Source organism: Acinetobacter sp. NigerLNRRAM0016 (genome assembly GCF_054112845.1).
Genome location: NZ_JBSYVT010000002.1, coordinates 1 through 115,343, shown reverse-complemented (window position 1 = coordinate 115,343; position 115,343 = coordinate 1). Strand labels below are relative to the sequence as shown.

Here is a 115,343-nt window from a genome sequence, read left to right as displayed (position 1 = left end):
AAGGACTGGAAAATTAACACAAATGGGCTACCGCCTTCTGCCACCATATTCCACGGATAAAGACACAGTAGAATACCAATCGCACCGATATAGAAAATCAGGATACGATACACGATTTGATTGACTGCTTTTGGAATGGTGGTTTCTGGTTGTTTGGTTTCAGCCGCAGTAATCCCGATCAGTTCCAGACCACCAAAGGCAAACATAATCACGGCCAATGCCATGACAAAACCATGCAGACCATGCGGGAAAAAGCCACCGTGCTGCCATAAGTTAGCAATGCCTGCTTGCGGACCTGCTGAACCTGAGAACAGCAAATAGGCACCAAAACCAATCATGCTCAGAATGGCAATGATTTTAATACAGGAAAATATAAACTCTGATTCACCAAAAAAGCGAACATTCACTAAATTAATGCCGTTCATTAAAATGAAGAAGAACAGCGCCGTCATCCATGTCGGAATTTCGGGCCACCAAAACTGAATAAAGGTGCCAATCGCACTTAATTCCGCCATACTGACCAGTACATACAGCACCCAATAATTCCAGCCCGACATAAAGCCTGCCATTTTGCCCCAATACTTATTGGCAAAATGGCTAAATGAACCACTGACAGGCTCTTCCACTACCATCTCGCCCAACTGGCGCATAATTAGAAACGCGATGATGCCTGCAATGGCATAGCCCAACAAGATTGAGGGGCCTGCGAGTTTAATGGTTTGTGAAAGACCTAGAAATAATCCTGTTCCAATTGCGCCACCCAAGGCGATCAACTGAATATGCCGATTGGACAAGCCCTGCTTCAAAGCATGTTGATTGTGTTCATCCATACATTTTCTCCGTTATTGGTGTCACTTCCTGTACACCTTTATTCAGCAACAGCACTGAAGGTCGCCATCGACCTTCAGACTCAATTTGCTTTAATTCATTCCTTTTATCTTTTAAGCAGATAAATCCTGTTACTGCTTAAAATGAACTTGCATTCTTACATTCAATAGCTTGGGAACGCTGAGTTAAAATTTCATAGCCACGATCACCATAGTCAAAACGCGCAATCACATTGGCAAATTTCTTCAAACTCATCGGGGCATCCATGGCTGGGAGTTTTAATTCCACAAAAGTCAGCCCATCTTGTTGCTGCACATTATCCAAGACTTGTTTCAACTGCCCAATCGTTTCAACCACATGGGATTGATAAGCCTTGCTTCCATTGAACACTGCTGGAATTTGTGCATAGTTCCAGTTTTGAATATCGTTATACGCCGCATTTTCCCCCATAATTAAACGTTCAATGGTATAACCACCATTATTCAACAAGAAGATAATGGGCTTTAACTCATGACGGATAATGGTCGAGAGTTCCTGTACCGTTAACTGGAATGAGCCATCCCCAATAAACAGGATTTGTCGACGCTCAGGTGCAGCCAGCAGGCTTCCGAGTAAGGCAGGCAAGGTATAGCCGATCGAACCCCAAAGTGGTTGAGCAATATATTTTGCAGTCGCAGGCAGCTTCAAACCCGATAATGCCGAATTTGAGGTTCCTACTTCCCCAATAATCACATCATCCTCTTTTAAAAATCCTGCAATCGCATTCCAAAGCAGTTCCTGACTCAGTTTCTGTTGTTCAGGCACTTCGATACGTTGCACAGGCTGATGATTTAAAACGGGTTGCGGCGCTTTGCGTGGAGCAACCTTTTTATTTAATTCAGCCAATAACTGCCCGATTGCAATACCCGGGATATCTTGCCCAAAAATATTTAAACCATAAGGTTTAATTTCAATATAATTTTCTGTGGCAATTTGCTGGGTAAAAACGGCAGAGCCTACATCGGTAAAGCGCACCCCAACACCAATTAAACAGTCCGACTGTTCAATCACATTTTTGACATGTGGCTGACTCGCGCCCCCTACATAAGTTCCGATATAACGTGGCGAGCCCTCATCAATAATATTTTTTGCAGTATTCATACTGGCAAAAGGCATTGAGCATTTGAGAGAGAGATCATGCAGTAAAGAAGTCACACCAAACACTGCAGCTTCGTTATCAACCAATAATGCTGGGCTTTTGGCTTTGGCAAGAATGCCACACAGTTGTTCGACCACACTATGCAGCAATTCAGGCTCAATCGCTGGATAGCTAAGCTCAAGAGGACGCGTATCCACCTCAATTTTCACATGGGTAATATCTGATGCCAGTTGAATATGTACAGGGCGACGCTCGATAAAACACTGACGTAACACACGATCAATTTCAGAAGCTGCATTGGCTGGCGTTAGGCGAGTCTGTGCAACAGTAAACTCCTTCATGCAGTTCATAATGTTGTCGTAGTTACCATCCACCAGCGTGTGATGCACCAGAATACCTTTTTGCACCACATGCAAAGGCGGAATGCCTGAAATATGCACCATCGGTACATTTTCCGCATAGGCTCCTGCAATGCCGTTAATCGCACTTAAATCACCAACACCATAGGTGGTTGCCAGTGCCGCAAAACCGTTAATACGTGCATAACCATCGGCAGCATAAGCCGCATTTAACTCATTACAATTCCCAATGAATTCAAGCTGAGCATCTGCTTCGACTTGCTCAAGATAAGAGAGGTTAAAATCACCTGGGACACCAAACAGATGCTGTATACCCATTTGTTTTAAACGAAGATTTAAAAATTCACCAATTTCCATGAACATTGCTCGAAATCCTTTGAGACCAATTTTTATTCCATAGAAAAAATAATATTTCATTTAACGGGTGAATTTCGTGCATAATGAAAACGGATTTGAATAAAAATACAAGATTTGTGTATCACAAAAGGATTTTATGCATGGATAAGTTTGACTGGCAAATCATACAGGCACTACAAAAAAATGGACGGCTGACCAATCAGGAGATTGGAGATTTAATTGGTTTATCGGCTTCACAATGTTCCAGACGACGCCAACTATTGGAACAAAAAGGCATCATCTTAGGTTATACCGCACGCATTCAACAGCAAGCCTTAGGTATGGAAGTCACCGCGATGATTCACATTAACCTAAGAACGCATGAAGCAACCTCGCAAACAGCATTCCAAGAGCTCATTGAAGCAGAGGACAATATTCAGGATGCTTTTTCCATCAGCGGCGATGCAGATTTTATTTTGAAGGTTGTGGCTGAAAACTTAGAACAGCTTTCGCATTTTGTGACGGAACGTCTACTGACCTACCCATTTATTGGACATATTAAATCTTACATCGTTTTGAAAAAAGTGAAGGAACAGAATCATTTTTTGCTAAAGCCCAAAGGTTTTAACTATCATCACGTACATTCCGCTTAATTATTTCCCCCATTAACATTCAACCATAAAAAAAGCCTGGAAAATTCCAGGCTTTTTTGAACAACATGACGATTAGTCAATTGCTGGCGTATAAGTACCCGCTTGAATTGGACCTTTAATACGGTCTGCTTCAGCAAGAACAAGCGACAACAAGTTCTTTACGTTTTCTAATGTAGCCACAGGGCTCAGTGTCGTCATTTTCAATGATTGCACTTGACCAACCTTGGTTACACCAATATTCGCTTCACCACGTGCAAACAATTCATCTGCAACGTTTTGGTTCAATGTATCCAACAACTCTACTGGGTAGCCTGCTGGTACAACACGGAACAAGACAGAAGCAAATTGTGGCTCAACCAAAAGCTCAAGACCATCCGTTGCTTTAATATAATCCGCAACATCACGTGTTAATTTAACACCGTGATCGATCATTGAACCATAAAGCTCTTCACCCAATGCTTCTACAGTCATCCACAATTTCAACGCATCAAAACGACGCGTAGTTTGTAAAGACTTCGATACAAGGTTTGGAACACCATGTTCTTCATCATAAGCTGAGTTTAAGTATTCAGCTTCATAGTGCATGAAACGATAATTCGCTTCATCTTTCAGCAAGAACGCACCACATGAAATGGTTTGGAAATAGTGCTTATGGAAGTCCAGCGTGATCGAGTCAGACAACTCAATGCCATCGAGCATCGAACGGTAATCGTTCGATAAAATCAGTGCACCCCCCCATGCCGCATCGATATGCATCCACGCGCCAAACTTGTTGGTGATTTCACGAATTTTCTTCAATGGATCAATCGCACCTGCATCGGTTGTACCCGCAGTTGCAACCACACATGCCACGATTTTGCCTTCTGACTGTAAATGCGCCATAGTTTTTTCTAAGGCATCCACATCCATTTGAGCATTTTCGTTCACAGGTACAGTAACGACTGACTGGAAGCCCATACCCATCATCGCCATGTTCTTTTGCACAGAGAAATGCGCATTTTCAGAACAAATGACTTTAACGTTTTTCATGGCTTCCGCAGGAATACCATCACGCTGAACAGACCACGGATTACCGTTTTCGTCTTTCCAGTTTTTCGAGATGCAAGCATCACGTGCAAGGAGTACACCCATCAAATTAGATTGCGTACCACCTGAAGTGAATACACCAGCTTGACCTGCGCCATAACCGACTTTTTGACGAAGCCAATCAATTAATTGGACTTCCATCAAAGAACCCGCTGGGCTTTGATCCCATGAGTCCATAGATTGGTTGGTTGCATTAATCAAAACTTCAGCAATTTGGCTTGCAACCATGGTTGGGCAATGCAAATGGGCTAAAGAGTGAGGGTGATGTACTTTCAAGCTTTTATTTAAGAAAAGCTCAACCATACGATCTAATGACTTTTGTACACCTAAACCGTCTTTGGTCGGGTTAAAAGCAATCGCATCACGTAATTCTTTGATGCTGCCGCCTGTGTACATTTTGTCATTTTGCAACCATGCCGCTACCGCTTTAGTAGCTTGCTCCATTGCTGACTCGTAGTCAGCAATAGACTGGGCATCATTGCAGAGTAACGCTTTACGGTGTTCTGCAAATTCAACCATTATTGAGCGCCTCGCACAGCAACAAGGGCTTCTGCAATTGCTTTCTTAAAGCGAGCAACCACTTCCACACATTCTTCTTGTGTAATGATTAATGGGCAAAGTAAACGAATTACTGTACCGTTACGACCACCTTTTTCTAACAATAACTTGTTATCAAAACATGCCGCTTGAATCGCTGCAGCCAATTGACCATCAGCAGGTAAAGAACCCATGTGATCTGCTGGTTTACGCTCATCAACGATTTCAACGCCGATCATTAAGCCACGACCACGAACGTTACCGATACATGGGAATTCTTGCGCTAATTTTTTAAATTCAGCTTGTAAGAAATCACCACGCTCTTGCGCATTTTGTGCCAAGTTCTGTTCAGTAATGGTTTTTAATACCACTAGACCAGTACCCATTGCCAATTGGTTACCACGGAAAGTACCCGTGTGACCCGCTGGTTGCCATGCGTCAAACTTACGTTTAATACCCAATACAGCAAGTGGTAAGCCACCACCAACTGCTTTAGACATTACAACAACATCAGGCTCGATACCCGCATGTTCAAAGGCAAACATTTTACCTGAACGTGCAAAGCCCGCTTGAACTTCGTCAAGAATTAATACGATGTTGTGCTTTTCAGTCACTTCACGGATTTTCTTCAACCATTTGGTTGGAGCAGTCACGACACCGCCTTCACCTTGAATTGCTTCAAGAATCACCGCAGCAGGTTTCGTTACACCGCTTTCAACATCTTCAATGAAGTTTTCAAAGAAGTAAGTTAATGCATCAACACCCGCTTCACCACCTAGACCAAGTGGGCAACGGTATTCATGCGGATACGGCATGAACTGTACGCCTGGCATTAAACTATTCACCGCGTTTTTAGCAGACAAGTTACCTGTCATTGCTAAAGAACCGTGAGTCATACCATGATAACCACCAGAGAAGCTGATCACTGAGCTACGACCTGTATATGTCTTCGCCAGTTTAATCGCTGCTTCAGTTGCATCTGCACCAGATGGACCACAGAACTGTAAGCAGTATTCTTCTTTTCCGCCTGGAAGATACGAAAGCAACGCTTCCGTAAAAGCATCTTTCAACGGTGTAGTTAAATCTAAAGTATGTAATGGAATACCACTAGTAAGTGTATCTTGAATACTTTGAACGACCGCAGGATGATTATGGCCCAATGCCAATGTTCCTGCCCCAGCTAAACAATCAAGGTACTCTGTACCTTCAACATCAGTAACCCAGCAACCTAATGCTTTGGCTATCGCTAACGGTAATTTACGTGGATAGCTACGAACATTGGATTCCATCTGACTTTGGCGAGTCAAATAGTATTCGTTAGTAGAATTAGTGGCAGGGTTTACAGAAGAAACGCTCATATCGAATTACCATCTCTGATATGGGTTGAAAGAAATAAGTCTGGTGACTTGCGGTCCTTTGACTCGGTGCTTTATAGAATCTAGTTAGACAGTATGTATCTATTTAAGAACTAGGAGCGGCATGATACCGAATTTTTCAGGAAAATAAACAACTTTTAGCAAATTTCCGCCCTAATTTTATCGAAAAAAAATCTACTGTTAACTTGTTCATCAATTATCATCTTACATTGTGACAAGCGAAAGAAAATATGATTTTTTTAACTTTTTTTAGATTTCCTGTATCCCCTCACTTCCCAGTCAATCACTTTAAAATTAACTTACTGATTTAATGAATTTTAATTTAATTATGTCTGGTGCAGTTTCTCGCTTAAAAATTACAAACTCACCACAATTCCTGCAAAAGTTTCACATGAAGCCCCTTTACCATAAGCAGAATTAAATTAATTTGAAAATTCAAATAAAGGTTACTTCTTATGCGCCATTTTGTCCTTTCTTCCCTGCTTTTAGGTGGCTTATTCAGCAGCAATGTTTTTGCACAGCAAACCGAAGCTTTAAACTACAATTTAGTGAACGTTCAAGCGGAAGCAACACGTCAGGTTTCCAATGATGAAATGCATGCCGTACTTTATATTGAAAAGAGCAATAAACAGCCATCTGAACTGGCGAGCCAAATGACTCAACTGATGAATCAGGCAATTGCCACTTCTCGTAAATACCCAAATGTCAAAGTAGAAACAGGTTCACAAACCACTTACCCCATTTATGACAATGACAGCCGTAAATTAAAAGAATGGCGTGGACGTGCAGAAATTCAAATTGAAAGTACTGACTTTAAAGCGGCAAGTCAGCTCATCAGTGAATTGCAACAGAATTTCCAAACTCAATCCATCAACTTCACCGTATCTGATGCGCAACGTAAAAAAGTTGAAAATGAGCTTATGATTGAAGCTTCTAAAAACTTCCAACAACGCGCACAGTTGCTCAGCCAGTCTTGGAATAAATCTGGATATAACCTCGTCAACCTTAACCTCAACACCAGTAACTTTTATCCTCAACCTGTGATGATGCGTGGCGCTATGGCGAAATTTGCCGATGTTGAGGCTGCACCAGTTCCTGATGTAGCTGCTGGAGAATCTAAAATTACCGTGAATGCGAACGGAACTGTACAGTTTAAATAATTTGTAGTAGCAAACATGAAAACCGTGTTCTAAGCACGGTTTTTTAATTTCTATTTTGATTTAGGTCATATTTAAGATCGAAATATTACAATAATATTAAAAAATCATGGTAATTAATGATAACCATTATTATTCAACAATATGGATTGACCCGATAAGATACCGCGAAATTCGCAAATCTTATTATCCATGTCAAAACACTTGATTCAATCTAGCATTTACAAGCCCACTAAAATCTCACCTTTAACTATAGCCGTTCAGCTTGCATTAACTTGACTTGCTACGCAAACTGCATTCGCAGCAGAGTCAGATAGCAACACAGTCAGTACCCTACAAACCATTACCTTACAAGCTGAAGGTAACTGGTTGGAAAATGCCAATGCAGAAAAAGTACAAAAACATGCTGGCGCACGAACCATTGTGGACCGTAACCGCCTTGATGAAGTTGCAGCCACCTCCATCAAAGATGCGCTTAAGCAAGTTCCTGGGGTACAAGTCCAAGAAAACAATGGTACTGGCGGCAGTGATGTATCACTGAATATTGGCGTGCGTGGTTTAACTTCACGCCTTTCTCCACGCTCAACCGTATTACTGGATGGCGTACCGTTATCAGTTGCACCTTATGGTCAGCCACAACTTTCACTTGCCCCAGTTTCATTGGGTAATATCGAATCTGTTGACGTGGTCCGTGGTGCGGGTTCTGTACGCTTTGGTCCACAAAACGTGGGCGGGATTATCAACTTTGCTACCCGTGCAATTCCGAAAAATTTTGCAGGCAATGTCAGCTTAACCACGGAATATGCTTCAGGCACAGATCAAACTAAACTCAGCCCAAGTTTGTTTGTCTGTGGCACCTTAGATAATGGTTTAGGTCTTGCCCTGCTGTATTCAGGAACCAAAGGCAATGGCTATCGCGAAGCCAATAACCAGACTGACATTGACGATGTCATGTTAAAAACGGCTTATCAATTGACAGATGCCGATGCTATTGCCCTAAACCTACATCACTACGAAGGTCGTGGCGAAATGCCTGAGGGTTTAACTGCTGCACAATATGCAGAAAACCCTTATCAATCCAACCAATCACGCAATTATTTTGCAGGTCGTCGCTCGGATGTGTCTTTGCGCTATACCCGTCAAGATGAGCAAAATAATTTTGAGTTACTGACCTATTATATTGACTCTTTCCGTACCAGTAATTTAGAAACTGACCTGAGTAGCACCACCAAGCGCATGGACATTTCACCACGTGAATACCAAGTTTTTGCCATTGAGCCTCGCTTCTCTCGTGCTTACCAACTCGGTAATAGCAACAGTGAATTTACCATTGGTTATCGTTATTTAAATGAAGATAGCTCGGAATATGCAGGTCGATCTTCTAACTATGCTTCAACTGCAGCCGTTTCTGAAATTAAAGCACGCACATCAAGTGAAGGCGGAACTGAAGCCCATGCTCTCTATGTCGATAACCGTTTTGATTTAGGTAACTGGGTCATCACCCCTGGCTTACGCTTTGAATCCATCGAAACGCACAACAACTTTACTGCCTACAACCAAGGCGTATACGTGAATACCGTTTCACCTAAAATTGATTCTGATGAGTTTTTACCAAGCTTATCTGTAATGTACAAAGCCACAGACAACTGGAATATTTTTGCCAATGCAGGCGTATCCTTTGGTCCACAGCAGTACAATCAATTGGCTCGCTTAGAAGCGGGTGTGGCTCAAAGCACGACAGATGGATTACATCCTGAAAAGTCAAACAACTATGAAATCGGCACCAAATATCTAGGCAATGGCTTAAATGCTGAGTTGACCGCTTTCTATTTAGACTTTGAGAAAGAATTGATTCTAGAGCGTGATGCGCAGAACAATGGCATCTGGACAGACCTTGGTGCAACGAGCCATAAAGGTGTCGAGCTGGGTCTTGCTTATGACTTTGCTTACCTCATGGATACCCTAGAAGGACTCAAAATCTATAGCAACTATACCTTTACCAAAGCGGTTGCAGAAGCTGGTGACTTTAAGGATAAAGATCTTCCATTCTATTCCCGCCATACTGCCAATGTTGGTTTAGGTTATAAGGTCGATCAATGGTCGGTAAATGCCGACATGTTTGCCCAATCTAAGCAACGTTCACCAGGCTCCACCAATGTCTATCAAACTGTTGAATCGGCAGATGGGAAATACGGCAATATTCCGGGCTATTCAACGTTTGCCGTGCGCACAGCCTATGACTTTGGTGAGCAGTTTCAGGGTTTAAAAATTGGTGGGGGCATCAAGAATGTGTTTGATAAACAATATTTCACCCGTTCATCTGATGCAACAGGAGGGAAATATGTGGGGCAACCGCGTACTTTTTACTTACAAACCTCATTTGATTTCTAAAATGAAAAACATGTAATCACACAATATTTTTTTGACTTAAAAAAAGACTACAAATCAGTGGTCTTTTTTTATTTCAAGAAAATGACAGAATTATTACACTCTATGCACTTTGCATACATAAACCACCTTCATGTCTCTTTCTGAATTCAATCTCACCCTTTTTTCTTTGATCAATGCTTCTTCTGATGCCAGTAACAGCACCATTCACTTTGCGATTTTTATTGCCAATGATTTGCTGTATTGCATGATTGCAGTTTTTGCATGGTTCTGGCTGCGTGGTAACTATGAAATTAAAAAACAAATCTTAAAGGCATTCATCTTTACCAGCATTGCCCTTTTGATTAGTCAGTGTATTTCCTATATTTTTTATCACCCACGTCCATTTGTCATGGAGATTGGTCGAACACTGATTGAGCATGCACCCAATGGCTCATTCCCCAGCGACCACATGCTGATCTTTAGCAGCATCGCCTTTTCATACTTTTTCTCAACACAACGCAAACTTGGTATTTTAATGCTCATGATGGCTTGGCTGGTGGCATGGTCACGCATTTATGTTGGGGTACACTTCCCCTTAGATATGCTTGGCGCATTTATGATTGCCTGTGCGCTCAATTTATTCGGGCTAACCCTTTGGAACCATTACAAAGAGAAACTTATGCAATGGGTGCTGACCATTCACTTCTATCTATTTAAGCCTTTAATACGAAGAGGCTATATTAAGTAGTTCATTCCAAAATAAAAAATCCCGCTTTAAAGCGGGGTTTTTTATGCAGCAATTTAATATATCGCCATGTTGTTGCGATGAATCATTTCTAGCGAGCGTGCTTCACCTAAAACTTGGTAAACCTTATCTGAAGATAAGCCTTTCACCAATTCGGCTGAACGTGAACTGAAATTCACACGCCCGACTGCAACACGATAACCTGTTGGGTCAACGCATTCCACCACATCACCACGATCAAAATGACCTTCAACCGCTTTGACACCCACAGGCAACAAACTACGGTGATTGTCTTTAATGGCTTTGACTGCACCATCGTCCAGAACCAAACGACCTGCGGTTTGCAAATGTGCCGCCAACCATTGCTGATGTGCAGTAATGCGATCATTGTCGGTAATGAACAACGTACCCAACATCTCACCCGCCATCAAGCGCGCAAGCACATGATCACTTTCACCACTGGCAATTAAGGTTGGACAGCCCGACTTCGCTGCTAAACGCGCAGCACGGACTTTGGTCAACATGCCACCACGACCAAACTTGCCACCGCCACCCGCCATATCAAATAGGCTTTCATCTAAAGCGCGCACGGTATGGAACAGTTTTGCATCAGGATTCGAACGTGGATCAGAATCAAACATACCTTGCTGATCCGTTAAGATAATCAACAAATCTGCCTGCACCTGACCTGCAACCATTGCAGCCAGCGTGTCATTGTCACCAAAACGAATTTCATCGGTAGAAACCGTATCATTCTCATTAATCACAGGAATGACATGCCAATCGATTAAATTTTGCAGCGCATCACACGAGTTTAAATAACGACGACGATCTGCAAGATCGTCATGCGTTAATAAAACCTGTGCGGTTTGAATGCTGTGTTGCTCTAAGACACTTGACCATGTATGGATGAGACCCATTTGACCAATGGCAGCACATGCCTGAAGACTGGGTAGATCGGTGGGTCGGTGCTCTAGCTTCATACGAACCATACCTTCAGCCACAGCACCAGACGAAACAAGGATAATTTCATGCCCTGCTTTGTGTAGATCCGCGATTTGTTTCGCCCAATGCGAAATTGCCTCTAAATCTAAACCTTGCCCATTTGCTGTGAGTAAAGATGATCCGATTTTAACAACGATACGTTTTAAAGCCTTGAGCTGACGTTGCCCATCTACCACTTCTATCATCTTGTCCTCAGTTACATGTTGTTCGCTCAGAAATTAGCGAACGTAATACACTTCCATTTCGCCGTCGTCGCCATCATCATCGTCTTCATCATCATCTGCCAATAGACCAGCGAGACGCTGTTGACGACGCATTTCACGATAAGCTTCTTTCGCGGCAATGGTTTGTTCACGTGTTTCAGCTTCTAACTGCTCACGGAATGCTTTCACTTCTGCAGCGTAATCAGGATCTTCAACTTCGCGTTCGCGTTGTTGTTCAATTTGATCCATGAGGTAGTACACAACAGGTTTGGTTCCTTCTGCCAACAAACCAGAAGTTTTGAATACCGGACCTTTCCAATCTAATTCTTCAAGAATGTGGTTACACCATTCTTCACTTGTTTCAGGTGAAAGTTGGTCTAATTTGTTCAGTACCAAGACCACTGGAAGTTTTGCCAAAGTTGGAGAGAATTTCTTCAACTCATTCATAATAGCTTTGGCATTATAAGCAGGGTCAGAACCATCAATTGGCTGTACATCTACAATGTGTAACAAAATACGAGTACGTGCCAAGTGCTTTAAGAAACGAATCCCTAGACCCGCACCTTCTGCAGCACCTTCGATCAAACCAGGAATATCCGCCATAACGAATGAACGGTGACGGTCAGCATCGACTACGCCTAAGTTCGGTACCATAGTGGTAAATGGATAGTCTGCAACTTTTGGTTTCGCTGCTGAAACGGCACGAATGAAGGTTGATTTGCCAGCATTTGGCATACCCAACAGACCCACGTCTGCCAATACTTTCAGTTCTAAACGAATTTCACGGAATTCGCCTTTAAAACCATGGGTACACTTACGCGGGGTACGGTTAGTCGATGACTTAAAGTGAGTATTACCTAAACCACCATCGCCCCCTTTAGCCACAAGAACTTGCTGACCATCTTCAACCAAGTCCGCAATAATATCGCCAGAGTCGGTATCGACAATGGTGGTGCCCACAGGAACTTTTAAAATAACGGATTCACCGCCACGACCAGCACAGTTTGCGCCTGCACCATTTTTACCACGTTCTGCACGGAATTTACGGGTATAACGATAATCTACCAGTGTGCTAGTGTCGTCATCGGCCTGAATATAAATGCTGCCACCACGACCACCATCACCACCATCTGGCCCACCAAAGGGTACAAATTTTTCACGGCGAAAACTGGCTACGCCATTGCCACCGTCGCCAGCCTCTACGGTAATGACTGCTTCATCAACAAAGCGCATACTGCCAATCCTCTAAAATCTTTAAAACCGCTTATTCTGCCACATTTTAAAGCATTTCTCGAATAGAATTATTCAACTAAATATGAAAATTGCTCATTATTGTTCTGTATCACCCTATTTTTATTGTTGTTTTGGCTTTTTTATAGCTTCATATTATTTGAGAGGATAAATCAAATTTAATCCTTCAGCATGTTGAGTCACATTCCAAGTACACAGCCACTGGTTGGGAATTCAATATAAGAACACTACCGATCTAATGATTTAAAGATTGATCTTCGGCTTATTCGCCAAAATTTCAGGAATGTTTCTTTCAATCCAAGAAATAAGCTCATTTACCTTGGTTGCCGCCTGTGAACCTAAAATCGTCAGTTGATATTCCACTTTCGGTGGCACAATTGGATAAACTGTACGCAGCACCAAACCATCTTGCTCTAAAGTTTTCAGAGTTTGTGACAACATTTTTTCACTAATCCCTTCAATTTTCACTTTCAACTCACTAAAGCGGTGTACGCCTTCACTTAAGCAATGCAGCACCAATAGTGACCACTTGCTGGACAGATGTTCAAGGATTTCGCGAGAAGGACAAGCTGTTGATAAAACTTGCCCCAATAAATGACTTGTTGCATATGTACTCATAAACTCCCCCTGCTCAGATGCGGCTTACTTTTCTTATCTGTACTTTCATTCGGTAAGCTATCAGATTAATCTTTAACCATCAAGAAACTGATTCATTCTTTCCTAAGCTGCCAAGTACTCAATTTCAATACGTTCAATTTAGGATTAGACAAACAATGTTTTACTTAGGGATGAATATTGCTTACCGGTAAATGCATGTTCATCTGTAAATTTGCAGATGTTTGCCTTACCGCATTCATCATCGTGGCATCAAAACTGGCAATGCGATCCATTTTCATCGGATCATTCAAATTTAACTGGGGCGCAAAACGATGCACCACATGCAAGCCAACATGTTCATCAAATTCGAAGTGGACAGGTCCATTGAATAAAATTTTCACCGGAATGGTGTATGCCCGTTTAATTTGAAACGGCACATCCAACTGAACAGGAATCTCGAGCTTTAAAGGAAACTTGGGCAACAATTGATTCTGATAAATCAAATCAGTCGAGGTTTCGACAGGCATCAATTGATCAATCCGGATCATGGTTTGATAGTCGATATTTACTGTAATGGGCGTTTCAACTTCAAACTGCAAATCTGCAAGATATTTTCCTTGTAAAGGCAGATTCAACTGACGATCAATATCGATTTGCGTGTTCAGCTTGCCTCTTGAATGAATATCTAAATAGTTACCCACATGAATTTTGGTTGCTAAAGCATCTGGCAACAGAATTTCAGAATGCTGTGCTGAAATTTGCATAGACGTAATTACATTGAGATAGAGCCAGAATGAAATCGCAATCGCGAGAACCAATCCCACAAAACTGACCAATAAAAATCGATAGGAAGAAAACATCTGCTCACCCTCCTATTCTGCTCGAACCAATTGCGGTTGTTCAAACTGTGGCGTTGAAAGCTTTAAGGTATTCAAAGGTACTTTTAATTCTCCACTCTGAATTTTGACTGGCAAAGTATTTTTCACATCGACTGTGGCATTTAAAGCCGTCTTGATCGGAACATTTAATTGACCTTGCACAGGGATCTCGGTCTTTAATGTTGCATACAAAGGAATATGCAAATTTTCTTTAAGGACTGTTTTAACGGGAGCATCAAATTTTAGGTGTACATTCTGCTCTAAGGGCACATTAATATGAATCGGTACAGCAAGATTGATCGGTATCGAGCCTTTGAGCGGCAAACTGATATTTTTGCCCATCACCACAACATTCACGTGTGTATCAATAGGCAAGTTTTGCTGTACTTTCAAGGTTTCCTGTACAGGAATGGTGGTCTTAATCGGGACTTGGTTATCAAAATACACACGTGGTGTCAGCGTTTGAGCAAGAGGAATCTCTAACTGTTCTTGAATGGGAATTGCAGCTTGAATTCGACCTGAAACACCAACATCCAAGGCATCGTGTATTTTTACCTTTGCCTGCAACGGCGCTTGCAAATCAATATTCACCGCCTGATTATGCAGTGGAATATAAATATTTAAATGCTGAAAAACCCAAATGGCGAGTAAGACCCCACTTAATGTGGCTAAGCCTAAAAATGCTAAACCCGCAAACACTTTTTTAAATTGCAATGACTTAATCCTTTAAGTTCGTTTTTGATTTACTCAATTCATTTGAGTCATTGTTTTATCTTTAATCTGCATTAACGAGACAGAAATTGCTAAGCCCGTTATAGGCTAACATCGCTAGATCATTGCTCCAGCATAGCGTAATACATTTAATACTACTAATTTTGTCAGAATTATGACATTGACCCAATTTGAATGTCTGTAGTTATTTAGGTCAACTAAAAAATGAATGTAGCAAGCTTAAGAATTTTAAAGACAAAAAAAAGAGCTTCATTTCTGAAGCTCTTTTTTCTTAGCTGAGCAAATTATGCATTTGTTTCAGCAGGAACTTTTGGATAGCTTAAGCCGCCCATTTGTTCAGCAATACGCAATACTTGGCAGCTATAACCCACTTCGTTGTCATACCATACGTATGCAGTTAAGCGGTTACCAGAAGTGATTGTTGCTTGCGCATCAAACACACCCGCAGTACGTGAACCAATAAAGTCAGAAGATACAACTTCAGTTGAATTGGTATAACCAATTTGACCTTGGAGGTTAGAACTGATTGAGATTTGACGGATGTATTCGTTCACTTCTTCACGATCAACTTCTTTATCAAGCGTCAAGTTAAGAATAGCAAGTGAAACGTTTGGTGTAGGAACACGTACAGAGTTACCTGTTAATTTACCTTGAAGTGCTGGAAGCGCTTTCGCAACTGCTTTAGCCGCACCAGTTTCAGTAATAACCATGTTCAATGTTGCAGCACGACCACGACGATCTGCTTTATGGTAGTTGTCGATTAAGTTCTGGTCGTTTGTGAACGAGTGAACTGTTTCAACGTGACCATTTAACACTGTGTATTTGTCATGTAATACTTTCAATGTTGGTGTAATCGCATTGGTTGTACAGCTTGCAGCAGAAATGATTTGATCTTCATCAAGAATGTCTGCTTGGTTAACACCGAACACCACGTTTTTCATGTCACCTTTACCAGGTGCAGTCAAAATTACGCGTGCAGCGCCTGGGCATTTAAGGTGTTGAGCAAGACCTTCTGCATCACGCCATTTACCAGTATTGTCAATCACAAGCGCATCTTGAATACCATAAGCAGTGTAGTCTACTTCTGATGGGCTAGACGCATAAATTACTTTGATGAATTGACCGTTTGCAATGATTGCTTCGTTTTCTTCATCAATAGAAATTGTGCCTGAGAATGTACCGTGAATAGAATCACGACGTAATAAAGAAGCACGTTTAGCCAAATCACCATCAGATGATTTACGCACAACGATTGCTTTAAGGTTTAAACCACGCCCTAAACCAGACTGACCAATCATTAAGCGTGCAAGGATTCGACCAATACGACCGAAACCGTAAAGAACAACGTCTTTACCTTCTACAGAAGTTTGACGACCTTCCAATGATTTCACTGCATTCGCAACAAAAGCGTCAACATCGCCGCCTTGCGCTTTGTATTCAACAGCAAGTTTACCTAGATCAATTTCAGCAGTACCGATATTCTGGATTTTCGCCAATGCTTGAAGGATTGGGAAAGTATGAACAACTGAAAGTTCTACATCCATCATACGCGTACGACGGTGAGCTTTCAAAATCTGAATAACAGAACGGTTAACTAAAGAACGACCGTAAACTGAAGTCACGATGTTTTGCTCACGGTAAAGTTTACCGATCAAAGCAATCATTTGTTCCGCGATTTCTTCACGGTTTTTCCAGCGACCTTGGTGCTCTGCGTGTAGGGCGATAATAGTCTCTTTGCTCACAGATACGTCCTCTAATTAAATTGTATATCTAGGCATAAATTTCAAAACCCGACAATTGTAAAGGAATTGTCGGCAAGATTGAATCAAAAGCTGGTTCAGTCGCTGCTATTTTCCTACATATTCATTATAAATTTACAAAATAGTTGTAATTTTTGTGGTGATTGTACTTTTTCTACCAAATTTTAAAAAAAAGGATTTACCTTCAATCCCCCCAAATCAACACGTGAATCAACTCATGCTGTTGATTCTTCGCGCTGCCTAAACATTTATATTAGGAAGGCTAATCTTGATCGTTTAAGCGGGCTTCTGCTTTTTCAATATTGCGTGCCAAGTTTTGTTTTAGGCGCTGCTGTTTATATAAATGTAAGCAGCCTTCCACCACCAAAACCAATACGGCAAACCAAATTGGAATATAGGTCAGCCATTCATCAGGCTTCACCTGTTCACCCAAGGCGATAGATGCCGCCGCCAATAACACGGGTTCGAGGTAACTGAGCAGACCAAACAATACAAAGGGTAAAAAACGACTCGCGAGAATATAACTTCCCAAGCCCAGCGCACTTAAAAAACCCAAACCGACAATTGCCCAAATTAAATGTGGGTATTGAGCAATCAGGCTTAAAGACTCTGATGTCGATAATAGATAGAAAGCGACAGGCAAAATCAGGAACAAATCCCACCAAAAACCGCCCAAATGATCGGACTTGAATAATCGTCTGAGATAAAAATAGAGGGGATAAGCCAAGGCGACATAAACCGTTTCCCATGCCACACCGCCAATTCGCCAAATCTCATGCCCTACACCGAGCGCAGCTAGAATCACAGCAACCTGCTGCCAGCGGGACAATTTTTCTTTATGCAGTACGCAGCCGATCAGCACCATGACCAAAGGCAACAGGAAATATCCCAAGGACACTTCCAAACCTCGACCATTAATCGGCCCCCATAGAAACAGCCACAATTGGGAGGTACACAATACCGAGCTAATCAACAGCCATAGCAAATAGATGGGTTTTTGAATGACTTTATTAAACAGTTCAGTAATCAGCTTTAGCTCACCCGACCACCACATAAACAAAGTCAAAAAAGGCAACGTAGACAACATTCGCCATGCGAAAGTCTGTTCACTGTCTAAGGGTTTTAAAAATTCTGTATAGCCGTAAAGCACGCCAAAGGTAACGGATGCCAATACCGACAGTGCTACGCCTTTATACATGTTTTCACCCTAACTTTTTGTCGGGCTTAGTATACCGATTAGTTAAATAAAATACTTCAGGATTAAAATAACTTTCACGCAAATTTAAGTTTTCGACAACACACAGCTTCTATCGGTTAATCTAGTTTTTAGCTGAGTTACTTTTAAGATTTTGCTTTACTGTGTTGTGTTCGAATGAGATCACCAAGGTCATAGCCGAGCGATTTGGCATACTCCAAGTATTCATTCACCACTTCTGGCTTGGCTTCTTGTGTACGCGAGAGCACCCACATGTATTTACGGCGTGGCTCACCGACCAATACCGTTTGATAATCATCATCCAGTTTTAAAATCCAGTAATCCCCTCGTGCTACTGGCAGCCAGCGCACAGCTTCGGGTAAAAAGCTGACTTGTAGCTTCGAATTAAAGGGCGGATTTTGCACAAAGGCTTCACCGATGGCTTTCTGCAATATCCCTTCTTGAGAATAACAACGGTTATCCACACTCACATTGCCATTTTCATTTAAGGTATACGTCGCGGAGACATCACGCGCACATTTATTTTGAAAGTACATGGGTTTCCGAGCAATCTCATACCACACTCCCAAATAACGGTCTAATTCGACTTTTTCGACCACAGGCATGGGTTTGGTTTGTGCATACGCCAAAGTCGCAGCACCCAAGCCCACTAAAATTGCCCCACCAATGACTATTTTTGTTATACGCCAACTTGCTTTAGGAAGATTACTTTCACTCATAACAACATCCTTTAAAAGATTGATCTGGACCAAGCCCGAATGTAATTTCTTAAAAAAATAACGGGCTTTGACCCCACACACTGTAGCGTTATGTAATGATTTTGCAGTAAAAAGTTTGCGACTTCATTGCAACAGTTGCGCCTTCAAACGCACAATTTCATCTCTTAAACGCGCGGCTTGCTCAAACTGCAATTCTTTCGAGGCTTTCAACATCTCTTTTTCCAGTTTCGCGATGTGTTTGCTAAACAGTTTTGGATTCGACAAGAGATGTTGCTCATCTGCAGACAAGGCTTGTGCCTGATCAGCAAGTTTGGCATCAATTTGATCATCATTCAGGACTTCGCCCGTATCAATTTCCTTGACAACTTGTCGAACAGCACTCCGTGGCGTGATGCCATGCTCCAGATTGAACTCAATTTGCTTAGCACGACGGCGCTCAGTTTCATCAATCGCCTTTTGCATGGAATCGGTGATTCGATCGGCATACAAAATCGCTTTGCCTTTTAAGTTACGTGCAGCACGGCCAATGGTTTGAATCAGTGAACGCTCAGAACGTAAGAAGCCTTCTTTGTCCGCATCCAGAATGGCCACCAACGACACTTCTGGCATATCCAAACCTTCACGTAGCAAATTAATACCGACCAGTACATCATGAATGCCAGAACGCAATTCATGGATGATTTTCACCCGTTCTACCGTATCAATATCAGAATGCAGATAAGCGACTTTCACCCCATATTCTTTTAAGTAAGACGTCAGATCTTCTGCCATACGTTTGGTTAAAGTGGTAACCAATACGCGCTCATTCAACTCTTTACGAATATTAATTTCTGACAGTACATCATCCACTTGCGTCAGCACTGGGCGGATTTCAATTTCCGGATCAACCAATCCTGTTGGACGTACCACCTGTTCCACCACTTGTTCCGATTTTTCCAATTCATAGCGTGCAGGTGTCGCACTGACATAAATGGTACTTGGAACAATACGCTCCCATTCCTCAAATTTCATTGGGCGGTTATCTAGCGCACTGGGTAAACGGAAACCATAATTCACCAAGTTTTCTTTACGCGAACGGTCACCTTTATACATAGCCCCAATCTGCGGTACAGTCACATGTGATTCATCAATAATCAGCAAGGCATCATCAGGCACATAGTCAAACAAGGTTGGTGGTGCTTCGCCTGCTGGACGACCCGACAAATGACGGGAATAGTTTTCAATGCCGTTGGTATAACCCAACTGCTGCATCATTTCCAAATCGTAGCGGGTACGCTGTTCAATCCGCTGCGCTTCCAGCAATTTGTCATTTTCACGGAAAAAGACCAAACGCTCTTTCAGCTCTTCTCGAATCGTACCAATCGCACGCTCCAAGTTATCTTTAGGAGTCACATAATGGCTTTTCGGATAAATCGTGACACGTGGAACTTTGCGAATCATTTTCCCAGTGAGCGGATCAAACCAGCGAATCGAATCGACTTCATCATCAAACAGTTCAATACGAATGGCGTGCTGATCCGATTCAGCAGGGAAAATATCTATGATTTCGCCACGAATACGATAGGTCGCACGTAAAAACTCCAATTCATTACGGCTATATTGCATTTCAACCAGACGACGAATAATTTCATCGCGGTTAATACGATCCCCCTGCACAATATGCAACAGCATACTCATATAAGCATTCGGATCACCCAAACCATAAATGGCTGAAACCGAAGCCACAATAATGGCATCTCGGCGCTCGAGCAAAGCTCGCGTTGCAGACAGGCGCATCTGGTCAATATGGTCATTAATGGCCGCATCTTTCTCAATAAAAGTATCTGAAGATGGCACATAGGCTTCGGGTTGATAGTAGTCGTAATAACTGACGAAATACTCAACCGCATTGTTCGGAAAAAATGCCTTAAATTCACCATAAAGCTGTGCTGCAAGCGTCTTGTTGTGCGCCATGATAATGGTTGGTCGTTGCGTTTGCGCAATCACATTCGCCATGGTGTAGGTCTTACCAGAGCCCGTCACCCCCAATAACAATTGATTGCGGTAACCGTGCTCAACCCCATGTACTAATTTTTCAATCGCTTGCGGTTGATCTCCCGCAGGTTGAAATTGAGTCACCAACTCAAAAGGTTGTTGACTGTCTTGCACAGGTTTTTGATGCTCTTGCATGGTTTCCATCTTCGACACATTCTGACTTACATAGTATGGGGGCAATTCGACAACATACAATAAGCTTTCATGTACATTTCACATTAAACAGATTGAATAATCTTTTGATCAACAAATTTTTCTGTACAACGCATCCGACTAAAAAAGCACAGCCTGCTACTTGACCCATGCCCTATTCAGTTGCAACATGAATCAATAATGATGATTAGATAAATGACTTATGCGCTACCATTACCACGACGAAACCATTGTTAAAAGTTTACCTGAAGATACCGTGTTTGTTTTTGGCAGTAATATGGCGGGTACGCATGCGGGAGGCGCTGCCAAAATTGCTTTATTACATTTTGGCGCCATGAAAGGTGCTGGTCGTGGTTGGGCAGGTCAAAGCTATGCCATTCCCACCATGAATGAACATTTACAACAAATGCCGTTGTCACAAATCCAGCATTATATTGATGATTTTAAAATTTATACCAAGCATCATCCTAAAACCAAATACTTTATTACCTCCATTGGTTGTGGCGTGGCAGGCTATAAAGTTGAAGAAATCGCTCCAATGTTTAAAGGCATTTCGCACAACGTCATTTTCCCTGTGTCATTCCGTCCTTTTGTCGAACAACCTTTACCAAAACTCCGCCAAGCTTTTTTAAAAGCCGTGTTGCAAGATCAGGTCATTTTCCCGAACGAGCCGCTGGATCAAGTAATTGAACAACTCGATTTGGCGGACAATGAAAAAAGTCTGGCTAAAATCATCCTGAATACACCGATGTATCCAACCGATAGCAATGGTCGTGACCGTATTTTTGAAATCGAAGATATTGTGCATCGTTTAGATGAAAAAGGTTTTCGCGTTGACTCACCGTTAGAGAGCCGTATGGTGATTGGTGGCGTCGTGCTTGCCCTGTTGGAACTTTACAACATCAACGAACAAGATTTCATGGAAGTTTGGAATCATCAACGTGAAATCTCGGCTCCTAAAGCGGAAAATAAAGCCCGTAAATCGACCCGCTAAATCAAGCTTATCATACGAAGTGTTGTCTATCTTCATGGGTAGACAACCTTAAATTTAATGACAGAATGATCACAAAATCCAATTTAATGTATTTATTGATCACATGATTTAAAAACAAAAAAATTGTGCCTATACTAGACGCGACTTAAAAATAAATACGAGCAACACATGGAATTATTAGATTCCTCAATTTTTGATTTATCCCCTATTGCCATGTGGCTTGAAGATTTCAGTGAGGTCAAAAAACAGTTTGATCTGTGGCGAGCACAAGGCATTCAAGACTTAGAACAATTTTTACTTGAAGATGAAGCACGTGTTTTGGCATGTGCGCGTAAAATTAAAATCCTGAAAGTGAATACCAAAACCCTAACGCTATTTCAGGCACGCGACCTCGAACACTTGCAACAAAATCTGGATTTGATCTTCAAACAAGATATGGCAAAAACCCATATTCAAGAGCTATTAAGTTTATGGGATGGTCAAACTGAGTTTCTGAGTAGCACCGTGAACTACACCATTTCTGGGCAACGCTTGGACATCCAGTTGCGTGGCACCGTGATGCCAGAACATGAACATGATTTGTCCTTATTACTGATTACCACAGAAGATATCACTCCGTATAAAACAGCATGTCGCCTTGAAGAAAAAAACCGCTTACTCGCAGAATCCCGTTTTAAATATTCTCCCACTTCATTATGGGTGGAAGATTTCAGTCGGATCAAATACCGTCTAGATCAACTGAAACACATGGGTATTCAGGACTTTCAGACCTTTTTAGATGTGCATAATGATTTTATTCTGCAATGTATTCAGGATATTGTGATTATTGATGTCAACCAAGCGACGCTGGATTTATTTGGGGCGGCAGACAAGGAAACCCTGCTTAAAAACACCCATAAGATATTTTCCAAAGAAATGCTGCAAACCTTCCGCGAACAGTTGATTGAATTATGGAATGGCAATATCCACCATCAACGCGAAGCCGTGAATTACGCGCTGGATGGCAGTATTCGACATGTCTTACTACAGTTTACAGTTTTCCCTGATTATAAAGATGACTGGAGCATGGTTCAGGTTGCCTTAACCGATATCACTGCCCGCAAGAAAGCCGAAAATTATCTGGAATATCTTGGCAAACACGATGTGCTCACTAAACTCTATAATCGTTCTTTCTATACCGAAGAAATGAACCGTTTAGAGCGTAGTCCTTTACGACCTGCTTCTTGTATTTTTCTCGATATGAATGGACTCAAAGAAGTCAACGACAACTTCGGGCATGATGTGGGTGATGGCTTATTGCGTCGCATGGGCGGAATTTTAAATCAACTCATTCAAAATACCCTATATTCGGCTTCCCGAATTGGGGGCGATGAGTTGGTGGTCCTTCTTCCGGGTGCCGATGAAGCAGCATTACAAAACTGCTTGCACAGCCTACAAGAGCTGTTGCATGTCGACAATCAATTTTATGCCAGCCAACCGATTAGTCTGGCAATAGGCTATGCCACCGTTAAAGAAAATGAACGTATAGAAGAGATGCTGAAACGTGCCGATCACATGATGTATCAGCAGAAACAGCAGTACTATGCACAATATGATCGCCGTGCACGTTAAATTTTTCAGATAAAAAAAGAAGTGCATTTGCACTTCTTTTTTTAACGTTTACCCATGGAGCGACGTGTACCACGCGGTGGCATCCACGTACGATCTGCGTATTGCTCTGGCTTAGGACGAACCTGATTATGGGCAACATCGTCTTGCACTTGTTCCTGAGACGGCATTGGAAATGGGAGTTTTACCAATGGCTTTTTGGAAGTAGGCTGTTGCTTACTCATAACGATGACTCAAATTTAATTGCAGCTATTTTAAAGTTTTTTATGCCACATAGCGAGCACTTCATTAAACTAACCTTTTCCCAGCAAATAGCTCTCTCCAAATAATACGTTCAATTTTTTATTAATTTGGACGCATTTTAAACAAACTAGCCCTAGATTTTAAGCTAAGATAGTGTGCTTTTAATTTTTTATCCCCATAAGAAGGAATTCCGCCGTGGACGTACGTCTATCTGATCGTGTAAATGCCATCAAACCGTCCCCTACATTAGCTGTGACAAACAAAGCTGCTGAACTTAAAGCTGCTGGTAAAAATGTCATTGGTTTGGGAGCTGGTGAACCAGATTTCGACACCCCGCAACACATCAAAGATGCTGCTATCGCAGCAATTAACAACGGTTTTACAAAATATACCGCTGTAGATGGTACGCCTGGCCTTAAAAAAGCAATTATTGCAAAACTTAAACGCGACAATAACCTTGACTACCAAGCGAACCAAATTTTGGTTTCTTGTGGTGGTAAACAATCGTTCTTTAACTTAGCGTTAGCTTTGTTAAACAAAGGTGATGAAGTGATTATTCCTGCACCGTTCTGGGTAAGCTATCCAGATATGGTGATCATCGCTGAAGGTACACCTGTTATTGTGAAATGTGGTGAAGAACAACGTTTCAAAATCACACCAGAACAATTAGAAGCGGCAATCACTGAAAATACACGTTTAGTGGTATTGAACAGCCCTTCAAACCCTACAGGCATGATCTATACCAAAGCTGAACTTGAAGCTTTAGCTGAAGTATTACGTCGTCACCCACAAGTTTTTGTTGCATCTGATGACATGTACGAACCAATCCGTTGGGATGATGAGTTCTACAACATCGCAACTGTTGCACCAGACTTATATGACCGCACAATCGTATTAAACGGCGTATCTAAAGCCTATGCAATGACTGGCTGGCGTATCGGCTATGCAGCGGGTCCTGCAAAAATCATCGGCGCAATGAAAAAAATCCAATCTCAATCAACTTCGAACCCAACTTCAATTTCGCAAGTTGCTGCTGAAGCTGCATTGAATGGTCCTCAAGACGTTCTTGAACCAATGATTGAAGCATTCAAACGTCGTCATGACTTAGTGGTAAATGGCTTGAATGAAATCAAAGGGATTTCTTGTTTACCAGCTGATGGTGCATTCTACGCGTATGCAAACATCCGCCCATTGATTCGCGCTAAAGGTTTGAAATCTTGCACAGAATTCTCTGAATGGTTATTAGAAGAAACTGGCGTTGCCGTTGTTCCTGGTGATGCGTTTGGTCTTGGTGGTTTCATGCGCATCTCTTACGCAACTGCTGACGAAGTCCTTGTAGATGCGCTTGCACGTATCAAGAAAGCGGCTGACTCAATTGAAGGCGTTGACGCTGCAATTGCATCAATTGAAGCTGAAAAAGCGGCTCAATAATTTAGCTGTTAATTAAAAAAAGAGCTCAACTTGGTTTGAGCTCTTTTTTTTATGTGCTGTCAAAAACTATGACTGTTGATTAAATATCTCAATCACTTCTACCCATGTTAATTTATTCGTCAGCCGACTCAATGCATTAAAATCAGGGTTTATGATCCATATAACTTCCCATCTCCAAGACTAACGCTTCAGGTAATTTGTCTAATCCAAACATATTCATTTGACCAAAATGATGATCCTACTAACGCCTGAACAATGCTGTTCCGTATTGCTCTAAAGCCGCATATCCCCATTCAGAAGTTTGTAATATCCCTAAGTGTTCTCGTGACTAAAAAAACAGTCTCACTGCCTATCAATCATCATCGGCACATTATTATTCTAACGTCAGCAAAGTGAACCATGACAAACATGAACTTGGTCATTCATCAGATCAACATATTTTTCTCTAGCAAATTGTTTGTATATTTGCTGTATCCCAATGAAACCATATCGAGAAATAGATCACCTTCTACACTGTATAAATAAATGTAATTCTTATTTATTTTTATGAATCATACATTTCGCAACATTTTCGGCATGGCAACCCAAGCTTCGATCTTCTAAGATACGCTCACACACAGCTGAATGCCTATGAGTCCATCATGCGCTATAAGATTATCGATGTATACCGACAACAGAATATTAAACGTTACATTGCTAAATGCTTAAAAGCCCGCTCTCCTCAATTTATCGTAATCGAAAGTGCCCTTACCCTTTGTCGTGACATCGACATCGTCGATGTTGACCTTAACTCCGATCAGGCGACATGGGCTACAGGTGAACGTATTTGCTTAAATATTTTAACGGGCGCAGACAGCCTAGATAAAATTTACGAGCTTGACGCCTAACCCACCAGTTCTCATCTTTATTTGACTTCATTTCGTTATCCATATTAACTTAATTATTAAGTTCCTTTTTAGAACTCATTAATTAAAGGATAAACAATGAACGCAAAAGAAATGACAGGATTACAATTACTCGAAGCTATGTGTACTGGGAAAATTCCTGCACCGAGTATTAGTGCGACCATTCCTATGCAACCCTATCAGGTCACCCTCGGAAGTATTCACTTTAAAGCCAAGGCAGATCAGCGACATTTAAACCCACTGGGTGGAGTCCATGGAGGCTTTGCAGCAACCGTACTGGACTCAGTTACAGGTTGTGCTATTCACAGCATGTTAGAAGCAGGTGTAGGCTATGGCACCATTGATCTCAATATTAAAATGTGCCGTCCAATTCCTCAAGATAAAGAGCTGATTGCAATTGGCACCGTAATTAATATGAGTAAAAATTTAGGGATTTCGGAAGGAAAAATTGTGGACGAAGACGGCAAACTTTATGCCCATGCCACTGCGACTTGCATGATCATTCGACCTTAAAAGGATGTGCACAACACATTCAAATGTTGTGCATATACAAAGGAATTAGGCATGGTGATAGTTCTTTTGAGCAGCATCCAATTTAAACTGTGGCGCAGTTAAAGCTTTGTAATAACAATAGTATTTTAAAGTCCGCTCGAGCTGGATGGTACACGCAGCATTGCGGGATTGAGACCACGCTTGGGCTTGTAATGGCTTAGACCAAAGCTGACCGTCTAAGGCATAGACATAAACACGTTCTTGAACTTCAGTTTCACTAGAAAAATAAGATGCAATCCAACTTTGACGTTCAGATTCAACTAACCATTTTTCCGAAAACCAGAGTTGTAGTAAATCACCCAGATAGAGCTGTACAGCTGCAAAAGGACGCACAGAGACAAAAGCACCTTCAACCGCAGAGTAATATAACTCTGGCTGTTGAATAAGCGACAGGTAGTTGTCTTGATAGTATGAGAATTGAGAAAAAATTTCAGGGATGCTGAGCGTATTCATTCGCTTACTCCGTTTAGCCATTTTAGTGCTGGCAAGTTGGTTTAAATCCACACTGTTGAAGTTTTCCACCTCAACAACTTTCTGTCGTTAATCTAACAATGCTTTTTTCAAAGCACAAGCTCATTTTCCTATTTTTCCTAAATTTTGAATTGTTTGCCTAAATATGCGACACATACACTCAAAATCCACTTTTTTCTGTTCTTAAGGCTTGACCCATTTTAAAATCTGCTTATAATCGCACTCAGATTCTCCAATAGCTCAGTCGGTAGAGCGACGGACTGTTAATCCGCAGGTCCCTGGTTCGAGCCCAGGTTGGAGAGCCAAATACAAAAAAGCCCGCAGCATTAAAGCGGGCTTTTTTATGCCTAGTATTTTTTCTTTTTTATGCTACATGAAACTCTAGGCACTACCGTATACACTTTAACGTTAAATCATTTCGTACGAAAAATTAGGTTTATAAAAATTAAAAAAGGCGCCTAATTTCTTAAGCACCTTCTTCCGTTTACGCTGCTTTCACAGGTATTCCACTATGAAAACGGAATGTATCATCTGGAGATAAAATCAGATTTTTTTCCACTTCACGAATATGTTCAATACGCTGCTGAATATCTTCTTCAGGATTTTTCAATTTTCCTGTCTTCGCAACATCCAAAGCCAAAGACAGATAGTCTTCAAAATGGCGTGATTCGGATTTAAGCAAGTAGCGGTAATAACGCCCCAACTCTTCATCTACGAGCGGTGCAAGCGCATAGAAACGCTCACAGGAACGTGCTTCAACAAATGCACCTATAATCAAAATATCAATTAAAGCTTCTGGCTCATAAGTACGCACTTCTTTACGCAATCCACCCGCATAGCGACCTGCACTCAAATTTGACCACGCTTGACCACGTTTGTTCATCAACTCAAGAACTTGCTCGTAGTGCAGCATTTCTTCACGTACTAACTGCGCCAATTTGACTTGTAAATCCGTAAAAAAACTGTAGCGAAACATCAGGTTCATTGCTGTCCCTGCGGCTTTCTTTTCACAGTTGGCATGATCTTGCATCAAAATATCAAGATGATCTAATGCTTCATCCAACCAAGTTTGTGGTGTAGTACAACCCAAGAAACCCAATACAGGCTTCATCAAGTCATCATAATCAATTGTTGACATAATTTAAGCTAAACTCAGTATTAACGCGCAGCTTTAATGACAGCTTTCATTTGCTGCACAGCTTGCGCCAAGCCCACAAACACAGCATCTGCAATTAAAGAATGCCCAATATTTAATTCATGAATCTCAGGGATTTGAGCAATCGGCGTGACATTTTCAAGGTTCAAACCATGCCCCGCATTGACTACCAAACCTTTTTCCGCAGCGTAACGTGCGGCTTTTACAATTCGGTCCAACTCATGCTGCTGTGCTTCAGCCGTTTCAGCATCTGCATAAGCGCCTGTATGAATTTCAATGGTTGGTGCACCACAAGCCACAGCTGCATCAATTTGAGCAAAATCAGCATCAATAAACAACGAGACATTACAACCGATAACCGTCAATTCTTGGGTTGCAGCTTTAACATCCTCAAAATGACCCACCACATCCAATCCACCTTCAGTCGTCACTTCCTGACGCTTTTCAGGTACAAAGCACACATGCTGTGGTTGAATTTCTTTGGCAAAGGCAATCATTTCTGCGGTGACTGCAAGTTCCAAATTCATTCGTGTTTTCAGAGCTGGACGCATACGACGTACATCATCATCCTGAATATGACGACGATCTTCACGTAAATGTAAAGTGATCCCTTCTGCACCAGCCTGCTCACAAATTAAAGCAGCATTAACCGGGTCTGGATAACTTGTCCCACGCGCTTGACGCAATGTTGCAACATGATCAATATTTACACCAAGTAAAGCAGCCATTATTTTTTCCTAATCATGTTCGAGATTGAGTATTTTGAATCCACAGTTGGCGACTTTTAAGCGGTCGATCTCCCAACAAGGATGTGATCATTTGCCGATACAGCTTCGACAATAATTGTAGCTGTTCTGGATTAAATTCCCTACCCTTTTCATAGTGCTGCATCGATAGAATCTGTGCACCCAACAATGTTGAAGATGAAGCACGAATAGTGGGAATAAATCCATCACTTAATTGAAAGGTATAATTTTGATGATCCTGTATTTCTGCTTGATTCGCATCTGTTGTGAAATCAAGTGGATAACCCAACTCTTCCAGCAAAGCATATTCGAATTGACGCAGTATTTGTCTCAGAAACAGCGCAGGATGAGCTTGTTCATTCAGGGTCTGTAATGACTGAATTGTCGAAGCATACTGAGCGAAGGTCTCAGGCATTTCAACTTCTAATGGACACAGGCGCAATAGAATTTCATTGAGGTAGAAGCCTGAAAAAAATGCATCGCCGAAGAAAAAAATCGGATGATGCATAATTTCTAACTTACTAAAGTTTTTTAATTCAGATTTGCCCGATGCCTGTAAACGCAGCGGCTGATATTGTGGAGGGGGTGTTTGACGCAAGATACCATCTACACGACCATATTCTTGAGTGAATAAATGGACAATGTGACTCCTCTCACGATACTTACGGTGGTGAATCAAATAGCCATGTAAAACTTCATTTCGCATGAATCAACATTAATCCTGCTGATCTTGATGAGTTTCATCAGCCTTATTATCCCCATCAGGAATCACAGCACCTACAACTGCAACCGTGCCTTTCACCACACCTTTTGTGGTTTTGTAAGCCACTTTCACAGGAACTGTAACAACTTTATAAATACAGCCTTGTAAACAAAATACACTCGCCACAATTAACCAAGCCTTTAGCATTACAATTCCTGTTGGCAGTTAACTCTTAGATATCGCTATATCCAAGACTTTTCAGTGCACGTTCATCATCAGACCAACCACCTTTCACTTTCACCCAAAGTGTCAGCATGATTTTTTGTTCAAACATCTTTTCCATATCGGTACGTGCATCCATACCAATTTTTTTCAACTTGGTACCTTTTTCACCAATCACAATGGCTTTTTGCCCTGGACGATCAACAAAAATCGTCGCATCAATGTAGGTACAAGCGGGTTTGAGTCTGCCTGTTTTTTCATGAATCACTGAATCTTCGGTACGGAATGATTCAATTTGCACCGTTAAATCGTAAGGTAATTCTTCACCCAATTGACGCATGATTTTTTCACGGATAATTTCAGATGCCAAGAAACGCTCAGAACGGTCTGTAATCTGATCAAGTGAATACAACGGTGGTTGAAATGGCAAATATTGCTCGATGGTATTACGCAAATGCTCAAGGTTCGCACCACGCAGTGCAGAAACTGGAACAATCTCTGCAAAATTCATCAGTTTTGCACGCTCTTGAATCAGTGGTAATGCCTGATTTTTATTTTCTAGGGTATCTAACTTATTGATCACGAGAATGACTGGCATTTCAGCATTTTTCAGCTTTTCCAAAACGAGCTCATCGTTTTGCGTCCACTTTTGTGCATCCACCACAAAAAGAACCAAGTTGACATCGCGTAAAGCCGAATGTGCCGCACGGTTCATCATTTTATTGATGGCACGCACTTCTTTTTTATGCATCCCTGGGGTATCCACAAATACCGCCTGAGATTTTTCACGTGAATCAATTCCGACAATTTTATGACGTGTCGTTTGTGGTTTACGTGAAGTAATGGAAAGCTTTTGACCCAGTAAGTGATTCATTAAGGTCGATTTACCCACATTAGGACGACCGACAATCGCAACAAAACCACTTCTAAAATCTGCAGGAATGGTTGTGCCTTGTTCACTGAAAAACTGGCTAATTAAATCATTATTGTCGCTTGGCGACTCGTGATCAGCATCAATGTGATCGGAATTCATGGTCATGCAGTTTACTGCTCCAATAGTTTTAACATATCCGCCGCTGCAGCTTGTTCTGCAAAACGACGACTTGAACCTTCGCCCTTAAATAAAGGTAATCCATCAACCATGCAATGCACTTTGAAATGTTGATTCGGTGCATCGCCTTGAATATCAACTACCTCGTAAAGCGGCAACGGCTTTTTACGGGCTTGCAAATATTCTTGCAATCTCGATTTCGGATCCTTGAGCTGATCGGTCGGCTCTATATGATCCAAATACGGTTCATACCATTTTAGCACGATTGCTTGTAGGACAGTTAAATCAGCACAATCTACATAAATTGCACCGATAATTGCTTCTACGGTATCTGCCAAAATGGATTCACGATGATGACCACCTGACTTTAACTCACCCGTACTCAAAATCAAACTGGTACTGAGCTTCAAGTCATTGGCAATTTTACCTAATGCCTCTTGCCTCACCAAAGTGGCACGCATTCGGGTTAGACGCCCTTCATTTTCCTGCGGATAAGCGTGATATAAATAATTGGCGATGATCATTCCTAACAACGAATCACCTAAAAACTCAAGGCGTTCGTAATTATACTTGTGGCTCACCGAACGGTGTGTCAACGCAAGCTGTAACAATTCAGCTTGCTTAAACTGGTAACCGATACGACTCGCTAAGCGAATATCACTTAGTTTGGACTGACCTTTGATCAAAACTTTTCTCAAACTTTAACACTAAATCAATATTCAGTAAGAACGGCTTTCTTACCTCATAACTCTTTTGCACTTGTAAACCATCGGTATTGGTTACTTGTGCAATATCCTCAAATTTTATATCTCGGACATTGTTCATATCTAAACGCTGTCCCATTTGACTAGAAAATTTCGACGGACTGATATTCGTTGGACTACTTTGCATTAACTCCGTAATTTGACTATCAATCACACGATCATCCCAATAGGGAGCCCACACTGCAATGGCCACTTTTGCTAGAAAAGCAAAACCAATAATTGCAATTAAAAATCCAATATAAGACGCACCTTTTTGATTTCGACGCATTTTTTATTTTCCATTTTGGTCAATTAATCAATTTTACCGTTACGGCTAAATGACGGTAGTTTGAATCCAGGCTCTTTATGCATCCACACATAAAATGCTCGCCCAGTTAAGTTTTCCTCAGGCACAAATCCCCAAAAACGACTGTCCGCACTTTGATCGCGGTTATCCCCCATCGCAAAATAGTGCCCTGCTGGAACTTTCACTTCCCAATATAAACCATTTTCAGTTGAGTATTTACCATTTTCAACATAATTAATGAATGGTGCTTGGCGAGCAACATTCACCCCTTCTAGTTCACGCATCGTAAATGTATGCTGACCTAAAGTCTCTTTATGATAGATCGAAGTTGGTGTATCTAATGCATCCTTCTCACGACTAAATTCAACAGGTACTTTCGCAACCTTTTGACCATTAATCGTCAATTGCCCATGATCATAAATAATATGATCCCCTGGTAGACCAACAACACGCTTGATATAACTAATGGTTGGCTGAGGTGGATAACGGAATACAATCACATCACCACGCTCAGGCTCTCCAACATCAATAATTTTTTTATTGACGATCGGTAAACGTACACCATAGTTAAACTTATTCACCAAAATAAAGTCGCCCGTTTCCAAGGTTGGCACCATAGAATCCGATGGAATGTTAAATGGCTCGTACAGGAATGAACGCAATACCAGAACTACGGCCAGAACTGGCCAGAAATCATATGCCCATGTGATAATGAAATTTTCATTTCCCCTGCCTTTGGTTTGTCTTTGTTTAAATACAAACTTATCCAGCAACCACACCAAGAAAAAAATCAGCGTGGCAGGCACGAGTATTAAATTAAAATCAAAATCCATGAGCTAAACGACCTCTAATTCTTATCTTTCTACTTTCAACACAGCCAAGAACGCTTCTTGCGGGATTTCAACGCTTCCCACTTGCTTCATGCGTTTCTTACCTTCTTTCTGTTTAGCAAGGAGTTTCTTCTTACGTGAAACGTCACCGCCATAACATTTCGCCAAGACGTTTTTACGCATTGCCTTAACTGTTGAACGCGCGATAATTTGTGCACCAATGGCTGCCTGAATTGCCACATCGAACATTTGACGCGGAATCAAATCTTTCATCTTCTCAACCAGTGCAATACCACGATGGCGAGCATCTTGACGGTGACAAATCATCGCCAATGCATCCACTTTTTCACTATTAATTAAGACATCAACTTTAACCAAAGATGAGCTTTCAAAACGTACAAAGTTGTAGTCCAGAGAGGCAAAACCACGTGAACACGACTTCAATCGGTCGAAGAAGTCCATCACCACTTCAGCCATTGGAATTTCAAAAGTCACAGATACTTGGTTACCCAAGAATTTCATGTCCTTTTGTACACCGCGACGCTCGATACATAAGGTCATCACGTTACCCAAGTATTCTTGCGGTACGAGAATATGACATTCTGCAATTGGTTCACGTAAGTCTTCTACCGTCGAACCATCAGGCATTTTCGATGGGCTGTCGATATAAATCGTTTCCCCTTTTTTAGTCAAAGCTTCATATACAACCGTAGGTGCAGAGCTAATCAAATCAAGGTCATATTCACGCTCAAGACGCTCTTGAACGATCTCCATGTGTAGCATTCCCAAGAAGCCACAACGGAAACCAAAACCAAGCGCATCCGAACTTTCAGGTTCGAAGAACAAAGCAGAATCGTTAATTTGTAATTTCTGCAATGCCTCACGGAACGGCTCAAAATCACTCGAATCGATTGGGAACAGACCAGCATAAACCTGTGGTTTCACTTTTTTGAAACCAGGTAAAGTGGTCACTTCTGGCGTAGCTGCAAGCGTGATAGTATCACCCACTGGCGCACCAAAAATGTCTTTAATCCCTGCGATCACGAAACCTACTTCACCCGCTTCGAGCATGTCAGTTTCTGTATGTTTTGGATTAAACACACCAACAGAAGTGACTGGATGGGTTTGTCCAGTTGATTTCACCAACATTTTGTCGCCCTTACGGATACGACCTTGCTTGATACGGACCAAAGACACAACGCCAAGGTAATTATCGAACCACGAGTCAATAATTAAGGCTTGTAAAGGTGCTTCACGATCACCTACTGGTGCAGGAATGACATCCACTAAACGCTCAAGCACACCTTCAACGCCCAGACCTGTTTTTGCAGAACATGTTGGCGCATCTGTCGCTTCAATACCGATAATTTCTTCAATTTCGTGAATCACACGCTCAGGCTCAGCTTGCGGCAAGTCAATTTTGTTCAAAATTGGTAGAACTTCAAGACCTTGCTCAATCGCGGTATAGCAGTTTGCAACTGATTGTGCTTCTACACCTTGTGCAGCATCCACAACCAATAATGCCCCTTCACACGCTGCCAATGAACGCGAAACTTCATAGGAAAAGTCTACGTGTCCCGGTGTATCAATGAAGTTCAATTGATACTCTTGACCATTTGGATGAGTGTAATACAACGTTACAGACGCTGCCTTAATGGTAATCCCACGTTCGCGTTCTAACTCCATCGAGTCCAAAACTTGGGCTTGCATTTCACGATCTTGTAAACCGCCACACATTTGAATAAAACGGTCAGCCAAAGTCGACTTACCATGGTCAATGTGAGCAATAATCGAAAAATTTCGGATGTTATTGATATCAACGGATTTTTTAGCTTGCGCCATGAGTTACCTTAAGAAAAAAATAGTGCCAAGTACAAAGCAGAGGTACTAAGCGTAAGCGGTTAAACAAATTGCTGCCGATTATAACAGATTGCAAAAATGAAAAAGTGATAAATTCGTTTAAACGCTCAGGTTTTTAAGACTGTACATTTTTCAAACATTACGCCATGAAGCCTTTAAGCAAGATAAGAAACACTAAAATCCAGCGGATTAATCTGCTCGTTTAACGGTTGATAGGCTTGCGAGAAGGTGGGTGAAATACGTTTTGGCCGACCCGTGGCAATTTCTACGCAAGCCCACTTGGTTTGCCCCATAAATAACACGGCCTGATCGACTGGACGATAAAACGCATACTGACGAAATAAATACATGCTATTGATATCGCTTAACCATGTACGCAGAACAATTTGATCTTCCAATAATGCAGCTTTTCGATATTGCACATGATGTTCCACAGCAACCATGGCATGTTTCAACTCTAAATATTGCTGGATCCCCAGTCCTAACTGGTCAATATGTGCTGTTGCGACATCTTGCATCCACTGCACATACACCACATTATTGACATGCCCCAAAGCATCGATATGCTCGGGTTGAACCGTTAAATCTAAATCAAAAATCGCACTCATTAATTCGCTCATCCTTTCCACGGTTTCATTCGAGTTCTAAAAACCATGTTTTTATTTCCATCAGGTTGTCTGCTGAATTGTATATCAGCCAAATAAAATGCCAGTCTAAACTGAATAGACTGGCATTTTCTAGTTGAATGCACTCTTGAAAATCAGATCTTTAAATACGCATACCTACAATGGCACGCTGTCCTTCACGAATCAATGACACACGCACCACGGTCTCTTTCTTCAACCCTGAAACTGCTTTTACAAAATCATTCGCATTCTTAATGGTCGTACTATTCAATTGTGTAATGACATCTCCCGGCAAAATTCGCGCCTGTGATGCTACGCCACCACGCATCACATCCTGAATGAGTACACCACCCTGAATATTCAGCTGTGACAATTCTGTTGGTGTTAAATCACGAATGGCAACGCCAATTTTGGGCCCCGTACTTTCAGACACTTGTTGAGCTTTAGCAGGTGTATCATCTGGAGCTGTGGTTAAAGTTGCTGAAATATTTCGTGTTTTATCATCTCGCAACACTTCAAGCTGAATGGTTTGATTTGGAACTGAACGGTTTAAATAATTGAGTAATTCAGACGTACGTGAAATGGATGCGCCATTATATTTCAGTACAATATCACCTGACTTTAAGCCAGCTTTGGATGCTGGGGAATTCGCTGTCACATCCGTGATTAAAGCACCTTCAGGTTTTGGCAAGTTGTAGGATTCTGCCAAATTACGGTCGATATCCTGCATCATGACACCTAAGTAAGAACGAGTCACTTTACCATTCTTTTTCAACTGATCCGCAATATCCATGGCGACATCAATTGGAATGGAAAACGACAAGCCCATATAACCGCCTGTTCCACTGAAAATACGTGAGTTGACACCCACCACTTCCCCGCGCTGGTTAAATAATGGCCCACCTGAGTTACCCGGGTTTAAAGCCACATCAGTTTGAATAAATGGTACGGATGTTTCACCCATCATGTTACGCATTTTGGCACTGACAATACCCGCCGAAGCTGAATAGTCAAAGCCGAAAGGTGAACCAATCGCCAACACAGGCTCGCCCACTTTCAATTGATCTACATTCCCCGTTTTGAGTGACGGAAATTGATCACCTTTGACCTTCAGCAACGCCACATCGGTACGTTCATCACTCCCCACAACGGTAGCATCCAGTTCTCGACGGTCGTTCAGCATAATGGTGACCTTCGAGGCATTCTCTACCACATGATGATTGGTCAGCAGATAACCATCTTTGCTGATGAAAAAAGCACTCCCATAAGCGGTCTTTTCTTGCGGAACCTGTTGCTGTGGAATGATGACCTGATTACCAAAAAAACGCTTCAGGATTTCAGGGACTTGTTGTTGCATAATTTCTTCTTGGGTCATTTTTTTGACCACATTCACACTCACAACCGCAGGACTGACTTGCTCAACTAAATTTGAAAAATCTACGGCAGGTGCGGCTTGTGTTTGTACTGCCGCCATCGTAAATACCGCAGCATACATTCCTTTTTGTAGATAGCCACTATTCATAAAACTCATTCACTCAATTATTGTTACGTCTTTGACAAAAAAATTTTTATCATAAAACTTGTTATTCTTGCGTAATAATATGTTCAATTATGTTTTAGCAAAACAAGTACTTATTTTTAGATGATGTTTGTGCGCCTTGATTGCTTTTTCTGATTAAGACTCGACTATTTTACACTTGCCTTTTATCGCAAAAAGCGTTGTCATTACCAAACTTTTTTTAAAATTAGCTGATGGAAATGTCTAATTTAAGCTCAACGCATCAATTTGATGTGATTATTGTGGGCAGTGGTGGCGCAGGTTTAAGTTTAGCACTGTCATTACCTCATCATTTCAACATTGCAGTTTTAGCAAAATCGACCCTGACGGATGCCAGTACCTACTATGCACAAGGTGGGGTTGCCGCTGTTTTGGATGAAACGGATTCCATTCAACAGCACATTGATGACACCATGATTGCAGGTGCACAATTATGTGAACTTGATGCAGTCAAACAAACCGTCGAAGGCGGCAAACCTTCTGTCGATTTCTTACTCAATAACGGCGTACAGTTCACTTTAGATGAACAATCGCAGTTACATTTAACCCGTGAAGGTGGTCATTCGCAGCGTCGTATTATTCACGCAGCAGACGCGACGGGTCGTGCCATTTCGACCACACTGGTACAGCGTGCACAAGAAAAAGACAATATTACGATTTTTGAAAATTTCATTGCGATTGATCTTATTACCTCGCAAAAACTTGGTCTGGAAGAAAGCCATAATCGAGCGCTCGGGCTTTATGCGCTGGATGAAAAAACCGAACAAGTACATACCTTTTTAGCTCCGTTTACTGCACTGGCTTGCGGTGGCGCGATGAAGGCTTATCTTTATACCTCAAATCCTGATATTGCTACGGGTGATGGTATTGCCATGGCATATCGTGCAGGTTGTCGCGTGGCGAATATGGAATTTAACCAATTCCATCCAACCTGTTTATACCACCCACAAGCTCGCTCTTTCCTGATTACCGAAGCCATGCGTGGTGAAGGTGCATATTTAAGACTGCCTGATGGCGAACGCTTTATGCTACGTTTTGATGAACGTGCTGAATTAGCGCCTCGTGATATTGTCGCACGTGCAATTGATTATGAAATCAAACGCTTAGGAATACGCCATGTCTGGTTAGACATTACGCATAAACCAGAAGCTTTTGTGAAAGAACACTTCCCGACTTTATATGCGCGATTGCTCGAATTAGGCATCGACATTACCAAGGAAATGATTCCTGTAGTCCCTGCCGCACATTACACCTGTGGTGGTGTCGTGGTAGATGAGCATAGCCAGACTGATATTCAGGGCTTATATGCTGTGGGTGAAACCTCCTATACAGGACTGCATGGTGCAAACCGTATGGCGAGTAACTCCCTACTTGAATGTTTCGTGTACGGCATGAGTGCCGCGGAGCATATCAAATCGCAATATGTCGCCGACTACCATTTACCAGCAGTACCAGAATGGGATGATTCTCAGGTCATGAACCCAGATGAAGATGTCGTTATTCTGCAAAACTGGGATGAATTACGTCAAACCATGTGGAACTATGTCGGCATTGTGCGCACGACCAAGCGTTTACAACGTGCGCTACACCGTATTGAAATGCTCAAGCGTGAAATCACCGAGTACTATGAAGATTATCAAGTCAGCAAAAACCTGATTGAACTGCGCAACTTGGTCTTGGTCTCGGAAATGATTGTGCGCTGCGCGATGGAACGCAAAGAATCGCGTGGTTTGCATTTCACCTTGGATTATCCAGAATTAGCACCTGAATTACGCAAAACCGTACTCACGCCGCCTAATTTCCAAGTTGAAACACCACTGGTCAATGTTTAAGTAAAGCTAAACAGGTACAGTCTCTCATCGACTGTACCTGTATTTTAAGTAATTCCATTGAAGATTAAAACAATCAACCCAATGGGTTATTATATGACCGGGCGCTGCGGTGGCACTGAATAAGTTCCTGTGACATGCGCCACGGGTTCATCTTCATTGACTGAGTAAATCCAAACCTCACCTACGATTAAGGCTTTACCCACTTTCATCAGTTTGCAGACGCCGCGCAAATCTTGTGAAGCTGCGGGCTTACGCAAAAAATTGATATTCAAATTGGTGGTAACGGTTAGCCCGACAATACCGATCTCGCCCAGTATTGCAATATACAAGGCATAATCTGCAACCGTCATCATGGTCGGTCCTGACACCGTCCCGCCTGGGCGTAAATCACGTTCATCTATGTGATAAACAACCGTTGCTCCGCGATCCGTCACAGATTCAATGTCACATTTTTCTAAACTTTGTGGAAAATGTTGCATCAAAAACTGAATAATTTCAGCTTGTTTACTTTGCATATTCATTGCGTATTGTTATCCGTCTTCCCTATTCGATCATCACTATAAAAGATTATGGAATGATCGACACTAGGAAATTCGATCAACCCTTAGGCCAAAAACGACAAAGCTTGAGCAAAGACTTGTTCTGGCGTTTGAGTCGCATCTAAACGCTTCATGCGCTCTGGTTGTTGTTCCCATAAGGTTTGATAACCCGCACGAACTTTTTCAAAGAAACTGACTTTTTCTTGCTCAAAGCGATCTAAAGCGCCACGTTCACGGGCACGCGCCATACCTGTTTCTATCGGAGCATCCAGCCAAAACGTAATATTGGGCATATGCGAAACAAAATGATCGTTTAATAAGTTTAATTTAGTCTGATCTAAGCCACGACCCGAACATTGATAAGCAAAACTGGCATCAGTAAAACGGTCACATAACACTGTTTTCCCCGCCTCTAAAGCTGGCACGATCACTTGTTGTAAATGCTGTGCACGAGCTGCATAGATCAACAATAGCTCAGTGTCATTCGACATCAATTCATCATGATTCACGGCTAGCAGTAGACTACGGATTTGCTCAGCCATTGGCGTTCCACCTGGCTCACGAGTCAGCACGACATCTTTGCCTTGCTGTTGAAAATGCTCATGAATTTTACGAATCAGAGTGGTTTTCCCGACACCTTCCGTGCCTTCAAAACTAATAAACATGTCTCACTCCTGCTTCGACTTTAAAACGTTTAAATACTCTTTGACTGCGCGATTGTGTTGTTCCAGTGTCGCGCTAAATTTATGTCCACCATTCCCCGTTGCGACAAAATAAATATTGTCAGCATTGTCGGGGTGCATCGCGGCTTCAATGGCCTTTTTACTTGGTAATGCGATTGGTGTTGGCGGCAAGCCACTCATGGTGTAGGTGTTATATGCGGTCGGCGTTCTTAAATCCTGACGGGTAATATTGCCCTGATAACGATCTCCCATCCCGTAAATCACGGTCGGATCAGTTTGTAAACGCATTCCTTTTTGCAAACGTCGTACAAACACCCCAGATACCTGTTCTAACTCATTGTCCAGACTGGTTTCTTTTTCTACAATCGACGCCATAATCAGCGCTTCATATTTATCTTTATACGGTAAATTTGGTGCACGCTTTTCCCATGCCTGATCTAGATTCTTCATTTGGCGACGGTACAAATCGGTTAAAATCTTCTTGTCCGACTCGCCTTTGTTAAAGAAATAGGTATCAGGCGCAAATAGCCCTTCAGGATGCGAATATGGAATATTCAGTGCCTGCAACATTTCCGCTTGCGGTAAATTCGAGACTTCCTTGGTCACCATCGGATTTTGTTTTAACTGTTCAATCAGTTGCTTAAAGGTCGTGCCCTCAATCACCAAAACTCGATTCATCTGTGCATTTTCAGCGTTAGAAACCAATTCCAACACCTGACGTACACTCATACCTTGATGAATTTCATACACGCCCGCTTTTAAGCTGTCATGAATCATCACTTTTTGATAGAGCTTTAAAATGATTGGAAAATGAATCTTACTTTCTTTCGACCAACGATCAATCAGACCTGAATAGCTATCGCCCTGCCCAATCGCCAACAGCTGCTTTTTCCCTTCCACAGGATAAGCCTTAAACAAGCTCGACCAAAGTACAGTGACGATAACTACAAGGAATAGCCCAATAAAAATTCCCCATTTTTTAGCGGAGAATTTTGAAGTTGGCGTGCTTTTCTTTGCAGGCTTTTTTTTCGGTTTTGGTTTACTGCTCATAATAAGATTAGGCTATCTGATTCAATTTTAAGGTATTAAAAAGTTCAATACAGGGTTCAACCATTAACGTTTGCTGATCCAACTCTGTGGTAATTCTCATGGGTTGCAAGGCATTACAGAAAAACAGACTCTGGATATTTGGAATCTCTACCGAATCGACCAAACGCTGCTCACATTGAATCCCCTGCTGCTGCATACGACCAAGAATCTCAGCGCGCATCACACCATGCACGCCATTATAACGAAGTTCAGGCGTAATCCATGTGTCATTTATGCGAAAGAAACAATTACTGCTTACACCTTCTACAACTGAGCCCTGAACATCCAGCACCAAGGCTTCTAACCAGCCACGTTGATCGGCTTCCTGTTTTAGCAAGACCTGCTCTATGCGGTTTAAACTTTTAATGCCAACCAAATTTGGCATACTCAAGCCCATTACCGACTGTAAGACACCCGATTGAATTTTTTCATAATGGAAATGCTCAACCGTTTTAGGGTAATAAAACACCCATAAATCGGCTGGATGATTCGGCAAGCTATAACCGCGTTGCCCTTCACCACGACTGATGACCACCTTCAATGTGCCATTTAGATCAGAGCATTGCTGCTGCATTAATGCCAATGTAGTTGCAATAACATCCCAATCAACATACAGCGACAATCGTTCACAAGCCAGCTTCAAACGCGCGTAATGCAAGGCTTCGAGCTCAATTTTACTCTCGACAATGCGTGCCGTAGTAAAACAACCATCACCATAGTGAAAAGCTCGATCAAGCAAAGCAATGTCTTTGACTTCTTGCGTATTTTTAAAACAGAGCATGATTGAACGGTCCTTTTGATCCTGCCGTAGTGTAGGCAGTCTAGTTTAAATTTTATTGCTTTTTTATTCATATAAAATTCGTTTTTTATTATTTTTTTTGCAAAAAACTCAGCGCTATTCTTGCCTCATAGCACAAACACACAGAATTATTGAGGCAACACATGCGCTTTTCTAGCTTAAAACTTGGGGTGATCGCTGCACTGATTTCCATCACTTCCGTGAATGCATCGGCACGAGATTTCTTAAACGTTTCTTATGATCCGACACGTGAATTGTACGATGATGTCAACACACAGTTTGGCAAATACTGGCAGAGCCGTACTGGTCAACAGGTCAATTTCAAACAATCTCACGGTGGTTCAGGCAAACAAGCCCGTGCCGTGATTGATGGACTTGAAGCCGATGTCGTAACTTTAGCACTGGCTGCCGATATTGACGTAATTGCAGAGAAAGCCAAACTACTGCCAACCGACTGGCAGAAAAAACTGCCTCAAAACTCCACCCCTTATACCTCGACCATCGTATTTTTAGTTCGTAAAGGCAATCCTAAAGGCATTAAAGATTGGGGTGACTTGGTCAAACCCAATGTGGGCATTATTACCCCAAACCCGAAAACCTCGGGAGGCGCACGCTGGAATTATCTAGCCGCTTGGGCTTGGGCAAAACACCAACCCAATGGCAATGATGCCAAAGCACAAGAGTTTGTCCGCCAAATATATAAAAATACCAAAGTGCTGGATTCAGGCGCTCGCGGTGCGACCACAACCTTTGCTGAGCGCGGTATAGGCGACGTGTTGCTGGCTTGGGAAAATGAAGCCTATCTTGCGGTACGTGAGCAACCAGGCAAGTTTGAAATTGTGACGCCATCTTTATCGATTCTGGCAGAACCACCAGTGGCGATAGTTGAAAAAAATGTGAACAAGCATGGCACGCAATATCTGGCGCAGGGCTATTTAAACTTCTTGTATTCACCACTTGGACAACAACTGGCAGCCAAACATTTTTATCGTCCACGAAATGCCACAATTTTGGCGCAGTACAAAAATGTATTTAAGCCCTTAAAACTGGTCACGATTGATCAGGAGTTCGGTGGCTGGGCAAAAGTTCAAAAGCAACACTTCGAAAATGGTGGTGTATTCGATCAGATCGTGAAAGCCAACAGCGCTAAATAATCGATCATATATTCACGAAGGAGCAACGTCATGATTCATACCGTTATCGTACCGGGTGTAGGTGGTAGTGAAGCACAGCACTGGCAGTCTTGGTTACAACGTAATCTCATGTCTTGCTCCAGTGTGCATCAGACCGACTGGAACCAGCCAGTCTTACAAGACTGGGTTGCACAATTTGTGAAGACACTAAAACCGATTCAAGGTGACCTTCAGATTGTGGCGCATAGCTTTGGGTGTTTAACCACTGTAGCAGCATTGGCACTGCATCCTGAACTTACGAAACATGTGAAAAACTTGGTTCTGGTGGCACCTGCCAATCCTGCCCGTTTTGGTGAAGCTGGTTTTGCACGAGACAGCCAACAGAATTATCAAGCATTTTTTCAGCAACTGCAGATTCAAGTTCCGACCACAATGCTGATCAGTGAAAACGACCCGTGGTTAAGTTTTGCAGATGCTCAGCAACTGGCACAGCACTGGAAATTGAAGCCGATTAATCTAGGTCAAGTCGGTCATATCAATGTGGCATCAGGCTTCGGTCCATTTCCTGAAATCTATGACTACCTGATTCCAGAACAGTCTATGTCTCGAATGCGACTGTCTAATGACTCACCCCATTTTCTAAACTATGCACTCTAAGGTCTGCATAAGTTAATTCACAAATTATTTGACTGATTTTATTGGATCAGTCTGCTCAAGTTTTGAGGAATTGTCATGTCGCAGCGATCCCGAGTGCTGCCAGGGTTTGGACTTTCGCTAGGTTTTACCCTCGCTTATTTATCTTTAATCGTGCTGATTCCACTTTCAGCCGTTTTTATTAAATCTTTAGACATTGGCTGGGCAGGTTTATGGGAAATTTTAAGTTCGGAACGAATTTTAAAATCCCTGCAACTCAGTTTTAGCACGGCGTTATTGGCTGCAGTCATTAATGTGATCTTCGGCTTATTACTGGCATGGTGCTTAGTACGTTACCGTTTTCCAGGGAAACGTATTGTCGATGCCTTGGTCGATTTACCGTTTGCCTTACCGACTGCGGTGGCAGGTATCGCCTTAACCTCGCTCTATGCACCAACAGGTTGGGTGGGACAATATCTTGATCCTTTAGGGATTCAAGTGGCTTATACCCCGATCGGGATTACCCTTGCCCTGATTTTTATTGGCATTCCCTTTGTAGTTCGGACTGTGCAACCCGTTTTAAGCGATTTGGAAACTGAACTTGAAGAAGCCGCTTCAGCCTTAGGCGCGAATCGTCTGCAAATTGTGACCAAGATTATTTTACCGATTTTGTTCCCTGCCTTACTGACAGGTTTTGCATTGGCCTTTGCCCGCGGTGTGGGAGAATATGGTTCTGTAATTTTTATTGCTGGCAATCAGCCATTCAAAACTGAGATTGCACCACTCATGATCATCTCACGCTTAGAAGAATATGATTATGCAGGTGCAACGACGATTGCCGTGGTGATGCTGCTCATTTCATTCGCACTACTGTTTTTAATTAATTTATTACAAGCATGGGCAAGCCGTCGTACAGGGAGAACAGCAATATGAGCTTAGTGACCAATGGCAATGCATTTGCTGAACGCTTACAGTCTCGTGATGCCACTCGCGAACCCGTTTGGGTACGCTACACCTTACTCAGCATTGCCTTAATCTTCTTTTTAAGCTGCTTAATGCTGCCTTTAATTCTGGTTTTTGTTGAAGCATTTAAGCAAAGTGTTGCTGTGTATGTTCAGGCTTTAATCGATCCTGACACCTTATCTGCCGTCAAATTAACCTTACTCACGGCTGCTATTGCCGTTCCATTGAATGTGGTGTTTGGTGTCGCCGCAGCATGGTCGGTCGCCAAGTTTAATTTCCGTGGCAAATCGATTTTAACCACCTTAATTGATCTGCCATTTTCAGTTTCCCCTGTGATTGCAGGTTTAATGCTGGTGCTGATTTTTGGTACTCAGGGCTGGATGGGGAGCTGGTTACTGGATCATGACATTAAAGTTCTGTATGCCGTACCTGCCATTGTCTTGGCTACCGTGTTTATTACGGTTCCCTTTGTGGCACGTGAGCTAATTCCACTCATGGAAGCTCAAGGGACAGAAGAAGAAGAAGCTGCGATGGTACTTGGCGCTTCAGGTTGGCAAACCTTCTGGAAAGTGACTTTACCCAACATTAAATGGGGTCTGATTTACGGCGTGATCCTATGTAATGCGCGAGCAATGGGCGAGTTTGGTGCGGTATCCGTGGTTTCTGGACATATTCGCGGCGAAACCAACACCCTACCGCTGCATGTTGAAATTCTTTATAACGAGTACACCTTTAGCGCGGCTTTTGCAGTGTCCTCCTTACTGGCTTTACTGGCAATTGTGACCTTAATTTTAAAAACCTGGGTCGAGTATCGTCAGGAAAAACAGAACCATAGTTCAAGTATTTAAATAGGAATGAAGCCATGAGTATTCAAGTAAAAAATATTGAAAAACACTTCGGTGCATTCCATGCACTAAAAAATATTTCTTTAGATTTCCCTGAGGGGCAATTGGTTGCTCTTTTAGGACCCTCTGGCTGCGGCAAGACCACCCTACTCCGCATTATTGCAGGTTTAGAATCGGCAGATGGCGGGCAAGTAATTTTAGAAGGTCAAGATGCCACCGATGTGCATGTACGTGAACGTCAAGTGGGTTTTGTATTCCAGCACTATGCGCTGTTCCGTCACATGACAGTGTTTGACAATATTGCTTTTGGTTTGCGTGTACGTCCACGTGCGACGCGTCCTTCAGAAGCTGAAATCAAAAAACGTGTGACACGTTTACTGGATTTGGTGCAACTGGGTTTCTTGGCAGATCGCTATCCTGCGCAACTTTCAGGTGGACAACGCCAACGTATTGCCTTGGCACGTGCCTTAGCCGTTGAACCACGGGTACTATTATTAGATGAGCCTTTTGGTGCACTGGATGCCAAAGTACGTAAAGAACTGCGTCGTTGGTTACGCACTCTGCACGATGAATTGCACATTACCTCTATTTTTGTCACCCACGATCAGGAAGAAGCACTGGAAGTTGCTGACCAGATTATTGTGATGAACAAAGGTAATGTGGAACAAATTGGTTCTCCACGAGAGGTCTATGAAAAACCAGCAACGCCATTTGTATTCGACTTTTTGGGTCAGGCCAATCGCTTTGAAGGGCAAAATCATCAAGGTATTATTCAACTTGGTGAAGATCGTATTCATTTGGATGCAGCGCAACATGCACCGCATGGTAATGTGATTGCCTTTGCCCGACCGAATGACTTACGCATTCATACCCAGCCCCAAGACAATGCCATTCAAGCCACTTTTTTACGTGAAATTTGGATTGCGGGTAAAGTTTTGGCAGAGTTACAAGACCGTCAGGGCAACCTGATTGAAATCACACTCAGCCCAGAAGAGTCAAAATTACATCAATTTAGACCAAATCAAACTGTTTGGTTAAGTGCAACTGCATTACACTTATTCGAAAATCAAGTCGCATAGAGACATTTAGGTGAGGCATCTCCACCTCACCGCTTTAAGGTATAGAGAAATGAATTTCCAACAACTCAGAATTATTCGAGAAACAGTGCGACAGAACTTCAATTTGACCGAAGCATCTGCGGCCTTATACACCTCTCAATCTGGGGTCAGTAAACATATTAAAGATCTGGAAGATGAATTAGGGGTACAGCTATTTATCCGTAAAGGTAAACGTCTTCTCGGTTTAACCGAACCAGGACAAGCCTTGCTGGGCATTGTCGAACGCATGCTGGTGGATGCAGACAATATTAAACGTCTGGCTGATGATTTTAATAAAGTGGATGAAGGCACCTTAACCATCGCGACCACGCATACTCAAGCACGTTATGTGCTACCGCCAATCGTCAACTTGTTTAAAAAAGAGTTCCCGAAGGTTCACTTGATTTTGCAACAAGCCAGCCCTGTTGAAATTACCGAAATGTTGTTACAAGGTGAAGCCGATATTGGAATTGCGACTGAATCTCTAACCACTGAAGATAATCTTGCAAGCGTACCATTTTATAACTGGCAGCACTGCATTATTACCCCGCAGCAACATGAGTTAGCGCAAAAAGAAAAAATTGAATTGGCAGATTTGGCGCAGTATCCATTGATTACCTATCACGGCGGTTTCACAGGTCGTTCTAAAATTGACAAAGCTTTTGAAGCAGCGCATGTCGATGTGGATATTGTCATGTCTGCCCTTGATGCCGATGTCATCAAGACCTATGTCGAGTTGGGTATGGGCGTCGGTATTGTCAACAATGTCGCTTATGATGCTGAACGTGACTATCGTTTAAAGCAAATTCAAACTGATATTTTTGGCATCAACACCACATGGTTGGCTGTCCGCAAAGGACATCTCCTTCGTGGTTATGGCTATGAGTTTATTTCTCTATGCTCACCTGAAACCGATATCAAAGCCTTGAAAAAAGTCGCTTATCCTGAAGAATAAAACAACAATGGAGGCAATTTTTTATTGCCTCCATTTTCTTTACACCTGCTATAAGCTAAAACAACCCCATCATCAAAAATGCAAAACTCTTGCTTCATTCTGCAGAATTCACCACAATAAAACCGCTCGCACACAAAACAACACTTCATTTAATAATAATTCAAGGTATTTCAATATGTGGGTGCTTCGAACCTTTGCCTCTATGGTTATCTTTATTCCCCCCACATTGCAGGCGGGTGGCATGGAACTTTCAGGTCAGTCCATCTGGTCATTTTATGAAAAAGGCAACTATGCCGAACTCACCGTCGCCCATTTAAATGCAGATATCTCAGGTCAGGTCCAACACCAAGCTGAATTAGCTGAAATTGGAGTCACTGACTTTTCTACAGGAAATTTTGTCGAAGATCGGAATTTTGTACAGGCGGCTTTAAAATTTCAGCCTCATCCAAAAGTTTCCGTGGGACTGATCTTTGACCAACCCTTTGGTGTCGATATTCAATACCATTACCGCCCCAATACCGTAATTGGACCAATTGAAATTGAAGCCACTGAAATTGATTTTGACAGCCACAACATCACCAGTCTTGTCGGTTATCAGCTCAACCCCTCATGGCAAGTGTATGCAGGGCTGGGTCTGCAAAGCTTCGAGGGAAATCTAGAAGTTTTTGGACAAAGCTTTTCTTTCCTGAACGGGTATCGTGCCGAATTCGAGAAAGATTATGCCCTCGGCTGGTTGGCAGGTGCTAGTTATCAAATACCCGAATATGCATTACGCACAAGTCTGACCTATCGCTCGGCAATAAAGCATCAAGTTCATGTAAATGAATCAATTCAAAACCAGCCCATTACCTTTACCACAGCAGATAAAACCACAATAGAAACACCTGCCTCAGTCAATCTAGATTTCCAAACGGGACTTTCACAAAGCAATCTGCTGTATGCTTCACTGCGTTGGGTGAATTGGAGCGACTACGTTATTCAGCCGACCCAGTTTGCCGCCATCATTGCAAGTGCGGCACAATATGCGCCTGAAATCGGCTCCTTCAAAATGATTCAATATCAAGAAGATCAATGGTCTGGGAAAATTGGGATTGCCCATCAAATCAGCCCGCGCTGGGTTTCCACCATCGATGTTGGTTGGGATTCGGGCAGTGGCAATATCGCTTCGACCTTAAGTCCAGTCGATGGTTATTACGGCCTCGGTTTGGGTGCGCTTTATTACTGGCAACCACAGTCCTTCTTTGCCTTGGGAACAAACTATTTACGCTTTAACAAAGCCAAAACTGCTCAGGATGTCGAAGCTGAAAGTAAAATTGCCACTTTATACTCGGTCAATCAAAATGATGCTTGGGTGTTTGGTGGGAAAATCGGACATCATTTTTAAAATAAGTAGTTAAACAGCATTAAAAAACGGGCATAGAGCCCGTTTTTCTATCAAAATTATCGTTTAGAAATGATAGCTGACACCGAGTTTCGCCACTGGCATCCACGCATATTTATCGTCATTGCGGATTTTATTTTCTTCAGCACGTAAATCTTGCTCTGCATTACCGCCTGCTGCATTCACAAAAGTACCTTGCTTATCTAACTCTACAGTTGGATTACCTGTGTAATAAGCACCAACTTCACCAAAAACACCAATACGATCAGTTACTTTAGGAGAGAAACCTACACCAACATATGGAGCAATAGTATTTTTATAGGACATCTGACCATTTACTGAACCATCATAAGAATAATTGGTTCCATTAATTTTGATCGTACCATCTTGTGAACGTTTAGTTAAATCATAGTCATTATCAATGTATGCAGCACCTGCTGCAACATAGACAGATTTAGCAAACTTACTTTCACTTGCTCCCCAAGGACGAATCTCAGCATTCAAATAAGTCGTATTATTTTTCATATCTAAGTCATACTTCGTACCATCAACTGAAATATCATCAGTTGTAGAAACATCACCACCATTATAACCGAGAGTTACACCCACATACGGGTTAGCGGTCCACGTGACTGCGCCACCGTATCCCGTCGTTCCAGCCTCAGCACGCACAGACGTTGGCATGAGCTGATTCGAAACACGACCATCGTTGATCACAGGTTCTTCTGCCATTGCTGTCCCTGCAAAAGCGGTCATTGTTGTTGCAATCGCAATTAAACTTAATTTTTTCATTGCTGGTCTCCTCAGATGATTAAACTTTTTAATCGTGAAGTTGTTTTGATGAACTCATCCTAGACCAGAACATCAGTACTTTTTATGAACGATTTGCTAGGTTTGTGTTAACTTTTGATACATATTTCAGTAAATTTAGTTTGCAAATAATAATCTGTTTAACAACTTATACAAGTTCACATCGTTTTTTACAGAACTACCTTAATTATAAATTCCGATCTTAAGACGATTTTTCATCTATTTTGGGGCAAATATAGTGTAAAATCTTCAAAATTTTTTTGGAAGGAAGATCATGTCTCAGCTTTCGACAATTATCGAACAAGCCTTTGAAGACCGCGCTAATTTCACAGCAGCGGATTGCTCTGCTGAAATTCGTGATGCAGTTGAACAGGCGATTGCTGGTTTAGACAACGGTACATTACGCGTTGCTGAAAAAATCGACGGTGAATGGGTTGTTCACCAATGGCTTAAAAAAGCAGTGTTGTTATCGTTCAAATTGAACGACAACAAGCCAATTGAGTCTTGTGATCTTCGTTTCTACGACAAAGTTGACACTAAATTCTCTGGTTGGACTGAAGAACAGTTCAAAGCTGCAGGCGTACGTGTAGTACCTCCAGCAGTTGCACGTAAAGGCAGCTTCCAAGCGAAAAACGTGGTGTTAATGCCATCTTATGTCAACATTGGTGCTTATGTAGATGAAGGCACAATGGTTGATACATGGGCAACTGTAGGTTCATGTGCACAAATCGGTAAAAACGTTCACTTGTCTGGTGGCGTAGGTATTGGTGGTGTACTCGAGCCTTTACAAGCAAACCCGACCATTATTGAAGACAACTGCTTCATCGGTGCACGTTCTGAAATCGTTGAAGGCGTAATTGTTGAAGAAGGTTCTGTTATTTCAATGGGCGTATTCATTGGTCAATCAACCAAAATTTATGACCGTGAAACTGGCGAAATCCACTACGGTCGCGTACCAGCAGGTTCTGTTGTTGTTTCTGGTAGCCTTCCTTCTAAATGCGGTACTTACAGCTTATATGCTGCAATTATCGTGAAAAAAGTTGACGCGAAAACTCGTGCGAAAACGAGCTTGAACGAATTATTACGCGAAGACTAATTTTTCAAAATGCTTTTCGGTCTCTACGATCAGTCATGATCGTAGAGATTTTTATTTTTCTATCTTGTGGTTATCTTGTGCTATGAATACTCTCCGATCTTCGGCTATTCCTGTTTCTGATCCGGCTGCGGGCTTACGCATCACGGAGATTTTCTATTCATTACAAGGTGAAGCCAATACAGCAGGACTTCCAACGGTATTTATCCGTTTAACGGGCTGTCCGTTACGTTGTACTTATTGTGATACCACCTACTCGTTTGAAGGTGGCGAGCGCCAATCGCTCGAACAGATTATTCAAACCACGCTGGACTTTAAAACACCGTATGTGTGTGTCACAGGTGGCGAGCCACTGGCTCAACCGAATGCATTACCCTTAATGACCCGTCTTGCAGATTTAGGCTGTGAGGTATCATTAGAAACCAGCGGTGCTTTAGATGTGTCTAAAGTCGACCCGCGTGTTTCCAAAGTTTTAGACCTGAAAACTCCAACTTCTGGTGAAGAACAGCGTAATTTAATGTCTAACCTTGATCACTTAACTCAGCATGATCAGATTAAATTCGTGATTTGTAACCGTGAAGACTATGAATGGTCAAAACAACAGCTTGCCCAGTATCAACTACAGGATAAAGTCAGTACCGTTTGGTTCTCCCCTGCTTTTGCTGTAGAAAAAGGTGCTGCACGCTTACCGCAACTTGCGCGTGACTTAGCGCAATGGATTTTAGAAGACCATCTCCCTGTTCGTTTCCAGCTCCAGCTACATAAACTGTTGTGGAACGATGAAACTGGTCGTTAATTGCTTTTAGATATTTAGGAGATTCACATATGCGCACTCGTGCCATAGTCTTGTTATCTGGCGGTTTAGACTCAACTACTTGTTTAGCTTGGGCGCAAGCACGTTATGAATGCATGGCGATTAGCTTCATGTATGGTCAACGCTCTACCACAGAACTTGATGCTGCAAAAGCCTTAGCGCAACGTGCTGGTGTTGAACATCGTATTATTAATATTGATTTAAGTAACTTAGGTGGTTCAGCCTTAACTGACCACAGTATTGATGTACCAGAACAGCTGCAAGAAGGTATTCCTGTAACTTATGTTCCAGCACGTAACACGATTTTCTTGTCATATGCCCTAGCTGCTGCTGAAGTATTTGGTGCTGAAGCGATTGTAATTGGCGTGAATGCCGTTGATTATTCAGGCTATCCTGACTGCCGCCCAGAATATATTGAAGCTTTTGCTAACATGGCACGCTTGGCAACCAAAGTGGGTGTGGAAGGAAAACCTCTTAAATTTGAAACACCTCTGTTACATTTATCCAAAGCAAATATCATTCGCTTAGGTATTGAACATGGCGTAGACTATAGTCAAACGGTGTCTTGCTACCAAGCAGATGACCAAGGACGTGCTTGTGGTAAATGCGACAGCTGCCGCTTACGCAAACAAGGCTTTGAAGATGCAGGCGTAGCAGACCCAACACGTTATATACCGTAATAACAGGGTACAGTTTATGAAAAATTTAAAATCAAACATTATTCTTTCTACATTGGTTTCAGCAGCTGCGTTGTTCGCAACTGCATCACATGCTGCTGAATCAAACAAACTACAAGAAGCGTATAAAAGCACCAATGTAAAATCTGCGTTAATTAATGTTTGTAAAGAAGAAACAGCCAAAGGTAATAAATTATCAAGCGCTGAAGTAAGCAAATACTGTACTTGTGCAGTGGAAGCAGACGGCAAATTAACCAATGCGCAAAAATGGGAAATTCAAAGCACCATTAACCAAAAGAAAAGTCCGAGCACACTTGCTTTCGTTCAAAAGCAAAACAAAGACTTACAAGCCTGCTTTGGTCCTCAGTTAACCACTAAATTAAAGTCTTTAACTGAAGAAGCAATGAAAAACGCGCAAGCGAAAAAATAATTCGCGAACCATGAATCAAGCCTGCTTTATGCAGGCTTTTTCTATGCCACAAAATTGAAAGAGCCGAACTATGCTTGTTGAATGGAATACCAATGCCCAAGGTCAAAAATTTGTCGCCTCTTATAGTGGTGGTAAAGACAGCAGCCTTGCTCTCTACCAAGCCATGCAGATGGGCGAAGCTGTTGCGCTAATTGTGATGCTGGAAGAACAAGGTTTAAAGTCACGCTCACATGGCATGTCACTTGACATCATTCATGCGCAGGCTAAGGCGATCGGACTCCCCATCTTCACGGCTTCAGCGACTTGGCAAGAGTATGAAAGTCATTTCATTCAACTCCTGCAAAAAGCCCAAGCCCTTGGTGCAGAAACTTTGGTGACAGGTGATATTGATTTGCTGGCACATGCTGAATGGAATCAATCGGTGTGTGATAAAAGCCAGCTCAGTTTATGCATGCCGCTTTGGCAGCGCCCGCGCCTCGAGATTGTGCAGGAATTTATCTCACTCGGATTTCAAAGCATCATTGTCACGGTTAATCTGAACTTAGGCATGAAAGTTGAAGATTTGGGACAAGTCCTGACACTGGACTATATTCAACAACTCGTAGACCGAGGGATTGACCCTTGCGGAGAAGCGGGTGAATTCCATACCACCGTGATTGATGGTCCTATTTTCCAACACGCCCTGAATATTGTGAAAGGTGGTATTCTCTATCATGAAAACTACGCCTTTTTACCGCTTGAACTAGAACAACACCAGATTGAAGGATAAACCATGACGGATAGCATCCAACTTCCAAATCAAATCTTCCCGACCACCACAGGTGAAGTTAACTTAACTGAAGTCCCAACTGAATGGCTGATTGTGTATTTCTATCCGAAAGATTCAACGCCTGGCTGTACCACGCAGGCAGTTGGCTTTTCGTGTTTAAAAGACCAGTTTGATGCGCTCAACACCACCATCTTTGGCGTTTCTCGTGACTCGGTCAAAGCGCACCAAAACTTTACAGCCAAACAATCGCTAAGCATTGACCTGATCAGTGATAAAGAAGAAGTCCTGTGCAAGCACTTTGATGTCATTAAAGAAAAGAATATGTATGGCAAACAAGTGATGGGCATTGAACGCTCAACTTTTATTTTCCATAACGGTAAACTTGTCAAAGAATATCGCAAAGTCAAAGCAGCGGGACATGCCGAACAAGTCCTTACAGACTTAAAAGCTCTACAAGCTTAATCAATACTGCCGCTATCGTTTTCATTCAACGTAGCGGCTTTTATTCTTATGCATCCACAATTAATGACAGTGCAATACTCCACATAATCAGGGTAATCAATCCATCCAAAACTTTCCATGCCTTCGGATTTTCAAAAATTGGGGTTAATAGTCGTGCCCCGTAGCCCAAACTAAAAAAGAACAACCATGAAGCCGTGATGGTACCTAAAGCAAAATAGAGTTTGCTGTGTTCAAATTGCGTTGAAATGGAACCGATCAACACCACGGTATCTAAATACACATGCGGATTCAACCAAGTTAAAGCCAAACACACCAACAAGATTTGACCCAAATTGGTCTCATTCTGCTGTGCTGCATGTAAACCCTGATTCGATTTGAATGCAGCAATCATATGTTGAAAGCCATACCAAAATAAAAATAACGCCCCTGCCCACTTTGCCATTCCCAAAACTTCAGGGTAATGCTGAAGCACCACAGAAAAGCCCGTAATCCCTAGAAGAATTAAAATAGAATCGGACAATGCACAAACGAAGCAGACCCAAAATACAGACTGTTGCTTTAAACCCTGTTTTAAAACAAACGCATTTTGCGCCCCAATCGCCACGATCAGACTCATACCGATCGCGATCCCTTGTACATACGTTTGTAGCATGACTTTTCCACTCAGATTTTTTGCTTCATCGCATTATCAAGGATTTTTTATTCAACTAAATAAAACTAAAAAAATATCAATTTAACTCAATTTATCTTAGATTATCAGCATGACTAATGATTAGACCTGAGCTTCTCCATGCTGAATAGTAAACAATGTGACGCCTTCTTAGCTGTCGCTGAAACAGGCAGTTTTGACTTAGCAGCTGAACGCTTATGCATCACAGCATCGGCCGTTACCATGCGTGTACAAAGTCTGGAGAAATCTTTAGGTCATTTACTGATTGTGCGGGAACGCCCTTGCCGTGCTACTCAGGCGGGCTTATCGTTATTGCACTATTTGCAGCACACCCGACGCTTAGAACAAAACCTGTTACAGGACTTAACGGGGCAAACCCCTGAATCGCAATTCTACCAACTCAATATTGCCAGCAATGATGACTCCCTTGCCACGTGGTTACTGCGAGCGATACGTGAAACGCTATTACGTGAAAAAATTGTGGTGCATCTTAAAGTCGATGATCAAACGCAAACCCATCATTTACTTGCGGCAGGTTTGGTGAGTGCCTGCATTTCTACGGAGCAACATCCCATGAAAGGCTGTGTTGCAACACGCTTGGGCAGCATGAATTATCGAATGGTGGCGACCCCTGAATTCACTCGACGCTGGTTTACGCAAGGTTTAAATCGTCAAAGTTTAAGAATGGCGCCAGCCGTGATTTATAATGATAAAGACCATCTGCATACCGATATGATTTTGGAAAAATTTGGCTTAACGGTAGAAAGCTATCCACACCACTTTATACCATCCTCCACCGCTTTTATTGAAGCAATTGAATATGGTTTGGGATTTGGCATGGTGCCTGATTATCAAATTGGGCAACGCCTACAAACAGGAGAATGGGTGGAGCTTTTACCCGATGTACATATCAATATTCAGTTGTACTGGCATCACTGGAAACAGCAATCCCCATCATTGGCACAACTGACACGCGATATTATTGACAAAGCACCAAGCTATATGAACCAGCAAATGAACACTTCTTTTTAATTGGAACACCTGTAACACAGAGAGTACAAAATGCTTAGTCGTTAGTTTTCCACTGCCCGATCACCTGAATATTTACTTTTTCCCCAATACCGCCCATGGCTTTTTTCATCCCAAAATCGCTACGGCGAATGATGGTATGCGCTTCAACATTGAGCAGCTCAGGATGCTCGGAATGTGGCGTTAATTTGGCATCAAACGTAATGGGACGGGTCACCCCACGTAGGGTTAAATTGCCTAAAATTTGGTAGCGATCATTGCCGAGCGTTTTAAATTGGGTACTTTTAAAAGTGGCTGTTTTATATTTGTCTGCATAGAACAAATCTGGGCCTAAAACCATGGCTTTCAAGGAAGGCTTACTCATGCTGATACTGTTGATATCCAGTACCACCTGAGCATTGGCACGTTCAGGTTGCTCTAGATCAAATTGCATGGTCGACTGAACTTGTTCAAATTGACCTTTGGCAAAAGTTACTCCAAAAGAATCAATATGAAAGCCAACTTCGGAGTCGGAGGTGAGATGCCATACACCCGCTTGAGTAACCTGCATACCCATGACAAAGACACAGGAATACACCCAAAAAGCATTCAATCGATGTGGGATTTGATCATTAACAACACTGGCATTCATGTCCATTCCTCAGCCGAGGAGATGAACCCCTATTTTACTCAAGATTGCTTTTATCTTGGGTCTGGTATTTGTGTTGTAATTGTTGATAAATCGCGCTTTGCTTGAACTTTTGTAAAAACTCAATCGTTCCTTGCGGAAATCGATCTTCCCAAATTTCACCACGGTAAAAAGCTTCTCGCATTGGCGTCGCCGACATTGCATCTTCTAGACTATCAATTTCCACCATTTCCCATTCTGGAAACAGTTCTAAATAGTAAGAAGATTCATCTTTAAAATGACCAATCAAGCCCACCTTATGTTCAGGTCGAACCACACCAGCCACCAAGGTTTTCACCAGATTGACCCATTTTTTATCGTTATACACATCAATCACGTGCACAAAACGAATGCGCGCTGCATCTTCCTCAGAAAAATTCGATAAAATCATCTGTTCGCGTTCTTGGGCGGTAAATGGATTTTTAATATTGCGTTCCATTTGTGCAGAACCCAAAGCCAAAATCACAGCGTCACTCAGTTCCAGTGCGATTTGAATAGTCCGCATATGTGCCAAGTGGAACGGCTGAAAACGACCAATAAAAACCAGATAATCAAATGTATGTTTCATAGGACATGAACTTTTTTATGAACTCATCAGTAGCACTCTTCTTCATCAAGATACGACATAATGGCACATAAAATTTAACTAAATTTTAAAGCAAGGATAGTACGATGACACTCAGTTGTATTCAACAACCACATGAACATTTAAATGCAAATTTAGACAACGGTATTCTGACTTTAGCCATTAACCGCCCAAAAGCAAAAAATGCACTGTATGGTGAATTGTATCTATGGATTGCAAAGGCCCTTGATGAAGCGGATCAATCTAAAGAAGTACGCGTGGTGATTTTACGTGGTGAAGATGCTGATTTCACTGCAGGAAATGACATGCAGGACTTTATGAAATCTGCTGCGCAAAAAGGCCAAGCACCTACATCTGAAGGTCCTCCATTTATTCTCCTTAAATCTGCTGCCAAGTTTTCAAAACCCTTAATTGCTGCTGTTCGTGGTGTGGCAATTGGCATTGGGGTGACGATACTTTTACATTGCGATTTAGTGTATAGTGACAATACGGCACTCTTTCAAATTCCATTTGTGAGCCTAGGTTTATCACCTGAAGGGGCTTCAAGTAAATTATTGGTTCAGCAAGCGGGCTACCTGAAAGCTTCAGAATTGCTGCTCACTGCGCAAAAATTTGATAGTGCAACTGCTGTTTCTGCAAACCTTGTGAACAGTATTGAAGATGATGTTTATGCAACAGCAGCCAAGAAAGCAGCACAATTGTCTGCGTTACCGCTCGCTTCTTTAGTTCAATCTAAAAGTCTGATGAAGCACAATGTCAATGAAATTGTGGCTTGGATTGATCACGAAGCTGAAATCTTCATGGACCGCGTTGGCTCACCAGAGATGATGGAAGCCGTGGCTGCCTTTATGCAAAAACGTAAACCTGATTTTTCTCAATTTAATTAATTGAGTATCTAAAGGGGCAGTTTGCCCCTTTTGTTTTGGCTCACCCAAATACAACAACAGCTAAAGCTACCGCGTTATATGCTGAGAACAACATAACTTCACTTTATAAATTCCAATTATGACTAATCCAGATCAACCCCAATTCATTCCTGATGCATCAGGCAAACCACGCTATTACGAACCTGCTCCGCAAGATATTGATGTTGCCAATTTTCGCAAGGTCATCGAAAGTCGTCGTTCCGTCAGAAAATTTACTGAGCGTGCCATTCCCAGTGAGGTATTAGATGCCTGTTTAGATTTGGCACTGCTCGCACCGAACTCCTCCAATTTGCAACCGTGGACATTTTATCTGGTGCAAAGTCCAACCAAGAAAAAGCAATTGGTCAAAGCCTGTTTAAACCAGTTGGCGGCTAAAACAGCGGCTGAACTGATTGTCTGCATCGCACGCACTGACCGTTTGGACGACATGGCGAAGCGCAATATCAGTGAATTTCCTTTCCCCGAAACGCCACCCGCGGTGCAAAAATATTATCGCGTGATTCCCTACAATTATAAAACGGGTTACTTCAACACCTTGGGCAATGTCAAAAAAGTTGCATTTAAATTGGTGCGTACCTTTGACAAACAACTGCCTGTGACGGCGTTTAATCCTGCCGATGCAAAATTATGGGCAACCAAAACCACAGCCCTCGCCTGTGAAAATCTGGTTTTAGCCTTACGTGCCTATGGCTTTGACAGCTGTATGATGGAAGGTTTTGATGAACCGATGGTTCGAAAAATCTTGAAACTGAATGATCAGCAATATCCCGTCATGGTGATTGGTGCAGGTGAACGGGCAAAAGACGGTGTATTTTTTCCACAGTACCGTTTTGATCGTGAATTATTTATTCAGAAGCTTTAAAGCATTTTCTCGCTAGAATCTTTTCAAGAAAATTTTAATTGTGAAACTAACCTTCGGTTCGACCTACTTTTCTTTCGGGAAAAGTAGGCAAAACCTGAGGTGCGACTATAGCAGCGCAAGATCTGAAAAACTCGGCTATACCCATCTATATCTCAGTACTTCGCAGAAACATTTTTTTCATAATTTATCCTGCCTCGAACAATTGCAGATGACATTTTCGTGTATCTAATTTTCAGTTTGGAAATCTATTTGAGCTAAATAATATCCAGAATTTGAATAAATTCAAAAGCAGGTTCTTCATAAGGATGACTCGCTTTAAGCGCTTGCGCCACCAACTTCGCCCGTGTTTCTGGAACAATGGTTTCCACACGCCACTCAGGCACTTGCTCTAAACTATCTAGCTGTCCAATAAATGGATTTGCCCCCTGTACAGGCTTGAATTGCCCTGTGCCTAAAACTTGCCATGCACAGTGTTCATAATTGCCGATGCCCCCAGCACCAACTGCAAAAATGGCCTGTTTGGTCGCATCTAAATGGCTTTCAGGTACATAATAAATTAATTTCAGCACGTCTCATTCCTATTATGAATCGCATGTATTTAATCCCATTTTGAAGGAGTTCATGCCTGATTCACAAGTGATGATGTCATTTCCATTCAACGTATTTTTAAATCATTGCCTAACTGTTTAACTGCTCACCTTTCTCTCAAAAATAAATAACTTGTCAGCTAATTTTAGATTGCTGGTTTTAATTATGAATAATAATTGTTATCATTTGCATTAACATTAAATTACATAACTAACTTTAGCCCCTACCATGAATAACTCCAATCCTGCAAATTCACTTACAGCGTCACTGGCTGTGGGAAAACCGAAAAAACTCCAGCATTCAGACCTTAGCTTACTCAAATATCGCTTTATGGTGTTCTATCGTTTCTTGCTTGCGATTGTTGGTGGTTATGCCTTGGCATCCCTCACAGCAATGGTTGTCGCACAAGCATTCAGTGAATATCGTGCAGCCGCTGCCATGAGTGCAACTTTGCTGGCGTTTAGCATTCATTGTGCTGCTTTCATTTGGGTGTTCATGGTACACAAAACCTTAAAAGCCACGCTCGGCATTGTCTTGCCCTGCTTGCTGTTATGGGCAATGACCCTGTACTTAGGGGCTTGATATGCGTGTAGATCATAAAATAGAAGGCCCTCGCCAATCGATGTCATGGTTGCATACATGGGCAAGTCTGATTTTAGGCTGGTTGCTGTATGCGATTTTTGTGACAGGCACGCTGAGTTTTTTTCAGAATGAAATTACGGTTTGGATGAAACCTGAGTTACATCAGTCGGTAGCCAATAATACCCAGATCCAACAGACTCAAATTGCCTTAAATTATCTGCAAAAAAACTATCCTGATGCGGCAAGCTGGATGATGCTATTACCGAATTCATGCCAAACCACCACCGAACTGATTGTACGCAAACAAGGCGAAGACCCGCATGCACGGCGCGGCGGTGAACGGATCAGCCTAGACAGCCAAACAGGTGAAGTCTTAACTGCTCGCGACACGCGTGGCGGGAATTTTTTATATCGCTTCCATTTTGAATTGTATGGATTACCCCGACTCTGGACACGCTGGTTGGTCGGTTTTGCCACCATGTTGATGTTGGTTGCCATTGTCAGTGGTGTAATTACTCATAAAAAAATCTTTAAAGACTTTTTCACCTTCCGTTCCGGTAAGGGACAACGCTCATGGCTTGATGCTCACAATGCCACAGCCGTCTTTGCCCTGCCTTTTCATATCATGATCACCTTTAGCGGCTTGCTCCTGTTAATGTTCATGCTGATGCCTTGGGGAATCAATCAGGTCTATTCAGATCGGCAGGAATTTATAAAAGATTTACGCACACAGACCAATGCTCAGTCCGCTAAACCTCAATTTGAAGTACGCGCTGCAGAGCCGTCCGCACAAAATACTGGAATGCATCAGCATCCTCGTACAGCAACCAATCCAGCTGAACAACAAAATATGCAAGTCCGTTCAGGTGAACCCTCATCTGGCCGTGAGAGACAAGGTCATGGCGCACATGAACCTCGTGAGCTCCATGAAAAACCAAGTCAAGCCGCAGTACTGGCAGACCTCACCCCTATGTTGAATTATGCCGCAGCACAATGGCAAAGCAATCCGATCGGTTCAATCCAAATTATTGCACCTAACACCACAGATGCCACAGTAGAAATTAAAGCGCTGTATGCTGAAAGCGTCATTGCCCGAAATGTCATGCCGAGTTTTCAATTTAATGGAGTTACTGGAGAAAATACCACAGACCCGCAAACAGCTTACCGCACCTCAGTTCCCATGGGGATTTACAATGTGGTGACCGTATTACACGAAGCACGTGGCTTAGACCTAAGCTTACGCTGGTTACTGTTCGGCTCAGGGGTTTTAGGCACCTTAATGGTCGCAACAGGACTGATATTGTGGTGTGTAAAACGTGCCCCACAACAACAAAAGCAAGGTTATAAATCATTTGGCTATCGCTTAGTTGAAGTCACCAATATTGCCGCCATCATTGGCTTACCTCTTGCGTGCGCTGCATATTTCTATGCCAACCGCCTATTACCTTTGCAGTTAGAAGCCCGTGCCGAATGGGAAATCCGCAGTTTCTTGATGGCATGGCTATTCAGCCTCCTCTATGCGATGTTTCGTAACCATCGCCAAGCATGGCTCGAACTGCTGTTCTTCAGCAGCCTCGTATATGCAGGTTTGCCTGTTCTGAATGTTGTTACAGGTGGACAACCACTGTGGCACAGCATTGCCAATGGTCAATGGATGATTGCCAGTTTCGATTTAATGACTTGGGTATTGGCAGGAATTTTTTATCTAGCATATCGCAAAGTTAAGCAGCACAAAGGCGTGGTGGCAAAACCCAAGAAAGTCCCGCAAAAACCACAGGAGATCAGTCCATGAGTTTTTTTCTCTTGATTTGGTTAATCTCCAGTTTAGCATTCATCGCTTTAGCAAGTGCCATGACGAAGCACCAGAAACAGATTTTTAATCGCGAGCTTAACCCTGTTCAGAGCAGTATTGCTACCACCTTAGGTTGGCTACTCTTATTGACTAGCCTCGTGATTTGTCTGCTCTCAGGAAAAATCAGCAGCATGCTCAGCTATTGGGTTGGCGTCTTAACTTTCGCTGCCTTACTGATTGGGCTCATGCTAAGTTATTACCCTGATAAAATAAAAAATCTCGCTTATCTACTGATCGGACTCACAGTAATCACCGCAGGATTTCTTCTGTTTTAAAGCTACACAATCATCTCGAATTTTCAGTTATAATCTCCCAGCCAATCTTCTGATTGGCTTTTTTATTGCTTGTGAATGGAATTGTTATGTCTCGTCTTCCCTCTATTTCTGCGGAACTGATTAATCGAGCAAGTGCAGGTAATGCCGAAGCTCAGTTTGAATTAGCCAATCTCTACATGGAAAGTGAAGATGAGCAGGATATTGAACGTGCCGAAGAATGGGCACTCAAAGCTGCGGGCAATGGTCATGTGGAAGCCATGTACTGGCTAGGTGAAGGCTATGTGGTCTATGCCAAAGAACTGCTTGAAGAAGATCCGACCGAAGCCAACACTTATTTTGAACATGCCTATCACTGGCTCAAACAAGCCAGTGCCTTGAATCATCCTGCAGCGATTTTAGAATTAGCGGGTTTTTATCGCCGCGGTAATATCGTAGAAAAAGATGTTGCCAAGTCCGTTGCCTTAGTACAACAAGCTGCAGAGTTAGGCGAAGTACAAGCCATGCGTGATTTAGCCTGTATCTATGAGCATGGTTTGGGCGTAGAAATTGATGAAGCCAAAGCAGACGAATGGTCACTCAAGGCACAACAATTCAGCTAAGCCCAATCAATTTCAAGCCCATGTTCAGCATGGGCTTTTTATTCAAATCGAAATTTTGTATTCACAAAAATAATATTCAAGTCCTGTTTCGGCTTGAAATTCTTTTTCGACATTTGAAAGCGGGTTGGACTGATTTTTTGTACTTTGCCATCCCAACAAAAAGACACCAATTCCCCTGCCTCACGTTCAACCGTGAGCTTAAAATCTGCAATCGGTTTAGCCCAGTTCGCACCCGTGGTCAGAATATAACTCAGTGCGCTATAGGGTGCATGTTGTGCCTTTGCCTTGCGTAAACCCGCTTTAAAGGAAGAATCCATACAATAGGTTTTTTCGTCTTCATCGGGATACAGGGCAACTGAACCGCCAACTAGAGGTCGATACTGATGTTGAATACGCGTGATGGCATTGGCTTTAAAGGTCTGCTGCCAGCTATACACCACTTGCGCTTCCCAATAAACCTCATCACCGTGATCATACGATTTCAACAAGGCTTGTACTTTCGGGTTATTACACTGCATCATCTTGGCACTGATTTTTTCAATCTCCTGATTCTGCGTCCACGGCAGCATAAGTTCCTGATCAGACAAACCACAGGCTTTCAATGCTGTCGTGACATCAATAACAGGATCTTCCGCGGATGCATCTGGCATGGCATTTGGATCAGGTAAGAAAGCACGCACATGTGTAGTAGGTTTGAGTAACTGACCATTTTGTCGAACCTGAAAGCTTTGGATTAAACCTTCGGTATCTGCAAAATCACTGTCTCTGGAACTACTGACACGGGGTAAAGGAAACAAAATCGTTTCGGTAATGTCACGCGTGGTGAGATTCTTAAAATGATAATCCACCCGAATCTGTTTTTTACTGATGAATAAGTCTTCGCTTTGCATTGAAATATTAGGGTTATGTACATACTCGACCCCGCCTGTACCCACAAAACCTGTACTGTCATTGGCATGTGCACTAGCCACAATCGCCATGCTTAGCCAAAAACCGAGCCATTGTTGTTGATTCATTTCTCATCCTTTCAAGGTATTCTGATTTTTTTGATGGTTCTTTTTATACTATATTGAATTTATTTAAGATTAGACAATTTTAGGGGACTTTCATGCCATTCAGACAAATGCTTCTCACCCTCTCGACCCTACTGCCCTCAAGCATACTGTTCGCTCAACCAACTTTTCAGGATTATCCTGCCCCAGTTTATACAGGAAAAAACTATACGGTTGTGCTGAATAAAGAAACCAAACTGTATAAAACCTTAATGACTGAACTTTCGCAACAGCCTGTCAATTTTGCAGGGCATTATGGTATTGAAACTTTTGGCTGCGGTGGTGGCTGCGTCGCAGGTTTACTCTATGATGCAAAAACAGGTACTACCGCCTATTTACCCGATTCTTTCAAAGACTGCTATACCGAACAATTTGGTTTTTCGCCAAGGCAGATAAAATTCCAACGTGATAGCCGATTACTGATTGGCACGGGAAGTCGCACAGGTGATCATGAACAATGTGAGCTGGTTTATTATCTTATTGAAGATGGTCACTTTAAAGAATTAGAAAGTTATCGAATTAATAATGGCAAAAATGACTGGGTCAATGCACTGTTTGAAGAATGGAATAAAGAACAAGACTAATCCTTTAAATCTTGTAAACCTTCATTTTATGAGATGAACACCCATAGCATGATTAAAGCATCGTAATGCCCTGTGTAAACTCCAAGCTTGATGTCGATCTATAAAAACGCATCAAGCTTCGTGTTTTTAAAGTTTGTTAATTGCGTACCGTAGATTGCAACTGCACGCCGCGATCATCAATCACAATCGCTTGTCGGCAGATTCCTTCGGCTTTACGTTGTTGCTCAAATACTTGTGCAGGCATTGGTTCAAAATTATCAAAGAAACAAATTTCCTGATCATCAATTGAATACACCAAGGACTGATTACCGACTTCATCCAGTGTATCGTAGTACACAATCACCATTTTCCCTTGCTTAATTTGGGTCTGAATTTGCGCATAGCTCAAAGCAGGCTCAATCGGGATTCGCAACGCTTTCGCCTCGCTATAGCTTTGTCTTTCGGTACGGTCAATATTCGGATCAGGGTCTGTATGGAAAGAGACCTTAAATCCAATCTTCTTTAAGGCAACCGCCAAAGCAATGGTAAACGTGCCATCTTGATGATCATGTCGGCATAACTTGATCAGTTCATTCATATCGACATGCACGCCATGATGTTGCAGCAACATCCAAACCGCAAAGACGCCGCAGTTTGCTTCTAGATTCAATAGCGAATCAGGAATCTCTAAAGCCATACGTTTGATCTCAAGATGTAATGGGCGGATGATAATGCTTATGGATTTAAACTCAAGGATTATTCCAGCAACCTGAGCTTTGACTATCAGAAAATTCCACCTCAACTTGTGGAGCTAACTTATTTATTTCAGTATAAATACGATGACACTCTGATTGGTCTTTAGAGTAAGTAGAAATTGCAATTTTACCACTCAATTTATGCTTAAAAATTTGATTAACCAAGTGAGACTCTTGTTCACCCATACCCCAGCCATAAATAACCAAATTATGAGCTATGTTAATTAAACTCGGTTAGACTTCATAGTAAATCGTACTCAGATATTGACTTGTCTTGATAGATTCCTCTTTCTTTTTGCCAGTACCCTCAGCCACAAATAAAGGAATTTTTTCATCAGACCATTGATCTGTTATTACCTCTAATAAATTATTATTTATATTAGATTTAAGCTTGCTTTCTATGTTTTTTACATCCCTAAATATAGATAAATTTCCATGTTGATAAAACGTTAAAGTAACCGTCTTTTGGTTGCGTATAGGTGTTCTCAGCGTTGCCCAATCATCCCTAAAACTGCCACCTGATTGAAAACAATCTTTAAATATATGACCATCACAATTTATTTCTGAATCATTTCCAAACATAAGAACCCAGTACAACAACAGATCATAATTTAGTGAAACAATCGTGCTAAAGTACTTAGTAAAATCATACAGTTGGGGTAACTGATCTTCAATTTGATCTCTTGTACAATGTACTTCTCGTACAACTTGAATCAATGCATTTTTTATATTTTCATAGGCTTGATTTGTTTTACAATCTTCGATGTTCAATTTTTCATTAATTAATTTAGCATGCCAAACTAAACGGAGAATTAACTCAAAGTCAGTTGTATCAAATTCTTTAAAAAGCATTGAAATATCTTCATTAAAAAGTAGTAATTCTTCCGCTTTTTCTTTTAATGAACTAAACCCAAATTTAGAATGCAGCGCCATACTTGCACCATTACCAATAATTAGACTACCCTTTGAATAATCTTCTTTAATGTCACCCCATTCTTTAATTTGATATTCGAATTCATTACTCATTGAATCATATCAAAATTTTCTTATCAACCAGATATTAACCAATTACAGATTGGAACAAAATCAATTTCCAAGTACAATAGCCCGCAGTCGAGGGATGCTGCGACTTTCTTACAGGCACATAAATGTAAGATCGCTAGGCTCGACGATTCGGTTGGACACTCGTTCTAATCAACAACGGCATCCGCGAACATAATGATCAATTTTTGTTTTTATAAGGAGATCGTAATGAACGCGGTTAATGCTTCATTTACAGATTACAAAGTTGCTGACATCACTCTAGCTGATTACGGCCGTAAAGAAATCAAACTTGCTGAAGCTGAAATGCCAGCTTTAATGGGTCTTCGTAAGCGTTATTCTGCTGCAAAACCACTTGCAGGTGCGAAAATCCTTGGCTGTATCCACATGACCATTCAAACTGCTGTTTTAATTGAAACATTAGTTGAATTAGGCGCAGAAGTTCGTTGGACTTCATGCAATATCTTCTCTACTCAAGACCACGCTGCTGCTGCAATTGCTGCTTCTGGTGTTCCTGTATTTGCTTGGAAAGGCGAAACAGAAGAAGAATACATGTGGTGTTTAGAACAACAAATCAATGTAAATGGCACACCTTGGGATGCCAACATGATTTTGGATGATGGTGGTGATTTAACCCTACTTGTTCATGAAAAATATCCTGAAGTGATTGCAAAAATCCACGGTGTAACTGAAGAAACAACAACGGGCGTACAACGTCTGTATGAAATGCTTCGTGATGGTACTTTGAAAGTTCCTGCAATCAACGTGAATGACTCAGTAACTAAGTCTAAAAACGACAACAAATATGGTTGCCGTCACTCACTGAATGATGCCATCAAACGCGGTACAGATATGCTTTTATCTGGTCGTCGTGCACTTGTGATTGGTTACGGTGATGTCGGTAAAGGTTCTGCTCAATCACTTCGTCAAGAAGGCATGATTGTACGTGTCACTGAAGTTGACCCTATCTGTGCTATGCAAGCATGCATGGACGGTTACGAAGTTGTATCTCCATACAAAAATGGCGTACAAACTGGCAAGAAAGAAGACATCAATGTTGACATTCTTCAAAATACTGACCTCATCGTAACGACTACAGGTAACTACCACGTATGTGATGCTGCAATGCTTGATTCATTAAAAGCAGGTGCAGTGGTGTGTAACATCGGTCACTTCGACACTGAAATCGACACCAACTACTTACGTGGTTACAAGTGGGTTGAAGTGAAGCCACAAGTTCACCAAGTTTACCGTTCTGAAAATGACAGTGACTACCTCATTCTTCTTTCTGAAGGTCGTTTGGTTAACCTTGGTAATGCAACGGGTCACCCATCACGTATCATGGATGGTTCATTTGCTAACCAAGTACTTGGTCAAATGCACTTGTTCGCTGAAAAATTTGCTGATCTTCCAGAAGATCAAAAACAAGCAGCGATTCGTGTAGAACTACTTCCTAAGAAATTAGATGAAGAAGTTGCTGCGGCAATGGTTGCTGGTTTTGGTGGTGTCTTGACTCAATTGACTCAAGAACAAGCAGACTACTTAGGTGTAGCTGTTGAAGGTCCGTTCAAATCCGACGCTTATAAATACTAAGTTGCAAACCTCTCCTAACCTCTCCTGTTAGGAGAGACTTTCATTACAGAATGATGTTAGCAGTGAAATCTTGTTATCTCTATTCAATGTAATGAATCGCCTTCTCCCTCTGGGAGAAGGATGGGATGAGGGTAAACACAAAAAATAGCATTTATAAAAAAGGATTTGATGATGAGCAAAAGAGTTCCAATTTCTTTTGAGTTTTTCCCAACCAAAACCGATGCTGGCGCAGAAAAACTTAAAGTCGTACACCAAGAACTTCAGTTATTAAACCCAGAGTTCTTCTCGATTACTTACGGTGCTGGCGGTTCTACCCGTGAACGTACCCTTGCTGCCATTGCTGAATTCAATGGTAAAGGTACGCCTGTTGCGCCGCACTTATCTTGTATTGGCGATGACAAAGCACGTATTGCTGAATTACTCGACATCTACAAAGATCAAGGCATTGACCGTATTGTCGCTTTACGTGGCGATTTACCTTCTGGACAAGTCGGTTTAGGCGAGTTGCCATACGCAACAGACCTCGTGCGCTTTATTCGTGAGCATTCAGGTGATCACTTCCATATTGAAGTTGCCGCTTACCCTGAAATGCACCCACAAGCAGAAAGCTTTGATTTAGACATTCAGCGTTTCTGCGACAAAGCCAATGCAGGTGCCAATGCAGGTTTAACGCAGTTCTTCTTTAATCCAGATGCTTACTTCTATTTTGTAGATCGCATTCAAAAAGAAGGTGTGAATATTCCAATTGCACCAGGCATCATGCCAATTACCAATGCCAGCAATTTAATTCGCTTCGCAGATGGTACAGGTGCTGAAATCCCGCGCTGGATTCGTAAACAATTGGCAACTTATGGTGACGATACCGCAAGTATCAAAGCCTTCGGTCATGAAGTTGTCGTGAAACTTTGCGAACGTTTGCTTGCTGGCGGCGCGCCAAGCTTGCACTTCTACACCATGAACACCACTGATCCAACCCGTCAGCTTGTCACTGACCTTGGTTTAGCTTAATCCTGACTTTGACGAGCTGTACTTTATGCCACGTTTTTATATAGAAGCTGATTTAGCGGTTGATACCCAGATTGAACTGACTGAAACCGTTTTTCATCATTGGTGTAAAGTACTTCGCGCTCAAGTGGGCGATCAAGCCACCTTGTTCAATGGACAAGGTGGTGAATACCATGTTGAACTCACCGAAGTTGCGAAAAAGTCAGCAACTGTTCAGGTACTGACCTTTAATCCTGCCAATCGAACTCCTGCTATTCACACCCTACTCGGACAAGTCATGAGTAAAGGTGATCGTATGGATTATGCGATTCAAAAAGCAGTCGAACTGGGTGTCTCAGAGATTCAACTGTTGACCTCTGAACGCTGTGAAATGCGTTTAAAGTATGACCGTGACCAGAAAAAGCTAGATCACTGGCAAGGCATCGCGATTGCTGCCTGTGAACAATGCGGCATGAATATTGTGCCAAAAATCCTTGCACCACTCAGTTTAGAGAAATGGCTTGCGTCTGAATTACCAACGACTAAACTTGTGCTGGCACCGAATAAAGATGAAACCGATCCATTAACGCAAGCCAGTCAAAACATTGCATTGTTGATTGGTCCCGAAGGTGGTTTGAGTGAGGCTGAAATTCAGGCTGCAAATGAAGTTGGCTTTATGAACTGGTGTATTGGCGAACGTGTATTGCGTACCGAAACTGCACCTGTGGTTGCATTGTCTATCCTTAATTACAATGTTAGACCATAGTTTTTCTAAAATGATGAAAATACAGATGGATTAGATTGATATTTATGAATAACCTGATTAATCTAAATGTGATTCAATATTTTGTGATCTGATTAAACGACTAAACAAATGAATGGAACGTATAACCTATACTGTATCTAGAACAAAACAAAAATAAGGTTATGAATGTTATGCCAGATTTTTTAGATGCGAATCTTAGACCGCAGTTACGCGCTGCGCAAATTCATAATTCCATAAGGCATATCCAATTATTTTTGGCCAGCATTCTCATCATTTTTTTATATGTTTATTGCGTTTATCAGTTTAATTTTTCACACTTTTCCGTTTATTTTAATATTTGGTTTTTTCTGACTGCATGTTGTGTCAGTCTGTTTTGGTTACTCACTGCGCTCTGGTTTAAATCCGAACAATATCAAGTCTCTCAGGCACATCGCTGGGTACAATTTCTTTGCATTAGTGTCGGCAGTTTAATCGCAATTGGAATTGCCCTGATTTATTACTACTTGCCTGAAGTCAATCCAAATTTTGAACCTGTGCATGCATTAACCTTATCCGCCTTAATGCTGATTGTGACACAAACCTTAGCCCTGACCTTTTTGACCCAACGTCTAGATTATTTTTGCTTAATTTTTATTCCTTCCATCATTCCTTACTTTGTCTCTCAATTCATTCTGACTGACCAAATTAATCAACTCTTCCATCTCACCGTCAACTTTGTGCTCATTGTCATCCTGCTCTGCGCCAATTCCACTACCCGCATTCATAAGCGCTTGTCTGCTTTGTTTTTACGGAACAATCAACTGATTAAAAATGCTGAACAGCAAGTGGCTTGGACTGAAGACTTATGTGTACAATTAAAAAATGAGATGGACAAATCCAAAGAAATTGAATTACAGCTCCAGCAGAATAACCAACTTTTAGAGCAAAAGATTAAAGAACGTACTTTTGATATTGAACAGATGAACCTCAACTTAGAAAATCAGAAACAAAATTTAGATCTTGCCCATGAAATTGCAGGGTTAAAACCTTGGGACTGGAACATTAAAGAGCGTCACATCTCTGTCAATGATTACCAACAACAGAAAAAGCGCAAACACTCTAAAGAACATAGTATTCAATTACAAAACATCATTCACCCAGATGATTTACTTGGTTTCAAGACTGCACTCAAACAACATCTTCGTGCTGAAACTGACCGTTACGAGGCTACGTATCGCGTGCAACAAAACACAGGCGAATGGACATGGGTGCATGATATTGGTCGCGTCATCGAGCGCGATCCAATCAATAAAAAGCCGTTGCGTATGGTCGGTATACAACGCGATATTCACCGCGAACGGACCGATCAGGAACGTTTAAAACTTGCAGCCAGCGTACTAGAACAAGCAGCCGAAGGCATTTTCATTCTGGACAAGCACTTGCATTATGTAAATGTGAATCCTTTTTATGAAAAAATTACAGGCTTTAATAAAGAAGATTGTTTGGGACAACACCTGTTTGCCATTACGACAAACAAAAAGTCTTATCAACAACAAAATCAGCATGACATTCTTGAACAATTAGAGCGCACTGGCGAATATGACGGTGAACTGACTGAAAAATTCCGCTCTGGCAAAGAATTGACTTTATGGCTGCACATTAATGCTATTCACGATGAGCATAACCGTGTCATCAACTACATTGGCATTGTTTCTGATTTAACCGAACGCAAACTGCAAGAACAGCGTTTATCTTATCTTGAAAATTACGACACCTTAACCGACCTACCTAACCGTTTTTACTATAACTATCAATTGCATCAATATTTGGTGTCGCATCAAGATTCGATTCAGCAACTAGCTGTCATTCGACTCAATATTGACCGTTTCCGTCCACTGAATGAATTCTTGAGCAACAATGGTGGTGACGAACTTTTACGACAAGTCGCACAGCGCCTACGTCTCACCAATACCGAAGCACTGTTCCTTGCACATTTGAATGGCGATGACTTTGCTATTGTCTATGAAATTTCACATATCCGCCCTTCCATTCAGCAGCATTGTGAACGGATACAGGAAGCTTTTGCAGAGTCTTTCGATGTGTTTGGGCAAGAACATTTTATTACTGTGTCCATGGGGATTTCATTCTACCCAGAACATGGTCGCCAACTCGACTACTTGAATAATTGTGCGGAACAGGCCTTAACGGAAGCCAAGCGTTTAGGTGGTCATACCATCAAATATTATTCCAGTGACAATACTGCATTGCTTGAGCAAGGGATTTATCTGGAACGCGATTTACGCCAAGCCATTCGTAATGATGAGTTAATCGTCTATTACCAGCCGAAGATCAATTTTAAAGATCAGCATGTCTATGGTTTTGAGGCATTGGTACGCTGGAATCATCCCACCAAAGGCATTATTCCACCTGCACTGTTCATCCCAATGGCAGAAAAAACCAGCCTGATTTCAGATATTGGACGCATTGTAATTCGCAAAACAGCGGTACAGATCAGTTACTGGAATTCCATTGGCTTCAAAAACATTTGTGTTTCTGTCAATGTCGTGGCGCAACAACTGCAACGAGGGCAACTGCTTTCCGATCTAGATGATGCCATTCAGACTTATCAGATTTCTGGGGAAAGTTTAGAGCTGGAAATTACCGAATCTTCACTGATTGAAAACTCAAAAAACGTCAAGCTGTTGCTGGATCAAATTAAACAACGCCATATCAATATCGCTTTAGATGACTTTGGTACAGGCTACTCTTCACTGGCTTATCTAGCCGAGTTCCCGATTGATATTCTAAAAATAGATCGGGCTTTCATTGCCAATATCGGGGATGGCAAACAAGATGCCATTATTAGCGCGATGGTCGCTATGGGTAAAGCCATGGGATTGACCGTTGTGGCTGAAGGAATTGAAACCGAACAGCAGCTTTGTTACCTTGAAAAACTGCAATGTGACATCGCCCAGGGTTATCTCTTCTCCAAGCCTTTATCTGAGAAAAACGCCACTGAATACCTTCAACAACACAAACTTATACCCTCTTAATCTAAGTCAATAGGCTGAAGGTCTAAGTTTGTGCAAAAAAGAAACGTGTTCGACTGGGCTTAAAAGACAAGTAATGGTATATTCGAGCAAATTCAGCAAAAACCACCAGCCTCGCTGGGCCACTCAGTAACAAACGAGATTCAGATGGACGATCAATCATTAAAACAGCAAGCTTTGTATTATCACGAGTTTCCAACCCCAGGTAAAATCAGTGTTACACCAAGCAAGCAGCTGGTCAACCAACATGACTTAGCCCTTGCTTATTCCCCAGGTGTTGCTGCACCTTGTTTAGAGATTGAACGCGACCCTTCAACTGCAGCCCTATATACTGCTCGTGGTAACTTAGTTGCCGTTGTCAGTAACGGTACTGCTGTACTTGGACTAGGCAACATCGGTCCATTAGCGTCAAAACCTGTAATGGAAGGTAAAGGCGTACTGTTTAAGAAATTTGCTGGTGTTGACGTATTCGACATCGAAATCGCTGAAAATGATCCAGACAAAATCGTTGATATTGTTGCAGCGTTAGAACCAACATTTGGCGGTATTAACCTCGAAGACATTAAAGCACCTGAATGTTTCTACATTGAGCGTAAACTACGTGAACGCATGAACATTCCTGTGTTCCACGATGACCAACACGGTACCTCAATCATTGTAGGTTCTGCTTTACTGAATGCACTTCAGTTAAATGGCAAAAAAATTGAAGAAATCAAAATCGTAGCTTCAGGTGCAGGTGCTGCTGCCCTTTCATGCTTAGATTTACTTTGTGCAATTGGTGCCAAAAAAGAAAACATCATCGTTGCGGATTCACGCGGTTTGTTAACCACCAAACGTGAAGGTCTTGATGAATCGAAATTGCGTTATGTACAAGATATCGAAGGTACTCAACTGGCAGATGTAATTGCTGGCGCTGACATGTTCCTTGGTCTTTCTGCTGCTGGCATCTTAACCAAAGAAATGGTTAAGGAAATGGCAAATGATCCGATCATCTTTGCATTGGCAAACCCAGATCCAGAGATTTTACCAGAGCACGCGCACGAAGTTCGTCCAGACGTGATTATGGCGACAGGTCGTTCTGACTATCCAAACCAAGTCAACAACGCGCTTTGCTTCCCATACATCTTCCGTGGTGCTCTTGATGTTGGTGCAACCACCATTAACGAAGAAATGAAAATTGCTTGCGTATACGCAATTGCGCGTATGGCACACATTGAAGCAGATGCTGCAACCTACGGTGAGAAATCTGCATCATTTGGTCGTGACTACTTGATTCCACGCCCACTTGATCAACGCTTGATTCTTGAAATTGCACCTGCTGTTGCGCAAGCCGCAATGGATTCTGGTGTAGCAACTCGTCCAATCGAAGATTTCTCTGCTTACCGTCAACGCTTGTCTGAGTTTGTTTATAACTCTGCATTCATGATGAAGCCGATTTTCGCACAGGCAAAAACAGATCCTAAACGTATTGCTTATGCAGAAGGTGAAGACCTTCGCGTATTACGTGCTGTACAAATTGCTGTAGATGAAGGCATGGCGAAGCCAATTTTGGTGGGTCGTACTGCAGTCATCGAAGCCAACATCAAAAAATTAGGTTTACGTTTAGAACACGGCGTGAACATTGAAATTGTTGACCAAGAAAAGAACCCGAACTACGAAAAATTTGCTGAAGACTACTACGACATCATGCAACGTAAAGGGGTAACACCTGAATACGCTCACCGTGAAGCGCGTCGTCGTTCAACATTAATCGCGGGTATGTTGGTTAAACATGGTCTTGCTGATGGTATGTTGTGTGGTACTTACTCAAGCTATGACATTCACTTAGATTTCGTGAAAAATGTCATTGGTTTGAAAGAAGGTCGCACCAACTTCTTCACTCTAAATGCATTAATGCTTGAAGATCGTAATCTGTTTATTGCCGATACTTATGTAAATACCAACCCGACTGCCGAACAGTTGGCTGAAATGACGATTTTAGCTGCTGAAGAAGTTCGTCGTTTCGGTATGACACCTCGTATTGCATTACTTTCACATTCGAGCTTCGGTTCAGATCAAAATGATCCAAGCGCGCAAAAAATGCGTAAAGTATTTGAAATCTTGAGTGAAATTGCACCTGAACTTGAAGTTGAAGGTGAAATGCACGGTGATGCAGCAATGGACGAAACTATTCGTCACTTTGCCTTCCCGAACTCACGTTTCAAAGGTTCTGCAAACTTGTTAATTATGCCGAACCTTGATGCTGCAAACATTTCATTCAACCTATTAAAATCAACTTCTGGTAACAACGTTACCATTGGTCCTATTTTACTTGGTGCAGCGAAACCTGTTCACATTCTGACTCCAACGACAACGACACGTCGTTTAGTCAACATGACAGCATTAACTGTGGCTGAAATTCAGCAAGCTGAAACTGAAGCACTTTAATCTTTAGTGAAAAGCTCAAGTTATTGACTTGAGAAAACCTCTATTCTGTAGCATGATTGCTTGAAGAATAGAGGTTTTTTCATGCGAGTTTATTTAGTAGGCGGTGCAGTACGAGATCACTTACTCGGACACCCCTATCACGAAAAAGATTATGTCGTTGTTGGAGCTACTCCAGAGCAATTACTTGCGCTCGGCTATCAGCCTGTAGGCAAAGATTTTCCCGTTTTTCTACACCCAGAATCAAAAGAAGAATATGCATTGGCCCGCACTGAACGCAAGTCTGGACAGGGATATCATGGTTTCGAATTCTATACCGATGTCAGTGTCACCCTAGAAGATGACTTAATTCGTCGTGACTTAACCATCAATGCCATGGCGATGGATGAAGAGGGTCAAATCTATGATCCCTATCAGGGTCAGCAAGACCTCGCCAATAAAATTCTGCGCCATGTTTCCAATGCCTTTGTTGAAGATCCCCTACGGGTACTACGCGTTGCGCGTTTTGCTGCGCGCTATAAACCTTTAGGTTTCAGCATTGCCACCGAAACACTGGATTTAATGCGTCAATTGGCAGAATCAGGTGAACTGAATGCATTGACTCCTGAACGTGTCTGGAAAGAAACTTCGCGCGCACTCATGGAACCGCATGCGGATGTTTATTTTGAAGTATTGGAAGCTTGTGGTGCTTTAAAAGTTTTATTCCCTGAAATTCAGGCTTTATTTGGTATTCCGCAGAGACCTGAATATCACCCAGAAATTGACTGCGGTATTCATACCCTAATGTCCCTGCATCAAGCTTGTAAAGCCAATTACTCGCTGGATGTTCGCTTTGCTGTACTGGTGCATGATTTGGGTAAAGCGCTGACTCCTGAGCATGAATTACCTCGGCATATCATGCATGAAGAGCGTGGCATTCAACCTGTCACGGAGGTTTGTGATCGACTGAAAGTGCCGACTCAAACCAAGCAATTGGCTTTGGCCGTGTGCAAAGAACATTTAAAATGTCATCAAGCCTTTGCACTGAAACCTGGCACTCTATGGCGTCTGCTGCAGCGTCTTGACGTGCTACGTCGCCCAGAACGTGTTGAAGCATTTATTCAAGCTTGTGAATGTGATGCCCGCGGACGTCTGGGACTTGAAGAGCGTGAATATCCTCAAGCTGAATATGTCCGTAATGCCATGGAAATTGTGCGCGGCATTAAAGCTCAGGATTTACCTGCAGACATTCAAGGCTCCGAAATTGGTGAGATGCTGATTCAACGTCGCATTCAAGCCTTGGAAGCCTATAAAGCCCAACACCATGCAATAGACAATCCACAATAAAAAAAAGCCCTTTATCCCGACTAGATAAAGGGCTTTTGACTCACTTAAAAGATTTAAATTTATGCAATCTGTGCAGGGAAAGTAATCACCTGCTCTAAACGCATCTTTTCGGTCGCGACCATCAATAAACGATCAAGACCTAAGGCAATCCCCGCACATTCACTCATCTGCGGTAAAGCAGCCAATAGATATTCATCAATAGGCATTACATGCAAACCTAACTGTGCACGCTCTTGATTATCTGCCTCGAAACGCTGACGCAACACATCCGCATCAATCAACTCATCATAAGCATTGGCAAGCTCTAAACTTTCGATATACAGTTCAAAACGTGCAGCAACCAGCTCACCATCTTCATCGAGTTTGGTTTTAGCCAAAGACGCCAATTCAGGTGGGAAATCCGTTAAGAATACAGCCGTATCAAAACCAAGACTCGGTTCGACAAAGTGCGAAAACAATAAGTCGATATAGCCTAATCGGTCATCACCCAAGTCCAGATTTAAACCCACTCGCTGACAACACTCTTTCAATTCTTTCAGTGTGGCTTGTAATGGATTCAAATCCAAACGATCCATAAAAGCATGTTTATAGCTTAAGATGGTCGGACGAATTTCACCAAAGCGCTGTGCCAAAGTCACATTCAGTAAATCTGCCACCTCAAACATCAAATCTTTCAAACTAAAGTGCGGACGATACCACTCCAGCATACTAAACTCACTGTTATGCTTACGCCCATGTTCATCATCACGGAAAACCTTGCAGATTTGATAAATTGGACCACTACCACTCGCCAATAAGCGCTTCATCGCAAACTCGGGTGAAGTCTGTAAATAATGTGTAGCCAATTTTCCCTGTACATGACGCTGTGCCTGTACTGAAGCCAAATGCACATCGGTCACCCCTGCCTGTGAAAGAATTGGGGTTTCCACCTCTAACACTTGTCGTTCAGCAAAGAATTGACGAATCTGGGTATACATTTTGGCACGCGCTTGCATAGCTGCTAAATCACACGTCGGTTGATAGTGAATTTGACTCATGCTTGCGGACCTCCGTGTGCTGCCCACTCACGTCGCAGTGGATATTTTTTTCTTAAAGTATCAAAAGCGTGTTGTTCAACTTTACCCTGCTTTACACAAGCTCTTAAATTGGCATCATCTTGTGCAATATCATAAATTTGAGCTAAATATTGGGTTAGAACCGTTTTAAAATCTGCTTGAGCAAAATATGGTTCACAACTTGGTAACTGGGTTTCAAAGCGTTTTGTAGCTGCTAGATTAAAAACCTGACAAAAGTCTTCATAAATCATCTGCGTGCCACGCGCTTTTCCTTCAAGACTGTAGCCTGCAATATGCGGGGTCACGAGGGCTAACAACTGTAACAACTCTTCCGAAATTTCAGGTTCATGTTCAAATACATCTAATACCACTTTACGATGCGTGACACGAATATCCTGCATTAAGGCTGCTTCCTCGACCACAGGACCACGTGCAGAATTAATGAGTATGGCATTCGGTTTCATTTTCGCTAAAGATGCAGCATTAAACAGATGGTAAGTCGGATGTTGTCCCGTTTTGGTTAATGGCACATGAATTGAAATGGCATCCGCCTGTGCTAATAATGCTGAAAAATCTACTTGGGTAACAGCCTCTTTGCTAACCAATGGATCATAAGCAATCACCTGCCAACCCAACAATTGCGCCATCGTCGCAAGACGTGAACCGACATTCCCTAAACCGACAATCCCTAGGCAAAAATTTTGCTCGGCAGAAATAAGTTCAGGTTTTAAATGTAAAAGTGCCGTAATCACATATTCAGCGACCGCTTGTGCATTACATCCAGCAGCATTCGACCATGGAATACCTGCGGCATTTAAAGCTTGAATATCCAGATGGTCTGTACCAATCGTCGCACTCCCGACATAACGCAATGCCGTATTTTGCACCAAAGCCGCATTCACCTTGGTCACGGAACGAACCAAAAGTGCATCAGCATCAACAACGTCTTGATGACTCAGGTTACGACCTGCAACATGTTGGATTGCACCGAATTCCGAAAAAAAATAATCGGTAAAAGCAAGATTTTCATCAGCCACAATTTTCATGATTTAGACCAGCTATGGATTCTGAACTATATTACTGCTTTAGAATTACACTGACTATTCAAATACGGGGGTTTCAATTTTTCTGATGGCGTTTTGCCGCACTTCTGTTTAGTTTGCACTCAAAATATCAAACTTATACATTAAAAATATTTCATCTCAGCACATTGCCACTTAGAATGCACAGCACTTTCACTATATACCATGCGACATGTTACGCCTTTCCTTAATTTCTTGCGCTCTGCTGTTTGCAGGCTGCACTTTCGGCACAAGTAAAGAAATAAAACAAGCCGAAAAAATGCTCGAACAATTTCAATGCCACAATATTGAATCCAGCCAAATGATGCATAGCCCGATCAATAGTTATCATGAGCATGCCCTAGGTAACAGTCGTCAAAAAGTAGAGGCTTATGTGCAAAGTTATAAAGATGGAGACATTCTGTTCCATGAACCCTTGCCTGATGTCATCTCGGCTGAATATGAACATTATAAAGAAGCCTGCCAGTCACTGGGTGGCTTAAGTCAATAACCCCATTCATTAAGATAAAAAAGCGAGGATAGCCGCACTAACCTCGCTTTTTATTTACCCAATTATTTTAAGCATCTTGTTGATTCAAATAGCGAGTATCAATGCTGAACTTCTCAGGAAATTTCGGTTGAATGCTGGCATAGAACTGCATAATTTCCTGCATGTCTTGCTCATAATTTCCTGTTGGATAAACAATTTTACCGACGCCCGCTTCTTTCTTTTCATAATCCATGTAGGCTAAGGCAATCGGCACACCCGCATTGACCGCAACATGATAAAAACCCGTTTTCCATTGTTCTTGCTTAGAACGCGTCCCTTCTGGTGTAACCAGCATCACCAGTTGAGGATGAGTTTTAAATAAATCCGTCATCAGTTCAACCATACTTGGTCGAGCCTCACCTTCTTTTTTCGGACGACGGTCAATTCCAATCCCCCCCATGGCACGCACAAATGGCCCAAAAGGCAATTTCATATAACTGTCTTTAATGGTCAGTCGAACATTGACGCCAAGTGCTTTCAAAGCTAAACGTGCATAAAGCGCATCCCAATTACTGGTATGTGGTGCCGCAATCATGACACATTGCTCTAAATGTTCAGGCCAATGGTTATCAGTCTTCCAACCCATTAATGCCAAAGATTGTTCAGCCAACTTCTCAAACACAACAACACCAAAAGCAAAAAAAAAGACAGCGAATTCTATCAGCCTATTTGAATAAAAGAAGCACCCATTGTTTAAAAATAAATCTATTAATATATAAATGTATAAAATGTTAGTTTCTACATTTTCAATTCATTTTTTATTTTTTCCAGCAATTTGCATCATGCAATTTTTAGCCTGTTTAAAATTCTAAAAACTCCATAATTAGTTGGAAAATTCTTATGCATTTACATGCCTCATCTGACTCAGCTTTTGCTCTTTATTTGTAAAAAAATATCTCCTAATTTAAACATACTGATTCATCCTGAACCATGCTGTCACATTAATATTCAATGACTCTTGTATTACAGAACACAACTTAGCTTAACATTTTCAATATTTCATCATTTTATAAATACATTTATTTTACCAATTGATCTAAAGATTAACTTTATACAGTAAAAATAGGCTTAAGGACTCTATGATGAATAAAATGCTGTTTACCGCACTCTTCTGCTCTCTGGGATTAGTCGCATGTGCAAAGCCCACACAAAACGTTGAAACCCATGCAGTGAGTACGGAAACTCAAGTCACAGCTTCGGCAAATACTGATACTGCCCACAATGCGCAAAGCTCACTAGATTTGGCTGGCGATTATCAGGGAACGTTGCCGTGCGCAGACTGTGAAGGCATTAAAACGCAACTCACCTTAAATGCCAACTCAACGTATAACATGACGGAAACATACTTAGGCAAAGGCGATGACCATCCATTTAAATCTTCAGGTCAATTCAGTTTTGATGATACAGGAAGTGTCATCACCCTTGATCAGAATGGCGATCCACGTAAATACTTTGTGGCGGAAAACCAACTTTATGCGCTCGATCAAGCGGGTCAAAAAATAGAAGGCAACTTAGCTCAACACTACATTTTAAATAAAGCCATCAATTAAAACAGTTCAGCCACTGTTCTAAAATTTTCCCATAAAAAAACCCTGCTTTCGCAGGGCTTTTCGAATCAGTTCGCGACTTAGTGAGCAGCGAATTGGTTCATTGTGTTTTTAGCATCGTCGTGCGCTTTAAGAGCGTTGTCACCAGAGAAGATTTCTTTGTGATCATCACCGATGTCAGAACCAGCCATTGCTTGGTGTTTAACACAAGCGATACCGCCACGGATTTCTTTACGTTGTACGCCAGCAACATAAGCCAACATACCTTCAGAACCGAAGTAACCTTGAGCAAGCTCGTGAGTAGAAAGAGCAGCTGTGTGGTAAGTCGGAAGAGTGATCAAGTGGTGGAATACACCCGCTTCACGAGAAGCATCTGCTTGGAATGTACGTACTTTCTCATCAGCATCAGCAGCTAATTCAGTTGCATCGTACTCAGCGCTCATTAATTTAGCACGGTCGTAAGCAGAAACGTCTTTACCTTCAGCAACCCAACGGTCATAAGCTTGTTGACGGAAGTTTAACGTCCAGTTGAAAGATGGAGAGTTGTTGTAAACAAGCTTCGCATTTGGAACTGTTTCACGTACACGGTTAACCATGTGAGCGATTTCGTCAACGTTTGGAGTCGCAGTTTCGATCCAAAGAAGGTCTGCACCGTTTTGTAAGCTAGACACACAGTCAAGTACAACGCGGTCAATTTGAGTGCCTTCACGGAATTGGTACAAGCCAGAAGCTAAACGCTTAGGACGGTGTAATTTACCGTTACGTTTGATCAGAATTTCGTCTTCTTGAGCATCAGCAATGTCAATTTCAACTGTGTCTAAGTAGCTGATGTATTGAGAAGCGATGTCACCTGGCTCTTTAACCACTGGGATTTTTTGAGTCAAGTCAGCGCCTTCAGAGTCAGTACGTGCAACGATGATACCGTCGTCAAGACCCATTTCTAAGAATGCATAACGTAAAGCGTGGATTTTAGCGATGAAGTCTTCGTGCGGAACAGTTACTTTACCAGCTTGGTGACCACATTGTTTAGCGTCAGATACTTGGTTTTCGATTTGAAGCGCACAAGCACCAGCTTCGATCATTTTCTTAGCAAGTAAGTAAGTCGCTTCTTCGTTACCGAAACCAGCGTCGATGTCAGCAATAATTGGCACAACGTGAGTTTCAAAGTTGTCGATTTGAGCAGTGATTTCAGCAGCTTTAGCAGTGTCACCAGCTTCTTGTGCTTTCTTAAGTGCGCGGAATAAATCGTTTAATTCTTTAGCGTCAGCTTGACGTAAGAAAGTGTAGATTTCTTCGATTAATGCAGGAACTGAAGTTTTTTCGTGCATAGATTGGTCAGGAAGTGGACCGAATTCTGAACGAAGAGCAGCAACCATCCAACCAGAAAGGTAGATGTAGCGACGTTCAGTCGTACCGAAGTATTTTTTGTTCGCAATCATTTTTTGTTGTGCGATGAAACCATGCCAGCAACCTAATGATTGAGTGTATTTGCTAGAATCGGCATCATAAGCAGCCATATCACGACGCATAATCGCAGCTGTGTATTTAGCAATGTCTAAACCAGTTTTGAAACGGTTTTGTAATTGCATACGCGCAGCATCTTCAGGACTGATGTCTGCCCATGTGTTACCGAATTTTGCTTTTAATTCGCGGATTGCATCAATCGCTGTTTGGTATGTAGTCATGATATTTTCCTGTAATAATATTAGGATTTCATCAATTGAAGCATTAGAATCTGAATAATGATTTTTGTTCAGATTTACTACACTTCATTACGATGAATACAGATTAGATTGAGTTGTAAAATTAATCCAATATCCTCAAGTAATTTTCGGTATTTTTTAAAAAAATATATAGATCAAAGTCGTGTTATAAGCAGATTGATTTATTTTAAATATTTGTTATTTATAATTTAATTATTAAGTTGAAATTTTATGAATTCTTACAAATTGAGGAAAATGATTAAAAATTCAACATTAGACTTAAGTCTTGACCTACTATTTTCTTCCATTTTAGTGCGCTTTTCAGCCAGCAATTTTTATATTTTTAAACTTAAAAATTAAAATACAGATGTATAAAATATAGTCTTAATAATGATCCTTCTTAAAAATGAAACGGCTTAATTTTACTCAATCTTGTTGAATAGATACTGGATCAACCTGTGTTGGCAACTGTCACTTTTAAAGCACCAACACTTTTCTATTTCAGTGTTTTCAGCTACTATGCGCATGCAAATGATTCAACCTTTGCCCCTGCATTTTTCATCATATTTTCTACACAAGCCTTGTCGCTTATGGCATAATCAACATAATTTCATAAGTTTATTCTTGGTATTTATTTTATGAATCTGGAGCGGGTCGACCTTAACTTACTCATTTATCTTGATGTCTTACTACGTGAGAAAAACGTCACACGTGCAGCAGAGCAATTGGGTGTAACCCAACCTGCAATGAGTAACATCTTACGTCGCCTGCGTAATCTTTTTAATGATCCCCTCTTGATTCGTTCATCTGAAGGTATGACACCAACCGAACGTGCGCTTGAATTACAGCCACGTATTCGTGATGCTTTGTCTGACCTTTCGATGATTTTAGAACCACGTACAGAATTCCGTCCTTATACCTCGAATCGTGTCTTCCGTATCATGACTTCGGACTATGCCGAAGCGACTCTCGTCCCTCGCCTAGTCAAAGCCTTACGCTCAGAAGCACCGAATGTGGTTTTAGACTTCTTAACCCCAAGTGACGTGTCTTATCGTGATATGGAGCAAGGTAAAGTCGATTTAGCCATTAACCGCTTTAATGAAATACCGCAAAGTTTCCACCAAGTGTTGGTTTGGCGTGACAGTTTTTCATGCTTACTCAACAGTAAACACCCTGCTGCATCTAACTTAAACTTAAAAAGTTATCTCGATGCCCAACATATTTGGGTATCGAAAACAGGTATGGGCGTTGGCTTTGGTGTAAACCCTGAGAAACAGGCAGGTTTAGGCTGGATTGATCAAGCTTTAGAGCGTATTGGTCAAAAGCGTAAAATTTCAGTGTTTACCCGACATTACCAAACGCCTGCTTTGCTGGCATCCAATGTCGACTTGGTGGCAACTCTACCAACACGTATTGCGCGCTTACAAGCCAAGAGCCAAAGCCTTCTGATTAAAGATCCACCTTTTTACATTCCAGAATTTGAACTGAAGATGGCATGGTGTCCGTTATTGCATCATCATCCTGCACATCGTTGGTTGCGTCAACTTATTCTGTATGTTGCGCGTCAGATGATTGAAGAAGAAAATCGTGAATTTTTATTAAATAACACACAATTTTCACATTATTAATTAGATTTTTCTTAAATTCTTCTTTTTTAAGATTATACTGTTAGCACTTCGGGAGGTTTCCATTCTTCCCCAAGTGCTTTTCTGTGTTAAAAATATTTCATAATAATGATGATCCGCAGGTGGATTCGTGAGCCTCTTCCAGAATATTATAATCATTGCACTTCTGATTGCAGGAGCGGGCTTTCTGTCCCTGACTGAAATTGCCCTCGCTGGTGCACGCAAGGTCAAGCTCAAAATTCTGGCTGAAGCAGGCGATGAACGCGCACAAAAGGTTTTGGATTTACAAGAAAACTCCGCTGACTTTTTTGCTGCATCACAAATTGGTTTAAATGCCGTCGCAATTTTAGGCGGTATTTTAGGTGAAGGTGCCTTCCGGCCTTATTTCCTCAGCTTTGTCTCACGCTTCTATACAGGGCCTTGGGCAGAAAGTATCAGTTTTGCCCTCTCCTTTACCTTAGTGACCTCTTTATTTATTTTATTTGCCGATTTAATGCCAAAACGCTTGGCCATGATTGCACCTGAAAAAATTTCGATTGCGGTCATTAACCCGATACAAGTCTTTATTAAAGTATGTAAACCATTGGCTTGGATCATCAATACCCTTGCCAATCTGCTTTTCCGTCTTTTCAAAGTCAATACCATACGTGACGACAACATCACCTTTGATGATATTTCTGCCGTGATGGATGCTGGTGCTCAAGCAGGTGTCTTGTTAAAACAAGAACATCACTTTATTGAGAATGTACTTGAACTGGAAGAACGTAATGTCCCTTCCAGTATGACCACACGTGAAAATGTCATTTTCTTTACATTAAATGAAGCCGAAGACAGTATTCGCCAAAAGCTGGCTGAATATCCTTATTCTAAGTTTCTAGTCTGTAATGACAATATTGATCAAGTGATTGGCTATGTCGATGCCAAAGATATTTTAGTCCGCATTCTCAATAATCAAAAAATTAATCAGTTAAATGAATCCACTATTCGTAATGTCCTGACCATTCCAGATACGCTTACGCTGTCTGAATTACTAGATCGCTTCCGCTCAAGTAAAGAAAAATTTGCAGTCGTGATTAATGAATATGCATTGGTAGTAGGCGTTATCACGCTTTCTGACATCATGATTACGGTCATGGGCGACTGGGTCACACCAATCGAAGCCGAACAGCAAATCATTAAACGCGATAATAATTCTTGGTTGATTGATGGCAGTACACCAATTGAAGACATGAAGCATGCGCTTGAAATTGATGAAATGCCTGATGAAGAAAATTACGAAACACTGGCTGGGTTTATGATGTACCGCTTACGCAAGATTCCGCGCCCTGCTGATATTGTAATTTTTGGCGGCTATAAGTTTGAAGTGGTGGATGTGGATCACTTTAAAATTGATCAGCTTTTGGTTACCCGCTTACTTCAAGACCATAAAGAATCGGAAACATCTGATTCTGAAGAATAAGTTGATTAATATTTCTTTTTCTAAAGCCTTGCATGAACTGCAAGGCTTTTTTAGTACATATCAGAAATGCTGATCCATACTTATCATGCATTTCACCATACTTTATGGATATATATTATTTATTAGAAAAATAGTATAAAAAATACCATTTGTTAAATAATATTTCAAAATCGTAATAATTTTAATAGTATCGATGCGACTTAAATATTAAAAAGACTATCACACTCAAAGGACTGATCCATGCTGACTATTTTAGGCTTAGGCATGATTATTTGCTTTATGTATTTAATCATGTCCAAGCGTTTGAGCGCGCTCGTAGCTTTAACTTTAATACCTATTCTTTTTGCTCTCATTACTTACGCATTAAGCTTTTTTGTCGACAGTCTAGCAGGATTTAATATTTCAGAATTAGGCCCGATGATGATGGAGGGGATCAAAAAACTTGCCCCGACGGGCGTCATGCTGTTATTTGCCATTCTGTATTTTGCCATCATGATTGATACAGGCTTGTTTGATCCATCGGTAAAATGGATTTTAAAACAGGTCAAAGGTGATCCACTCAAAGTGACTTTAGGCACGATTACCCTGACGCTGATTGTGTCATTAGATGGCGATGGTTCTACCACTTATATGATCTGTGTCGCTGCGATGCTACCCTTATATAAACGCATAGGTATGAGCCCATTGATCATGGCATGTTTAATGATGCTCGCTAGTGGCATTATGAACTTAACCCCTTGGGGTGGACCAACAGCACGTGCTGCAACTGCACTGCATGTCGATCCAAACGATGTTTTTGTACCGATGCTGTTCCCGATGTTTGTAGCCATTATCTGGTTATATTTCTTGGGCTTTATGTATGGTCGTATGGAGCGTAAACGCATTGGTATTGTTGAACTGGATATTAGCCATGGTGACAATATTCAAATCTCGCAAGTTCCTGAAGCCAACCGCCATCATTTACGTACCTTCAATGCCTTACTCACGCTCGGCTTGATGATTACACTAGTGATGGGCATTCTACCCGCTCCAATATTATTTATGGTGGCATTGTGTATTGCTTTAATCGTGAATTATCCAGATTTGGATATGCAAAAGCGTTTGGTGGGTAATCACTCTGCCAGTGCTTTGGCAGTCGTAGGTATTATCTTCGCCGCTGGTATTTTTACAGGAATTCTGTCAGGTACAGGCATGGTTGATGCCATGTCCAAGCAATTGGTCGAGATTATTCCTGAAAGTTTGGGACCTTATCTGGCACCAATCACCGCAGTGATCAGTATGCCATTAACCTTCTTTATGTCGAATGATGCGTTCTATTTTGGTGTCTTACCTGTGTTATCGGAAGCTGCCGGACATTATGGTATTACTCCAGCAGAAATGGCACGTGCCTCAATTGTTGGGCAACCTGTGCATTTACTTTCACCCTTGGTGCCATCCACCTACTTATTATGTGGACTGGCGGGGATCAATTTTGGTGAACATCAAGAATTCACTATTAAGTGGGCTGTAATCACGTGTTTAGTGATGTTGGTGACCGCTGTCATCTTCGGTATTTTCCCACTCTATTCGACACTTGGGTAAAGATTTTTCCATAAAAAAGAGCATCCAAGGATGCTCTTTTTTTATCGCTGTTTAGAAATTTTCAAGTAAAGCATCTAATACTGCTTGATAATGAATCAGGATATCTTCTTCAAGAATTTTGTAGGCATTGTCAAATTGCACCATTGGCCAGCCCTGTTTCCAGAATGGGAACACGTTGTGCAAATCTTCAGTTACAGTTGCATCTTCACGGGTAATGGCTTGGGCAATTTGCGCAAGGACTTGTGCCGTTTCCGCGCCATCAATCGCCAAATAGTCTATGCCTTGTGCTTTTAAAATACGGATACGGTCTTTTTTATAACGAATCTTTTTTGCTTGAGTTGAGTTCAAGTTCAAAGCCAAGGTTACTGCTTCTACAAACTTCTCTTCAAACGATTGGTGTAATGCAACTAGCGCTTGTTTGTGTGCTTCCTGACGCCCAGCCTTGCCTCCATCACGAATGATTTGTTTGGCTTCAACATCGAGCTTATCGTTTTTCATAGACTTTAAAATGTCTAAAATTTCGATATCACTTAATTGCTCAGGAGATTGTTCAGTCATGCACTGCTCATTTACATTAAAAATAAAGTGCTATTCTCGCATACTTCCAACATAAAGAGCAGTCTTTACAACTCGACACCAATACAAACATCCAAGTCAGCTTTAAAACCTGCTTAAAGTTGAAGCCTTAAAGCCAACGCTGGAATATATAACTACTGTGTCTTAGATGACTTCCACCACAATTTTACCAATATGCTCGCCTGTATCCATGGCACGATGTGCATCTTGGATTTGATCAAACTTAAAGGTTTTATAAATCATTGGAATACATTGCCCTTGCTCTAACAATGGCCATACATGTTCCAACAACCCTTGAGTAATTTCGGCTTTTTCCGCAGTATTACGTGCACGCATGGTTGAACCCGTGATGGTTAAACGCTTCATCATGATTTGACCAAGTTTGACCTCTTTCGCCTTTGCCCCACCAAGGAAAGCAATGTAGACCAAACGACCATCTTTACGTAATAAATTCAGGTTTTGCTCTAAATAAGGTGCACCAACGATATCCAGAATGACATCAACCCCAGCCTGTTCGGTCTTTTCCTGAATATAGGTTTCAAAGTTTTGGGTTTTGTAGTTAATCGCATCGGTTAAATGTGCAATCGCCTGAACTTTTTCATCTGAACCAACGGTTGCAAAGGTTTTCAAACCAAGGGCATTACACAGCATTAATGCTGTAGTCCCAATCCCACTGGTTCCACCATGAATCAGCACTGTTTCACCAGCTTTGGCTTTGCCCATTTGGAATACATTTGCCCAGACGGTAAAGAAAGTTTCAGGAATTGCTGCAGCTTGCACATAGCTCAAACCCGCAGGAATTTGCAACGTTTGGCTTTCAGGCACCACGCAATATTCCGCATAGCCCCCACCATTGGTCAAGCCACAAACCTGATCGCCCACTTTAAAATTCTGAACCTCAGCACCAACAGCCACCACCTCGCCAGCAACTTCCAAACCTGGTACTGGTGTTACCCCTTTAGGCATTGGGTACAGACCTTGACGTTGCAAAATATCAGGGCGATTTAAGCCAAAAGCATGCACTTGAACCAGCACTTCATCTGCCTTCGGCTCAGGTACAGTGGTTTGCTCTATCGCTAATTTCTCTGGTCCACCTGCTTCGGTAATCACCACCTGATGCATCATTGGATTTGTCATGACGTTTCCCTATGTATTCATTTGTATTTTCATGCTGTATTTGAGCATAAACGCTTAACCGATTGAAACCAACTCACTTAAACAATTCGGCTAAGAATTGAATATTTATTAATAAAAAAGCCCCGACTTCGGGGCTTTAAGCAAGTATTAACGCTTTGGTAATGGAATATATTGGGAATCTGAATTTTGGACTTTACGCTCCCCAACCACCACATTTAAGGTTAATGCCTGATCCCCCCGTTGTACTTGAATTTGAATCGTACTGTTCGGGGCTTGTAACGCCACATAATTGATCAGATGTGAGGCTGATGTAATCTTCTCATCATTCACCTGAATAATTTTATCGCCTTTCATTAAACCCGCTTGTGCAGCAGGTCCATTTTTCAGCACATCTGCAACAACGACACCCGCCTGTTTCGGCTGCATAATATTTTCTTGCTGGATTGGCATTAAGCTTATACCCAACCAACCACGCACCACACGACCATCTTTCAAAATTGAATTCAGGACTTGTTCACACACTTTGGCAGGAATCGCAAAACCAATTCCCAGTGAGCCACCTGATTGCGAGAAAATTGCGGTATTCACACCAATCAAATTCCCTGCCACATCAATTAAGGCACCACCTGAGTTACCTGGGTTAATGGCTGCATCAGTCTGAATAAAATCTTCATAGGTATTAATACCCAAATCTGAGCGACCTGTTGCAGAAATAATCCCCTGTGTGACGGTTTGCCCCACACCAAATGGATTACCAATGGCTAACACCACATCACCAACTTCATTACCACTGAGTTTAAACGGCAGTACGGGTAATTTATCCAGCTCAATTTTAATCACAGCCAAGTCAGTATCAGGATCTGTCCCAATAATTTTAGCCGCCGCACGTCGACCATCTTGCAGCGCAACAATAATTTGATCGGCTTGCGACACCACATGATTATTGGTCAGAATATAACCATCAGGGCGAACAATCACACCCGAACCTAAGCTATTTTCATTTTGCCCTTGATCCAGTTGATCTGGAATCTGATTTCCAAAGAACTCACGGAATGCTGGATCATTTAATAAAGGATGATCGAGTTGTTTTACTTTCTGGGTGGTAAAAATATTCACAACCGCAGGCGCAGCAACTTTCACAGCAGCACTATAGGAAACCACCCCACCTGTTCGGCTGGTATTAATTAAAGGCTCGACTTTTTCTGCTGGGAGTTTCACCCCATCCGAGGCGATAGGCGCTTTTGGTTTTTGGTATTGTTGCCATGCAATAAAACCAATAATGACAATAATGAGTAACACCCAAGGTAACCATGTAAAGGTCCGGCGCACGTTGCTATCCTCTTAAAATATTTTAATTTCTTAATGACGAAGAATTTCTGCTTATTGTAAAGGCAAATACAACTCGATACACAAAATTCATGCAAGAGATTTGTGATGCTTTAGTTACAATTTAAAATATGTTTTGATGATATTAATTCGTTACTTAAGAGATTTTTATGGCTGCGCTACAAGAAATTTTGCAATGGTGTAATGACACCTTAAAGACTCCAGAATTCAAAGATTATGCACCCAATGGCTTACAAATCGAGGGAAAAGCCGAAGTAAAGAAAATTCTCTGTGCGGTCACTGCCTCACAAGACGCGATTGATGCGGCAATTGCTCAACAGGCGGATCTGCTCTTGGTCCATCATGGTTATTTTTGGAAAGGCGAACCCTACCCGATTACAGGCATGCGCGGAAAACGGATTAAAGCGCTCATCCAGCATGATATTTCTTTGGTTGCCTATCACTTACCTTTAGATTCACACCCAACGCTGGGGAACAATGCCGCAATCGCTGATATTTTAGAACTGGAGATTTTTGAAGCTTTAGATGCTTCAGAACGCCATCCGATTGGCAACATAGGTTATTTAAAACAAGCGCTATCGCCTGATGCTTTTAAGACAATGCTCACAGAACGTTTGGGCTTTGAAACTATTCATTTACCTGCAGATAAAGCAAGTATTCAAAAAGTGGGGTTCTGTACGGGTGCAGCGCAGGACTTTATCAGCAAAGCCGCCGAACAAAACTGTGATGCCTACATTTCAGGTGAAGTCAGTGAACGCACCTATTACGAAGCCAAAGAACTGGATGTGCATTACTATGCCTGTGGTCATCATGCGACCGAGCGTTATGGAGTACAACGTTTAGGCAAAGCTATTTCAGAACAGTTTAATCTTGAGTATAGTTATTTCGAATTAAACAATCCGATTTAATTTGGATATGGCTGGTTTTCCTTACTAAATGTATGGATTTCAAACAGCGTGATCTGGTTTACAGTATTTTTTATATACGTATAAATTCGAGCTTTATTCTGTATTGTTATTTAAAAGTATTGCGCAAATTCAGCCTCGAATCCTTTACAATAGTGCCACTTAATGTCAAAACCCAGCAAAAGCAAGGAATTGAAATCATGACAACGATCACTTTACCAGCACTTCCATATGGCTATGAAGATCTTGCTCCTCACATCAGCAAAGAAACTTTAGAATACCATCACGACAAACACCACAATACTTATGTTGTTAACCTAAACAACTTAATCAAGGGTACTGACCTTGAAGGTAAAACTTTAGAAGAAATCATCAAAGCTTCTGCTGGTGATGCATCTAAAGCGGGTGTTTTCAACAATGCAGCACAAGTTTGGAACCACACGTTCTACTGGAACTGTATGGCTAAAAACGGTGGCGGTAAAGCGACTGGCGCATTAGCAGCAAAAATTGATGAAACTTTCGGTTCATACGAAAAATTTGCTGAAGAATTTGCTGCTGCAGCGACAACTCAGTTCGGTTCAGGCTGGGCTTGGTTAGTGGCTGACGAAGTAAATGGCGCACTTTCTATTATGAAAACTGCAAATGCGGATACTCCACTTGCTCACGGTAAAGTTGCAGTATTAACCATTGACGTTTGGGAACACGCTTACTACATCGATTTCCGCAATATGCGTCCTAAATACATCACTACTTTCTTAGAAAGCTTAGTGAACTGGGACTACGCAAATGCGAAATATGCGGGTCAAGCAGCTGGTGTTGAAAAATAATTTTTATTTTTCTGCATAAAAAATCACCCTTTAGGGGTGATTTTTTTATTTTTAGGCTTTAACTGCATAATTATAAATCAAATAAAACAATTATCTTCAGGAACTGGTTGACGACTTGGGTTTTCATCCCTAAAATGCGCATCAGATTCTCCAATAGCTCAGTCGGTAGAGCGACGGACTGTTAATCCGCAGGTCCCTGGTTCGAGCCCAGGTTGGAGAGCCACTATTCTTCCATAGCTCAGTCGGTAGAGCGACGGACTGTTAATCCGCAGGTCCCTGGTTCGAGCCCAGGTGGAAGAGCCAAGATTCTAAAAAACCCACGCAATATGACGTGGGTTTTTTATTGTCTGAACTTTTGTATTCACCCTACTGAATTGTATTCTGCTACGGTTTTGACTATCTTTATTTGACAACAAGACAAAGAGAATAAAAATGAATCTACCTTGGTTAAAATCCCTGATTTTCTGGATTATTGTGGTAGTTGTGATCTTTGCCATCTTTCAATGTACGCAAAAATCTGAAGACAATAAATCTGCTTCTACCCTGATGTATGAGCGCTTATATCAATGCAGTCGCGATTTATCTGCAAAGAATCCTGCTGTACTCAAATCCATTCAAGCCCAAATTCGCCCCGACATGAAACAAAAAGAGCTGATACAACTGATCAATCAATGTCGTCAGGTCAATCCTCTGGCAACCCAAACTACATATATAAAGGCGATACAGTCGATTAAATAGACATTTTGCCTATTTTTAATTCATTTAACTCAAAATAACTGAATTTTTTCACTTTTTACTTGACCACTCTCCCTTAGACCCATAAAATGCGTTCCAGATTCTCCAATAGCTCAGTCGGTAGAGCGACGGACTGTTAATCCGCAGGTCCCTGGTTCGAGCCCAGGTTGGAGAGCCAAGATTCTAAAAACCCACTCACTATGTAGTGGGTTTTTTATTGGATGCAATTTGTGTTTACATCTATTCAAACGCTATTTTTCATGATTGGCTGTCTAGCAAGTCTCGTGTTGCTGGTCATGCTGCTGCAGCATTTCTTTTGGAAACATCAGCAATTTTATCAAAAGCCATTAATCACTGCCTTTGAACAGAAAATGTTTGTGCGTCTGAATGAAGCATTGCCTGAGCATCATATTTTGGCACAGGTCGCATTTAGCGCACTGATTACCAGTGACCACTTTAAAATACGCCAACAATTCAATCGAAAAGTCACAGATTTTGTGGTGCTGAATCGCGATATGAAAGTCCTTGCGATTGTGGAGCTGGATGACCCGAGTCATCTAGGAAAAGAAGATGAAGACCGTCAACGTGATGCCATGTTAACTGAGGCTGGCTATACGGTGTTCCGTTACACGTCTATCCCCAGTGCCCGTGAACTGCGTAAAGATTTACTCTGATGGGATTTCACCTGCTTTTGAACAATAATTCTGCAAATAAAAAACAATCTCAACAAATTACCTCAAATTCACAACAAAATTAAAACCGTTTTCAATTAATTTTTATTCAACAAACACTTACACTAACCTGAGATTGATAAAATCCCAATTTACAGGTATAGAACATTTTCGTCATTTGGAACACAGTCAAAAGATAATTGGATGCTCAAGTTTAGGACTATAACAAAGTGAATGAGCTTTTACTCCCAGCACCCGTTTTAATTCTCTCAGAAGAAATTAATTTAGACCTTCGCATAAAGATATTATTGATGGAGTTGGGCTATCCTGCGCATTTAATTCACTCAACGCCTTATTTAGATGATGCCCTAGAAATTTATCGTTTACATCTGCCCAATATTGTCTTAATTGATCTGAATTTTAGTCAGGTTCCCTTACACGACTTGATCCGCACACTTAAAGCTTATCACCCTTATGTGGTAATAATTTTACTTGCGCCCTTCGGACAAACGGAACAAATCTTCCGTGGGATTCAATCGGGTGCGCATGGTTATTTTTTTGTGGAACAGACCGATCGGGAAATCCTGCAACAGATTCGGACTATTTTAAGAGGGGGTGCCAGCCTGCACAGCGAGTTAGCACAATACATTTTAGATGCACAAAACCTCAGCCCTGCACGCCAATTTATCAACCACTTTAAAGAACCCGCCACCCAATTTTCTGATCTGGAATTTGAGATTCTGACCTTATTGGCTGAACACATGAATACCCGTGAAGTTGCACATCAATTGGGGATTCCCCTCTACAGTGTAGAAGGCCGCATAAAATCAATTTATCGACATCTCAGTCATAAATAAAAAAGAGCCCAATTTAGGCTCTTTTTTTGTGGCTCTATTTAAGAACGCTTATTTAATCATTTCCAACAAAGTCCTTTGTGCGTTATAAGCATCTTCACCCTGTGCCACTTGCGCACGCACCCATGAGCCATCACCTTGTAATAGCCATGCCTGTTGATTGTCTTTTAAATAATTAAATAAACCTTGCTGATAAATTCGCTTTTTCAGTGCTGGATCTTCAATTGGGAAGCACGCTTCAACTCGATTAAACAAGTTACGATCCATCCAGTCTGCACTTGAGCAGTACACATGCGGATTGCCATTATTACTAAAATAATAAACGCGAGTATGTTCCAAGAAACGACCGACAATTGAACGTACACGAATATTTTCAGACAGACCCGGTAAACCCGGACGTAAGCAACAAATGGAACGAATAATCAGATCAATCTGCACGCCAGCTTGTGATGCTTCATAAAGTTTATTAATTAATTGCAGTTCAGTCAGTGCATTCACTTTGACAATGATTTGCGCAGGTTTGCCTGCTTTGGCATTGGCAATCTCATCATCAATGAAATTGAGGAGTTGTGCGTGCAAGGTAAATGGCGCATGCAACAGCTTTTTCAACTTAGCCATTTTACCCATGCCCGTTAACTCTTGGAAAATGCGATGCACATCTTCACAAAGTTCCTTATCAGTCGTGAGTAAGCCGTAGTCGGTATAGATACGTGCATTGCCCGCATGGTAATTACCTGTACCTAAATGGACATAACGCACCAATTTGTTGTTTTCACGGCGTACCACCAGAATCATCTTGGCATGGGTTTTATAACCTACAATGCCATACACCACCACTGCACCAGCTTCTTGCAGCACATTCGCTACCGCGATATTGGATTCTTCATCAAAACGGGCACGCAACTCTATCACCGCAGTGACTTCTTTACCGTTACGCGCAGCCTCTGCCAATACTTGTACAATCTCAGAATCGGCACCACTGCGATACAAGGTTTGCTTGATTGCCAATACCTGCGGATCGCGTGCAGCTTCACGCAGTAAATTGATCACAGGCGCAAAAGATTCATATGGATGGTGTAATAGGATGTCCTGCTTTTGCATGGCAGAAAAAATGTTTTCAGACTTTTTCAGCACCTTCGGAATTACAGGTGTATGCGTGTCATAACGTAAATGCGGGCGCTTAAAATTAGACAGTAAGCGTGCCAAGTTGACTGGACCATCCACCTTATAGAGTTGCTCTTCTTCAAGATCAAATTCATTCAGCAAATAATCATAAATATGTTTCGGACAGTTCTCTGTCACTTCCAAACGTACTGCACGACCAAAACGGCGAGAGTTCAATTCACCTTTGAGCGCCTTCGCCAAGTCTTCCACATCTTCATTTAAGGCTAAATCGGCATTACGCGTGACACGGAACTGATAACAACCCGTTGCCGTCATCCCCGGGAAGAGGTCAGACACATGCTCATGAATAATGGCAGACAACATCACATGATGTTCTTTACCACCCGTCAGCTCATCCGGTAGACGCACCACTCGCGGCAATGAGCGTGGTGCAGGTACAACCGCCAAGTCAATCTGACGACCAAAAGCATCCTTCCCTTCCAGCGTCACAATAAAGTTTAAGCTTTTGTTGACTAAACGCGGGAATGGATGTGCAGGGTCTAGGCTAATTGGGGTTAAGACGGGCGCAACCTGTTCTTGGAAGTATTTTTTCACCCAAGAAGATTGGGCTGGCGTCAACTCTCCACGGCGTAAGAAGCAGATATCTTCTTCGCGCAGTTTCGCCAAAATTTCTTCATTTAAAATACGATATTGACGTTCAATCGCCGCATGAGCAGTTTGCGAAATCTGTTCCAGCACTTGCTTTGGCGTCAACCCATCTGGAGTGTGACTTTCATTGCCCAAATCAAGCTGTTCCATCATGCCCGCGACACGAATTTCAAAGAACTCATCTAAATTGCGTGAAAAAATAAGCAGGAAGTTCATGCGTTCCAAGAGTGGATGCAGCGGATCGACAGCTTGCTCAAGAACACGTAAATGGAAATCTAAAATAGAAAGTTCACGATTAATAAATCGATCATTATAAGTATATTCAACTGGCTCTAAAGGAGTCTGTGCCGCCGTATTCATAATCAACCCATGATTTTAAGACGTTATTTGTATATTCATAAGTATGCTTCAATTTTGTGACATTTTCATAAAAAAAGCCCAAAATAATTTGGACTTCGCTGCTAAATTCTGCACTTTATGGAATTTGGCTATAACGCATATATTTACGAATCATTTTTTTGCGAATTTGAATGCGTCGATCATTCTGATGCTCTTGATAATATTTAGGATTTGGCAAAATTGCTGCCAAGAATGCTGCCTGATCACGACTAAGACTACGTGAACTTTTACCAAAATAATGCTGTGATGCTGCTTCAACCCCATAGATATTGTCACCAAACTCGACTGAGTTTAAATAAACTTCCAGAATGCGCTGTTTGGACCACATGCGCTCCATCATCCAAGTCGCAACGGCTTCTTGCCCTTTACGGATAAAAGAACGTTTATTGTATAAAAATAAGTTTTTCGCCAGTTGCTGGGAAATGGTCGATCCGCCTGCAACCACTTTGCCTTTATCCTGATTACGTTCTAATGCATATTGCATGCCTTCCCAATCAAAACCATGATGGTGCATGAATTTGCCATCTTCTGACGTTACCACAGCGCGTTTGAGGTAATCACTGATTTGATCATAATCACGCCATTTATGATGAATTGGCTCAGATGGTTCTGACCAATAATCCAGACGCATGAACATGGTGGTTTCGACAGGATGCGTTCGCCACCACACCAAACTGCTAAAAATCCAGAGCTGAACAAGGAGAATAAAACTGACAATGACTAACAAAGTTCGAACAAAAAAGGCTTTCATGTCAGTAGGTTGCTCCAAATATTTGCATTCTTTCGTGCTAAGCTTGATTCAAATATAAATTGAAAGTCAAAGCATCGCATGTCTCATTCAACACCACCTTGGGTTCCGAGCAAACTGAATATGCAGGATTGGTGGCTCACTGCCCTGTTCATTGCCATCAATGTCGGGCTATTCCTCTGGCAAATTTTCTCAGGCGTGAATGTCAGTGATCCAAGCCTGCCAGATGCCATACGCTGGGGAGCTGATTATGCACCTTTAACCTTTTTAGAGGAACCCATCCGACTGTTCAGTAGCATGTTTTTTCATTTTGGCATGGTACATCTGATGTTAAACATGTGGGCACTGTATATTTTTGGTAGTGTCGCGGAACAGCTATATGGACGCCTGTACTTTCTGATGCTTTACCTCGCTGCAGGTTTAATGGGCAGCCTGTTTAGTGGTTATTTGGCCATCCATGACAGCGTTGCCATGTTAAATGTGCAAGCAATTGACCCAGACTTGCTGCCGCATGTCAGTGCAGGTGCTTCTGGTGCTGTGATGGGCTTAGGCGGTGCGCTCACTCTGCTGTCCCTGTTTCCGATCTTGCCACGACAACGGTTTATCCTCGATAAAAAGACCCTGATTATGGTCATGGGAATCAACTTGGTGATTGGACTGACCATCTCGGGCATTAACAATGCTGCCCATTTTGGCGGCATGCTGATGGGCGCTGTACTGGCAGGCATTTGGTATCTGTGCCAAAAATGGCAAAAACCATCCCTAAGCCTGATTCTGGGAACCATTCTTGCAGTTGCTAGCTGTTGGTTGCACTATCAATACTGTCTGCAACAGCTGCAATTAATTCAACCATTATGGAGCGAATTATTGCAAGCCATGCGCCAGCACTATCATTTTTAATTTAGCGGTGATGAACCCTAGGATTGGTTCATCTCTCTTAAACTTTGTAATGGCGGGATATCGCAAAGATAACTCAGGCGATAACGCCCGATCAGTGCACAGAGCAGCATCATGCTGAGCGGCAAAATCAGCCAAATTTCCCAATGCGGCTGAATACTGAGATTCATACGATAACTGGCAATTGCACTGATCAATTCGGCAAAGAAACAGGCCACAATTCCTGCCAATAATCCCATAAAACCAATTTCTAGGGTCAACATCCGTTTTAGCGTTTGCTTGGAACTGCCAAATGAGCGCAGCAACGCCACTTCTTGTTTACGTTCATCCATCAACAAGTTCAGGCAGGCGATTAATACCAGAATGCCCGCAAGGCTGACCAGTAATGCCAAAATAGTCACCACTTGAATCAAGATGTTCATCAACCGTTTAATTTCATCCAGTATCAAACCAACATCAATAAATACAGTATTACTAAACTGTTGAATCAATTGAATCAGTTGTGGTCTGTCTTGCTCTGGAACATAGAAACTGCCCAAATAGCTGCCTGCATTTTCATCCAGTGTTTGTGGGGAGAAAATAAAGAAAAAGTTGGGACTAAAACTCTCCCACTCCACTTCTCGCAAGTTCACCACTTTGGCGTGTAGCATCCCTTCAGGCAAGCTGAAACTGAGACGATCACCCACTTGTATACCCAATTCTGCTGCGGTTTTGGCTTCTACAGAAACCTCCCCAATATGGCTAAATTTGGCTTGCCCTTGCACAATCTTATTGTCCGCTGGCAGGCTATTGCTTTGCGTGAGATTCAGCTCACGACGTAAAGAATTATTTTGCTGTACCAACTGTTCTGCAAAGGGCTGTTCATTTTTTGCGACTAATCTGCCCCGAATATTCGGATACAACGGTGTACTACTCCAACCGTGTGCTTCTAATTGCTGCTTGAATTGGGGAACATCAAACGGAGGCAAGCCATAGACAAACTGATTGGGCGTGCCTTTCGGCAACTGTTGCTGCCAACGCTCTAATAAGTCTGTGCGTAGAACGGCTAAGACGGTAATCAGACTCAGCCCCAAAGCCAAAGCCGTAATCTGAAAGGCGGTTTGATAAGGCACTTTCACATAGGCGGAAATCGCTATCTTGAGTTTTTTAATGGCTTTTAAAACCAGCCAAACCACCAGATACAGCACTGCACTCAAGACCAAAATGCCGCCAATCACCAAACTGGTCAGCAATAGATTATCCGTCAAGATAGCACTGAATACAAACAGACTCAGTGTTCCTGTCAGCAAGGTCCATAGTAAAATAGGCATCGACTGCGCCTGTTGACGAATCACCCGGATCGGCGGTGTATACATCAACTGCCATAGGTGCGGCAAAATAAATCCTGTTAACACCACAGCACTGGTGAAAATGGCAATCGGCAAAGGCCCCATTAACATCGCCCAAGCTGAAAATTGCAGTTGTAAATTTGGAATCAATTGCAGCATGAGTTGCAATAGTCCATAACCCAAAGCAATACCGACGCCCACTCCAATGAGAATCGCAATCCCCAGCATAAAGCAGAACAGATAGGCATAGACTTTAAGAATCTGAGATTTAGATGCGCCCATGCAACGTAGTAAAGCAATATAGTCTTGATTTTGTTGAACGTAACGTTGACTGGTCAGCGCAATTGCGATTCCACACAACAAAATGGTCAGGATATTTGCCAACTGTAAAAAGGTATCCAGATTTTCAATCGGGCGCATTAGACGAGTATTGCCTTCGCTGGCATTTCTGAGTTTTAGGCCATTGGCTTCATCTGCATTCGGGTTAACAGACTGCTTTTCCGCTTGTTGCTGCTGTTTAAACAGGGTTTGAAATTGTTGAATGTTATTCGCAGGACCTGCCATTAACAGTCGATAATCAATGCGGCTACCCACTTGAATCGCATTGGTACGTGCTACATCTTGTTGTGCAATCATGACTGTGGGTGAAAAGCCTGAAAAACCCAGTTCCTGATTTGAATCATGTTGAATTGCCGCAGTCACTTTAAACGTACCATCAGCAATCTGGAGCTGATCCCCCAATTTGACCTTTAATAAATCCATGACCTGTGGACTTAGCCATACTTCACCGCTTTGTATTGGGCGATTTAGCGCAGGTTTTAGTTGCAACTGTCCTCGCAACGGGAAATAGGCATCAATAGCTTTGACATTGACCATGACAAACTGTGATTCGGTATGTGCCATGGAATTGAACACCGTCACCTTCGACTGTTTCAAATCCAGCGCTCTGGCTTGGTCTTTCCAGTGTTGTTCAATTGCGGATTGATCCGATAACACTAAATCAGCAGCCATGAGCTCTGCTGCTTGCAAGGTCACCGCATTCTGAATCTGTTCATTGCTAAATTTCAGTGCGGTGGTGACACTAATCGCCAAGACCAACGCAATGATCAGCAAATACATGCCACTGCTTTTCAGGCTTTGCTGAAATAAGGGGCGAAATAAGGCACTCATGCTTATTCTCCAGCCTGCACATGTTCATGTAACTGACCTTCAAATAAATGCACATGCCGCTGACATTGTCTTGCCAGTTTTAAGTCATGTGTCACCAGCACTAATGTCGTGCCTAACTCCCGCTTCAGTGAAAATAAAAGCTGCTCAATTTCTTTTGCGGTTTGACTGTCTAAATTCCCTGTCGGCTCATCGGCAAAAATAATTTTTGGCTGGCTGATGAGCGCCCGTGCAATTGCGACACGCTGTTGTTCTCCCCCTGAAAGGACTTTAGGCGTTTGACTGGCTTGACGCTCTAAGCCCACCTTTTTCAGCAATTCAAAAGCACGTTGTTCTGCCTCGGCATAGTGAAAATCTGGATGTAAACGTAGGGGTAACATCACATTTTCTAGGGCAGTGAGGTGTGGTAACAATTGAAAGGACTGAAATACAAAGCCGATATATTTTAAGCGTACCTGTGCCCGTTGCTCTTCATTCAGCGCGGTAATGTTCTCTCCACACACACTGAGTTCACCACTGCTGGCTTGATCTAAAGTCGCCAAAATCCCCAATAAGGTAGACTTACCTGACCCCGAACGCCCTGTAATTGCGATTTGTTCCCCTTCAATAATGTCGAGATTTAAATTTTCAAAAATGGATAGACTCTTGTCGGCAAGTTGTATTTTTTGTGTCAAATTCTGGGCAGAAATTACGGCTTGTGGCATGATAAATCTCTCTGTTCTTGTGCTCAGGTTTTCTTTAGTCACTATGCGTCGATATCGTTTTAAAGTATTGATTTGTTCATGGCTCGCAGGTCTGCTGTTCTGCCTCAGCCCCATGATGGCTTCCGCCAAAACTATTCTAATTTTGGGTGACAGTATTAGTGCAGGTTATGGACTACAGCCTCAGCAAGGATGGGTCACATTGTTGCAAAAACGATTAGAGCAACAGTATCCGAAACAACATCAAGTGGTCAATGCAAGTGTCAGTGGTGAAACCACCAGTGGTGCTTTGGCACGTTTGCCAAAATTACTTGCAACTTACAAGCCAAATATCGTGGTGATCGAATTGGGAGGTAATGATGGTTTACGTGGACAACCGCCACAAATGATTCAGCAGAATCTTGCCCGCTTGGTTGAGCAGAGTCAAAAAGCAAAAGCCAAAGTTGTTGTTTTTGGAATGAAAATTCCGCCGAATTACGGCACTGCATATAGCAAGGCATTTGAACAGAATTACACGGTTATCAGTCAACGTTACCAAGTAAAATTGCTGCCATTCTTTTTAGAAGGCATTGCGGGACAGAAAAACCTGATGCAAAAAGATTTGATCCATCCCAATGCTCAAGCACAACCGAAATTACTAAATCTGGCTTACCCATACATTAAAGGCGCTTTATAAGCGCCTTTAATCATGATGTTCTGTTCAAAATCGGTCAGACTTAGAAGTCAAAAAAAATCACTTCACCTGTTTCAAGCGAATATTCTGCACCGACAACAATCATTTTGCCTTTGGCAATTAATTGTTCTAACACCGCTGAACCATGACGTAATTGATTTACAGAGGCAAACACATTAGAACGTACCGCATGCGTTGAAAGCTTGTCCAAATCATTTTTCAATTCAGTTTGCATCAAGGTTTCAACTGATGGACGAACACGGTTCACAATTGACATTAAGTTATTCGATGGTGGGCTGTCAGGATTCATCAAAGTATCAATCGTCGCTTTGATCGCGCCACAATGACTATGTCCCAATACCACCACAACTGCACAGTCATAACGTTCTGCAGCAAATTCCACGCTACCGACTTGTGACGGTGCAACCACGTTACCCGCAACACGAATAACAAACAGATCACCTAAACCCTGATCAAACACCATTTCGGCAGGGACACGCGAGTCCGAACAGCCGAGTACAATCGCAAAAGGGTTTTGATCTTCTGCCATTTCAGCACGCTCTTGGTGCGATAACTGTTTAGGGTGGGTTGTTTCCCCAGAGACAAAACGTTGGTTTCCTTTTTTAAGACGTTCTAATGCTTCTTGAGCCGTTAGCATTCTGTTTCCCACCATGATTTGAAGTTTCAATATTCTAATGCCAGCAAAATTGATTGTCACTTGCAAAAAAGGATACAGTTTTGCATTTTACGAATTGGCAAAAAATTTCAAATCACATTTAGCATTACATTGAACCAAGTCACATTATTAAAACTGAATATCAAGTATATCAATAAACTTATTCGTGACTTTCTAGGTATTGTATTTAAAATAGATTCGCATAAATTTAAAGGTTATTCTTTAGACCAAATCAATCTTTTCTCCTGTTTCAAAATGGATTTCGAAGCAGAAAATTTTAGCCATAAGGATTTAAGTCAATGACAGAAAGACGTAAATATTTTTCTCATTTTGTTACTGTAATGGGAATCCTAATTACCCTGTCATTGCCCAATCTTGCTTCTGCTAAAACCACGCAAGCGTCTGCCGAACAACTTTCACTGCAAAACTACCTTCAACAAGAACGTGAAGCCTGTGGCTTGAAAAGTAAAACCCTTAAAGTTGGCGATATTGTCTGGAGCTATAACGAAGGCGGTTCGCCCCAGAAGCCAACCGTTTTACTATTACATGGTATTGCCAGTAACCGCGATAACTGGAACCGTGTCGCAGCATATTTGACACCCAACTATCATGTGATTGTGCCTGATTTACCCATCTACGGCGAAACCAAAGTTCCAGCAAATTTTGATATTGCCGTTCCGAATGTCACCTCAAGCCTTAGACAGTTTGCCGAAGCAATTGATATTGAAAATAAATTGAATATTGCAGGTCACTCTCTGGGTGGCTCTATTGCAACCTTATACGCTGCACAATATCCCTTTGATACCCAAAGCTTATTTCTGCTGAACAGTGCGGGCATCTATAAAAAAGCCAATACGCCCTACACCAAAGACCCAAACTTTCTCAAACATCTGATTGTGGCTAAACCTGGTGATTATGCCGATGTTCGCCAAGAAATTATGCAAAATCCACCCAAACTGTCCCCTGAATTGCAACGTGCCAAAGAGCAATTGCTAATTTCTCAGGCGGGACGTAATAATTTAGTGATCGAGCAAATTTCGACCCTGAATCGAATTTATACCCCTGAAAGTTTTGCTCGTATTACCCGTAATGTCGAAGCACCAACCCTGATTCTTTGGGGGAAACAGGACAAAATCTTTAATGTTGAAGTCGCAGATGAATTAAAATCACTGTTGAAACGTGCAGAAGCACCTGTCATCCTTAACAATGTTGGTCATATGCCTTTATTGGAAGCAGATAAACAAGTCGCAAATTACTATTTGCCGTTTCTTGCCAAAACCCAGAGTCTGAAAAATCCTTTGGCGGATCAACTGATTTCTTTACATTAAATTTGAACTTTTATGCAAAAACACCCAATGATTGAGCAACTGATTGAGGCTCATATTCAATTTTTAAATGATGAATTCTCTCAGTCAAATACCATTCAAAATGAGTTCGTTGAATTTTATCATTGGTTTAGAAAGCAAAATTTAAAACAAATTTGGACAGTGGAGCAAATTCATCAACTGATTCAACAGCAAATTCTAAATACTCCTGCCAGTGCATTCTTGATTGAGCAAATTGCAGAGCATATACGCTTTGCACTGGTTCATCCTGCAAATGACCAAACTAAAATTGCAGATGCCATTCCTGTACTCACGGTCGATAAAATTGCCCAATATGTTGCCAGTAAAAGTGGACATCGACGCCGCTTGATTCATACCGTGGTCAATAATCCTGCGTTTTCAGCCATGATCACGCAACTGATTCAACATGCCATTCATGACTATTTAGATAATTCCGTCATGGTCAAGCATGTACCAGGCGTGTCCCGTTTTATGAAAATGGGGAAATCGGTTTTAGAAAGTGTGACTGATTCTAATCTGGATCAGGCGATTCAGCATTATTTGCAAAAGAACATTCAAAAGCTTAGCCAAATGAGCGAACAAGTGTTAAATCAACATTTCAACGACGATAAGCTTTATCATTTTCAAGCCAATTTATGGCATAAAATTAAAGACTTACCACTGAATGTTTTAAAGAATTATATTGAGATCGATGATCTGCCACAAACAGTTGGTTTAGGGCATGAAATCTGGGATCATTTGCGCCAAACAGCCTATTTAGAACAACAAGTGAAAGATGGCGTGTATGCATGGTATGTACGTAACCAAGAGCGTAGTTTTGATTTGTTATTACGTGATTTGAATATTGATGAAGCTCTGATTCAACATCAATTACAGCAGCTGTTAGAACCAATCATTGTAAACTTGGTTCAATCGGACTATTTAGCACAACGTGCGCGTCATTATTTAGAAAAGTTTTATTACTCAAGCAGTACTTTAGAAATTTTACAGCAGAAAGACGCATAACTGCGTCTTTCTGTATAAAGCCTCAGCTTAGAACGAATATTTCAAAGAGGCATAATAGGCACGACCAGGTTCGTTATACGTCTGACTTGTCGACTCACTATCTCTTAATTTCTGCTCATCAAATAAATTACTGATCCCTACACGGGTACTTAGATTGCCTGTAAATTTATAGCCCATATTAATCCCTGCAATACCATAACTTTTCACGGTACTTGGTTTTAATGCATCATCTGTACCACCAGAACCTACACCCGCTTCAATGCGATTTTGAGCATATTGACGAGACTTTTGGCGACCATACTGGGTATATACAAAATTCACATCCAATTGATCAGTAATATCGTAGTCAAAAATTGAGTTGAGTGTATAGTTAGGTACCAGAGAAAGCGGATTACCTGTCGACTTATCTTCTGAATCCATCATATAGGTAAAGTTATTGGTCCAGCTGATATTATCCCATTCTAGACCAATGCTGCCTTCAAAGCCTTGAACCAAAGCTTCAGGGATATTTTCCCAACGTAAGACATTCCAAGTCGTGCCTGAAGTCGTTGTAGCCGTGCTGATAATTTCAGTCCCTGCCGCAATTTTATCTTTATAATCATTACGGAACCATGCAAAACTCGCGTTAACATTATCTTTGGCGAATTGGATACCCAACTCTTTATTCACCGATGTTTCAGGATTTAAATCTGCATTACCCTGAAGTAAACAACGGTTTTGAATCGTCGCTGGGCAGCCATTACCATTCGTCGACAATAAATAACCTTCTGCATTTTGATACATATTAGGGGCTTTATAAGCTTTCGCGATTCCACCTTTAACCGTGAAATAATCACCTAGTTTTTGCGTTATATTAAGACTTGGACTCCAATTTGACCCTGATTTATCATGATCATCAAAACGCAAACCTAATACCAAATCTGTTGAATCCGTAATTTTTAAATTGTCTTCAGCATATACTGATGCAATACGCGAACTCATATGACTACGATCTTGTGGTGCTATCGCATCTAAACCTGCTGAACTGCCAGTTGAACCAACAGATGTATTTGCCTCGTCTGTGAAATCATCTTCAATCCATTCAGCACCAAGGGTTAAATTCTGAGGGATGTAAAATTCAAACGGAAGATTCACTTCGCCATTTATACGGAAAGTATCTAAGGTCGAGGTGGACTTGTCTGTTTCTGTATTAATACGTCCTTCGGCACTACCCGCTAAGCCTTCCAATAAACGCTTGTTCTTCGTTTTATCGTATTGAAAGATTAATTTATTATTTCCCCAGTCCCATTCACCATCATGCATTAATGCATAACTTTCACGGTACATGGTATTGGTTTCAGTGCCATATAAAGCTGACAAAATAGCATTCGCTTCGGCATCTGCATTCAACTGAGAATCACCTGAGTAAAGGTTACCCTGACGGCTCGAAGCTGCATCTAATGTTAGAGTTTGACCGTCTGTGATTTGCCAAGCCAAACGCGCCGATACATCCTCATTTTTTACCCCTTCTCTACCCGCTGCAGTACTATTGATGGACTTGTTAATATCTATGGCATCAGGCTGGGTCTTATTAAAGTTCCCATATAAACGATAAGATAAAACATCCTTAATAATCGGACCACTTAGATTGACACTTACACGCCCAGATTCACCTTCTTTTGAATCTTCAGGTTGATTGGTATATAGCTCGACCGAACCATGCACTTCGTTGGTCACTTTCTTGGTTTTAATATTGACCACACCACCCATGGCACCAGAACCATAACGTGCTGCAGCTGGTCCACGTAATACTTCAATCGACTCAATGGCATCGGCGGGAACCCAGTTTGAATCCCCACGGGTATCACGCTCACCACGCCAACCGTAACGTACTGAGTTTCTTGAAGTCACAGGCTTACCATCCACCAAAATCAAGGTGTTTTCAGGTCCCATACCCCGAATATCGATTTGACGGTTATTGCCGCGCTGACCTGTCGCACTATTGCCTGTTAAGTTTACCCCAGGCATGCGGCGTACGTATTCCGAAATATCATTCACGACAGGAAGTTTTTCCAAATCTTCTTCTGTAATGATGGATGCCCCTAAAGACTGCTTGACTTGTTCTTCAGCCGTTAGCACGATTTTTTCTAGTTTGGTCGCATCTGTAGATTGAGCCGTCACCTGTTCTGTTGCAGATGCTTGCTGTTCTGTTTGTACATCCTCAGCATGACCAAGCACACTCATAACTGACAAAATGGATAGTGCTAATGCCGATTGGACAATGAGTCTGTTCATTCGATTACCCCAAAACTGTTGGAAGATAGAAAACAACGTGAAATTTCGGTTTCAGAGTGTAACAAACATAAATATAAATGCAATTACTATTAATAATAATTCTCATTATTAATAGTAATAATCCTGTATAAATCAGGCTTCTGATTTCAACAGGCGTAAAAAAACCTCCAAATTTGGAGGTTTTTCGGTATCACTTAACTGCCAAAAATTACTTGAAGTATGCACCTTCTGCTTGGCTATGGTCAGTCTGGTCAATCACACGTTGTAACTCTGGTACGTGTTGTTTTAAGGTTGTTTCAACGCCTTGTTTCAAAGTCACATCAATTGCTGAACAGCCTTGGCAACCACCACCAAACTTAAGTACCGCAGTCAAACCGTGTTCTTCGTCTTCAACCACTTCGACCAATGCACAGTTACCACCATGCCCTGCCAAACCTGGGTTAATCTCGGATTGAAGAACATAAGTAATACGCTCTTCGACAGACGCATCTGGGCCTACACGTGGCACTTTCGAGTTAGGTGCACGGAAAGTCAACTGACCACCAAAACGGTCTTTGTTGTAATCAATTACGGCATCTAATAAATACGGAATAGATGGCGCATCTACATAGGCAGGGAAATCTGGATAGTCTTGCTTATAATCTGTTGGCACAACTTCTTCAGGTGCACTATATGCCATACAACATTCAGCACGAGGGGTTCCAGGATTTTCCACAAAAACACGGACACCAATCCCTGGAGTATTTTGTTTCGCCAATAAATCACGTAAATACTCTTGTGCAGTTGGTGTAATCAATAAGTTTGGAATTTCTTCTGCAACTGCAGTGCTGGTGTTCTCAGTCGACATAACAATATTTCCTCAAGCTGAAGTCGCTATTTTAACTGAAGATACGGTTAAATTAAAAAAAATCAACCAAAATTGTCGGAATTATTCTAAAAGTTCTGTGCAATTAAACAATTAATGGCATTATTAAGGTTTAGTCATTCAAAATTGAACCTTTTCTATATGCTCAATCTGCCTTTCAACCATACTGTAGCGCTGATTATCATTACTGTGGTGGTTTCACTTCTGGCGTTTTCCAATCAGAAATTGATGAGTCGACTGATCTTTTGGCCGCCTGCCATGCAAAAGGGGCAATATGACCGCTTCATCACCCATGGTTTTGTGCATGCGGATGGTGCTCATCTCCTATTTAACATGATTACCCTGTTTTTCTTTGGCAGTGTAATTGAAAGCTTTTATCGTCAGTATTTTTTTGACTTAGGCTTTGCCCTGTTCTATTTGGGTGGTCTGATTTTTGCCATTTTACCGAGCTATTTAAAGCATAAAAATGATTTCCAATGGGCAAGTTTAGGCGCTTCGGGTGCTGTGTCTGCCGTACTTTTCGCCTACATTCTGTTTGAACCATGGAAATTGATTTTCGTATTCTTTATTCCTGTACCTGCCATCATTTTTGCGGTGCTTTATGTCGCCTATAGCATTTGGTCAGGCAAACGTGGGAACTCTCACATCAATCATAGTGCGCATCTTTGGGGAGCCGCTTACGGCGTAGTCGTCACGATTTTAATTGAGCCACGCGTGATTCCACACTTCCTCAACAAACTCGCGCAGCTTCCTTTCTAAACACAACGTGACCCATCATTTATAAACTTTCGAGAATGGCTGAACCATCACACATCCTCAGCCATTCTCCGCAACATTTTCAAATAATGTTTTATTTCAACTTTCCTTTCACCTAGAATAAATCGTAACAACAAAAAAGTGTTTTTCTCAAAATAAACCAAGATCAAAATGAGATGAAGAATGAATATATGCATAAATTTCTTATGATTATTGCGACCTGCTTAAGTTTCAGCGCTTTGACTGCATGTGCCGTGCATACCCCTGAAGGTAGTATTGTAGTCGACCCGAATGGGAACTTGGGTCACTATGAACATGGCGGAGACTTCTGCCCACCTGGTCAAGCCAAAAAAGGTCGTTGCTAATTACACCATGATTTAAAAGTATTTTGACAACTGTCGGTCATTGCCCTGACTGACAGTTTTCTAATTTACACAACCCTCTTTTCGCCCAATTTCAATTTCCTACCCTTATACCAATTTTGTCGTTTGCCTTTTTAAAAAATTTAGACGCTCGAGGCATAAATTGGTAGTTAATGCCACCCCAAACTTTAATTTGGCATAGATAATGAATACATCTGTATATTAATACTGTAATCAGACGAGATTTTTTGCATGTCCAGCTCTTTAGAGGGTCTACAGTTCCCTGTTCAACCCGATACACAAAAACCAAGTACAACCCGCACAGGCAAGGAAATTATTGCTGAAGCTTTGTCGATCGTTGATCACAAAGCTGCACAGGAAGCCTTAAAAGAAAAAAAATGGCGCAAGAACTATCCGAAATATTTTAAAGCCTTGGTCGAGCATGGTATCCGCAGTTGTAGTAACCCGATTACCATTGCCAAACAAGGTCTGCATAAAGCACAGCACAGTTTCGAGTTTTACCGTGACGGTCAACGTTATTTGTTAAAAGACATGATGGATGTGCCTTTAGCTCAGTTACATACCGTACAGTTGAAGGGCGAAGGTCAGTCTGAACCTGAATGGTATATTCCCTATCATGGTGAAAACCTGAAAGGTGAAGCATTACTGGCACAAGTACAGAAATGGGAGCAAGAAGGCATTATTGAGCCTTCGCATGCCGATGCCCTACGCCTCGCCAATGCACATCCTGAATGGTTCGATTTATCTGACCGCACCATGGTGCTGTTTGGGGCGGGTTCTGAAGCAGGTCCACTGACATGGTTGTCCAAGTGGAAAGCCAATATCGTAGCGGTCGATCTACCGAACAACAAAGTCTGGCAAAGAATTTTAAATACCATTCAAGACGGCAATGCCACCTTATATGCACCAAGTCAAACCAAGCTTGCAGAAGATACACCGACTCGTGAATTAAGTACAAAATTAGGGGCTAATTTACTGACCCAAACCCCTGAAATTGCACAATGGTTATTACAAAGTGAACATCAACTGGATTTGGCTGCAATCGCCTATTTAGATGGTGAAAAGCACGTGCGTGTTGCCATGGCAATGGACAGCATTATGAAAGTGGTGAGTGAACACAAAGCGGATACGAGCTTAATGTTTATGTGCACCCCAACGGATGTATATGCTGTACCGAAAGAGGTGGTCGCTTCTTCAGAAGAAAAATTCCGTTACCGTTCGCACATTCAAAAACTGGTGACCAAAGGTGTAGCTACAGCATCTTTAAAATACTTTTTCCAAAAGAATCTGCATAACCTGATTCATTCCGACAATGGTCAGGAATATGGCATTGCAGACTGTCTGGTGATCGAACAAGGTCCAAACTACGCTTTGGCAAAACGTATTCAGCAATGGCGTGCAACTTTGGCACGTCACGAAGGACAACGTGTCAGTATCAATATTGCACCCTCCACCACAACGCATTCAGTCACAAAAAATCCACTTTTGAAAGCGGCTTTCAATGGTGCCAGCCTGTTTGATGTTGAAGCGTTTAGACCTGAAACCACCAATGCGATTATGGCAGCCCTATGGATTCATGATTTACGCAATCCTGAATCTGTTGCCAACCCAGAAACCCCGATGGAACATCCGCTAGAACTGATGATGCACGGTGCCAACCATGGGGGGTTATGGCGAGTAGCATATTTGGCGCGTACAGCATTACCGTTTGCGGCGATTTATGGCTTTGCAACCGATAAATTGCCACTGAAAAAAGCCTTTGCCAAATTTAAAGGCTAAGCATTAAAAATCATTTAACGCTATAAGCAATTTCCAAAACAAAGGACGTCATCAATATGGCGCCCTTTCTCTATCTAACCGAACATGACTTAAATTATGCAGCTAAATTCTTTTTTAATTCATCTTCGACAATGGTCAATTCAATCTCACTAAACTTGCGAATTTCCCCTTCAGCATGTTTTTCAAGCATGCCTCCAATTAAAGGGACTTTCACTTTTACTGTCCATTCCAATTGAAACTCAATTTGATGCTCAGAACCTTTAACCGAACGTTTACAGCTCGCATGCAAAGGTAGGTTTGCCCCCAAATCAACCGTTGACGTCATGGCTTCAAGATCACTAATATCGGTGCGATGTAAGCGAAAAGCGTCTTTTAACAGTTTTTTGGCGATATCTGGAATATTCACATCCAGATTATAGGCACGTTTTAAGGTGTATCTATCCCCTTCTTTTTTTGATTCCAAAATTTCCAGATTTTCACCTGGAATACGACGACATACATTCTCATGCAAACTGGTATCTGCCGCTAAACGCTTAAATTCGTTCAGTGATACGCCGCGAATAATTGCATTGACGGTGAACTGATGTGCCATGACGGTTCCTTATTTTTCTGTTTTGTCCTAATAAAAATGCCTATACAGCATAAAAAAGCAATATGAATGCCACATTGCAGTCATGCTTGATTTAAATCAATTCCGTTCAAACTGTCATTGACCTGTTTTGGGTTTTAATACTTGGAAATGCCAAAAGTTGCACTGATTTCAGATAAACAATTGATGTGTAAATAATGCTGCTGATACTGAATCAGAGCATAAAACTCGAGCGCGCCATCATCCAGACCTGTGGCAGACCATGTCGTGCCTTTCGGAAAATCCTGCAACCATGTCGCTTGGTAAAAGTCCGCCACCGAATCAAATTGCAGGTAGTCCTGCGGTGCAGTAATAATCTTGAGCGCGAGATCATCAAACTGCTTCAATTTGGCTTGGTTAAAATCAATCAGCATGACGACAACACTCAGCTCGGCTTAGGCAGATTTGATTGAGGTCAACTGTTGTTTCTTTTTGACTTGCAGCCATTGCCACCAACCCAACCCTGCCAATCCTACAAAAGCAGCATATAAACCTGCCGTTAACAGCAGATCTTTATAGATAAACATCCCAACGTAAATGATATCGACAAATACCCACAATACCCACGTCGCAATATGCTTACGACTGGTCCAGTAAGTTGCCAATAAGCTAAATGCTGCCAATTGTGCATCCAGCATCGGGACTGCTGCATCGGTCCAGAATTTCAAACTTAAACCAAAGAGCAAACCACACAGTGCAGCCAATGCCATTTGCCAAATGACGGTACGCGTGGCGATTGGTTCTATACGAATATCATGGTCTTGCTGTTTACCCTTCAACCAGTGATAGAAACCATAGAAATTTAGCCCCATGAAGAAGAACTGCAGGATGGTTTCCCCATAGAGTTTAAAGGTATAAAACAAATAGGCGTACAGGACAAAGGCGAGAAAGTTAAACCACCAACACCACATGTTGCGCTTGATTGTTAAAGCCACGCCAATCACACTGATGATGACAGCAAAAATTTCCAGTCCAGACATCAACCCATCACTTTATGAACACGATGGCACATTATGATAAATTCTGAGCAGAACACAAGCCGAAAAAATGTAGGACAACAGAAGTGCATCCACGATTACTTGCGTATTATTAGTCATAACATCAATTTAACTTCGGGTTTTAAACTCAGACTTATGCTCTTCGCCATAACGATCGACATGGCTACAGAACACCCCGTATTTTCCAACATAGTATTCAAGTGACTGGTCATAGAAATTCCAATAAATCGACCACTCATTTAAATCTAATTTACGAATCTGGGTTAAGGCTTTGGCAGGTAATTTTTTCAGCAAATTACGCTGAATATCTTCAGCCGCATCGATATCTCGGATATGAATATTCTGTTCGAAAAATAGTTGTACTGCATCATCAAACAAAACCTGATCACAATATTCAATTTCAATAATCAGACCTTCTACAGAACGGTCTGCCTGTACTTCAATTGCATCATTCGCAGGTACAGCTTTAAGCAAATAGCGATTGCGATATTTTTCCGTTACTTTAATTTTGATTAAAATCTGCCAAACCGCAACAAGGGCAAAGCCCAATAAACACAAAACAATAATTTTAAACATATTGCCCCCTTATAAGGCGTATATTCAGCATTACAGTTCTATCTATAATACGCCTATTTAACTCAAGCATTGATCCAATTATCTTTAAAATCAGATAAATGAATATACAGTTCATTCAATTTTGTGATCTTGGTCAAGTTCTTATATATTTGCTTACATAAATTTGAGATAGCAAAACACCCATAAAAAGCAACAAATCGCCACTGTAATCCCGCGGCGAATTCACATGAAATAAGCCTGTTTTCAGGAAATAAGAACAAACAATGATTAGGGCAGCAAAAATTCAGGATATTCCTGAGATTCTTCATGTTTTGCAGGAAAGTATTCGTTCCTGTGTGCAAGATCATCAACGTGAGGAAAGTAAGATTCAGGCATGGCTGGAAAAAATGACTCACGGCAACCTGTTGTTATGGATGCACTATAATGACAGTTGGATATACAGTATAAACCAACAAACAGTCGGTTTTATTATGGTCAGCGATATTGGAAAAATATTGTTGAATTACACCCTGCCCGATCTGCAAGGTCAAGGCATTGGCACGTCTTTACTCAACAGTGTGATAGCACATTTAAAACTGAGAAATCTGGAACAGATTACGCTGGATAGCACGCAAACGGCACTGGCTTTTTATCAAAAACAAGGCTTCCAAATTCGTACGTATGCCGCACCCGAACAGCAGACCATTCCGATGATTAAGTACCTTTAGAGCGTTAAATTTTCAGTTGATCTCGCCCTGCATTCTTGGCGAGATAAAGCTGTTGATCGGCAGCCTTCATTAAGGCATGAATATCATGATACTGATGTTTACGATCCATATACGCTGCACCTATACTGATGGTCACGTATTGCTTATGATCACCGCGATTTAAATGTTCAAATTGCTGCTGTCGAATAATGTGCAATAGATGCTGCAAAGTCTGTTCAACCACCACCACAGGCATATTACGGATAATCACCGCAAACTCCTCTCCGCCATAACGCGCCAAATAAGCATGTTCTGGTAAATTGTTTTGAACGACTTGTACCAACTGTTGCAGAACTTCATCGCCTTTCAGGTGGCCATAGTAATCATTATAATTTTTGAAATAGTCTACATCTAACATGGCAAAAGCCAACACTGCATTATGCTGCTGAGAAGTTTCATTGAATTGGCGCTGAATTTCAGTATTTAAAGCACGGCGGTTGAATGCCCCAGTTAAGGCATCCGTTTGTGCCTGTAGCTCCAACTTTTCATTTAACTCGCTGAGTTGTACTGTCCGCTCTTTCACCTTTTGATCTAAAGATGAATTGAGTTCCAATAAATTATTGTTCAGTTTCTCAATGCGATCTGAATGATAAGCATAACTTTTTGACTGTTGAACCATAATCAAAAAGGCATAAAAACTGGTCGAAGCAAAAGAGAGGTTAATCGAATCAATCCAATTCAAGCTGAGTAAAAAATCATGCAAGAACGTGACACACAACAGCACTACTGCCCATAAATTGATACTGGAATAATGTTCATGCCGCTTGAGGGTTAAATAAAACCCGTAAGCAAAATTCAGCACCACAATAATGCCAAACAAGAAACTGTAAAAAGCCAAACGCTCAAATACATTTGGCATAGACAAACAGGTAATGACTATATCAAAACTCAGCACAAACACGGCGAAGGCATAAATCGCGGGGTGTAGATAGCGCCTGTTGAGCAGAAACATGTAATTAATAAAGAACAAGGCAGACAAATAGGTAAAAATATATTCCAGCCGCGTTCCCCATAACCAATCAATATTGGTAAACACCGTATAGACATAAGGTGCTGAAAAGAGATTATGTAAGGCTAAAAAGATAATAAAAATACCAAAAACCAAGAAACCTTGGCTCTGACTATTCTTCACGCCGCGGAAAAATCCAAACAGAATGGTAAATATGCCCACACCAATTACCGCACCACATACCCCTGCAATACTCATCATTAACTGCTGGAATTGACGATTGATAGTTTTACCCAACCCGATCCGCATTGGGTTTTCTAAACCACCGTGCAGGCTTTGAAAACTCGAAACTTGCATGGTGACGGTAAAATATTCATTTTCAGCAATAAAATAGGCAAAGCGCGGTGTATTTTCAGTTTGATGCGTTTGATTAGTTGTACCAACCTCACCCAGTCTTAACAGCAAGTCACCATTTAAATACATGCGGTAAGCACCATACTGGTTCGGAATCCAGATACCAATACGACGCCCAATAAACTCTTCGGGAATTTTAAAATGACCGACAAACGTCCCGTAAGCATCTTGCGGATAGCCCAACTCTTTAAATGAAATAGGTAAAAGAACCTTTTTAGAAGGAGTTGTTGGAGTTGCTGTTTGCAAGAATTGTTTAGGATAAAACTGCCAATGTCCTGCTAAATAACTGGTGGTATTTTCTTCAAAACTGACTGTAT

Annotated in this window: 110 protein-coding genes, 4 tRNA genes and 2 pseudogenes (1 of these 116 running past the window's edge); 59 read left to right on the top strand and 57 right to left on the bottom strand. The window is 41.8% G+C overall.

Going from position 1 to position 115,343, the window contains the following annotated elements; genetic code table 11:
* Positions 1 to 830: the 5' portion of an amino acid permease gene (locus ACWQ4X_RS02165; protein ID WP_142768244.1), read on the bottom strand. 550 nt of this gene lie to the left of the window's left edge; the window shows 830 of its 1,380 coding nt (coding positions 1–830); it begins with the start codon at positions 828 to 830; its stop codon lies off the left edge, out of view.
* 136 nt (positions 831 to 966) lie between these two features.
* On the bottom strand, positions 967 to 2,688 hold the full coding sequence (locus tag ACWQ4X_RS02160) for an alpha-keto acid decarboxylase family protein (protein ID WP_457902540.1): 1,722 nt from the start codon (positions 2,686 to 2,688) through the stop codon (positions 967 to 969).
* A gap of 134 nt (positions 2,689 to 2,822) precedes the next feature.
* Here ACWQ4X_RS02160 and ACWQ4X_RS02155 point away from each other — a divergent pair, with 134 nt between their 5' ends.
* Positions 2,823 to 3,314, top strand: a complete 492-nt coding sequence (locus tag ACWQ4X_RS02155; protein WP_457902539.1) for an Lrp/AsnC family transcriptional regulator — start codon at positions 2,823 to 2,825, stop codon at positions 3,312 to 3,314.
* 72 nt (positions 3,315 to 3,386) lie between these two features.
* Here the strand turns inward: ACWQ4X_RS02155 and ACWQ4X_RS02150 are convergent, their stop codons facing one another.
* Together ACWQ4X_RS02150 and ACWQ4X_RS02145 are read right to left on the bottom strand one after the other, a co-directional pair.
* Complete coding sequence (locus tag ACWQ4X_RS02150; protein WP_457902538.1) at positions 3,387 to 4,919, bottom strand: pyridoxal phosphate-dependent decarboxylase family protein; 1,533 nt, start codon at positions 4,917 to 4,919, stop codon at positions 3,387 to 3,389.
* Entirely contained in the window at positions 4,919 to 6,295 is a 1,377-nt protein-coding gene (locus tag ACWQ4X_RS02145; protein ID WP_457902537.1) for a diaminobutyrate--2-oxoglutarate transaminase, read from the bottom strand. Before ACWQ4X_RS02145 ends, ACWQ4X_RS02150 begins: the two co-directional genes overlap by 1 nt.
* 473 nt (positions 6,296 to 6,768) lie before the next feature.
* On the opposite strand from ACWQ4X_RS02145, the gene ACWQ4X_RS02140 reads away from it, so the two are divergent.
* From ACWQ4X_RS02140 to ACWQ4X_RS02130, 3 genes and pseudogenes are all read left to right on the top strand, one after another.
* Complete coding sequence (locus ACWQ4X_RS02140; RefSeq protein ID WP_457902536.1) at positions 6,769 to 7,473, top strand: SIMPL domain-containing protein; 705 nt, start codon at positions 6,769 to 6,771, stop codon at positions 7,471 to 7,473.
* Positions 7,474 to 7,797: 324 nt separating this feature from the next.
* Positions 7,798 to 9,861, top strand: a pseudogene (locus ACWQ4X_RS02135) (TonB-dependent receptor family protein); the annotation flags it as partial.
* A gap of 130 nt (positions 9,862 to 9,991) precedes the next feature.
* Entirely contained in the window at positions 9,992 to 10,588 is a 597-nt protein-coding gene (locus tag ACWQ4X_RS02130) for a phosphatase PAP2 family protein (protein ID WP_457902535.1), read from the top strand.
* A gap of 53 nt (positions 10,589 to 10,641) precedes the next feature.
* Here the strand turns inward: ACWQ4X_RS02130 and proB are convergent, their stop codons facing one another.
* The 9 genes from proB to uvrB form a co-directional block, all read right to left on the bottom strand.
* Positions 10,642 to 11,775, bottom strand: coding sequence for a glutamate 5-kinase (proB, locus tag ACWQ4X_RS02125; RefSeq protein ID WP_374528420.1), 1,134 nt, complete (start codon positions 11,773 to 11,775; stop codon positions 10,642 to 10,644).
* 33 nt (positions 11,776 to 11,808) lie between these two features.
* The gene (gene cgtA, locus ACWQ4X_RS02120; RefSeq protein ID WP_100241295.1) at positions 11,809 to 13,026 is read right to left on the bottom strand and encodes an Obg family GTPase CgtA; all 1,218 of its coding nucleotides are present in this window, start codon (positions 13,024 to 13,026) and stop codon (positions 11,809 to 11,811) included.
* 261 nt (positions 13,027 to 13,287) lie between these two features.
* Positions 13,288 to 13,662 carry a winged helix-turn-helix transcriptional regulator gene (locus tag ACWQ4X_RS02115; protein ID WP_142768237.1) on the bottom strand — a complete coding sequence of 125 codons (375 nt, stop codon included), beginning with the start codon at positions 13,660 to 13,662 and terminating at the stop codon, positions 13,288 to 13,290.
* A gap of 164 nt (positions 13,663 to 13,826) precedes the next feature.
* Entirely contained in the window at positions 13,827 to 14,501 is a 675-nt protein-coding gene (locus ACWQ4X_RS02110) for a hypothetical protein (RefSeq protein ID WP_457902534.1), read from the bottom strand.
* 12 nt (positions 14,502 to 14,513) lie between these two features.
* Positions 14,514 to 15,233, bottom strand: coding sequence for an MFS transporter (locus ACWQ4X_RS02105; RefSeq protein ID WP_457902533.1), 720 nt, complete (start codon positions 15,231 to 15,233; stop codon positions 14,514 to 14,516).
* A gap of 302 nt (positions 15,234 to 15,535) precedes the next feature.
* Positions 15,536 to 16,993 carry a glyceraldehyde-3-phosphate dehydrogenase gene (locus tag ACWQ4X_RS02100; RefSeq protein WP_142768234.1) on the bottom strand — a complete coding sequence of 486 codons (1,458 nt, stop codon included), beginning with the start codon at positions 16,991 to 16,993 and terminating at the stop codon, positions 15,536 to 15,538.
* Between the two features lie 280 nt (positions 16,994 to 17,273).
* On the bottom strand, positions 17,274 to 18,209 hold the full coding sequence (rarD, locus tag ACWQ4X_RS02095) for an EamA family transporter RarD (protein ID WP_457902532.1): 936 nt from the start codon (positions 18,207 to 18,209) through the stop codon (positions 17,274 to 17,276).
* Positions 18,210 to 18,352: 143 nt separating this feature from the next.
* Positions 18,353 to 18,946: a lipocalin family protein gene (locus tag ACWQ4X_RS02090; RefSeq protein ID WP_457902531.1), complete on the bottom strand. Its 594-nt coding sequence runs from the start codon at positions 18,944 to 18,946 to the stop codon at positions 18,353 to 18,355.
* A gap of 123 nt (positions 18,947 to 19,069) precedes the next feature.
* Positions 19,070 to 21,115, bottom strand: a complete 2,046-nt coding sequence (gene uvrB / locus ACWQ4X_RS02085; RefSeq protein WP_457902671.1) for an excinuclease ABC subunit UvrB — start codon at positions 21,113 to 21,115, stop codon at positions 19,070 to 19,072.
* A gap of 220 nt (positions 21,116 to 21,335) precedes the next feature.
* Here uvrB and ACWQ4X_RS02080 point away from each other — a divergent pair, with 220 nt between their 5' ends.
* Positions 21,336 to 22,127 carry an A1S_2505 family phage non-structural protein gene (locus ACWQ4X_RS02080; RefSeq protein WP_457902530.1) on the top strand — a complete coding sequence of 264 codons (792 nt, stop codon included), beginning with the start codon at positions 21,336 to 21,338 and terminating at the stop codon, positions 22,125 to 22,127.
* 168 nt (positions 22,128 to 22,295) lie between these two features.
* Complete coding sequence (locus tag ACWQ4X_RS02075; protein WP_457902529.1) at positions 22,296 to 23,738, top strand: diguanylate cyclase domain-containing protein; 1,443 nt, start codon at positions 22,296 to 22,298, stop codon at positions 23,736 to 23,738.
* Positions 23,739 to 23,779: 41 nt separating this feature from the next.
* On the opposite strand, the gene ACWQ4X_RS02070 is transcribed toward ACWQ4X_RS02075, so the two are convergent.
* The gene (locus ACWQ4X_RS02070; protein ID WP_100241303.1) at positions 23,780 to 23,959 is read right to left on the bottom strand and encodes a hypothetical protein; all 180 of its coding nucleotides are present in this window, start codon (positions 23,957 to 23,959) and stop codon (positions 23,780 to 23,782) included.
* Between the two features lie 214 nt (positions 23,960 to 24,173).
* Between ACWQ4X_RS02070 and ACWQ4X_RS02065 the strand changes: the two genes are divergently transcribed.
* The 3 genes from ACWQ4X_RS02065 (at position 24,174) to ACWQ4X_RS02055 (ending at position 26,827) form a co-directional block, all read left to right on the top strand.
* Positions 24,174 to 25,409 carry a pyridoxal phosphate-dependent aminotransferase gene (locus ACWQ4X_RS02065; protein ID WP_100241304.1) on the top strand — a complete coding sequence of 412 codons (1,236 nt, stop codon included), beginning with the start codon at positions 24,174 to 24,176 and terminating at the stop codon, positions 25,407 to 25,409.
* A 641-nt stretch (positions 25,410 to 26,050) separates the two neighbouring features.
* Positions 26,051 to 26,296, top strand: a complete 246-nt coding sequence (locus ACWQ4X_RS02060) for a hypothetical protein (RefSeq protein ID WP_100241305.1) — start codon at positions 26,051 to 26,053, stop codon at positions 26,294 to 26,296.
* 96 nt (positions 26,297 to 26,392) lie between these two features.
* Positions 26,393 to 26,827, top strand: a complete 435-nt coding sequence (locus tag ACWQ4X_RS02055; RefSeq protein ID WP_457902528.1) for a PaaI family thioesterase — start codon at positions 26,393 to 26,395, stop codon at positions 26,825 to 26,827.
* 45 nt (positions 26,828 to 26,872) lie between these two features.
* Here the strand turns inward: ACWQ4X_RS02055 and ACWQ4X_RS02050 are convergent, their stop codons facing one another.
* The gene (locus ACWQ4X_RS02050; RefSeq protein ID WP_457902527.1) at positions 26,873 to 27,319 is read right to left on the bottom strand and encodes a hypothetical protein; all 447 of its coding nucleotides are present in this window, start codon (positions 27,317 to 27,319) and stop codon (positions 26,873 to 26,875) included.
* 247 nt (positions 27,320 to 27,566) lie between these two features.
* On the opposite strand from ACWQ4X_RS02050, the gene ACWQ4X_RS02045 reads away from it, so the two are divergent.
* Positions 27,567 to 27,642: transfer RNA gene (locus ACWQ4X_RS02045), tRNA-Asn, on the top strand.
* 179 nt (positions 27,643 to 27,821) lie between these two features.
* Here the strand turns inward: ACWQ4X_RS02045 and miaE are convergent.
* From miaE to ACWQ4X_RS01990, 11 genes are all read right to left on the bottom strand, one after another.
* Positions 27,822 to 28,475 (bottom strand): tRNA isopentenyl-2-thiomethyl-A-37 hydroxylase MiaE, encoded by a 654-nt coding sequence (gene miaE / locus ACWQ4X_RS02040; protein ID WP_457902526.1) that lies wholly within the window; start codon positions 28,473 to 28,475, stop codon positions 27,822 to 27,824.
* Positions 28,476 to 28,495: 20 nt separating this feature from the next.
* Positions 28,496 to 29,221, bottom strand: coding sequence for a pyridoxine 5'-phosphate synthase (gene pdxJ, locus ACWQ4X_RS02035; protein WP_457902525.1), 726 nt, complete (start codon positions 29,219 to 29,221; stop codon positions 28,496 to 28,498).
* A gap of 13 nt (positions 29,222 to 29,234) precedes the next feature.
* Complete coding sequence (gene recO, locus ACWQ4X_RS02030; protein ID WP_457902524.1) at positions 29,235 to 29,945, bottom strand: DNA repair protein RecO; 711 nt, start codon at positions 29,943 to 29,945, stop codon at positions 29,235 to 29,237.
* Positions 29,946 to 29,954: 9 nt separating this feature from the next.
* Entirely contained in the window at positions 29,955 to 30,149 is a 195-nt protein-coding gene (locus tag ACWQ4X_RS02025) for an NF038104 family lipoprotein (RefSeq protein WP_457902523.1), read from the bottom strand.
* 25 nt (positions 30,150 to 30,174) lie between these two features.
* Positions 30,175 to 31,197: a GTPase Era gene (era, locus tag ACWQ4X_RS02020; protein WP_407925976.1), complete on the bottom strand. Its 1,023-nt coding sequence runs from the start codon at positions 31,195 to 31,197 to the stop codon at positions 30,175 to 30,177.
* Positions 31,198 to 31,208: 11 nt separating this feature from the next.
* The gene (rnc, locus tag ACWQ4X_RS02015; RefSeq protein WP_457902522.1) at positions 31,209 to 31,901 is read right to left on the bottom strand and encodes a ribonuclease III; all 693 of its coding nucleotides are present in this window, start codon (positions 31,899 to 31,901) and stop codon (positions 31,209 to 31,211) included.
* Entirely contained in the window at positions 31,873 to 32,247 is a 375-nt protein-coding gene (locus ACWQ4X_RS02010; protein ID WP_100241314.1) for a DUF4845 domain-containing protein, read from the bottom strand. The genes rnc and ACWQ4X_RS02010 overlap by 29 nt, the downstream gene beginning before the upstream one ends.
* A gap of 23 nt (positions 32,248 to 32,270) precedes the next feature.
* Complete coding sequence (gene lepB, locus ACWQ4X_RS02005) at positions 32,271 to 33,098, bottom strand: signal peptidase I (protein WP_100241315.1); 828 nt, start codon at positions 33,096 to 33,098, stop codon at positions 32,271 to 32,273.
* A 21-nt stretch (positions 33,099 to 33,119) separates the two neighbouring features.
* Entirely contained in the window at positions 33,120 to 34,937 is a 1,818-nt protein-coding gene (gene lepA / locus ACWQ4X_RS02000) for a translation elongation factor 4 (RefSeq protein ID WP_142768218.1), read from the bottom strand.
* 173 nt (positions 34,938 to 35,110) lie between these two features.
* Positions 35,111 to 35,563: an acyl-CoA thioesterase gene (locus ACWQ4X_RS01995; RefSeq protein WP_457902521.1), complete on the bottom strand. Its 453-nt coding sequence runs from the start codon at positions 35,561 to 35,563 to the stop codon at positions 35,111 to 35,113.
* A gap of 160 nt (positions 35,564 to 35,723) precedes the next feature.
* Positions 35,724 to 37,103 carry a Do family serine endopeptidase gene (locus ACWQ4X_RS01990; protein ID WP_457902520.1) on the bottom strand — a complete coding sequence of 460 codons (1,380 nt, stop codon included), beginning with the start codon at positions 37,101 to 37,103 and terminating at the stop codon, positions 35,724 to 35,726.
* Between the two features lie 230 nt (positions 37,104 to 37,333).
* Here ACWQ4X_RS01990 and nadB point away from each other — a divergent pair, with 230 nt between their 5' ends.
* Complete coding sequence (gene nadB, locus ACWQ4X_RS01985; RefSeq protein ID WP_457902519.1) at positions 37,334 to 38,971, top strand: L-aspartate oxidase; 1,638 nt, start codon at positions 37,334 to 37,336, stop codon at positions 38,969 to 38,971.
* Between the two features lie 89 nt (positions 38,972 to 39,060).
* Here nadB and ACWQ4X_RS01980 read toward each other — a convergent pair whose 3' ends face one another.
* The 4 genes from ACWQ4X_RS01980 to pabC form a co-directional block, all read right to left on the bottom strand.
* On the bottom strand, positions 39,061 to 39,486 hold the full coding sequence (locus tag ACWQ4X_RS01980) for a PaaI family thioesterase (protein ID WP_457902670.1): 426 nt from the start codon (positions 39,484 to 39,486) through the stop codon (positions 39,061 to 39,063).
* A gap of 89 nt (positions 39,487 to 39,575) precedes the next feature.
* Entirely contained in the window at positions 39,576 to 40,175 is a 600-nt protein-coding gene (gene tmk, locus ACWQ4X_RS01975; RefSeq protein ID WP_100241319.1) for a dTMP kinase, read from the bottom strand.
* Between the two features lie 3 nt (positions 40,176 to 40,178).
* Positions 40,179 to 41,243: an endolytic transglycosylase MltG gene (mltG, locus tag ACWQ4X_RS01970; protein WP_457902518.1), complete on the bottom strand. Its 1,065-nt coding sequence runs from the start codon at positions 41,241 to 41,243 to the stop codon at positions 40,179 to 40,181.
* Positions 41,244 to 41,250: 7 nt separating this feature from the next.
* Positions 41,251 to 42,063, bottom strand: coding sequence for an aminodeoxychorismate lyase (gene pabC / locus ACWQ4X_RS01965; RefSeq protein WP_457902517.1), 813 nt, complete (start codon positions 42,061 to 42,063; stop codon positions 41,251 to 41,253).
* Positions 42,064 to 42,224: 161 nt separating this feature from the next.
* On the opposite strand from pabC, the gene ACWQ4X_RS01960 reads away from it, so the two are divergent.
* The 7 genes from ACWQ4X_RS01960 (at position 42,225) to ACWQ4X_RS01930 (ending at position 49,091) form a co-directional block, all read left to right on the top strand.
* Positions 42,225 to 43,235, top strand: a complete 1,011-nt coding sequence (locus tag ACWQ4X_RS01960) for a sulfate ABC transporter substrate-binding protein (protein ID WP_457902516.1) — start codon at positions 42,225 to 42,227, stop codon at positions 43,233 to 43,235.
* A 30-nt stretch (positions 43,236 to 43,265) separates the two neighbouring features.
* Positions 43,266 to 43,871 (top strand): RBBP9/YdeN family alpha/beta hydrolase, encoded by a 606-nt coding sequence (locus tag ACWQ4X_RS01955; protein WP_457902515.1) that lies wholly within the window; start codon positions 43,266 to 43,268, stop codon positions 43,869 to 43,871.
* Positions 43,872 to 43,946: 75 nt separating this feature from the next.
* Positions 43,947 to 44,780 (top strand): sulfate ABC transporter permease subunit CysT, encoded by an 834-nt coding sequence (cysT, locus tag ACWQ4X_RS01950; protein WP_100241324.1) that lies wholly within the window; start codon positions 43,947 to 43,949, stop codon positions 44,778 to 44,780.
* On the top strand, positions 44,777 to 45,658 hold the full coding sequence (gene cysW, locus ACWQ4X_RS01945; RefSeq protein WP_457902514.1) for a sulfate ABC transporter permease subunit CysW: 882 nt from the start codon (positions 44,777 to 44,779) through the stop codon (positions 45,656 to 45,658). Before cysT ends, cysW begins: the two co-directional genes overlap by 4 nt.
* Positions 45,659 to 45,672: 14 nt before the next feature.
* Entirely contained in the window at positions 45,673 to 46,734 is a 1,062-nt protein-coding gene (locus ACWQ4X_RS01940) for a sulfate/molybdate ABC transporter ATP-binding protein (RefSeq protein ID WP_457902513.1), read from the top strand.
* A gap of 49 nt (positions 46,735 to 46,783) precedes the next feature.
* Positions 46,784 to 47,707: a CysB family HTH-type transcriptional regulator gene (locus tag ACWQ4X_RS01935; protein ID WP_142768207.1), complete on the top strand. Its 924-nt coding sequence runs from the start codon at positions 46,784 to 46,786 to the stop codon at positions 47,705 to 47,707.
* A gap of 175 nt (positions 47,708 to 47,882) precedes the next feature.
* Positions 47,883 to 49,091 (top strand): OmpP1/FadL family transporter, encoded by a 1,209-nt coding sequence (locus ACWQ4X_RS01930; protein ID WP_457902512.1) that lies wholly within the window; start codon positions 47,883 to 47,885, stop codon positions 49,089 to 49,091.
* A 63-nt stretch (positions 49,092 to 49,154) separates the two neighbouring features.
* Here the strand turns inward: ACWQ4X_RS01930 and carO are convergent, their stop codons facing one another.
* Positions 49,155 to 49,880, bottom strand: coding sequence for an ornithine uptake porin CarO (gene carO / locus ACWQ4X_RS01925; RefSeq protein ID WP_457902511.1), 726 nt, complete (start codon positions 49,878 to 49,880; stop codon positions 49,155 to 49,157).
* 292 nt (positions 49,881 to 50,172) lie between these two features.
* Here carO and dapD point away from each other — a divergent pair, with 292 nt between their 5' ends.
* The 6 genes from dapD to ACWQ4X_RS01895 all read left to right on the top strand — a co-directional run bounded on the left by dapD (position 50,173) and on the right by ACWQ4X_RS01895 (position 54,143).
* Positions 50,173 to 50,994, top strand: a complete 822-nt coding sequence (gene dapD, locus ACWQ4X_RS01920; protein WP_100241329.1) for a 2,3,4,5-tetrahydropyridine-2,6-dicarboxylate N-succinyltransferase — start codon at positions 50,173 to 50,175, stop codon at positions 50,992 to 50,994.
* A gap of 82 nt (positions 50,995 to 51,076) precedes the next feature.
* Positions 51,077 to 51,787, top strand: coding sequence for a 7-carboxy-7-deazaguanine synthase QueE (gene queE / locus ACWQ4X_RS01915; protein WP_142768205.1), 711 nt, complete (start codon positions 51,077 to 51,079; stop codon positions 51,785 to 51,787).
* A gap of 29 nt (positions 51,788 to 51,816) precedes the next feature.
* The gene (queC, locus tag ACWQ4X_RS01910; RefSeq protein WP_100241331.1) at positions 51,817 to 52,485 is read left to right on the top strand and encodes a 7-cyano-7-deazaguanine synthase QueC; all 669 of its coding nucleotides are present in this window, start codon (positions 51,817 to 51,819) and stop codon (positions 52,483 to 52,485) included.
* 16 nt (positions 52,486 to 52,501) lie between these two features.
* A complete protein-coding gene (locus tag ACWQ4X_RS01905) occupies positions 52,502 to 52,912 on the top strand; it encodes a hypothetical protein (RefSeq protein WP_100241332.1) in 411 nt (136 codons plus the stop codon).
* Between the two features lie 70 nt (positions 52,913 to 52,982).
* Positions 52,983 to 53,681 carry a Dph6-related ATP pyrophosphatase gene (locus ACWQ4X_RS01900; RefSeq protein WP_457902510.1) on the top strand — a complete coding sequence of 233 codons (699 nt, stop codon included), beginning with the start codon at positions 52,983 to 52,985 and terminating at the stop codon, positions 53,679 to 53,681.
* A 3-nt stretch (positions 53,682 to 53,684) separates the two neighbouring features.
* Positions 53,685 to 54,143: a peroxiredoxin gene (locus ACWQ4X_RS01895; RefSeq protein ID WP_457902509.1), complete on the top strand. Its 459-nt coding sequence runs from the start codon at positions 53,685 to 53,687 to the stop codon at positions 54,141 to 54,143.
* Between the two features lie 46 nt (positions 54,144 to 54,189).
* Here the strand turns inward: ACWQ4X_RS01895 and ACWQ4X_RS01890 are convergent, their stop codons facing one another.
* A complete protein-coding gene (locus tag ACWQ4X_RS01890; RefSeq protein WP_457902508.1) occupies positions 54,190 to 54,795 on the bottom strand; it encodes a LysE/ArgO family amino acid transporter in 606 nt (201 codons plus the stop codon).
* Between the two features lie 138 nt (positions 54,796 to 54,933).
* Here ACWQ4X_RS01890 and ACWQ4X_RS01885 point away from each other — a divergent pair, with 138 nt between their 5' ends.
* Complete coding sequence (locus ACWQ4X_RS01885; protein ID WP_457902507.1) at positions 54,934 to 55,845, top strand: LysR family transcriptional regulator ArgP; 912 nt, start codon at positions 54,934 to 54,936, stop codon at positions 55,843 to 55,845.
* Positions 55,846 to 55,879: 34 nt separating this feature from the next.
* On the opposite strand, the gene ACWQ4X_RS01880 is transcribed toward ACWQ4X_RS01885, so the two are convergent.
* Positions 55,880 to 56,398, bottom strand: a complete 519-nt coding sequence (locus ACWQ4X_RS01880; RefSeq protein WP_457902669.1) for a YceI family protein — start codon at positions 56,396 to 56,398, stop codon at positions 55,880 to 55,882.
* 109 nt (positions 56,399 to 56,507) lie between these two features.
* Positions 56,508 to 57,077, bottom strand: a complete 570-nt coding sequence (locus ACWQ4X_RS01875) for a nicotinate-nicotinamide nucleotide adenylyltransferase (protein ID WP_457902506.1) — start codon at positions 57,075 to 57,077, stop codon at positions 56,508 to 56,510.
* Between the two features lie 104 nt (positions 57,078 to 57,181).
* Here ACWQ4X_RS01875 and ACWQ4X_RS01870 point away from each other — a divergent pair, with 104 nt between their 5' ends.
* Both ACWQ4X_RS01870 and ACWQ4X_RS01865 read left to right on the top strand, forming a co-directional pair.
* Entirely contained in the window at positions 57,182 to 57,982 is an 801-nt protein-coding gene (locus tag ACWQ4X_RS01870; protein ID WP_457902505.1) for an enoyl-CoA hydratase-related protein, read from the top strand.
* A gap of 118 nt (positions 57,983 to 58,100) precedes the next feature.
* A complete protein-coding gene (locus ACWQ4X_RS01865; RefSeq protein WP_457902504.1) occupies positions 58,101 to 58,883 on the top strand; it encodes a nitroreductase family protein in 783 nt (260 codons plus the stop codon).
* Between the two features lie 254 nt (positions 58,884 to 59,137).
* Here the strand turns inward: ACWQ4X_RS01865 and ACWQ4X_RS01860 are convergent, their stop codons facing one another.
* A complete protein-coding gene (locus tag ACWQ4X_RS01860) occupies positions 59,138 to 59,452 on the bottom strand; it encodes an NGG1p interacting factor NIF3 (RefSeq protein ID WP_457902503.1) in 315 nt (104 codons plus the stop codon).
* A gap of 247 nt (positions 59,453 to 59,699) precedes the next feature.
* Here ACWQ4X_RS01860 and ACWQ4X_RS01855 point away from each other — a divergent pair, with 247 nt between their 5' ends.
* The 4 genes from ACWQ4X_RS01855 to ACWQ4X_RS01840 all read left to right on the top strand — a co-directional run bounded on the left by ACWQ4X_RS01855 (position 59,700) and on the right by ACWQ4X_RS01840 (position 62,779).
* On the top strand, positions 59,700 to 60,053 hold the full coding sequence (locus ACWQ4X_RS01855) for a hypothetical protein (RefSeq protein ID WP_457902502.1): 354 nt from the start codon (positions 59,700 to 59,702) through the stop codon (positions 60,051 to 60,053).
* A gap of 1 nt (position 60,054) precedes the next feature.
* The gene (locus ACWQ4X_RS01850; RefSeq protein ID WP_457902501.1) at positions 60,055 to 61,845 is read left to right on the top strand and encodes a PepSY-associated TM helix domain-containing protein; all 1,791 of its coding nucleotides are present in this window, start codon (positions 60,055 to 60,057) and stop codon (positions 61,843 to 61,845) included.
* Positions 61,842 to 62,180: a DUF3325 family protein gene (locus tag ACWQ4X_RS01845; RefSeq protein WP_457902500.1), complete on the top strand. Its 339-nt coding sequence runs from the start codon at positions 61,842 to 61,844 to the stop codon at positions 62,178 to 62,180. The genes ACWQ4X_RS01850 and ACWQ4X_RS01845 overlap by 4 nt, the downstream gene beginning before the upstream one ends.
* An 86-nt stretch (positions 62,181 to 62,266) precedes the next feature.
* Positions 62,267 to 62,779, top strand: a complete 513-nt coding sequence (locus ACWQ4X_RS01840) for a tetratricopeptide repeat protein (RefSeq protein ID WP_457902499.1) — start codon at positions 62,267 to 62,269, stop codon at positions 62,777 to 62,779.
* A 38-nt stretch (positions 62,780 to 62,817) separates the two neighbouring features.
* Here the strand turns inward: ACWQ4X_RS01840 and ACWQ4X_RS01835 are convergent, their stop codons facing one another.
* The gene (locus tag ACWQ4X_RS01835; protein ID WP_457902498.1) at positions 62,818 to 63,795 is read right to left on the bottom strand and encodes a DUF4424 family protein; all 978 of its coding nucleotides are present in this window, start codon (positions 63,793 to 63,795) and stop codon (positions 62,818 to 62,820) included.
* 92 nt (positions 63,796 to 63,887) lie between these two features.
* On the opposite strand from ACWQ4X_RS01835, the gene ACWQ4X_RS01830 reads away from it, so the two are divergent.
* A complete protein-coding gene (locus tag ACWQ4X_RS01830; RefSeq protein ID WP_457902497.1) occupies positions 63,888 to 64,415 on the top strand; it encodes a hypothetical protein in 528 nt (175 codons plus the stop codon).
* Positions 64,416 to 64,551: 136 nt separating this feature from the next.
* Here the strand turns inward: ACWQ4X_RS01830 and ACWQ4X_RS01825 are convergent, their stop codons facing one another.
* Together ACWQ4X_RS01825 and ACWQ4X_RS01820 are read right to left on the bottom strand one after the other, a co-directional pair.
* Complete coding sequence (locus tag ACWQ4X_RS01825; RefSeq protein WP_457902496.1) at positions 64,552 to 65,091, bottom strand: cysteine peptidase family C39 domain-containing protein; 540 nt, start codon at positions 65,089 to 65,091, stop codon at positions 64,552 to 64,554.
* Between the two features lie 52 nt (positions 65,092 to 65,143).
* Positions 65,144 to 66,082, bottom strand: a pseudogene (locus ACWQ4X_RS01820) (DUF4917 family protein).
* A 318-nt stretch (positions 66,083 to 66,400) separates the two neighbouring features.
* Here ACWQ4X_RS01820 and ahcY point away from each other — a divergent pair.
* The 6 genes from ahcY (at position 66,401) to ACWQ4X_RS01790 (ending at position 76,312) form a co-directional block, all read left to right on the top strand.
* A complete protein-coding gene (gene ahcY / locus ACWQ4X_RS01815; protein WP_457902495.1) occupies positions 66,401 to 67,783 on the top strand; it encodes an adenosylhomocysteinase in 1,383 nt (460 codons plus the stop codon).
* A 171-nt stretch (positions 67,784 to 67,954) separates the two neighbouring features.
* Positions 67,955 to 68,791, top strand: coding sequence for a methylenetetrahydrofolate reductase [NAD(P)H] (metF, locus tag ACWQ4X_RS01810; protein WP_457902494.1), 837 nt, complete (start codon positions 67,955 to 67,957; stop codon positions 68,789 to 68,791).
* 25 nt (positions 68,792 to 68,816) lie between these two features.
* Positions 68,817 to 69,533, top strand: coding sequence for a 16S rRNA (uracil(1498)-N(3))-methyltransferase (locus ACWQ4X_RS01805; RefSeq protein WP_457902493.1), 717 nt, complete (start codon positions 68,817 to 68,819; stop codon positions 69,531 to 69,533).
* 170 nt (positions 69,534 to 69,703) lie between these two features.
* Positions 69,704 to 72,565 (top strand): putative bifunctional diguanylate cyclase/phosphodiesterase, encoded by a 2,862-nt coding sequence (locus tag ACWQ4X_RS01800; RefSeq protein ID WP_457902492.1) that lies wholly within the window; start codon positions 69,704 to 69,706, stop codon positions 72,563 to 72,565.
* A gap of 144 nt (positions 72,566 to 72,709) precedes the next feature.
* Positions 72,710 to 74,989 carry an NADP-dependent malic enzyme gene (locus ACWQ4X_RS01795; protein ID WP_100241352.1) on the top strand — a complete coding sequence of 760 codons (2,280 nt, stop codon included), beginning with the start codon at positions 72,710 to 72,712 and terminating at the stop codon, positions 74,987 to 74,989.
* A gap of 81 nt (positions 74,990 to 75,070) precedes the next feature.
* On the top strand, positions 75,071 to 76,312 hold the full coding sequence (locus tag ACWQ4X_RS01790) for a multifunctional CCA addition/repair protein (protein ID WP_457902491.1): 1,242 nt from the start codon (positions 75,071 to 75,073) through the stop codon (positions 76,310 to 76,312).
* A 59-nt stretch (positions 76,313 to 76,371) separates the two neighbouring features.
* Here ACWQ4X_RS01790 and epmA read toward each other — a convergent pair whose 3' ends face one another.
* Together epmA and ACWQ4X_RS01780 are read right to left on the bottom strand one after the other, a co-directional pair.
* Positions 76,372 to 77,349: an EF-P lysine aminoacylase EpmA gene (gene epmA, locus ACWQ4X_RS01785; RefSeq protein WP_457902490.1), complete on the bottom strand. Its 978-nt coding sequence runs from the start codon at positions 77,347 to 77,349 to the stop codon at positions 76,372 to 76,374.
* Complete coding sequence (locus tag ACWQ4X_RS01780) at positions 77,346 to 78,413, bottom strand: 4-phosphoerythronate dehydrogenase (protein WP_457902489.1); 1,068 nt, start codon at positions 78,411 to 78,413, stop codon at positions 77,346 to 77,348. The genes epmA and ACWQ4X_RS01780 overlap by 4 nt, the downstream gene beginning before the upstream one ends.
* 295 nt (positions 78,414 to 78,708) lie before the next feature.
* Here ACWQ4X_RS01780 and ACWQ4X_RS01775 point away from each other — a divergent pair, with 295 nt between their 5' ends.
* Entirely contained in the window at positions 78,709 to 78,939 is a 231-nt protein-coding gene (locus tag ACWQ4X_RS01775; protein ID WP_322869401.1) for a hypothetical protein, read from the top strand.
* Between the two features lie 67 nt (positions 78,940 to 79,006).
* On the opposite strand, the gene ACWQ4X_RS01770 is transcribed toward ACWQ4X_RS01775, so the two are convergent.
* A complete protein-coding gene (locus ACWQ4X_RS01770; protein ID WP_457902488.1) occupies positions 79,007 to 79,600 on the bottom strand; it encodes a 1-acyl-sn-glycerol-3-phosphate acyltransferase in 594 nt (197 codons plus the stop codon).
* A gap of 460 nt (positions 79,601 to 80,060) precedes the next feature.
* Here ACWQ4X_RS01770 and ACWQ4X_RS01765 point away from each other — a divergent pair, with 460 nt between their 5' ends.
* Positions 80,061 to 80,528 (top strand): copper resistance protein NlpE, encoded by a 468-nt coding sequence (locus ACWQ4X_RS01765; protein ID WP_457902487.1) that lies wholly within the window; start codon positions 80,061 to 80,063, stop codon positions 80,526 to 80,528.
* A gap of 77 nt (positions 80,529 to 80,605) precedes the next feature.
* On the opposite strand, the gene ACWQ4X_RS01760 is transcribed toward ACWQ4X_RS01765, so the two are convergent.
* Positions 80,606 to 82,210 carry an isocitrate lyase gene (locus tag ACWQ4X_RS01760; protein ID WP_161933447.1) on the bottom strand — a complete coding sequence of 535 codons (1,605 nt, stop codon included), beginning with the start codon at positions 82,208 to 82,210 and terminating at the stop codon, positions 80,606 to 80,608.
* 656 nt (positions 82,211 to 82,866) lie between these two features.
* Here ACWQ4X_RS01760 and ACWQ4X_RS01755 point away from each other — a divergent pair.
* The 3 genes from ACWQ4X_RS01755 to ACWQ4X_RS01745 all read left to right on the top strand — a co-directional run bounded on the left by ACWQ4X_RS01755 (position 82,867) and on the right by ACWQ4X_RS01745 (position 86,893).
* Positions 82,867 to 83,856, top strand: a complete 990-nt coding sequence (locus tag ACWQ4X_RS01755; protein ID WP_457902486.1) for a LysR family transcriptional regulator — start codon at positions 82,867 to 82,869, stop codon at positions 83,854 to 83,856.
* A gap of 127 nt (positions 83,857 to 83,983) precedes the next feature.
* Positions 83,984 to 85,312: a polyamine export protein PaeA gene (locus ACWQ4X_RS01750; protein WP_161933448.1), complete on the top strand. Its 1,329-nt coding sequence runs from the start codon at positions 83,984 to 83,986 to the stop codon at positions 85,310 to 85,312.
* 240 nt (positions 85,313 to 85,552) lie between these two features.
* On the top strand, positions 85,553 to 86,893 hold the full coding sequence (locus tag ACWQ4X_RS01745) for a CitMHS family transporter (protein ID WP_457902485.1): 1,341 nt from the start codon (positions 85,553 to 85,555) through the stop codon (positions 86,891 to 86,893).
* A 51-nt stretch (positions 86,894 to 86,944) separates the two neighbouring features.
* Here ACWQ4X_RS01745 and ACWQ4X_RS01740 read toward each other — a convergent pair whose 3' ends face one another.
* The 3 genes from ACWQ4X_RS01740 to ACWQ4X_RS01730 all read right to left on the bottom strand — a co-directional run bounded on the left by ACWQ4X_RS01740 (position 86,945) and on the right by ACWQ4X_RS01730 (position 89,935).
* The gene (locus tag ACWQ4X_RS01740) at positions 86,945 to 87,451 is read right to left on the bottom strand and encodes a hypothetical protein (protein ID WP_142768177.1); all 507 of its coding nucleotides are present in this window, start codon (positions 87,449 to 87,451) and stop codon (positions 86,945 to 86,947) included.
* 162 nt (positions 87,452 to 87,613) lie between these two features.
* Positions 87,614 to 88,606, bottom strand: coding sequence for an NAD(P)H-quinone oxidoreductase (locus tag ACWQ4X_RS01735; protein WP_457902484.1), 993 nt, complete (start codon positions 88,604 to 88,606; stop codon positions 87,614 to 87,616).
* A 147-nt stretch (positions 88,607 to 88,753) separates the two neighbouring features.
* On the bottom strand, positions 88,754 to 89,935 hold the full coding sequence (locus ACWQ4X_RS01730; RefSeq protein ID WP_100241365.1) for a S1C family serine protease: 1,182 nt from the start codon (positions 89,933 to 89,935) through the stop codon (positions 88,754 to 88,756).
* 167 nt (positions 89,936 to 90,102) lie between these two features.
* Between ACWQ4X_RS01730 and ACWQ4X_RS01725 the strand changes: the two genes are divergently transcribed.
* The 8 genes from ACWQ4X_RS01725 to ACWQ4X_RS01690 all read left to right on the top strand — a co-directional run bounded on the left by ACWQ4X_RS01725 (position 90,103) and on the right by ACWQ4X_RS01690 (position 93,948).
* The gene (locus ACWQ4X_RS01725) at positions 90,103 to 90,861 is read left to right on the top strand and encodes a Nif3-like dinuclear metal center hexameric protein (RefSeq protein ID WP_457902483.1); all 759 of its coding nucleotides are present in this window, start codon (positions 90,103 to 90,105) and stop codon (positions 90,859 to 90,861) included.
* Positions 90,862 to 91,058: 197 nt separating this feature from the next.
* Positions 91,059 to 91,685: a superoxide dismutase gene (locus ACWQ4X_RS01720; RefSeq protein ID WP_100241463.1), complete on the top strand. Its 627-nt coding sequence runs from the start codon at positions 91,059 to 91,061 to the stop codon at positions 91,683 to 91,685.
* Positions 91,686 to 91,832: 147 nt separating this feature from the next.
* Positions 91,833 to 91,908, top strand: a tRNA-Asn gene (locus ACWQ4X_RS01715).
* 4 nt (positions 91,909 to 91,912) lie between these two features.
* Positions 91,913 to 91,988, top strand: a tRNA-Asn gene (locus ACWQ4X_RS01710).
* Positions 91,989 to 92,117: 129 nt separating this feature from the next.
* Positions 92,118 to 92,423 (top strand): hypothetical protein, encoded by a 306-nt coding sequence (locus ACWQ4X_RS01705; protein WP_457902482.1) that lies wholly within the window; start codon positions 92,118 to 92,120, stop codon positions 92,421 to 92,423.
* A 99-nt stretch (positions 92,424 to 92,522) separates the two neighbouring features.
* Positions 92,523 to 92,598 (top strand) — tRNA-Asn (locus tag ACWQ4X_RS01700).
* Positions 92,599 to 92,641: 43 nt separating this feature from the next.
* On the top strand, positions 92,642 to 93,094 hold the full coding sequence (locus tag ACWQ4X_RS01695) for a DUF2726 domain-containing protein (protein ID WP_457902481.1): 453 nt from the start codon (positions 92,642 to 92,644) through the stop codon (positions 93,092 to 93,094).
* A gap of 227 nt (positions 93,095 to 93,321) precedes the next feature.
* Positions 93,322 to 93,948 (top strand): helix-turn-helix domain-containing protein, encoded by a 627-nt coding sequence (locus tag ACWQ4X_RS01690; RefSeq protein WP_142768172.1) that lies wholly within the window; start codon positions 93,322 to 93,324, stop codon positions 93,946 to 93,948.
* A gap of 48 nt (positions 93,949 to 93,996) precedes the next feature.
* Here the strand turns inward: ACWQ4X_RS01690 and ppk1 are convergent, their stop codons facing one another.
* Positions 93,997 to 96,078 (bottom strand): polyphosphate kinase 1, encoded by a 2,082-nt coding sequence (gene ppk1, locus ACWQ4X_RS01685; protein ID WP_100241370.1) that lies wholly within the window; start codon positions 96,076 to 96,078, stop codon positions 93,997 to 93,999.
* Positions 96,079 to 96,193: 115 nt separating this feature from the next.
* On the bottom strand, positions 96,194 to 96,868 hold the full coding sequence (mtgA, locus tag ACWQ4X_RS01680; protein WP_142768170.1) for a monofunctional biosynthetic peptidoglycan transglycosylase: 675 nt from the start codon (positions 96,866 to 96,868) through the stop codon (positions 96,194 to 96,196).
* A gap of 78 nt (positions 96,869 to 96,946) precedes the next feature.
* Here mtgA and ACWQ4X_RS01675 point away from each other — a divergent pair, with 78 nt between their 5' ends.
* Positions 96,947 to 97,765, top strand: coding sequence for a rhomboid family intramembrane serine protease (locus tag ACWQ4X_RS01675; protein WP_457902480.1), 819 nt, complete (start codon positions 96,947 to 96,949; stop codon positions 97,763 to 97,765).
* Positions 97,766 to 97,782: 17 nt separating this feature from the next.
* Here ACWQ4X_RS01675 and ACWQ4X_RS01670 read toward each other — a convergent pair whose 3' ends face one another.
* Complete coding sequence (locus ACWQ4X_RS01670) at positions 97,783 to 100,260, bottom strand: ABC transporter permease (protein ID WP_457902479.1); 2,478 nt, start codon at positions 100,258 to 100,260, stop codon at positions 97,783 to 97,785.
* A gap of 2 nt (positions 100,261 to 100,262) precedes the next feature.
* Positions 100,263 to 100,961, bottom strand: a complete 699-nt coding sequence (locus ACWQ4X_RS01665) for an ABC transporter ATP-binding protein (protein ID WP_457902478.1) — start codon at positions 100,959 to 100,961, stop codon at positions 100,263 to 100,265.
* Positions 100,962 to 101,004: 43 nt separating this feature from the next.
* Between ACWQ4X_RS01665 and ACWQ4X_RS01660 the strand changes: the two genes are divergently transcribed.
* Positions 101,005 to 101,634, top strand: coding sequence for an arylesterase (locus ACWQ4X_RS01660; protein WP_142768166.1), 630 nt, complete (start codon positions 101,005 to 101,007; stop codon positions 101,632 to 101,634).
* A 40-nt stretch (positions 101,635 to 101,674) separates the two neighbouring features.
* Here the strand turns inward: ACWQ4X_RS01660 and ACWQ4X_RS01655 are convergent, their stop codons facing one another.
* Positions 101,675 to 102,289, bottom strand: coding sequence for a carbonic anhydrase (locus ACWQ4X_RS01655; RefSeq protein WP_100241376.1), 615 nt, complete (start codon positions 102,287 to 102,289; stop codon positions 101,675 to 101,677).
* Positions 102,290 to 102,606: 317 nt separating this feature from the next.
* Here ACWQ4X_RS01655 and ACWQ4X_RS01650 point away from each other — a divergent pair, with 317 nt between their 5' ends.
* Together ACWQ4X_RS01650 and ACWQ4X_RS01645 are read left to right on the top strand one after the other, a co-directional pair.
* Positions 102,607 to 103,635 (top strand): alpha/beta fold hydrolase, encoded by a 1,029-nt coding sequence (locus ACWQ4X_RS01650; protein WP_457902477.1) that lies wholly within the window; start codon positions 102,607 to 102,609, stop codon positions 103,633 to 103,635.
* A 12-nt stretch (positions 103,636 to 103,647) separates the two neighbouring features.
* Complete coding sequence (locus tag ACWQ4X_RS01645; RefSeq protein WP_457902476.1) at positions 103,648 to 104,658, top strand: hypothetical protein; 1,011 nt, start codon at positions 103,648 to 103,650, stop codon at positions 104,656 to 104,658.
* A gap of 27 nt (positions 104,659 to 104,685) precedes the next feature.
* Here the strand turns inward: ACWQ4X_RS01645 and ACWQ4X_RS01640 are convergent, their stop codons facing one another.
* Together ACWQ4X_RS01640 and nfuA are read right to left on the bottom strand one after the other, a co-directional pair.
* Positions 104,686 to 106,932, bottom strand: a complete 2,247-nt coding sequence (locus ACWQ4X_RS01640; protein ID WP_457902475.1) for a TonB-dependent siderophore receptor — start codon at positions 106,930 to 106,932, stop codon at positions 104,686 to 104,688.
* 208 nt (positions 106,933 to 107,140) lie between these two features.
* Entirely contained in the window at positions 107,141 to 107,779 is a 639-nt protein-coding gene (gene nfuA / locus ACWQ4X_RS01635; protein ID WP_100241381.1) for a Fe-S biogenesis protein NfuA, read from the bottom strand.
* Between the two features lie 159 nt (positions 107,780 to 107,938).
* Here nfuA and ACWQ4X_RS01630 point away from each other — a divergent pair, with 159 nt between their 5' ends.
* The 3 genes from ACWQ4X_RS01630 (at position 107,939) to ACWQ4X_RS01620 (ending at position 110,715) form a co-directional block, all read left to right on the top strand.
* Positions 107,939 to 108,556 carry a rhomboid family intramembrane serine protease gene (locus ACWQ4X_RS01630; RefSeq protein ID WP_142768162.1) on the top strand — a complete coding sequence of 206 codons (618 nt, stop codon included), beginning with the start codon at positions 107,939 to 107,941 and terminating at the stop codon, positions 108,554 to 108,556.
* Positions 108,557 to 108,744: 188 nt separating this feature from the next.
* A complete protein-coding gene (locus ACWQ4X_RS01625) occupies positions 108,745 to 108,918 on the top strand; it encodes a hypothetical protein (RefSeq protein WP_158293822.1) in 174 nt (57 codons plus the stop codon).
* 249 nt (positions 108,919 to 109,167) lie between these two features.
* On the top strand, positions 109,168 to 110,715 hold the full coding sequence (locus ACWQ4X_RS01620; RefSeq protein ID WP_457902474.1) for a hypothetical protein: 1,548 nt from the start codon (positions 109,168 to 109,170) through the stop codon (positions 110,713 to 110,715).
* Between the two features lie 94 nt (positions 110,716 to 110,809).
* On the opposite strand, the gene ACWQ4X_RS01615 is transcribed toward ACWQ4X_RS01620, so the two are convergent.
* The 4 genes from ACWQ4X_RS01615 to ACWQ4X_RS01600 all read right to left on the bottom strand — a co-directional run bounded on the left by ACWQ4X_RS01615 (position 110,810) and on the right by ACWQ4X_RS01600 (position 112,917).
* Entirely contained in the window at positions 110,810 to 111,307 is a 498-nt protein-coding gene (locus ACWQ4X_RS01615; RefSeq protein WP_100241384.1) for a DUF2505 family protein, read from the bottom strand.
* Positions 111,308 to 111,441: 134 nt separating this feature from the next.
* On the bottom strand, positions 111,442 to 111,717 hold the full coding sequence (locus ACWQ4X_RS01610) for a hypothetical protein (protein WP_142768160.1): 276 nt from the start codon (positions 111,715 to 111,717) through the stop codon (positions 111,442 to 111,444).
* A 21-nt stretch (positions 111,718 to 111,738) separates the two neighbouring features.
* The gene (gene pnuC, locus ACWQ4X_RS01605; RefSeq protein ID WP_161933464.1) at positions 111,739 to 112,323 is read right to left on the bottom strand and encodes a nicotinamide riboside transporter PnuC; all 585 of its coding nucleotides are present in this window, start codon (positions 112,321 to 112,323) and stop codon (positions 111,739 to 111,741) included.
* Positions 112,324 to 112,449: 126 nt separating this feature from the next.
* Positions 112,450 to 112,917, bottom strand: a complete 468-nt coding sequence (locus ACWQ4X_RS01600; RefSeq protein ID WP_457902473.1) for a hypothetical protein — start codon at positions 112,915 to 112,917, stop codon at positions 112,450 to 112,452.
* Between the two features lie 263 nt (positions 112,918 to 113,180).
* Between ACWQ4X_RS01600 and ACWQ4X_RS01595 the strand changes: the two genes are divergently transcribed.
* Positions 113,181 to 113,624 (top strand): GNAT family N-acetyltransferase, encoded by a 444-nt coding sequence (locus ACWQ4X_RS01595; protein ID WP_457902472.1) that lies wholly within the window; start codon positions 113,181 to 113,183, stop codon positions 113,622 to 113,624.
* 4 nt (positions 113,625 to 113,628) lie between these two features.
* On the opposite strand, the gene ACWQ4X_RS01590 is transcribed toward ACWQ4X_RS01595, so the two are convergent.
* Positions 113,629 to 115,343 (bottom strand): sensor domain-containing diguanylate cyclase (locus ACWQ4X_RS01590; RefSeq protein ID WP_457902471.1); only part of this gene is annotated, 1,715 nt, incomplete at its 5' end.

Bases quoted from the DNA above. Each gene is read 5' to 3' on its own strand.
- ACWQ4X_RS02055 (WP_457902528.1), top strand. From the start codon at position 26,393: ATGAACGCAAAAGAAATGACAGGATTACAATTACTCGAAGCTATGTGT.
- ACWQ4X_RS02075 (WP_457902529.1), top strand. From the start codon at position 22,296: ATGGAATTATTAGATTCCTCAATTTTTGATTTATCCCCTATTGCCATG.
- ACWQ4X_RS01875 (WP_457902506.1), bottom strand. From the start codon at position 57,077: ATGAAACATACATTTGATTATCTGGTTTTTATTGGTCGTTTTCAGCCG.
- ACWQ4X_RS01665 (WP_457902478.1), bottom strand. From the start codon at position 100,961: ATGCCACAAGCCGTAATTTCTGCCCAGAATTTGACACAAAAAATACAA.
- ACWQ4X_RS01765 (WP_457902487.1), top strand. From the start codon at position 80,061: ATGAATAAAATGCTGTTTACCGCACTCTTCTGCTCTCTGGGATTAGTC.
- ACWQ4X_RS01760 (WP_161933447.1), bottom strand. From the start codon at position 82,210: ATGACTACATACCAAACAGCGATTGATGCAATCCGCGAATTAAAAGCA.
- ACWQ4X_RS01600 (WP_457902473.1), bottom strand. From the start codon at position 112,917: ATGTTTAAAATTATTGTTTTGTGTTTATTGGGCTTTGCCCTTGTTGCG.
- ACWQ4X_RS01660 (WP_142768166.1), top strand. From the start codon at position 101,005: ATGCGTCGATATCGTTTTAAAGTATTGATTTGTTCATGGCTCGCAGGT.
- ACWQ4X_RS01740 (WP_142768177.1), bottom strand. From the start codon at position 87,451: ATGACTGAACAATCTCCTGAGCAATTAAGTGATATCGAAATTTTAGAC.
- cysW (WP_457902514.1), top strand. From the start codon at position 44,777: ATGAGCTTAGTGACCAATGGCAATGCATTTGCTGAACGCTTACAGTCT.
- proB (WP_374528420.1), bottom strand. From the start codon at position 11,775: ATGATAGAAGTGGTAGATGGGCAACGTCAGCTCAAGGCTTTAAAACGT.
- dapD (WP_100241329.1), top strand. From the start codon at position 50,173: ATGTCTCAGCTTTCGACAATTATCGAACAAGCCTTTGAAGACCGCGCT.
- pdxJ (WP_457902525.1), bottom strand. From the start codon at position 29,221: ATGGCTGCTTTACTTGGTGTAAATATTGATCATGTTGCAACATTGCGT.
- ACWQ4X_RS02150 (WP_457902538.1), bottom strand. From the start codon at position 4,919: ATGGTTGAATTTGCAGAACACCGTAAAGCGTTACTCTGCAATGATGCC.
- ACWQ4X_RS01930 (WP_457902512.1), top strand. From the start codon at position 47,883: ATGTGGGTGCTTCGAACCTTTGCCTCTATGGTTATCTTTATTCCCCCC.
- ACWQ4X_RS01895 (WP_457902509.1), top strand. From the start codon at position 53,685: ATGACGGATAGCATCCAACTTCCAAATCAAATCTTCCCGACCACCACA.
- ACWQ4X_RS01935 (WP_142768207.1), top strand. From the start codon at position 46,784: ATGAATTTCCAACAACTCAGAATTATTCGAGAAACAGTGCGACAGAAC.
- mltG (WP_457902518.1), bottom strand. From the start codon at position 41,243: ATGAGCAGTAAACCAAAACCGAAAAAAAAGCCTGCAAAGAAAAGCACG.
- tmk (WP_100241319.1), bottom strand. From the start codon at position 40,175: ATGTTTATTAGTTTTGAAGGCACGGAAGGTGTCGGGAAAACCACTCTG.
- metF (WP_457902494.1), top strand. From the start codon at position 67,955: ATGAGCAAAAGAGTTCCAATTTCTTTTGAGTTTTTCCCAACCAAAACC.
- ACWQ4X_RS02110 (WP_457902534.1), bottom strand. From the start codon at position 14,501: ATGTTTTCTTCCTATCGATTTTTATTGGTCAGTTTTGTGGGATTGGTT.
- rarD (WP_457902532.1), bottom strand. From the start codon at position 18,209: ATGTATAAAGGCGTAGCACTGTCGGTATTGGCATCCGTTACCTTTGGC.
- ACWQ4X_RS01805 (WP_457902493.1), top strand. From the start codon at position 68,817: ATGCCACGTTTTTATATAGAAGCTGATTTAGCGGTTGATACCCAGATT.
- ACWQ4X_RS01905 (WP_100241332.1), top strand. From the start codon at position 52,502: ATGAAAAATTTAAAATCAAACATTATTCTTTCTACATTGGTTTCAGCA.
- ACWQ4X_RS01695 (WP_457902481.1), top strand. From the start codon at position 92,642: ATGCAATTTGTGTTTACATCTATTCAAACGCTATTTTTCATGATTGGC.
- ACWQ4X_RS02145 (WP_457902537.1), bottom strand. From the start codon at position 6,295: ATGAGCGTTTCTTCTGTAAACCCTGCCACTAATTCTACTAACGAATAC.
- ACWQ4X_RS02070 (WP_100241303.1), bottom strand. From the start codon at position 23,959: ATGAGTAAGCAACAGCCTACTTCCAAAAAGCCATTGGTAAAACTCCCA.
- nadB (WP_457902519.1), top strand. From the start codon at position 37,334: ATGGAAATGTCTAATTTAAGCTCAACGCATCAATTTGATGTGATTATT.
- ACWQ4X_RS01620 (WP_457902474.1), top strand. From the start codon at position 109,168: ATGTCCAGCTCTTTAGAGGGTCTACAGTTCCCTGTTCAACCCGATACA.
- ACWQ4X_RS01865 (WP_457902504.1), top strand. From the start codon at position 58,101: ATGACTAATCCAGATCAACCCCAATTCATTCCTGATGCATCAGGCAAA.
- ACWQ4X_RS01735 (WP_457902484.1), bottom strand. From the start codon at position 88,606: ATGACAAATCCAATGATGCATCAGGTGGTGATTACCGAAGCAGGTGGA.
- lepB (WP_100241315.1), bottom strand. From the start codon at position 33,098: ATGGATTTTGATTTTAATTTAATACTCGTGCCTGCCACGCTGATTTTT.
- ACWQ4X_RS02025 (WP_457902523.1), bottom strand. From the start codon at position 30,149: ATGCTAAAGGCTTGGTTAATTGTGGCGAGTGTATTTTGTTTACAAGGC.
- queE (WP_142768205.1), top strand. From the start codon at position 51,077: ATGAATACTCTCCGATCTTCGGCTATTCCTGTTTCTGATCCGGCTGCG.
- cysT (WP_100241324.1), top strand. From the start codon at position 43,947: ATGTCGCAGCGATCCCGAGTGCTGCCAGGGTTTGGACTTTCGCTAGGT.
- pabC (WP_457902517.1), bottom strand. From the start codon at position 42,063: ATGCTCTGTTTTAAAAATACGCAAGAAGTCAAAGACATTGCTTTGCTT.
- era (WP_407925976.1), bottom strand. From the start codon at position 31,197: ATGAATTCCGATCACATTGATGCTGATCACGAGTCGCCAAGCGACAAT.
- ACWQ4X_RS01990 (WP_457902520.1), bottom strand. From the start codon at position 37,103: ATGAATAGTGGCTATCTACAAAAAGGAATGTATGCTGCGGTATTTACG.
- ACWQ4X_RS01995 (WP_457902521.1), bottom strand. From the start codon at position 35,563: ATGAGTGCGATTTTTGATTTAGATTTAACGGTTCAACCCGAGCATATC.
- ACWQ4X_RS01980 (WP_457902670.1), bottom strand. From the start codon at position 39,486: ATGCAAAGTAAACAAGCTGAAATTATTCAGTTTTTGATGCAACATTTT.
- ACWQ4X_RS01960 (WP_457902516.1), top strand. From the start codon at position 42,225: ATGCGCTTTTCTAGCTTAAAACTTGGGGTGATCGCTGCACTGATTTCC.
- ACWQ4X_RS01670 (WP_457902479.1), bottom strand. From the start codon at position 100,260: ATGAGTGCCTTATTTCGCCCCTTATTTCAGCAAAGCCTGAAAAGCAGT.
- mtgA (WP_142768170.1), bottom strand. From the start codon at position 96,868: ATGAAAGCCTTTTTTGTTCGAACTTTGTTAGTCATTGTCAGTTTTATT.
- ACWQ4X_RS01755 (WP_457902486.1), top strand. From the start codon at position 82,867: ATGAATCTGGAGCGGGTCGACCTTAACTTACTCATTTATCTTGATGTC.
- ACWQ4X_RS01775 (WP_322869401.1), top strand. From the start codon at position 78,709: ATGCTCGAACAATTTCAATGCCACAATATTGAATCCAGCCAAATGATG.
- ACWQ4X_RS01940 (WP_457902513.1), top strand. From the start codon at position 45,673: ATGAGTATTCAAGTAAAAAATATTGAAAAACACTTCGGTGCATTCCAT.
- ACWQ4X_RS01745 (WP_457902485.1), top strand. From the start codon at position 85,553: ATGCTGACTATTTTAGGCTTAGGCATGATTATTTGCTTTATGTATTTA.
- uvrB (WP_457902671.1), bottom strand. From the start codon at position 21,115: ATGCAAGAGCATCAAAAACCTGTGCAAGACAGTCAACAACCTTTTGAG.
- ACWQ4X_RS01955 (WP_457902515.1), top strand. From the start codon at position 43,266: ATGATTCATACCGTTATCGTACCGGGTGTAGGTGGTAGTGAAGCACAG.
- ACWQ4X_RS01655 (WP_100241376.1), bottom strand. From the start codon at position 102,289: ATGCTAACGGCTCAAGAAGCATTAGAACGTCTTAAAAAAGGAAACCAA.
- ACWQ4X_RS01900 (WP_457902510.1), top strand. From the start codon at position 52,983: ATGCTTGTTGAATGGAATACCAATGCCCAAGGTCAAAAATTTGTCGCC.
- ACWQ4X_RS02115 (WP_142768237.1), bottom strand. From the start codon at position 13,662: ATGAGTACATATGCAACAAGTCATTTATTGGGGCAAGTTTTATCAACA.
- pnuC (WP_161933464.1), bottom strand. From the start codon at position 112,323: ATGTCTGGACTGGAAATTTTTGCTGTCATCATCAGTGTGATTGGCGTG.
- ACWQ4X_RS02090 (WP_457902531.1), bottom strand. From the start codon at position 18,946: ATGAGTGAAAGTAATCTTCCTAAAGCAAGTTGGCGTATAACAAAAATA.
- ACWQ4X_RS01840 (WP_457902499.1), top strand. From the start codon at position 62,267: ATGTCTCGTCTTCCCTCTATTTCTGCGGAACTGATTAATCGAGCAAGT.
- ACWQ4X_RS01880 (WP_457902669.1), bottom strand. From the start codon at position 56,398: ATGGGTATGCAGGTTACTCAAGCGGGTGTATGGCATCTCACCTCCGAC.
- ACWQ4X_RS02050 (WP_457902527.1), bottom strand. From the start codon at position 27,319: ATGAATACGCTCAGCATCCCTGAAATTTTTTCTCAATTCTCATACTAT.
- ACWQ4X_RS02140 (WP_457902536.1), top strand. From the start codon at position 6,769: ATGCGCCATTTTGTCCTTTCTTCCCTGCTTTTAGGTGGCTTATTCAGC.
- ACWQ4X_RS01835 (WP_457902498.1), bottom strand. From the start codon at position 63,795: ATGAATCAACAACAATGGCTCGGTTTTTGGCTAAGCATGGCGATTGTG.
- ACWQ4X_RS01725 (WP_457902483.1), top strand. From the start codon at position 90,103: ATGGCTGCGCTACAAGAAATTTTGCAATGGTGTAATGACACCTTAAAG.
- ACWQ4X_RS02080 (WP_457902530.1), top strand. From the start codon at position 21,336: ATGCGCTACCATTACCACGACGAAACCATTGTTAAAAGTTTACCTGAA.
- recO (WP_457902524.1), bottom strand. From the start codon at position 29,945: ATGCGAAATGAAGTTTTACATGGCTATTTGATTCACCACCGTAAGTAT.
- ACWQ4X_RS01850 (WP_457902501.1), top strand. From the start codon at position 60,055: ATGCGTGTAGATCATAAAATAGAAGGCCCTCGCCAATCGATGTCATGG.
- ACWQ4X_RS01705 (WP_457902482.1), top strand. From the start codon at position 92,118: ATGAATCTACCTTGGTTAAAATCCCTGATTTTCTGGATTATTGTGGTA.
- cgtA (WP_100241295.1), bottom strand. From the start codon at position 13,026: ATGCGCTTTGTTGATGAAGCAGTCATTACCGTAGAGGCTGGCGACGGT.
- ACWQ4X_RS01790 (WP_457902491.1), top strand. From the start codon at position 75,071: ATGCGAGTTTATTTAGTAGGCGGTGCAGTACGAGATCACTTACTCGGA.
- ACWQ4X_RS02060 (WP_100241305.1), top strand. From the start codon at position 26,051: ATGCGCTATAAGATTATCGATGTATACCGACAACAGAATATTAAACGT.
- ACWQ4X_RS02010 (WP_100241314.1), bottom strand. From the start codon at position 32,247: ATGCGTCGAAATCAAAAAGGTGCGTCTTATATTGGATTTTTAATTGCA.
- ACWQ4X_RS01855 (WP_457902502.1), top strand. From the start codon at position 59,700: ATGAATAACTCCAATCCTGCAAATTCACTTACAGCGTCACTGGCTGTG.
- lepA (WP_142768218.1), bottom strand. From the start codon at position 34,937: ATGGCGCAAGCTAAAAAATCCGTTGATATCAATAACATCCGAAATTTT.
- ACWQ4X_RS01625 (WP_158293822.1), top strand. From the start codon at position 108,745: ATGCATAAATTTCTTATGATTATTGCGACCTGCTTAAGTTTCAGCGCT.
- ahcY (WP_457902495.1), top strand. From the start codon at position 66,401: ATGAACGCGGTTAATGCTTCATTTACAGATTACAAAGTTGCTGACATC.
- ACWQ4X_RS01675 (WP_457902480.1), top strand. From the start codon at position 96,947: ATGTCTCATTCAACACCACCTTGGGTTCCGAGCAAACTGAATATGCAG.
- ACWQ4X_RS02130 (WP_457902535.1), top strand. From the start codon at position 9,992: ATGTCTCTTTCTGAATTCAATCTCACCCTTTTTTCTTTGATCAATGCT.
- ACWQ4X_RS01640 (WP_457902475.1), bottom strand. From the start codon at position 106,932: ATGAACAGACTCATTGTCCAATCGGCATTAGCACTATCCATTTTGTCA.
- ACWQ4X_RS01645 (WP_457902476.1), top strand. From the start codon at position 103,648: ATGCAAAAACACCCAATGATTGAGCAACTGATTGAGGCTCATATTCAA.
- nfuA (WP_100241381.1), bottom strand. From the start codon at position 107,779: ATGTCGACTGAGAACACCAGCACTGCAGTTGCAGAAGAAATTCCAAAC.
- ppk1 (WP_100241370.1), bottom strand. From the start codon at position 96,078: ATGAATACGGCGGCACAGACTCCTTTAGAGCCAGTTGAATATACTTAT.
- ACWQ4X_RS01890 (WP_457902508.1), bottom strand. From the start codon at position 54,795: ATGCTACAAACGTATGTACAAGGGATCGCGATCGGTATGAGTCTGATC.
- epmA (WP_457902490.1), bottom strand. From the start codon at position 77,349: ATGAGTCAAATTCACTATCAACCGACGTGTGATTTAGCAGCTATGCAA.
- ACWQ4X_RS01595 (WP_457902472.1), top strand. From the start codon at position 113,181: ATGATTAGGGCAGCAAAAATTCAGGATATTCCTGAGATTCTTCATGTT.
- ACWQ4X_RS01615 (WP_100241384.1), bottom strand. From the start codon at position 111,307: ATGGCACATCAGTTCACCGTCAATGCAATTATTCGCGGCGTATCACTG.
- miaE (WP_457902526.1), bottom strand. From the start codon at position 28,475: ATGTCAACAATTGATTATGATGACTTGATGAAGCCTGTATTGGGTTTC.
- ACWQ4X_RS01630 (WP_142768162.1), top strand. From the start codon at position 107,939: ATGCTCAATCTGCCTTTCAACCATACTGTAGCGCTGATTATCATTACT.
- ACWQ4X_RS01800 (WP_457902492.1), top strand. From the start codon at position 69,704: ATGCCAGATTTTTTAGATGCGAATCTTAGACCGCAGTTACGCGCTGCG.
- ACWQ4X_RS01870 (WP_457902505.1), top strand. From the start codon at position 57,182: ATGACACTCAGTTGTATTCAACAACCACATGAACATTTAAATGCAAAT.
- queC (WP_100241331.1), top strand. From the start codon at position 51,817: ATGCGCACTCGTGCCATAGTCTTGTTATCTGGCGGTTTAGACTCAACT.
- ACWQ4X_RS01610 (WP_142768160.1), bottom strand. From the start codon at position 111,717: ATGCTGATTGATTTTAACCAAGCCAAATTGAAGCAGTTTGATGATCTC.
- ACWQ4X_RS02160 (WP_457902540.1), bottom strand. From the start codon at position 2,688: ATGTTCATGGAAATTGGTGAATTTTTAAATCTTCGTTTAAAACAAATG.
- ACWQ4X_RS01780 (WP_457902489.1), bottom strand. From the start codon at position 78,413: ATGAAAATTGTGGCTGATGAAAATCTTGCTTTTACCGATTATTTTTTT.
- ACWQ4X_RS01650 (WP_457902477.1), top strand. From the start codon at position 102,607: ATGACAGAAAGACGTAAATATTTTTCTCATTTTGTTACTGTAATGGGA.
- ACWQ4X_RS02155 (WP_457902539.1), top strand. From the start codon at position 2,823: ATGGATAAGTTTGACTGGCAAATCATACAGGCACTACAAAAAAATGGA.
- ACWQ4X_RS01720 (WP_100241463.1), top strand. From the start codon at position 91,059: ATGACAACGATCACTTTACCAGCACTTCCATATGGCTATGAAGATCTT.
- ACWQ4X_RS01830 (WP_457902497.1), top strand. From the start codon at position 63,888: ATGCCATTCAGACAAATGCTTCTCACCCTCTCGACCCTACTGCCCTCA.
- ACWQ4X_RS01845 (WP_457902500.1), top strand. From the start codon at position 61,842: ATGAGTTTTTTTCTCTTGATTTGGTTAATCTCCAGTTTAGCATTCATC.
- ACWQ4X_RS01885 (WP_457902507.1), top strand. From the start codon at position 54,934: ATGCTGAATAGTAAACAATGTGACGCCTTCTTAGCTGTCGCTGAAACA.
- ACWQ4X_RS01795 (WP_100241352.1), top strand. From the start codon at position 72,710: ATGGACGATCAATCATTAAAACAGCAAGCTTTGTATTATCACGAGTTT.
- carO (WP_457902511.1), bottom strand. From the start codon at position 49,880: ATGAAAAAATTAAGTTTAATTGCGATTGCAACAACAATGACCGCTTTT.
- ACWQ4X_RS01825 (WP_457902496.1), bottom strand. From the start codon at position 65,091: ATGGCTTTAGAGATTCCTGATTCGCTATTGAATCTAGAAGCAAACTGC.